Source organism: Lysobacter sp. KIS68-7 (assembly GCF_021284745.1).
GTDB lineage: Bacteria > Pseudomonadota > Gammaproteobacteria > Xanthomonadales > Xanthomonadaceae > Noviluteimonas.
Map to the genome: position 1 here is coordinate 2,152,293 of NZ_CP089925.1, position 115,343 is coordinate 2,267,635.

Annotated in this window: 104 protein-coding genes, 3 tRNA genes and 2 pseudogenes (2 of these 109 cut by a window edge); 79 read left to right on the forward strand and 30 right to left on the reverse strand. The window is 67.7% G+C overall.

Features of this window, described 5'->3' with window-relative positions:
* The 3 genes in view from LVB87_RS10475 to LVB87_RS10485 are tightly spaced (each overlapping or abutting the next) and all read right to left on the reverse strand, a layout consistent with a single transcriptional unit that may run on beyond the window.
* A protein-coding gene (locus tag LVB87_RS10475; protein ID WP_232897911.1) for a PhoH family protein crosses the window boundary here: on the reverse strand, positions 1-91 show its 5' portion. The gene continues 1,307 nt to the left of window position 1, outside the view; only the first 91 of its 1,398 coding nucleotides appear in the window; the start codon lies at positions 89-91; the stop codon falls past the left edge of the window.
* Positions 88-585, reverse strand: coding sequence for a peroxiredoxin (locus LVB87_RS10480; protein WP_232897912.1), 498 nt, complete (start codon positions 583-585; stop codon positions 88-90). The genes LVB87_RS10475 and LVB87_RS10480 overlap by 4 nt, the downstream gene beginning before the upstream one ends.
* A complete protein-coding gene (locus LVB87_RS10485; protein ID WP_232897913.1) occupies positions 585-1,178 on the reverse strand; it encodes a glycine cleavage system protein R in 594 nt (197 codons plus the stop codon). Before LVB87_RS10485 ends, LVB87_RS10480 begins: the two co-directional genes overlap by 1 nt.
* 122 nt (positions 1,179-1,300) lie before the next feature.
* On the opposite strand from LVB87_RS10485, the gene dapA reads away from it, so the two are divergent.
* Both dapA and LVB87_RS10495 read left to right on the forward strand, forming a co-directional pair.
* The gene (dapA, locus tag LVB87_RS10490; protein ID WP_232897914.1) at positions 1,301-2,206 is read left to right on the forward strand and encodes a 4-hydroxy-tetrahydrodipicolinate synthase; all 906 of its coding nucleotides are present in this window, start codon (positions 1,301-1,303) and stop codon (positions 2,204-2,206) included.
* Between the two features lie 13 nt (positions 2,207-2,219).
* Positions 2,220-2,714, forward strand: a complete 495-nt coding sequence (locus tag LVB87_RS10495) for a hypothetical protein (protein WP_232897915.1) — start codon at positions 2,220-2,222, stop codon at positions 2,712-2,714.
* Positions 2,715-2,787: 73 nt separating this feature from the next.
* On the opposite strand, the gene fdxA is transcribed toward LVB87_RS10495, so the two are convergent.
* Positions 2,788-3,111, reverse strand: a complete 324-nt coding sequence (gene fdxA, locus LVB87_RS10500) for a ferredoxin FdxA (protein WP_232897916.1) — start codon at positions 3,109-3,111, stop codon at positions 2,788-2,790.
* A gap of 128 nt (positions 3,112-3,239) precedes the next feature.
* On the opposite strand from fdxA, the gene LVB87_RS10505 reads away from it, so the two are divergent.
* A complete protein-coding gene (locus LVB87_RS10505) occupies positions 3,240-3,407 on the forward strand; it encodes a hypothetical protein (protein WP_232897917.1) in 168 nt (55 codons plus the stop codon).
* An 84-nt stretch (positions 3,408-3,491) separates the two neighbouring features.
* Here LVB87_RS10505 and LVB87_RS10510 read toward each other — a convergent pair.
* Positions 3,492-3,567 (reverse strand) — tRNA-Glu (locus LVB87_RS10510).
* A gap of 148 nt (positions 3,568-3,715) precedes the next feature.
* On the opposite strand from LVB87_RS10510, the pseudogene pcnB reads away from it, so the two are divergent.
* The 6 genes and pseudogenes from pcnB to pgi form a co-directional block, all read left to right on the forward strand.
* Positions 3,716-5,035, forward strand: a pseudogene (gene pcnB / locus LVB87_RS10515) (polynucleotide adenylyltransferase PcnB); the annotation flags it as partial.
* Positions 5,036-5,043: 8 nt separating this feature from the next.
* Positions 5,044-5,526: a 2-amino-4-hydroxy-6-hydroxymethyldihydropteridine diphosphokinase gene (gene folK, locus LVB87_RS10520; RefSeq protein WP_232897918.1), complete on the forward strand. Its 483-nt coding sequence runs from the start codon at positions 5,044-5,046 to the stop codon at positions 5,524-5,526.
* A gap of 24 nt (positions 5,527-5,550) precedes the next feature.
* Positions 5,551-6,366 carry a 3-methyl-2-oxobutanoate hydroxymethyltransferase gene (panB, locus tag LVB87_RS10525; protein ID WP_232897919.1) on the forward strand — a complete coding sequence of 272 codons (816 nt, stop codon included), beginning with the start codon at positions 5,551-5,553 and terminating at the stop codon, positions 6,364-6,366.
* A 9-nt stretch (positions 6,367-6,375) separates the two neighbouring features.
* Positions 6,376-7,224: a pantoate--beta-alanine ligase gene (gene panC, locus LVB87_RS10530; RefSeq protein WP_232897920.1), complete on the forward strand. Its 849-nt coding sequence runs from the start codon at positions 6,376-6,378 to the stop codon at positions 7,222-7,224.
* Positions 7,225-7,338: 114 nt separating this feature from the next.
* A complete protein-coding gene (panD, locus tag LVB87_RS10535; protein ID WP_232897921.1) occupies positions 7,339-7,719 on the forward strand; it encodes an aspartate 1-decarboxylase in 381 nt (126 codons plus the stop codon).
* Between the two features lie 11 nt (positions 7,720-7,730).
* Entirely contained in the window at positions 7,731-9,263 is a 1,533-nt protein-coding gene (gene pgi, locus LVB87_RS10540; protein WP_232897922.1) for a glucose-6-phosphate isomerase, read from the forward strand.
* Here the strand turns inward: pgi and queG are convergent.
* Positions 9,260-10,372: a tRNA epoxyqueuosine(34) reductase QueG gene (gene queG, locus LVB87_RS10545; protein ID WP_232897923.1), complete on the reverse strand. Its 1,113-nt coding sequence runs from the start codon at positions 10,370-10,372 to the stop codon at positions 9,260-9,262. The two genes, pgi and queG, sit on opposite strands and share 4 nt — an antisense overlap.
* A 22-nt stretch (positions 10,373-10,394) precedes the next feature.
* Here queG and LVB87_RS10550 point away from each other — a divergent pair, with 22 nt between their 5' ends.
* From LVB87_RS10550 to LVB87_RS10580, 7 genes are all read left to right on the forward strand, one after another.
* On the forward strand, positions 10,395-11,885 hold the full coding sequence (locus LVB87_RS10550) for an NAD(P)H-hydrate dehydratase (RefSeq protein ID WP_232897924.1): 1,491 nt from the start codon (positions 10,395-10,397) through the stop codon (positions 11,883-11,885).
* The gene (tsaE, locus tag LVB87_RS10555; RefSeq protein WP_232897925.1) at positions 11,885-12,367 is read left to right on the forward strand and encodes a tRNA (adenosine(37)-N6)-threonylcarbamoyltransferase complex ATPase subunit type 1 TsaE; all 483 of its coding nucleotides are present in this window, start codon (positions 11,885-11,887) and stop codon (positions 12,365-12,367) included. The genes LVB87_RS10550 and tsaE overlap by 1 nt, the downstream gene beginning before the upstream one ends.
* A 78-nt stretch (positions 12,368-12,445) precedes the next feature.
* Entirely contained in the window at positions 12,446-13,939 is a 1,494-nt protein-coding gene (locus LVB87_RS10560; RefSeq protein WP_232897926.1) for an N-acetylmuramoyl-L-alanine amidase, read from the forward strand.
* A gap of 62 nt (positions 13,940-14,001) precedes the next feature.
* Positions 14,002-15,783 carry a DNA mismatch repair endonuclease MutL gene (mutL, locus tag LVB87_RS10565; protein WP_232897927.1) on the forward strand — a complete coding sequence of 594 codons (1,782 nt, stop codon included), beginning with the start codon at positions 14,002-14,004 and terminating at the stop codon, positions 15,781-15,783.
* A 2-nt stretch (positions 15,784-15,785) separates the two neighbouring features.
* Positions 15,786-16,718, forward strand: coding sequence for a DUF1684 domain-containing protein (locus LVB87_RS10570; RefSeq protein WP_343223365.1), 933 nt, complete (start codon positions 15,786-15,788; stop codon positions 16,716-16,718).
* A 17-nt stretch (positions 16,719-16,735) separates the two neighbouring features.
* The gene (locus LVB87_RS10575) at positions 16,736-17,680 is read left to right on the forward strand and encodes a TraB/GumN family protein (protein ID WP_232897928.1); all 945 of its coding nucleotides are present in this window, start codon (positions 16,736-16,738) and stop codon (positions 17,678-17,680) included.
* A gap of 1 nt (position 17,681) precedes the next feature.
* Positions 17,682-18,047, forward strand: coding sequence for a VOC family protein (locus LVB87_RS10580; protein ID WP_232897929.1), 366 nt, complete (start codon positions 17,682-17,684; stop codon positions 18,045-18,047).
* On the opposite strand, the gene rnfB is transcribed toward LVB87_RS10580, so the two are convergent.
* The 3 genes from rnfB to LVB87_RS10595 all read right to left on the reverse strand — a co-directional run bounded on the left by rnfB (position 18,044) and on the right by LVB87_RS10595 (position 21,079).
* Positions 18,044-18,460, reverse strand: coding sequence for an Rnf electron transport complex subunit RnfB (gene rnfB / locus LVB87_RS10585; RefSeq protein WP_232897930.1), 417 nt, complete (start codon positions 18,458-18,460; stop codon positions 18,044-18,046). The two genes, LVB87_RS10580 and rnfB, sit on opposite strands and share 4 nt — an antisense overlap.
* 10 nt (positions 18,461-18,470) lie before the next feature.
* Positions 18,471-20,525, reverse strand: coding sequence for a methionine--tRNA ligase (metG, locus tag LVB87_RS10590; RefSeq protein ID WP_232897931.1), 2,055 nt, complete (start codon positions 20,523-20,525; stop codon positions 18,471-18,473).
* A gap of 107 nt (positions 20,526-20,632) precedes the next feature.
* Positions 20,633-21,079 (reverse strand): DUF2147 domain-containing protein, encoded by a 447-nt coding sequence (locus LVB87_RS10595; RefSeq protein ID WP_232897932.1) that lies wholly within the window; start codon positions 21,077-21,079, stop codon positions 20,633-20,635.
* A gap of 339 nt (positions 21,080-21,418) precedes the next feature.
* Between LVB87_RS10595 and apbC the strand changes: the two genes are divergently transcribed.
* The gene (gene apbC / locus LVB87_RS10600) at positions 21,419-22,279 is read left to right on the forward strand and encodes an iron-sulfur cluster carrier protein ApbC (protein WP_232900539.1); all 861 of its coding nucleotides are present in this window, start codon (positions 21,419-21,421) and stop codon (positions 22,277-22,279) included.
* Positions 22,280-22,323: 44 nt separating this feature from the next.
* Positions 22,324-22,896: a dCTP deaminase gene (gene dcd, locus LVB87_RS10605; protein ID WP_232897933.1), complete on the forward strand. Its 573-nt coding sequence runs from the start codon at positions 22,324-22,326 to the stop codon at positions 22,894-22,896.
* A 393-nt stretch (positions 22,897-23,289) separates the two neighbouring features.
* Here the strand turns inward: dcd and LVB87_RS10610 are convergent, their stop codons facing one another.
* The 3 genes from LVB87_RS10610 to LVB87_RS10620 are packed head-to-tail and all read right to left on the reverse strand — an operon-like array spanning position 23,290 to position 24,687.
* Entirely contained in the window at positions 23,290-23,577 is a 288-nt protein-coding gene (locus LVB87_RS10610) for a hypothetical protein (protein ID WP_232897934.1), read from the reverse strand.
* 10 nt (positions 23,578-23,587) lie between these two features.
* A complete protein-coding gene (locus LVB87_RS10615) occupies positions 23,588-24,022 on the reverse strand; it encodes an HIT domain-containing protein (RefSeq protein ID WP_232897935.1) in 435 nt (144 codons plus the stop codon).
* Positions 24,019-24,687 (reverse strand): dienelactone hydrolase family protein, encoded by a 669-nt coding sequence (locus tag LVB87_RS10620; protein ID WP_232897936.1) that lies wholly within the window; start codon positions 24,685-24,687, stop codon positions 24,019-24,021. The genes LVB87_RS10615 and LVB87_RS10620 overlap by 4 nt, the downstream gene beginning before the upstream one ends.
* Positions 24,688-24,837: 150 nt before the next feature.
* On the opposite strand from LVB87_RS10620, the gene rimO reads away from it, so the two are divergent.
* On the forward strand, positions 24,838-26,193 hold the full coding sequence (gene rimO / locus LVB87_RS10625; protein ID WP_232897937.1) for a 30S ribosomal protein S12 methylthiotransferase RimO: 1,356 nt from the start codon (positions 24,838-24,840) through the stop codon (positions 26,191-26,193).
* Here the strand turns inward: rimO and greB are convergent.
* From greB to LVB87_RS10640, 3 genes are read right to left on the reverse strand one after another with little or no spacing between them, the layout of a single operon-like run.
* On the reverse strand, positions 26,190-26,687 hold the full coding sequence (gene greB / locus LVB87_RS10630; RefSeq protein WP_232897938.1) for a transcription elongation factor GreB: 498 nt from the start codon (positions 26,685-26,687) through the stop codon (positions 26,190-26,192). The two genes, rimO and greB, sit on opposite strands and share 4 nt — an antisense overlap.
* A 19-nt stretch (positions 26,688-26,706) precedes the next feature.
* Positions 26,707-27,162, reverse strand: coding sequence for a hypothetical protein (locus LVB87_RS10635; protein ID WP_232897939.1), 456 nt, complete (start codon positions 27,160-27,162; stop codon positions 26,707-26,709).
* A gap of 29 nt (positions 27,163-27,191) precedes the next feature.
* Positions 27,192-28,712: a helicase HerA-like domain-containing protein gene (locus LVB87_RS10640; RefSeq protein ID WP_232897940.1), complete on the reverse strand. Its 1,521-nt coding sequence runs from the start codon at positions 28,710-28,712 to the stop codon at positions 27,192-27,194.
* A 154-nt stretch (positions 28,713-28,866) separates the two neighbouring features.
* Between LVB87_RS10640 and LVB87_RS10645 the strand changes: the two genes are divergently transcribed.
* Positions 28,867-30,435 carry a transglycosylase SLT domain-containing protein gene (locus LVB87_RS10645; RefSeq protein ID WP_232897941.1) on the forward strand — a complete coding sequence of 523 codons (1,569 nt, stop codon included), beginning with the start codon at positions 28,867-28,869 and terminating at the stop codon, positions 30,433-30,435.
* A gap of 42 nt (positions 30,436-30,477) precedes the next feature.
* Here LVB87_RS10645 and asd read toward each other — a convergent pair whose 3' ends face one another.
* Complete coding sequence (asd, locus tag LVB87_RS10650; RefSeq protein WP_232897942.1) at positions 30,478-31,350, reverse strand: archaetidylserine decarboxylase; 873 nt, start codon at positions 31,348-31,350, stop codon at positions 30,478-30,480.
* Between the two features lie 4 nt (positions 31,351-31,354).
* Complete coding sequence (locus LVB87_RS10655; protein WP_232897943.1) at positions 31,355-31,999, reverse strand: SCO family protein; 645 nt, start codon at positions 31,997-31,999, stop codon at positions 31,355-31,357.
* 120 nt (positions 32,000-32,119) lie between these two features.
* Between LVB87_RS10655 and prmB the strand changes: the two genes are divergently transcribed.
* The 12 genes from prmB (at position 32,120) to LVB87_RS10715 (ending at position 44,400) form a co-directional block, all read left to right on the forward strand.
* Positions 32,120-33,046 carry a 50S ribosomal protein L3 N(5)-glutamine methyltransferase gene (gene prmB / locus LVB87_RS10660; RefSeq protein ID WP_232897944.1) on the forward strand — a complete coding sequence of 309 codons (927 nt, stop codon included), beginning with the start codon at positions 32,120-32,122 and terminating at the stop codon, positions 33,044-33,046.
* A gap of 6 nt (positions 33,047-33,052) precedes the next feature.
* The gene (gene aroC, locus LVB87_RS10665; protein WP_232897945.1) at positions 33,053-34,153 is read left to right on the forward strand and encodes a chorismate synthase; all 1,101 of its coding nucleotides are present in this window, start codon (positions 33,053-33,055) and stop codon (positions 34,151-34,153) included.
* 55 nt (positions 34,154-34,208) lie between these two features.
* Positions 34,209-35,228, forward strand: coding sequence for an aspartate-semialdehyde dehydrogenase (locus LVB87_RS10670; protein ID WP_232897946.1), 1,020 nt, complete (start codon positions 34,209-34,211; stop codon positions 35,226-35,228).
* Between the two features lie 142 nt (positions 35,229-35,370).
* Entirely contained in the window at positions 35,371-37,143 is a 1,773-nt protein-coding gene (locus LVB87_RS10675) for a FimV/HubP family polar landmark protein (protein WP_232900540.1), read from the forward strand.
* 25 nt (positions 37,144-37,168) lie between these two features.
* On the forward strand, positions 37,169-37,951 hold the full coding sequence (truA, locus tag LVB87_RS10680; protein WP_232897947.1) for a tRNA pseudouridine(38-40) synthase TruA: 783 nt from the start codon (positions 37,169-37,171) through the stop codon (positions 37,949-37,951).
* Positions 37,948-38,613 carry a phosphoribosylanthranilate isomerase gene (locus LVB87_RS10685; RefSeq protein WP_232897948.1) on the forward strand — a complete coding sequence of 222 codons (666 nt, stop codon included), beginning with the start codon at positions 37,948-37,950 and terminating at the stop codon, positions 38,611-38,613. Before truA ends, LVB87_RS10685 begins: the two co-directional genes overlap by 4 nt.
* A gap of 25 nt (positions 38,614-38,638) precedes the next feature.
* Entirely contained in the window at positions 38,639-39,838 is a 1,200-nt protein-coding gene (gene trpB, locus LVB87_RS10690) for a tryptophan synthase subunit beta (protein WP_232900541.1), read from the forward strand.
* Positions 39,839-39,878: 40 nt separating this feature from the next.
* Positions 39,879-40,262 carry a DUF3144 domain-containing protein gene (locus LVB87_RS10695; protein ID WP_232897949.1) on the forward strand — a complete coding sequence of 128 codons (384 nt, stop codon included), beginning with the start codon at positions 39,879-39,881 and terminating at the stop codon, positions 40,260-40,262.
* Between the two features lie 65 nt (positions 40,263-40,327).
* Positions 40,328-41,122: a tryptophan synthase subunit alpha gene (trpA, locus tag LVB87_RS10700; RefSeq protein WP_232900542.1), complete on the forward strand. Its 795-nt coding sequence runs from the start codon at positions 40,328-40,330 to the stop codon at positions 41,120-41,122.
* Between the two features lie 60 nt (positions 41,123-41,182).
* A complete protein-coding gene (gene accD / locus LVB87_RS10705; protein ID WP_232897950.1) occupies positions 41,183-42,079 on the forward strand; it encodes an acetyl-CoA carboxylase, carboxyltransferase subunit beta in 897 nt (298 codons plus the stop codon).
* Positions 42,076-43,431 (forward strand): phosphoglucosamine mutase, encoded by a 1,356-nt coding sequence (glmM, locus tag LVB87_RS10710; RefSeq protein ID WP_232897951.1) that lies wholly within the window; start codon positions 42,076-42,078, stop codon positions 43,429-43,431. The genes accD and glmM overlap by 4 nt, the downstream gene beginning before the upstream one ends.
* Before the next feature lie 9 nt (positions 43,432-43,440).
* On the forward strand, positions 43,441-44,400 hold the full coding sequence (locus tag LVB87_RS10715) for a 2-oxoglutarate and iron-dependent oxygenase domain-containing protein (protein ID WP_232897952.1): 960 nt from the start codon (positions 43,441-43,443) through the stop codon (positions 44,398-44,400).
* A gap of 6 nt (positions 44,401-44,406) precedes the next feature.
* Here the strand turns inward: LVB87_RS10715 and LVB87_RS10720 are convergent, their stop codons facing one another.
* Positions 44,407-45,264, reverse strand: a complete 858-nt coding sequence (locus tag LVB87_RS10720) for a class I SAM-dependent methyltransferase (protein ID WP_232897953.1) — start codon at positions 45,262-45,264, stop codon at positions 44,407-44,409.
* Positions 45,261-45,944 carry a DUF6445 family protein gene (locus LVB87_RS10725; RefSeq protein ID WP_232897954.1) on the reverse strand — a complete coding sequence of 228 codons (684 nt, stop codon included), beginning with the start codon at positions 45,942-45,944 and terminating at the stop codon, positions 45,261-45,263. The genes LVB87_RS10720 and LVB87_RS10725 overlap by 4 nt, the downstream gene beginning before the upstream one ends.
* 75 nt (positions 45,945-46,019) lie before the next feature.
* On the opposite strand from LVB87_RS10725, the gene tpiA reads away from it, so the two are divergent.
* The 34 genes from tpiA to LVB87_RS10895 all read left to right on the forward strand — a co-directional run bounded on the left by tpiA (position 46,020) and on the right by LVB87_RS10895 (position 85,337).
* Positions 46,020-46,769 (forward strand): triose-phosphate isomerase, encoded by a 750-nt coding sequence (gene tpiA / locus LVB87_RS10730; protein ID WP_232897955.1) that lies wholly within the window; start codon positions 46,020-46,022, stop codon positions 46,767-46,769.
* A gap of 24 nt (positions 46,770-46,793) precedes the next feature.
* Positions 46,794-47,225, forward strand: a complete 432-nt coding sequence (gene secG / locus LVB87_RS10735; protein ID WP_232897956.1) for a preprotein translocase subunit SecG — start codon at positions 46,794-46,796, stop codon at positions 47,223-47,225.
* Positions 47,226-47,271: 46 nt separating this feature from the next.
* A tRNA-Leu gene (locus tag LVB87_RS10740) sits at positions 47,272-47,356 on the forward strand.
* A gap of 206 nt (positions 47,357-47,562) precedes the next feature.
* Entirely contained in the window at positions 47,563-47,919 is a 357-nt protein-coding gene (locus LVB87_RS10745) for an NADH-quinone oxidoreductase subunit A (protein ID WP_232897957.1), read from the forward strand.
* Positions 47,910-48,497 (forward strand): NADH-quinone oxidoreductase subunit B, encoded by a 588-nt coding sequence (locus tag LVB87_RS10750; RefSeq protein ID WP_232897958.1) that lies wholly within the window; start codon positions 47,910-47,912, stop codon positions 48,495-48,497. Before LVB87_RS10745 ends, LVB87_RS10750 begins: the two co-directional genes overlap by 10 nt.
* Entirely contained in the window at positions 48,494-49,213 is a 720-nt protein-coding gene (locus tag LVB87_RS10755) for an NADH-quinone oxidoreductase subunit C (RefSeq protein ID WP_232897959.1), read from the forward strand. Before LVB87_RS10750 ends, LVB87_RS10755 begins: the two co-directional genes overlap by 4 nt.
* Positions 49,210-50,511: an NADH-quinone oxidoreductase subunit D gene (locus LVB87_RS10760; protein ID WP_232897960.1), complete on the forward strand. Its 1,302-nt coding sequence runs from the start codon at positions 49,210-49,212 to the stop codon at positions 50,509-50,511. The genes LVB87_RS10755 and LVB87_RS10760 overlap by 4 nt, the downstream gene beginning before the upstream one ends.
* Before the next feature lie 43 nt (positions 50,512-50,554).
* Positions 50,555-51,082, forward strand: a complete 528-nt coding sequence (gene nuoE, locus LVB87_RS10765) for an NADH-quinone oxidoreductase subunit NuoE (RefSeq protein ID WP_232897961.1) — start codon at positions 50,555-50,557, stop codon at positions 51,080-51,082.
* A gap of 4 nt (positions 51,083-51,086) precedes the next feature.
* Positions 51,087-52,454 carry an NADH-quinone oxidoreductase subunit NuoF gene (gene nuoF, locus LVB87_RS10770; protein WP_232897962.1) on the forward strand — a complete coding sequence of 456 codons (1,368 nt, stop codon included), beginning with the start codon at positions 51,087-51,089 and terminating at the stop codon, positions 52,452-52,454.
* Complete coding sequence (gene nuoG, locus LVB87_RS10775; protein ID WP_232897963.1) at positions 52,451-54,685, forward strand: NADH-quinone oxidoreductase subunit NuoG; 2,235 nt, start codon at positions 52,451-52,453, stop codon at positions 54,683-54,685. The genes nuoF and nuoG overlap by 4 nt, the downstream gene beginning before the upstream one ends.
* Positions 54,682-55,740, forward strand: coding sequence for an NADH-quinone oxidoreductase subunit NuoH (gene nuoH / locus LVB87_RS10780; protein ID WP_232897964.1), 1,059 nt, complete (start codon positions 54,682-54,684; stop codon positions 55,738-55,740). The genes nuoG and nuoH overlap by 4 nt, the downstream gene beginning before the upstream one ends.
* 5 nt (positions 55,741-55,745) lie before the next feature.
* Positions 55,746-56,234 (forward strand): NADH-quinone oxidoreductase subunit NuoI, encoded by a 489-nt coding sequence (nuoI, locus tag LVB87_RS10785; RefSeq protein ID WP_232897965.1) that lies wholly within the window; start codon positions 55,746-55,748, stop codon positions 56,232-56,234.
* A 7-nt stretch (positions 56,235-56,241) separates the two neighbouring features.
* Positions 56,242-56,877 (forward strand): NADH-quinone oxidoreductase subunit J, encoded by a 636-nt coding sequence (locus LVB87_RS10790; RefSeq protein ID WP_232897966.1) that lies wholly within the window; start codon positions 56,242-56,244, stop codon positions 56,875-56,877.
* On the forward strand, positions 56,877-57,185 hold the full coding sequence (nuoK, locus tag LVB87_RS10795) for an NADH-quinone oxidoreductase subunit NuoK (protein WP_232897967.1): 309 nt from the start codon (positions 56,877-56,879) through the stop codon (positions 57,183-57,185). The genes LVB87_RS10790 and nuoK overlap by 1 nt, the downstream gene beginning before the upstream one ends.
* A gap of 4 nt (positions 57,186-57,189) precedes the next feature.
* Complete coding sequence (nuoL, locus tag LVB87_RS10800; RefSeq protein WP_232897968.1) at positions 57,190-59,319, forward strand: NADH-quinone oxidoreductase subunit L; 2,130 nt, start codon at positions 57,190-57,192, stop codon at positions 59,317-59,319.
* Positions 59,320-59,323: 4 nt separating this feature from the next.
* A complete protein-coding gene (locus tag LVB87_RS10805) occupies positions 59,324-60,835 on the forward strand; it encodes an NADH-quinone oxidoreductase subunit M (RefSeq protein ID WP_232897969.1) in 1,512 nt (503 codons plus the stop codon).
* 16 nt (positions 60,836-60,851) lie between these two features.
* On the forward strand, positions 60,852-62,285 hold the full coding sequence (gene nuoN / locus LVB87_RS10810) for an NADH-quinone oxidoreductase subunit NuoN (protein ID WP_232897970.1): 1,434 nt from the start codon (positions 60,852-60,854) through the stop codon (positions 62,283-62,285).
* A gap of 243 nt (positions 62,286-62,528) precedes the next feature.
* Entirely contained in the window at positions 62,529-65,615 is a 3,087-nt protein-coding gene (locus LVB87_RS10815; RefSeq protein ID WP_232897971.1) for a YadA-like family protein, read from the forward strand.
* A gap of 63 nt (positions 65,616-65,678) precedes the next feature.
* The gene (locus tag LVB87_RS10820; protein ID WP_232897972.1) at positions 65,679-67,463 is read left to right on the forward strand and encodes a S8 family peptidase; all 1,785 of its coding nucleotides are present in this window, start codon (positions 65,679-65,681) and stop codon (positions 67,461-67,463) included.
* Between the two features lie 111 nt (positions 67,464-67,574).
* A complete protein-coding gene (locus tag LVB87_RS10825; RefSeq protein ID WP_343223427.1) occupies positions 67,575-67,961 on the forward strand; it encodes a protease inhibitor I42 family protein in 387 nt (128 codons plus the stop codon).
* A gap of 55 nt (positions 67,962-68,016) precedes the next feature.
* Entirely contained in the window at positions 68,017-70,332 is a 2,316-nt protein-coding gene (locus tag LVB87_RS10830) for a winged helix-turn-helix domain-containing protein (protein WP_232897974.1), read from the forward strand.
* A 106-nt stretch (positions 70,333-70,438) separates the two neighbouring features.
* A tRNA-Met gene (locus LVB87_RS10835) sits at positions 70,439-70,515 on the forward strand.
* 64 nt (positions 70,516-70,579) lie between these two features.
* Positions 70,580-70,873 carry a hypothetical protein gene (locus LVB87_RS10840; protein WP_232897975.1) on the forward strand — a complete coding sequence of 98 codons (294 nt, stop codon included), beginning with the start codon at positions 70,580-70,582 and terminating at the stop codon, positions 70,871-70,873.
* Positions 70,874-70,986: 113 nt separating this feature from the next.
* A complete protein-coding gene (locus tag LVB87_RS10845; protein ID WP_232897976.1) occupies positions 70,987-71,472 on the forward strand; it encodes a VOC family protein in 486 nt (161 codons plus the stop codon).
* A gap of 88 nt (positions 71,473-71,560) precedes the next feature.
* The gene (locus tag LVB87_RS10850; RefSeq protein WP_232897977.1) at positions 71,561-73,651 is read left to right on the forward strand and encodes a VCBS repeat-containing protein; all 2,091 of its coding nucleotides are present in this window, start codon (positions 71,561-71,563) and stop codon (positions 73,649-73,651) included.
* Positions 73,652-73,965: 314 nt separating this feature from the next.
* Positions 73,966-75,708, forward strand: coding sequence for a VCBS repeat-containing protein (locus LVB87_RS10855; RefSeq protein WP_232897978.1), 1,743 nt, complete (start codon positions 73,966-73,968; stop codon positions 75,706-75,708).
* Positions 75,709-76,034: 326 nt separating this feature from the next.
* Entirely contained in the window at positions 76,035-76,559 is a 525-nt protein-coding gene (gene rimP / locus LVB87_RS10860) for a ribosome maturation factor RimP (RefSeq protein ID WP_232897979.1), read from the forward strand.
* A 57-nt stretch (positions 76,560-76,616) separates the two neighbouring features.
* Positions 76,617-78,104: a transcription termination factor NusA gene (gene nusA, locus LVB87_RS10865; RefSeq protein ID WP_232897980.1), complete on the forward strand. Its 1,488-nt coding sequence runs from the start codon at positions 76,617-76,619 to the stop codon at positions 78,102-78,104.
* Between the two features lie 68 nt (positions 78,105-78,172).
* Positions 78,173-80,800, forward strand: coding sequence for a translation initiation factor IF-2 (gene infB, locus LVB87_RS10870; protein WP_232897981.1), 2,628 nt, complete (start codon positions 78,173-78,175; stop codon positions 80,798-80,800).
* A gap of 6 nt (positions 80,801-80,806) precedes the next feature.
* Positions 80,807-81,157 carry a 30S ribosome-binding factor RbfA gene (gene rbfA / locus LVB87_RS10875; protein WP_232897982.1) on the forward strand — a complete coding sequence of 117 codons (351 nt, stop codon included), beginning with the start codon at positions 80,807-80,809 and terminating at the stop codon, positions 81,155-81,157.
* Positions 81,158-81,165: 8 nt separating this feature from the next.
* Positions 81,166-82,137, forward strand: coding sequence for a tRNA pseudouridine(55) synthase TruB (gene truB, locus LVB87_RS10880; RefSeq protein ID WP_343223371.1), 972 nt, complete (start codon positions 81,166-81,168; stop codon positions 82,135-82,137).
* A gap of 145 nt (positions 82,138-82,282) precedes the next feature.
* A complete protein-coding gene (gene rpsO / locus LVB87_RS10885; RefSeq protein WP_232897984.1) occupies positions 82,283-82,543 on the forward strand; it encodes a 30S ribosomal protein S15 in 261 nt (86 codons plus the stop codon).
* A gap of 133 nt (positions 82,544-82,676) precedes the next feature.
* Positions 82,677-84,785 (forward strand): polyribonucleotide nucleotidyltransferase, encoded by a 2,109-nt coding sequence (gene pnp, locus LVB87_RS10890; protein ID WP_232897985.1) that lies wholly within the window; start codon positions 82,677-82,679, stop codon positions 84,783-84,785.
* 264 nt (positions 84,786-85,049) lie between these two features.
* Positions 85,050-85,337, forward strand: coding sequence for a hypothetical protein (locus LVB87_RS10895; RefSeq protein ID WP_232897986.1), 288 nt, complete (start codon positions 85,050-85,052; stop codon positions 85,335-85,337).
* Here LVB87_RS10895 and LVB87_RS10900 read toward each other — a convergent pair.
* From LVB87_RS10900 to LVB87_RS10935, 8 genes and pseudogenes are all read right to left on the reverse strand, one after another.
* Positions 85,334-89,317 (reverse strand): PAS domain S-box protein, encoded by a 3,984-nt coding sequence (locus LVB87_RS10900; protein WP_232897987.1) that lies wholly within the window; start codon positions 89,315-89,317, stop codon positions 85,334-85,336. The genes LVB87_RS10895 and LVB87_RS10900 overlap by 4 nt on opposite strands.
* Before the next feature lie 36 nt (positions 89,318-89,353).
* Entirely contained in the window at positions 89,354-90,286 is a 933-nt protein-coding gene (locus LVB87_RS10905; protein ID WP_232897988.1) for a lysylphosphatidylglycerol synthase domain-containing protein, read from the reverse strand.
* Positions 90,287-90,306: 20 nt separating this feature from the next.
* Positions 90,307-91,044, reverse strand: coding sequence for an endonuclease/exonuclease/phosphatase family protein (locus LVB87_RS10910; protein WP_343223373.1), 738 nt, complete (start codon positions 91,042-91,044; stop codon positions 90,307-90,309).
* A gap of 19 nt (positions 91,045-91,063) precedes the next feature.
* Entirely contained in the window at positions 91,064-92,116 is a 1,053-nt protein-coding gene (dinB, locus tag LVB87_RS10915; RefSeq protein ID WP_232900544.1) for a DNA polymerase IV, read from the reverse strand.
* A gap of 43 nt (positions 92,117-92,159) precedes the next feature.
* Positions 92,160-93,422: a hypothetical protein gene (locus tag LVB87_RS10920; RefSeq protein ID WP_232897989.1), complete on the reverse strand. Its 1,263-nt coding sequence runs from the start codon at positions 93,420-93,422 to the stop codon at positions 92,160-92,162.
* Between the two features lie 123 nt (positions 93,423-93,545).
* Positions 93,546-94,931: a hypothetical protein gene (locus LVB87_RS10925; protein WP_232897990.1), complete on the reverse strand. Its 1,386-nt coding sequence runs from the start codon at positions 94,929-94,931 to the stop codon at positions 93,546-93,548.
* Positions 94,932-95,075: 144 nt separating this feature from the next.
* A pseudogene (locus LVB87_RS10930) lies at positions 95,076-95,846 on the reverse strand (ribonuclease H-like domain-containing protein); the annotation flags it as partial.
* Between the two features lie 92 nt (positions 95,847-95,938).
* A complete protein-coding gene (locus LVB87_RS10935) occupies positions 95,939-98,350 on the reverse strand; it encodes a DEAD/DEAH box helicase (protein WP_232897991.1) in 2,412 nt (803 codons plus the stop codon).
* A gap of 156 nt (positions 98,351-98,506) precedes the next feature.
* Between LVB87_RS10935 and LVB87_RS10940 the strand changes: the two genes are divergently transcribed.
* From LVB87_RS10940 to LVB87_RS10960, 5 genes are all read left to right on the forward strand, one after another.
* On the forward strand, positions 98,507-99,127 hold the full coding sequence (locus LVB87_RS10940; RefSeq protein WP_232897992.1) for a CDP-alcohol phosphatidyltransferase family protein: 621 nt from the start codon (positions 98,507-98,509) through the stop codon (positions 99,125-99,127).
* Positions 99,128-99,141: 14 nt separating this feature from the next.
* Positions 99,142-100,194: a class III poly(R)-hydroxyalkanoic acid synthase subunit PhaE gene (phaE, locus tag LVB87_RS10945; protein WP_232897993.1), complete on the forward strand. Its 1,053-nt coding sequence runs from the start codon at positions 99,142-99,144 to the stop codon at positions 100,192-100,194.
* Positions 100,191-101,267, forward strand: coding sequence for a class III poly(R)-hydroxyalkanoic acid synthase subunit PhaC (locus tag LVB87_RS10950; protein WP_232897994.1), 1,077 nt, complete (start codon positions 100,191-100,193; stop codon positions 101,265-101,267). The genes phaE and LVB87_RS10950 overlap by 4 nt, the downstream gene beginning before the upstream one ends.
* 5 nt (positions 101,268-101,272) lie before the next feature.
* Positions 101,273-101,734, forward strand: a complete 462-nt coding sequence (locus LVB87_RS10955) for a hypothetical protein (RefSeq protein ID WP_232897995.1) — start codon at positions 101,273-101,275, stop codon at positions 101,732-101,734.
* Between the two features lie 355 nt (positions 101,735-102,089).
* The gene (locus tag LVB87_RS10960; protein ID WP_232897996.1) at positions 102,090-102,476 is read left to right on the forward strand and encodes a VOC family protein; all 387 of its coding nucleotides are present in this window, start codon (positions 102,090-102,092) and stop codon (positions 102,474-102,476) included.
* A gap of 8 nt (positions 102,477-102,484) precedes the next feature.
* Here the strand turns inward: LVB87_RS10960 and lolD are convergent, their stop codons facing one another.
* The 3 genes from lolD to LVB87_RS10975 are packed head-to-tail and all read right to left on the reverse strand — an operon-like array spanning position 102,485 to position 104,864.
* Positions 102,485-103,177 (reverse strand): lipoprotein-releasing ABC transporter ATP-binding protein LolD, encoded by a 693-nt coding sequence (gene lolD / locus LVB87_RS10965; protein ID WP_232897997.1) that lies wholly within the window; start codon positions 103,175-103,177, stop codon positions 102,485-102,487.
* Positions 103,170-104,411: a lipoprotein-releasing ABC transporter permease subunit gene (locus LVB87_RS10970; RefSeq protein WP_232897998.1), complete on the reverse strand. Its 1,242-nt coding sequence runs from the start codon at positions 104,409-104,411 to the stop codon at positions 103,170-103,172. The genes lolD and LVB87_RS10970 overlap by 8 nt, the downstream gene beginning before the upstream one ends.
* Positions 104,412-104,429: 18 nt before the next feature.
* Positions 104,430-104,864 carry a hypothetical protein gene (locus tag LVB87_RS10975; RefSeq protein WP_232897999.1) on the reverse strand — a complete coding sequence of 145 codons (435 nt, stop codon included), beginning with the start codon at positions 104,862-104,864 and terminating at the stop codon, positions 104,430-104,432.
* Between the two features lie 280 nt (positions 104,865-105,144).
* Between LVB87_RS10975 and LVB87_RS10980 the strand changes: the two genes are divergently transcribed.
* From LVB87_RS10980 to uvrC, 8 genes are all read left to right on the forward strand, one after another.
* Complete coding sequence (locus LVB87_RS10980; protein WP_232898000.1) at positions 105,145-107,397, forward strand: DNA internalization-related competence protein ComEC/Rec2; 2,253 nt, start codon at positions 105,145-105,147, stop codon at positions 107,395-107,397.
* A gap of 27 nt (positions 107,398-107,424) precedes the next feature.
* Positions 107,425-108,096, forward strand: a complete 672-nt coding sequence (locus LVB87_RS10985) for a MotA/TolQ/ExbB proton channel family protein (RefSeq protein WP_232898001.1) — start codon at positions 107,425-107,427, stop codon at positions 108,094-108,096.
* A 4-nt stretch (positions 108,097-108,100) separates the two neighbouring features.
* Positions 108,101-108,541 carry a biopolymer transporter ExbD gene (locus LVB87_RS10990; RefSeq protein ID WP_232898002.1) on the forward strand — a complete coding sequence of 147 codons (441 nt, stop codon included), beginning with the start codon at positions 108,101-108,103 and terminating at the stop codon, positions 108,539-108,541.
* Positions 108,538-110,292, forward strand: coding sequence for a lipid A export permease/ATP-binding protein MsbA (msbA, locus tag LVB87_RS10995; protein WP_232898003.1), 1,755 nt, complete (start codon positions 108,538-108,540; stop codon positions 110,290-110,292). The genes LVB87_RS10990 and msbA overlap by 4 nt, the downstream gene beginning before the upstream one ends.
* Positions 110,289-111,302 (forward strand): tetraacyldisaccharide 4'-kinase, encoded by a 1,014-nt coding sequence (lpxK, locus tag LVB87_RS11000; RefSeq protein ID WP_232898004.1) that lies wholly within the window; start codon positions 110,289-110,291, stop codon positions 111,300-111,302. Before msbA ends, lpxK begins: the two co-directional genes overlap by 4 nt.
* Positions 111,299-112,069 carry a 3-deoxy-manno-octulosonate cytidylyltransferase gene (gene kdsB / locus LVB87_RS11005; protein WP_232898005.1) on the forward strand — a complete coding sequence of 257 codons (771 nt, stop codon included), beginning with the start codon at positions 111,299-111,301 and terminating at the stop codon, positions 112,067-112,069. Before lpxK ends, kdsB begins: the two co-directional genes overlap by 4 nt.
* A 64-nt stretch (positions 112,070-112,133) precedes the next feature.
* Positions 112,134-113,549: a hypothetical protein gene (locus LVB87_RS11010; RefSeq protein WP_232898006.1), complete on the forward strand. Its 1,416-nt coding sequence runs from the start codon at positions 112,134-112,136 to the stop codon at positions 113,547-113,549.
* Between the two features lie 45 nt (positions 113,550-113,594).
* On the forward strand, positions 113,595-115,343 hold the 5' portion of the coding sequence (uvrC, locus tag LVB87_RS11015; RefSeq protein WP_232898007.1) for an excinuclease ABC subunit UvrC. Its footprint extends 147 nt past the window's final position; the window shows 1,749 of its 1,896 coding nt (coding positions 1-1,749); it begins with the start codon at positions 113,595-113,597; the stop codon falls past the right edge of the window.

Here is a 115,343-nt window from a genome sequence, read left to right on the forward strand (position 1 = left end):
AGACGTCGTGTTCTTCGAACTTGAACAGGGCCGTCGGGTCGTGCATCAACACGTTGGTATCGAGGACGTAGATCCGCTTGCTGCGCGTCATGCGGTTTCCTTGCGAAGGGACTGCAAAGCTTCGAGCACGGCCTGGGCGTGGCCGGGCACTTTCACGCCGCGCCACTCGTGCGCGACGTGGCCATCGGGTGCGACCAGGAAGGTACTCCTGTCGACGCCGATGTATTTTCGACCATACAACTGTTTCTCGCGGATGACATCGAACGCGTTGCAGAGAGTTTCATCCGCATCACTGACGAGTTCGAAACCGAAGCCCTGCTTGTTGCAGAAGTTCTCGTGCGAGCGCGTGGAATCGCGCGACACGCCCAGCACGTCGGCGCCGGCGCGGCGGAACTTCGGCAGCAGTGCCGCGAAGTCGCGGCCTTCGGTGGTGCAACCGGGCGTGTTGTCCTTCGGATAGAAGTACAGGACGAGCCAGCGGCCGGAAAAGTCGGAAAGCTTCGCCTCGCGGATGCCGTCCTTGCCCGCGACCGCCAGTTTGGCGTCGAGGATCTTGCGGGGCAGCGGCTTGGCGGACGCAGGCATCAGAACTTCATCGGATCCATGATGGCGTCGAGGTTCAGGTGGTCGCAGAACTCGAGGAAATCGTCGCGCAACGCGGCGATGTGCATGTCGGCGGGAATGCCGATGGTGACCTGCGCGGAGAACATGTCGGCGCCCGTCTGCATCGCGCGGTAGCGCGAGCAGTGCAGGCTCTCGATCGTGATCCCCTGGCGGTCGAAGAAATCGGCGAGCTGGAACAGGATGCCGGGCTTGTCGGCGGCCACCACTTCGACGATGTAGGGCAACAGGTTGGACTGCACCTGCTTGGGGCCGGTGCGGTAGAACACGAGCTTGAGGCCTTCCTCGCGCTCCAGGCGCCCGAGCATGGTTTCGAGCTTGGCCACCGCGTCCCACGAACCGGTCGCCAGCGCCGTCACCGAGACGTCCCGACCCACCGTGCTCAGGCGCGCGTCGACCAGGTTGCAACCGCTGTCGGAAATGCGACGGGTCACCGCGAGCAGCGGCGACTGCGGGTGCGTGGTGTACGCGTTGATCAGCAGGTGGTTCTCGTTCGGCGCAGGACGGGTGGGGGTATCGGTCAAGGCGGCCTTCCGAGTGGGGTTGCGCCCCGGCATCCGGCCCGGGCGGAGCCAGCATACTTGCCGCTGGTTTCACGCCGCAAGTAAGATCGCGACAGGCGGCGCCTCGCGTCGCTCATCCATGAGTGCGCGCTGCGCAGTCCTTCACGAGAGCCCCCTTGCAACTTTCCGGCAGCATCACAGCGCTGGCCACGCCGTTCACGGCCGATGGCGCGCTCGACCTCGACGCCTGGCGTCGCCTGCTCGACCTCCAGCTCGCCGGCGGTACGCAGGCGGTGGTCGTGGCCGGTTCCACCGGCGAAGCGGCGGCCTTGTTCGACGTCGAATACGACGCGTTGCTGCGCAGCGCCGTCGAACACATCGCCGGCCGCATCCCCGTGCTCGCGGGCACCGGCCAGTCCAACACCGCCAAGACGATCGAACAGACGCGTCGCGCCCGTGCGCTCGGCGCCGATGCCGCGCTCGTCGTCACCCCGCCGTACGTGCGGCCGACGCAGGCGGGCCTGCTTGCGCATTACCGCGCAGTCGCCGACGACGGCGCACTGCCGGTCGTGCTCTACAACGTGCCCGGCCGCACCGGCTGCGACATGCTGCCGGAGACCGTCGCGGAACTCGCCGGCCATGCGCGCATCGTCGCGCTGAAGGAAGCGCGCAGCGACGTCGAACGCATGGACGCGCTGCTGCCGCTGCGCAGCGACGCGTTCACGATCCTCAGCGGCGACGATCCGACCGCATGCCGCGCGATGCTCGCCGGCGCGGACGGCGTCATCTCCGTCGCATCCAACGTGTTGCCGCGCGCGTTCCGTCGCTTGTGCGACCTCGCACGCAAGGGCGAACGCAGCGTGGCCGAGGGCCTCGATACGCGCCTGCGCAACGCCAACGATTTCCTCGGCGTCGAACCCAACCCGATCCCCGTCAAGGCGCTGCTCGCGCACATGGGCATCGGCCACGGCCTGCGCCTTCCGTTGTTGCCGCTCTCGTCGACGCACGCGGTGCGCACGGCGTCGGTGGCGGCCGACATCCTCGATCTCGAACAATCCATCCGCGACTCGGTCGCGGCCTGACAGGAGCCACAACATGCGTTTGACCCCCCTCATCGCGTCCGCCTTGCTCGTCGGCCTCCTCGGCGGCTGCCACTGGTGGAGCAAGGAAAGCAAGCTGTATTCCGAAACGCCGCGTCCGCTGGAAGTGCCGCCGGACCTGGACAAGCCCGCGCTCGACGCGGCGATGAAGCTGCCGGCCACCGCGTCGGCCAACGCCGCCCAGCCGAGCGCGGCCGCGGCCGCCGGCGCCGCGGCGCCGATCGGTTTCACCGTCGCGGGCGATCGCGATGCGGTGTTCACGAAGGTGGGCGACGAGCTCGCCAAGGTCGAAGGCCTCACGGTCGCCAGCCGCGCGCAGCTGCTCGGTGCGTACGACGTGAACTACGGCGGTGCGGATTTCCTCGTGCGCGTCACCAAGGTGGAATCGGGCACGTACGTCTCGGCCGTGGATCCGCGCGGCATGCCCGCCACCGGCGAAGCGCCGGCGAAGCTGGTCGACACGCTGAAGACGGCGCTCGGCGGCCGCTGATCGCATCCGACATCGCTGCAAACGAAAACGGGCGCCGCGAGGCGCCCGTTCTTGTTTGCGGAAGCGTCGACGCTCAGCGTTCGAGCAGCGGCAACTTGTCCGTCTTGCCTTCCCAATCCTTCGCATCCTCGGGCGGATCCTTGCGCACGGTGATCACCGGCCAGGACTTCGACAACTCCGCGTTGAGCGCGACGAACGCTTCCTGGCCCGCAGGCACGTCGTCTTCCGGGTAGATCGCGTTGACCGGGCACTCGGGCTCGCACAACGTGCAGTCGATGCACTCGTCCGGATCGATGACGAGGAAATTCGGGCCTTCGTGGAAGCAATCGACCGGGCACACCTCGACGCAGTCGGTGTACTTGCACTTGATGCAGTTTTCGGTGACGACGAAAGGCATGGTCGGCGAAAGCGGTCCGGGGCCCGGCAGTGTAAACCCAAGGGGCAGGGGTCGCCGAGATGGTTTTGCACCGCAAAACCGCGCTAGTCTGGCCTCGGCCTGGGGGGCCGCTGACTAGGGGAAGTGCCATGCAAGTCGAACAAGGTTCGCCGGACGCGTTCGCGCAGGCGATGCTGGAACGTACGCAGGATCCGTCGAAGATCGCCAAGGCGAAGGGCGGCATGCCGGTCGAGATGCTCGCCGGCGCGCTGGTGGCCGTCGTGCTGGTGGCCCTGGCCTACGCGATCGTTGGCTGATCGATCCGCTCCTGGGCGTTGAAGCCCAGGGAGGGGTCGCTGAAAACCAAAGCCCCCGGTGCTTGCGCACCAGGGGCCAGGAGATGGCGCTCCCTACGGGATTCGAACCCGTGTTTTAGCCTTGAGAGGGCCACGTCCTAGGCCTCTAGACGAAGGGAGCAAGAGCTTGCTTCAGCGAGCTTGCTACTATACGGGCCGCCGTGGCCCCAGGCAACGGAACGTCCTCCACCCGGCCCTTTGAATCGCGGCGTCTGCCGCACGTGATGTCCACCTCGCCACATACGACACATCCTGGTGTGCAGCTTGTCCTGCGCACGATCCCGCGCGACGCGCATCCGATCTCGCGCAAGGAGATCAGTCCCAACGCGTTGCGCGTGCTCTATCGCCTGCGCGAAGGCGGCTTCGGCGCGTATCTCGTCGGCGGCGCCGTGCGCGACCTCCTGGTCGGCGGGCATCCGAAAGACTTCGACGTCGCGACCGACGCCACGCCCGAGCAGGTCAAGGCGCTGTTCCGCAATTGCCGCCTGATCGGCCGGCGCTTCCGCCTCGCGCACGTGGTGTACGGCCGCGAGATCATCGAAGTGGCGACCTTCCGCGCAAACGTGGACGACGGCAGCGGCGACCGCGAAACGCACGAAGGCGGTCGCCTGATGCGCGACAACGTCTACGGCACCATCGAAGACGACGCCGTGCGCCGCGACTTCACCGCCAACGCGCTCTATTACGCCATCGACGATTTCTCCGTGCGCGATTACGTGGGCGGCTTCGAAGACGTGCAGGCGCGCGTGCTGCGCCTGATCGGCGATCCGGAAACGCGCTATCGCGAAGACCCCGTGCGCATGCTGCGCGCCGTGCGCCTGGCTGCGAAACTCGATTTCACGATCGCGCCCGAGACGGCGCGTCCGATTCCCGCGCTCGCACCGCTGCTGCGCGAATCCTCGCCGGCGCGCCTGTTCGAAGAAACCCTGAAGATCTTCCTCTCCGGCCACGCGGTCGCGAGTTTCGAAGGCCTCGAACGCCACGGCCTGCTGAAGGTCTTCCTGCCGGAAACCGCGGCGGCGCTCGCCTCCAACCGCAGCGGTGCCTTGCGTCGCATGCTGGTCGAAGGCCTGCGCGCCACCGACGAGCGCATCGAGCGCGACGATCCGGTCTCGCCGGCCTTCCTGTTCGCCGTGCTGCTGTGGCCCGCGTATTGCCGCGACCTGATGACGTTGCAGGCGCAGGGCGTGCATGCGGCCGAAGCGCAGCGTCGCGCGGCCGACCGCGTCACGCTGCATCAACTCGACACCATCGCGCTGCCGCGCCGCTTCTCCCTGCCGATGCAGGAGATCTGGCTGCTGCAGTCGCGCTTCGCGCAACGCCAGCGCAAGCGCGTGTTCCGCATGCTCGCGCATCCGCGTTTCCGCGCGGCCTTCGATTTCCTCGTGCTGCGCCAGCACGCCTCCGCCGAGCACAGCGACGACATCGCGTTCTGGCGCGATGCGCAGGCGCAACCGGCGGAGACCGTCGCGCTGCTCGACGCGCAGGCGATCGAAGCCGGCACGCACGAAGGCGAGGGCGAGGGCGATGCACCGCGTCGCCGCCGTCGTCGCCGCCGCCGTTCCAACGGCCCCGCCGCCGGCGAGTGAGGCGGACCATGCAGGCCTGCATCGGCCTCGGAGCGAACCTCGGCGACGCCGTCGCGACGGTGCAGGCGGCGCTGCAGGCGCTCGACGCATTGCCGCGCACGCGCCTGGTGAAGGCCTCGCGCCTGTACCGCACGCCCGCTTGGGGCAAGACCGACCAGCCGGCGTTCGTGAATGCCGCCGCGCTGCTGGAGACCGCACTGGACGCCCGCACGCTGCTGGACGCCATGCTGGGCGTGGAGCGCGACTTCGGCCGCGAGCGCGCCGATGTCGAGCGCTGGAGCGCGCGCACGCTCGACCTGGACCTGCTGCTGTACGGCGACGCCGTCATCGACGAGCCCGGCCTGCACGTCCCGCACCCGCATCTCCACGAGCGCGCGTTCGCGCTGGTGCCGCTGGTCGAAATCGCACCCGACCTGGTGATTCCCGGCCACGGCCGTGCTTCGGACCTGGTGGCCGCGATGGTCACCGGCGACATCCACGCGATAGGCTAGCCGCCCGTCGACCGGCCACCCCCCATGTACACGAGCACCGACGCCAAGCCCTGGACCGTGCCCATGCTGGCCGACGCCAAGGGCGAAGGCCGCAAGCTCGTCATGCTCACCGCCTACGACGCGGGCTTTGCGCGCGTGCTCGAGGAGAACGGCACCGACCTCGTCCTCGTCGGCGACTCGCTCGGCATGGTGGTGCAGGGACATGACAGCACGCTGCCGGTGAGCGTGGCCGACATCGCGTACCACGTGCAGTGCGTGGCGCGTGGTTTGGACAAGGCCCTGTTGATCGCCGACCTGCCGTTCGGCGCGGACGCAACGCCCGAGCGCGCGTTCGAAGCCTCGATGCGTTTCCTGCAGGCGGGCGCGGCGATGGTCAAGCTCGAAGGCGCGGGCCACAAACTCGAAGTGATCCGCTTCCTCGTCGATCGCGAGATTCCCGTGTGCGCGCACCTCGGCCTCACGCCGCAGTCGGTGCTGCGCCTGGGCGGTTACAAGGTGCAGGGCCGCGAGGACAAGGCCGCCGCGCGATTGCGCGAAGACGCGCGCCTGGTCGCCGAAGCCGGCGCCACCTTGCTCGTGCTCGAATGCGTGCCGTCCGCGCTGGCGTCGGCGATCACGCACGCGAGCACGATTCCCACCATCGGCATCGGCGCAGGCGCGGATTGCGACGGCCAGGTGCTGGTGCTGCACGACCTGCTCGGCGCGAACACCGGGCATCGCCGCCCGAAGTTCGTGAAGGATTTCCTCGCCGAGGGCGGCTCGCTCGCCGGCGCGGTGCGCGCCTACAGCGAGGCCGTGCGCAGCGGCGCCTTCCCCGACGCCGCCCACGCCTACGAATAAGGACGCGCGATGGCGCTGTGGATTTCCACCGATCTGTCGGACCTGCGCGCGCGCATCGGTGCGTGGAAGCGCGAGGGCCTGCGCGTGGGCTTCGTGCCGACGATGGGCAACCTGCATGCGGGCCACTTCTCGCTGGTGAAGCTCGCGCGCAAGCACGCGGACAAAGTGGTCGCCAGCGTGTTCGTGAACCCGACGCAGTTCGGCCCCAACGAAGATTTCGCGCGTTATCCGCGCACGCCGGAAGCAGACGCCGCAGGCCTCGCCGACGCGGGCTGCGAATTGCTGTGGATGCCGAGCGTGGACGCGATGTACCCCTACGGTTCCGACGGTGCGGTGCGCATGCGCGTGCCTGGCGTGACCGAAGTGCTGGAAGGCGCGCATCGGCCGGGGCATTTCGATGGCGTGGCCACCGTGGTCGCGCGCCTGTTCCACCAGGTGCAGCCCGATGTCGCCGCGTTCGGCCGCAAGGATTACCAGCAGCTCGCGGTGATCCGCTACATGGTCCGCGACCTCGCGTTCCCGATCGAGTTGCTGCCGGGCGACACGTTGCGCGAAGGCGACGGGCTCGCCATGAGCTCGCGCAACCAGTACCTGTCGGCGGAGGAGCGGCCGCGCGCGGCGCTGATCCACCGGACCCTGCAGGCCATGCGCGAGGGGATCGCGGCCGGGCGCCAGCGGGCCGACGTGGAAGCGCAGGCCGCCGCCGCGCTGGCCACCGGGGGCTTCGAAGTCGACTACGCCGCCATCCGCGCCCCCGACCTCACCGAACCCGACGACGCGCCGGGCCCCCGCGTGGCCCTCATCGCCGCCCGCCTGGGCCGCACCCGCCTGATCGACAACCTCGAATTCACGGCCTGAACAGCGGCCGCGGGCAACGCTGAATTGCCCGGCGCGGCCCTTTGTTGCAGTGCCGCAACCCCCCACCTAGACTGCGCACCTTTCCAAGGCCGCCCCGCCCCCCGGAGCCGTTCCATGCAGCTCAACCTGCTCAAAGCCAAGATCCACCGCGCCACCGTGACCCATGCCGAGCTGCATTACGAAGGCTCGTGTGCCATCGACGGCCGCCTGCTCGACATCGCTGGCATCCGCGAGTACGAGCAGGTGCACATCTACAACGTCAACAACGGCGCGCGCTTCGTGACTTACGCGATCCGCGGCGAAGAAGGCTCGGGCGTGATTTCGGTGAACGGCGCGGCCGCGCACTGCGCCTCGCCGGGCGACCTGGTGATCATCTGCGCCTACGCGGCGATGGATGAAGCCGAAGCGGCGAAGTACAAGCCGACCCTGGTGTACGTTGACCGCGAGAACGCGCTGACGCACACCAACCACTCGATGCCGAAGCAGGCCGCGTGAGGACGGCGGGCATGGATCGCACGCCCGCCCTCGACGCCCATTTCGAAACACTGCGCGCCCATGCGGCGCGCCTGCGCGACACGCCGATCAAACGGCTGGTCGCGGACGATGCATCGCGCGCGAACGACTTCGTGCTGCGCGTCGGCCCCCTCTACGCCCACTTCGCGCGCCAGCGCTACGACCGCGCGGCGCTCGATGCGTTGTTCGCCCTCGGCGAAGCCGCGGATTTCGCCGGCGCGATGCGCGCGCTGGTGGACGGCGAACACGTCAATCCGACCGAAGGACGCGCCGCGCTGCACACCGCCTTGCGCAGCCACCTGTCGCAGGCGCCCGCCGCCGTCGCCGCGCACGACGAGGCGACCGCCGCGCTCGCGCGCATGCGCCACCTCATCGAATCGCTGCAGGACACGCCGGTCACCGACGTCGTCAGCATCGGCATCGGCGGTTCCGACCTCGGTCCGCGACTGGTGGTCGATGCGCTGAAGCCGCCAAGCCCCGGCCGCTTCCGCGTGCACTTCCTGTCCAACGTCGACGGCGCCGCGGCGCAGCGCGTGCTGGCCGGGCTGGATCCGAAGCGCACCGCTGCGATCCTGGTGTCCAAGACCTTCGGCACGCAGGAAACGCTGCTTAACGGCGAAATCGTGCGCGAATGGCTCGGCCACGACACGCACCTGCTCGCCGTCACTTCCAACCTCGCGCGCGCCGCCGCGTGGGGCATTCCCGAAGAACGCACGCTGCCGATGTGGGACTGGGTGGGCGGGCGCTATTCGCTGTGGTCTGCCGTGGGCCTGCCGATCGCGCTCGCCTTGGGCATGCCGGCCTTCGAACAATTGCTTGCAGGCGCGGCCGAGATGGACGCGCACGTGCTGCAGGCGCCGCTGCGCGAGAACCTCGGCGCGTGGCATGCGTTGACCGCGCTGTGGAATCGCAACGCGCTCGGCTTCGCCTCGCAGGGCGTGTTCACCTACGACGAACGGCTGAAGCTGCTGCCGGCGCACCTGCAACAGTTGGTGATGGAGAGCCTCGGCAAGTCCGTGCATCTCGACGGGACGCCGGTGACCGAATCGACCGTCCCCGTGTGGTGGGGTGGTGCCGGCACCGACGTGCAGCACAGCTTCTTCCAGGCGCTGCACCAGGGCACCGACATCGTGCCCGGCGATTTCGTGGGCGTCGTGCTGCCCGACCATCCGCATCGCGAAAGCCATCGCGCGCTGTTCGCCAACCTGCTCGCGCAGACCGAAGCGTTCGCGAACGGGCAGGGCAGCGACGACCCGCATCGCAGCTACGCCGGCAATCGCCCGAGCACGCTATTCCTGGTCGATTCGCTCACGCCGCGTGCGATGGGCGCGCTGGTCGCGCTGTACGAACACAGTGTGTACCTGCAATCGCGCGCGTGGGGCATCAATGCGTTCGACCAGTTCGGCGTGGAGCTCGGCAAGCAGCTTGCGAGTGGCTTGCTGCCGGCGCTGCGCGGACAGGCCGCGGACATCGCCGATCCGGTGACGCGCGCGCTGCTCGACGAAATCCTGCGCGACGACCGCTAGGACATCAGCTGCGCGTCGATCTCGCGTGCGCGCGCGGCGTGCTGCGCGAGGGCCCATGCGATGTGTTCGCGCACGACCTCGTCTTCGATGCCTTCGCGCGCATGCAGCGCCGCCAGCACCTCCGGCGTCGTCGGCGCATTGCCCAGCGCGATGGCGATGTTGCGCAACCAGCGCGCATGCCCGCTGCGGCGGATCGCCGAGCCTTCGGTGCGCTTGAGGAATTCGTCTTCGGACCACGCGAACAGTTCCGGCAGCGTCCCTTCGTCGAGGCGGTTGCGTGCGCGGAAATCCGGTTCGTCCGTGCGCTTGGCGAACTTGTTCCAGGGGCAGATCAGCTGGCAGTCGTCGCAGCCGAAGATGCGGTTGCCCATCAAGGGACGCAGCTCCGGATCGATCGACCCTTCGTGTTCGATGGTGAGATAGGAAATGCAGCGGCGCGCGTCGAGGCGATGCGGCGCGACGATCGCGCGCGTCGGGCAGATCTCGATGCAGCGCACGCAGGTGCCGCAATGCGCGCTCGCGGGCTCGTCGATCGGCAGCGGGAGGTCGACGTAGACCTCGCCGAGGAAGAACCAGGAGCCGGCGTCCTTGTCGATCAGGCAGGTGTGCTTGCCGATCCAGCCCAGGCCCGCGTTGCGCGCGAGGGCGCGTTCGAGCACGGGCGCGGAGTCGACGAACACGCGATGCCCGAACGGTCCGATCTCTTCGGCAATGCGGTCGGCGAGCGCCTGCAGGCGGTTGCGCATCAGCTTGTGGTAATCGCGGCCGAGCGCATAGCGCGCCACGTAGGCCCGCGTGCCATCGGCGAGCGTGTCCCAGGCCGCCGTGTCGTCCTGCCCGTAATCCAGGCCCACGGAAATCACGCGCACCGTGCCGGGCACGAGTTCGCCGGGGCGCGAGCGCTTGTCGCCGTGTCGCGCCATCCAGTCCATCGAACCGTACAGGCCTTGCGCGAGCCAATCGCGCAGGTGCGTTTCGTCGGGCCCGAGTTCGACACCCGCGATGCCCACGCGCTGGAAGCCCATCGCGCGCGCGATCTCGCGGATCCGGGCCGCAAGCAGGACCGGATCCGGCGCGTTTCGGGACACCGTGGGCGAAAGTGGAGGCACGCGTGAAGTATAGAATCCGGCGATGCCACCGACCTTAGCGCTCTACGACGCGAACGCCGCGCGCACGCTCGACACCCGCGCCACCGACGCCCTGGGCGGCGATGCCTTCGAACTGATGCGCCGTGCCGGCCGCGCGGCCTGGCACTGTGCCCTGCGCCACTGGCCGCAGGCCCAGCGCATCGTGGTGGTGTGCGGCCCGGGCAACAACGGCGGCGACGGCTACGTGCTCGCGCGCCTGGCGCTGGAGGCCGGCCGCAACGTGCGGGTGGTGCGCCTGGCCGAGCATTCGCCGCGCACCGCGTCCGCGACGCGGGCGCGCGATGAATTCCGCGAACGCAACGGGCGGACGGAAACCTTCGTCGACGCGCTGCCTCCCGCCGATCTCATCGTCGATGCACTGTTCGGCCTCGGGTTGACGCGCGCGCCGGAAGGCGCGGCGAAAGGCTTGATCGAAGCGATCAATGCGCATCCGGCGGCATGCCTCTCCCTGGATGCGCCGAGCGGCGTGGACGCCGATCGCGGTGCCGTGCCCGGCGTGGCGGTCGCGGCCACGCGCACCCTCGAGTTCATCGTGCCCAAGCCTGGCCTGCGCACCGGTGCGGCGATCGATCTGGCCGGTCGCCTGGAACTCGCGGAATTGCAGGTGCCACCGAATGCGTTCGACGGCATCGCCCCGCATTCGGCGCTCGTGTTGCCGGATGCCTTGCGCAACGTGTTGCGCCCGCGGCCGCGCAATGCACACAAAGGACTGTCGGGACGCGTGCTGTGCCTCGGCGGCGACCACGGCAGCGGCGGTGCGATCCTGCTGTGCGCGGATGCAGCGTTGCGCAGTGGCGTGGGCTTGGTGGACGTCGCCACGCGCGAGGAACACATCGCGGCGATGCTTGCACGGCGTCCGGAAGCGATGGGCCGCGCGGTGGAGCGCAGCGAAGATCTTGCGGTGCAGTTGCAGCACGCGGACGTTGTCGCGGTCGGTCCCGGGTTGGGGCAGGGCGTGTGGGGGCGCGTGCTGTTCGGCGCTGCGCTTTCCGCAGGAAAACCGCTCGTGCTCGATGCCGATGCACTGAATCTGCTCGCCGCACGCAACCAAACGTTGCCGTCCGATTGCATCCTCACGCCGCATCCCGGTGAAGCCGCGCGCCTGCTCGGTTCGACCACCGCAGAGGTCCAGGACGATCGCTTCGGCGCGGCGCATGCGCTCGTGGAGAAGTTCGGTGCGGTCGTCGTGCTCAAGGGCGCAGGCACGATCGTGGCTGCGCCGGATCATCGACCCGCGGTGATCGGTGCGGGCAATCCGGGTATGGCCGTCGGTGGCATGGGCGATCTGCTGACGGGTGTCATCGCCTCGCTGCGCGCGCAGGGCCAACCGGCCTTCGATGCCGCGTGCGTCGGTGCGCTGCTGCACGCCGCGGCGGGCGACGAAGCCGCGCGCGACGGTGGCGAGCGCGGTCTATTGCCCTCCGACTTATTGCCGCGGTTGCGTCGCCTGTCCAATCCGGACAACGTGCGCTGATGCGACTGCACCTGCCCGATCCGGACGCCACCGATCGCTTCGGCGCGCTGCTCGCGCGCACGCGGCCGCCGCGCGCGGTGGTGCACCTGCGCGGCGACCTTGGCGCAGGCAAGTCGACGCTGGCGCGTGCATTGCTGCGCGCACTCGGCGTGACCGGCGCGATCCGCAGTCCGACCTACACCCTGGTCGAGCGCTATCCGCTGGCCGATGGGGGCGATGCGCTGCACCTGGACCTCTACCGCATCGGCAATCCCGGCGAGTTGGAATTCCTCGGCATCGACGCCGCGGACGGCGCCCTGTGGCTGGTCGAATGGCCGGAGCGGGGCGGGGATGCGCTGCCCCCGGCCGACCTCGACCTGGCCCTGGCCATCGATGGCGGCGGCCGGTCGATCGACCTGGTCCCAGGTACCCCGAACGGCGAGGACTGGCGGGCCCGGATCGTGGAACATCCCGACTTGCGCGTGTTTGTTGTTCCACCCTGAGAGGAACCTTCCGCAGGCCCCGGATTCATAAGGAAAAAGTGCTTGCAATCCGCGCCGCGCGGTGCTTGAATCCGGCTCATGCGGATCAAGGGGGCCATCGTTCAGCAATGGATGCTCGGTGCGGCGCTAATCCTGGCGCTGTGCTGGAACATCGCGCGCGCCAGTGAAATCAAGGACTTGGCGCTGACGGAAGGCGCCACCGGCACCCGCGCCGAATTGCTGCTCGACACGCCCGGCCGCTACACCACTATTTCGCTCGCCGGTCCCGACCGCCTGGTTGTCGACCTGCCGGCCTCGACCCTCGACCGCAAATTCCACGCGCCCGCTGGCGCCGGCGTGGTCAAGGCGGTCCGCACCGGGCAGCCGACCCCGGGCACCGTGCGCATCGTGTTCGACCTCGCCCAGCCCGTCGTGGCGCTCAAGCCGCGGCTGGAAACGACGGCCGACGGCACGCGCCTTGTGCTGGAATGGCCGGGCGACGGCAAGGCTCGCGCTGCAACCGATACACCGACCGATCCGATCGCCGATATCGCGGCGCAATCGAGCGTGCCTGCGAAAATCGAAAGCACGCAGGACGTCGCGCAGAAATCTGCCGAAGACACCGCGGCGAAATCCGCCGATGCGACGTCGCGCCTCGTGGCGTCGCTGCCGTCTGCGACGACTGCAACACCTTCGTCGACCACGATGCCGACGACGATGCCGACGATGCACGGCGCGAACCCCACGACGCTCCCGCAGCAACCCGCCCCGACGATCGCGAACGCCACGCCGCCGGGCGCCACCAAGACGATGCAGCAGCTGATGCGCGGCGGCATGCGTCCCCTCGTCATCGCCATCGATGCCGGCCACGGCGGCCAGGATCCCGGTGCGCGCGGTGCGAACGGCAGTCGCGAAAAAGACCTCACGCTTGCGGTCGCGCGCGAACTTGCGCGCCAGGTCAACGCCACGCCGGGCCTGAAGGCCTACCTCACCCGCGATACCGACGTGTTCATTCCGCTCGCGCAGCGCTACCAGAAGGCGCGCGCGGCGAAGGCCGACCTGTTCGTGTCGATCCACGCCGATGCATTCACCAATCCGGATGCGAGCGGTTCGTCGGTGTTCGTGCTCTCGCAGCGCGGTGCGTCCTCGCAAGCGGCGCGCTGGCTCGCGAACCAGGAAAATGCGGCGGACCTCGTCGGCGGCGTGCGCCTGCAGGACAAGGACAACACGCTCGCCTCGGTGCTGCTCGACCTGTCGCAGACCGGCACGATGAAAGCCTCCGAAGACATCGCCGGCCATGTGCTCACCGGGCTGAAGAAGCTGGGCAAGACGCACAAGGGCGCGGTCGAGCGCGCGAACTTCGTCGTGCTGCGTTCGCCCGACGTGCCCTCGATGCTGGTCGAGACCGCGTTCATCTCGAACCCGGGCGAAGAACGCAAGCTCAACGACCCGGGTCACCGGTCCGAGCTGGCGCGCGCGATCCTCGACGGCGTCAATACCTACTTCACCCGCCAGCCGCCGCCGGGGACGCTGTACGCCGCGCGCGCGGAAGCCGCGGAGATGGCGACCGCGTCCACCTCGGGCGGACGCTAGAAAAAGCGCGGGCCCGCCCGCCGGCTCCGTTATGATCGACGCTGGTTTTTGAGCGTCGCCACGTGCCGATCCGCCAACTCCCGGACACCCTGATCAACCAGATCGCCGCGGGCGAGGTCGTCGAACGGCCTGCGTCGGTGGTGAAGGAACTCGTCGAGAACGCACTCGACGCCGGCGCGCGTCGCGTCGAGATCGACCTGGAAGAGGGCGGCATCCGCCTGATCCGCGTGCGCGACGACGGCGGCGGCATTCCGCCGGAAGAACTTCCGCTCGCGGTGTCGCGCCACGCCACCAGCAAGATCGCCTCGCTCGACGACCTGGAAGCCGTGGCCACGCTCGGCTTCCGTGGCGAAGCGCTGCCGTCGATCGCGTCGGTCAGCCGCTTCGAACTCGCCTCGCGCCATACCGGCAACGCCCATGGCGCGTCGCTGCAGGTCGAAGGCGGCCGCATCGGCGAGGTCGCGCCGAAAGCGCATCCGCCGGGCACCACCGTCGAAGTGCGCGACCTGTTCTACAACGTGCCCGCGCGTCGCAAGTTCCTGCGCGCCGAACGCACGGAGCTGGGCCACATCGAAGAATGGTTGCGTTCGCTCGCACTCGCACGGCCGGATGTCGAGCTGCGCGTTTCGCACAACGGCCGGCCTGCGCGGCGTTATCGCGGCGACGGCATGCTGGCCTCCACCGATCGCCTGTTCGAAACGCTCGGCGAGGAGTTCGCGAAGCACGCCTTGCGCGTCGACCATGCCGGTGCGGGCCTGCGCCTGCACGGCTGGATCGCGCAACCGGTCTACAACCGCGCGAGCGCCGACCAGCAGTATCTCTACGTCAACGGTCGCAGCGTGCGCGATCGCAATGTCGCCCACGCGGTGAAGCAGGCCTACGGCGACGTGCTCTTCCACGGGCGCCAGCCGGCCTACGTGCTGTTCCTGGAAGTCGACCCGCGCACCGTCGATGTGAACGTGCATCCGGCGAAGCACGAAGTTCGTTTCCGCGAATCGCGCCTCGTGCACGACTTCACTTATCGCACCCTGCAGCAGGCGCTCGCGGAAACGCGCGCAGGCGCGAGCGCGGATGTCGCACCGGTGACCGAAGTCGCCGCGCGCACATGGGTCGGGCCGTCGTCGTGGCAGGGCAGTGCGCAATCGGGGCTGGCGCTGCGCGTTGAAGACACCCGCGTGGCTTACGCGGCGCTCTACGGCGGATCCGGAACCGAAGTCCTCGCGCCGCCCATGCCCATGGCCGAAGCGCGTGACGACGCACCACCGCCGCTCGGCTACGCCATCGCGCAGTTGCACGGCATCTACATCCTCGCCGAGAACGCCGAAGGCCTGATCGTCGTGGACATGCACGCCGCGCACGAACGCATCGGTTACGAAAAGCTCAAGTGCGCGCACGATGGCGCGGGTCTGCGCACGCAGCCCTTGTTGGTGCCGATGAGCGTCGCCGTGTCGGAGCGCGAAGCCGACGTCGCCGAACGCGAATCCGCCACGCTCGCGGAACTGGGTTTCGAACTCACGCGCGCGGGGCCGGGCTCCCTGCGCCTGCGCAGCGTGCCCGCGCTGCTTGCCGACGGCGATGTCGAAGCGCTGCTGCGCGACGTCCTGGCCGACCTGCGCGAACACGGCGACACGCGCCGCATCGCCGCCGCACGCGACGAGTTGCTCGCGACGATGGCCTGCCACGGCGCCGTGCGCGCGAACCGGCGCCTGGGCCTTCCCGAAATGAACGCACTGCTGCGCGAGATGGAAGCGACCGAACGCTCCGGGCAGTGCAACCACGGCCGCCCCACCTGGACGCGCGTGCCGCTGGCCGACATCGACAAATGGTTCCTGCGAGGACGTTGAACATGGGGAAGGGGATTCGCATTGCCTGCGCCGCCATCGCGCTCGTCGTGCTCGCTGCCTGCAATCGGGGCGACGATGGCGAAGCCGCGCGCAAGGCCGCCGAAGCGGCGCGTGCGTTCGCGGCGCAGGAGAAGCCGTGGCGCGATGCACGCGCGGCGGCACTCACGGCGCCGGATGGCTGGACCAGCGTGATCGGACTGCATTGGCTCGAGCGCGGCGCGCATTACGCGGGCAGCGCGCCCGGCAACGGCCTGCTGCTGGAGAAGGGACCGCCGCACCTGGGCATGTTCGACCTGGATGCGCAGGGCCGCGTGCGCTTCGTGCCCGAAGCAGGCGTGGCGCTCACGCTCGACGGCCAGCCGCTCACGGGCGCCACGGTCCTGGCGACGGACCGCGACCCCAATGGCCCGAGCGTGATCGGCTTCGATGAAGGCAAAGGCCTGGCCACGATCATCAAGCGGGGCGATCGCCTCGCGCTGCGCGTGAAGCACGCCGACGCCGACGCGCGCCTGCACTTCAAGGGCATCCAGTATTGGCCGGGCGGAAAGGATTGGACGGTGCGCGCGCGTTACGTGCCGAATCCACCGGGCAAGACGCTGCCGATCGTCAACATCGTCAACATGGTCGAGCAGGTGCCCAATCCCGGTGCCATCGAATTCGAACGCGACGGCAAGGTGCATCGCCTCGAACTGCTCGACCAGGGCGAGCCGACGCTGTTCCTCGTCTTCGCCGATCGCACCAGCGGCCATGGCAGTTATCCGGCCGGCCGATATCTCGACCTCCCGCGCCCCGGCCCCGACGGCCACATCACCGTCGACTTCAATCGCGTCGAGAATCCGCCGTGCGCGTTCACGGCCTTCGCCACGTGCCCGCTCGCACCGCCGGCCAACCGCCTCGACCTCGAAGTCATCGCAGGCGAGAAGGCGTACCACTGATGATCCGAGGATCCCGCATGCGTCGTACCGCTGTGTTCACCGCGCTGCTCGTGCCGGCGCTCGCGCTCGCCGCGAACAAGGCGCCCGTGCCCGCACCCGCGAAGGCACCGCCGGTGCCCTTGTTGTGGAAAGTCTCCGACGCCAACAACAGCGTCTACCTGCTCGGCTCCTTCCACATGCTGCGCGAGGACGACTATCCGCTGTCGAAGGATGTCGACAACGCGCTCGCCGATTCCGAATCGGTGTTGTTCGAATTGCCGCCGGAGGAAATGGGCTCGGCGGAGCTCGGCATGAAGATGGCGATGGCCGCCATCCGCACCGACGGCACGACGCTCGACAGCGATCTCTCGCCCGAGTTGTCCGCCAAGCTCGCCGCCTGGGCGAACAAGAACGAGGCCGGCCTGCGCAGGATCAACATGACGCCGGAGATGCTGCAGGCGTTCGAGCCGTGGTACGTCAGCCTGCTCGTCACCATCCTGGATGCCGGCACGCGCGGCTTCGAATCCAAGCTCGGTCTCGACAACCACATCGCCGCTTCCGCGAAGGCCGCGAACAAGACCGCTGGCGGCCTGGAGACGGGGATGCAGCAGCTCGACATGCTCGACGGCATGGACAAGGCGCAGCAGCTGCAAATGCTCGACGAATCGTTGTCGGACAGCGGCAACGAACACGAACTCGACCTGCTGCACCGCGAATGGCGCGCGGGCGACGTTGACGCCCTGGCCGCGCACATGGTCAACGAAGTGCGCACCAAGTACCCCTCCATGTACGAACGCATCAACACGCAGCGCAACGACACCTGGGTGCCGAAGCTCGAAGCGCGCCTCGCTGCGTCGGGCACCGACGACACCTTGGTGGTGGTCGGTGCGATGCACCTGCTCGGCAACGACGGCGTAGTCGAGAAGCTGCGCAAGAAGGGCTACAAGGTCGAGCGCGTGTGTTCGGCGTGTGCGGTGAAGTGAGATGAAGCGCGCGCTCACGCCGATGCTGCACGTGCCCGACGTCGGTGCGACGATCGCGTGGTACGTCGGCATCGGCTTCGACGTGGTCAACACCGGCGAGGACGACGGCGAACTGGTGTGGGCGATGCTCGGCTTCGGCGCGGGCCGCGTGATGCTGAGCATCGGCGGCCACGCGAGCGACGCGCCGCGCCGGGATGCGGACCTGTACCTGGAAGTCGATGGCGTCGATGCGTATTTCGCGCGGGTGGGCGGCCAGGTCGTCGTGGTGGAGCCCCCCCACGACACGTTCTACGGCATGCGCGAATTCATCGTGCGCGACAACAATGGCTTCTGGCTGACCTTCGGCGAACCCGTGGCGACGCCTTAAACCGGCGCCACCATCACGATGCAATCCACGGGGCACGCCGGCACGCACAGCTCGCAGCCCGTGCACAGCGGCTCGATCACCGTGTGCATGCGTTTGTTGCCGCCGGCGATCGCATCGACGGGGCAGGCCTGGATGCACTTGGTGCAACCGATGCAGTCTTCTTCCACCACGAGCGCGACCAGCGGCGGCTTGTGCGTGCCGCGCGTGCGGTCGTAGGGCCTCGCTTCGACGTGCAGCACATGCGCGAGTGCGCGTGCGCCTGCATCGCCGCCGGGCGGACAACGATCGACATCCGCCTCGCCACGCGCCATCGCTTCGGCGTACGGGCGACAGCCGGCGAAACCGCACTGGCCGCATTGCGTCTGCGGCAGGATGCGGTCGAGGCGTTCGACGAGATCGATGGCGGAATCCACCGCCGCTCCCTTACTTGACCGGCGAACCCGCGTCCGCGCCCGGCGCGTCGAGCAGGTGCAGCGCACCGCCGTCCAGGCCCGCCGAGAGGATCATCCCTTCGCTGATGCCGAAGCGCATCTTGCGCGGCGCGAGGTTGGCGATGAATACCACGTTGCGGCCGACCAGCGACGCAGGATCGCCGTAGGACGCGCGGATGCCCGAGAAGATCTGGCGCTTGCCGAGCGCGCCGGCGTCGAGTTCGAAGCGCAGCAGCTTGTCCGAGCCGTCGACGAACTCGCAGGCGAGCACCTTCGCCACGCGCAGGTCGAGCTTCGCGAAATCGTCGATGCCGATGTGCGCGAGTTCCTGTGCAGGCGCGGGCACGGCAGGCTTGGCGGCCGCCACGGGCTGCGCGGCAACGGGGGCGAGGGTGTCCTTGCTGGCGTCGGTCATCTGGTCGATCTGCTTGGGGTCGATGCGGGTGAAGAGCGGTTGGTAGGCACTGATGCGATGGCCGAGCAGCGGCGCGGCGAGATCGTCCCAGCGCGACACGCGTGCGCCGAGGAAATCTTCCGCCTGCGCGGACAAGCGCGGCAGCACGGGCTTCAGCAGCCCCGCGAGCACGCGGAAAAGATTCAGGCCCTGCGTGCACACGGCCTGCAGTTCGGCGTCCGCGCCTTCCTGCTTGGCCAGCACCCACGGCTTCTTGTCGTCGATGTAACGGTTGGCTTCATCCGCGAGCGCCATCACGTGGCGCAGCACGGTGGCCGGTTGATTCGTGTCGTACGCGGCCGCGATCGAGGGAATCGCTTCGACGAAACGGGCGTACATCGCGTGGTCGGGCAGCGCGTCGGCGAGCTGGCCGCCGAAGCGCTTCTCGATGAAGCCCGCGCAGCGGCTGGCGAGGTTGACGAACTTGCCCACCAGGTCGCTGTTCACCCGCGCGATGAAGTCGTGCAGGTTGAGGTCGAGGTCGTCGACGCCGCCACCGGACTTCGCCGCGAAGTAGTAACGCAGCGCTTCGGGATCCAGGCCCGCTTCCAGGTACGTGCGCGCCATGATGAAGGTGCCGCGCGACTTGGACATCTTCGCGCCGTCGACGGTGAGGTAACCGTTGACGTGCAGCTTCGTCGGCGCGCGGAAACCCGCGCCGTGCAGCACCGCCGGCCAGAACAGGCCGTGGAAGTTGACGATGTCCTTGCCGATGAAGTGGTGCAGCTCGGCCTCGCTGTCGTGCGCGAGGTAGTCCATGAAGGACGCACCGGCGGCCGCATCGCGCTCGCACAGCACCTGCAGCGCGGAGAGGTAGCCGATGGGCGCATCCAGCCACACGTAGAAATACTTGCCCGGATGCCCCGGGATTTCGAAACCGAAGTAGGGCGCATCGCGCGAGATGTCCCACGCGCGCAGGCCGCCTTCGGCGTCGATCCATTCCATCAGCTTGGCCTTCACGCCCGGGATCGCGACGTCGCGCGCGAGCCAGCCGCGCAGGAAGTCGGTGAACTGGCCGACTTCGAAGAAGAAGTGTTCGGAGTCGCGCACTTCCGGCGTGGCACCGCTGAGCACCGAACGCGGTTCCTTCAGGTCGGTCGGCGAATACGTCGCGCCGCAGTTCTCGCAGTTGTCGCCGTACTGGTCGGGCGTGCCGCAGTTGGGGCAGATGCCCTTGATGTAGCGGTCGGGCAGGAACATGCCCTTGGCCGGGTCGTAGAAACCCGCGACCGAGCGGCGCGTGATGTGGCCCGTCGCGTCCAGGCGCGCGTAGATCGCTTCGGTGAGCGCGCGGTTGGCCTGCGAGTTGGTGGAGTCGTAATGGTCGAAGGCGACGTGGAAATCGGCGAAGTCGCGCTCGTGCTGCGCCTGGATGCCGGCGATGTAGGCCTCCGCGCTCATGCCGGCCTTTTCGGCGGCGAGCATGATCGGCGTGCCGTGCGTGTCGTCGGCGCACACGAATCGCACCGCATCGCCCGCCATGCGGCGCGCACGCACCCAGATGTCGCCCTGGATGTAACCGACCAGGTGACCGAGGTGGAGGGGCCCGTTGGCGTAGGGCAGGGCGCAGGAAACGGCGACGTGGCGATTCATGGGGTTCGCGGAGCAGCGGGTCGGTGATTATTGCAGGTGTTCCCGTCCGGAACGAAAAAAGCCCGGCTTTCCGCCGGGCTTTTCGGGATTCCAGCTGGCGCGGGCCGTCAGTCGGCGCGCACCCACGTCGCCGAGCGACAGAAGATCAGCTTGCAGCCGGTGATCTCGAGCTTCTTGCCGCCTTCGATCGCCTTGACGCTCTTCACCTTGAAGTGCTCGCCGGCGGAAGGCTTGAAGCCCTGGCCGCCGCCCCACACGCCGTCGACCTGCTTCATGTCCCAGAAGACCATCATGCCGGCGATCGGCTTGCCCTTGTCGGCGCCGTCGCATTCGTCGCAGTTCTGCTTGGCCGGATCGAGCATCTCGACGACATGGGCGGCAATCGAGCCGTTCTTGGTGCGATACACCTCGGTGATCGACATCGCCTTGCCGGTTTCGTCGTCGATGGTCTTCCACTTGCCGAGCACCGGATCCGGTGCCGTCTGCGCCGACACGGCGGACAGCGCGGCGAGCAACGGCAGCGCGAGCATGGACGCGAAGAGCTTGTTGCGCATGGTCCCTCCCAGGGATGCGTGGATGGTGTCCGCGCGAGGGCGGTACGCCGGCTTTATACCGCATCCGCCTGCGTACGGAAGGCGCGCCCCACGCCGGTACAATGTCGGGCTTCCCCCGCGTTCATCGCCATGACCCCCCTCGAATCCCGTATCGCCGCCATCCGCGACCCAGAAGCCGGGCTCACGCTCGCCGAAACGGGCGCGCGCATCCGTGCCGCCGCCAGCGAGGGCCGCGCGGCCGTCGCGATCACGCTGGGCTATCCGGCGCAGCGTTGGCACGAGGGCCTGCGCGACGCAGTCGGTGGTGTCCTCGCCTCCGAAGGCCTGTCGCTGGCGAGCCTGGAAGTGCAGTCGCGCATCGATGCGCACGCACCGCAAGGCGAACTCACGCCGCTGCCGCGCATCCGCAACGTGATCGCGGTGGGCTCGGGCAAGGGCGGCGTCGGCAAGTCGACGACCGCGGTGAACCTCGCGCTCGCGCTGGCCCAGGAAGGCGCGCGCGTGGGCGTGCTCGACGCGGACGTCTACGGCCCGAGCATCCCCACGATGCTGGGCCTCACCGGCCGCCCCGACAGCCCCGACGGCAAGGCCATCGAACCGATGCGCGCGCATGGCGTGGATGCGATGTCGATCGGCCTGATGGTCGAGCAGGACACGCCGATGATCTGGCGAGGCCCGATGGCGACCTCCGCGCTCACGCAACTGCTCGAGCAGACCCTGTGGGGCAGCGACGGCCAGCTCGATTACCTCATCGTCGACCTGCCGCCGGGCACGGGCGACATCCAGCTCACGCTGGCGCAGAAGATCCCGGTCGCCGGCGCGGTCGTGGTGACCACGCCGCAGGACGTCGCGACGCTGGACGCGCGCAAGGCCTTGCGCATGTTCGAGAAGGTCCACGTGCCCGTGCTGGGCCTGGTCGAGAACATGGCGGTGCACGTGTGCTCCAACTGTGGCCACGTCGAACACCTGTTCGGCCAGGGCGGCGGCGAGCGCATCGCCGCGCAATACGGCGTGCCGCTGCTCGGCGCGCTGCCGCTGGACATCGGCATCCGCGAACAGGGCGACGCCGGCACGCCGATCGTGGCCGCCGCGCCCGATTCCCCGGCCGCCGCGGCCTACCGTGCCACGGCCCGCCGCATGGCCGCCGAACTCGCGCGCCGCCCGCGCGCGCCGGTTTCGCTCGGCGCGCAGCTGCTCTGAAGGTTAAGATCGGCTTCCTTTTTCGACCCGCGCAGACGTCCCGAATGAGCATCAAGAGCGACCGCTGGATCCGCCGCATGGCCGAGCAGAACGGCATGATCGAGCCGTTCGAGCCGGGCCAGGTCAAGCATTCCCCGGTCGACGGCCATCGCATCGTCAGCTACGGCACCTCCAGCTACGGCTACGACGTGCGTTGCTCGCGCGAGTTCAAGGTGTTCACCAACATCAATTCCACGATCGTGGATCCGAAGCATTTCGATTCGGGCAGTTTCGTGGACATCGAATCCGACGTCTGCATCATCCCGCCGAATTCCTTCGCGCTCGCGCGCACGGTCGAGTACTTCCGTATTCCGCGCGACACGCTGGTGGTCTGCCTGGGCAAGAGCACGTACGCGCGCTGCGGGATCATCGTGAACGTGACGCCGCTGGAGCCGGAGTGGGAGGGCCACGTGACGCTGGAATTCAGCAACACGACGCCGCTGCCGGCGCGCATCTATGCCAACGAGGGGGTGGCGCAGATGTTGTTCTTCCAGAGCGACGAAGTGTGCGAGACGTCGTACAAGGATCGCGGCGGCAAGTACCAGGGGCAGACGGGCGTTACGCTGCCGAAGACCTGAGGCGTCAAAAGCCTCGGCTTGCGGAGAGTCCGGCCTGTCACCCGCTCGATGAGCGCGTCTGTCGGAGCGCCTCCAAGCCGCATCCATGCAACCGGAGCTCCGCCCGGGTGGCCATCCATGGCCGCCCTGCAGCCACGCTCATCGAGCGTGTGCCAGGCCTCCACCGTAAGTCACCATTTGCGGCTTCGGTAAAAAGCTTCTAAGCCTCTAACGCAGCGTGCTCGCAAATGGTGGCGAGGAACGGCACGTACTCGGTTGTCGCGACTGAAGCACGGCCATGGATGGCCATGCGGGCGGAGCTCCGGTTGCATGGATGCGGCTTGTAGGCGCTCCGACAGGCGCGATAACCGAGGGCGTGGCGGTCCGTCCCCCCGGAGCCGAGGCTCTTAAGCGTTACGGCTTCTGATAGGTGACAAAGAACCCCTGCAAGTCACCGTTCTCGATGTAAGGCTCCACGCTCTGGACTTTGTAGCCGTACTTCGCGAAGGCCACGTGCGCCTTGCTGAGCGAATTGGCCGCGCCCTGGTTGCGGAACCCCCAGGTCGCCTCGACCCAGATCGTCACCGCGGGCATGTTCTGCTGCGCGGCCTCGGCGGCGGAAGTCTCGGGCTTCTTGTCGAACAACGCGTACGCGGGCAGGGTCACGACGGCCAGCATCGTGGCCAGCAACAACTTGCGCATGGGAAAGCTCTCAGGATTCGGGTTCGACGATTGTGTCGCGTAACAGCTGAATCCGCTCGATCAATGCTTCCGGCGCATAAGGTTGCGCCGCCGCCATCCCCCACACCGGGCGCGGCCAGGCGATGTCCTGTTCGTAACGGGCGATCACGTGTACGTGCAGTTGCGGGACCAGGTTGCCGAGTGCGGCGACGTTGAGTTTGCGCGGGCGGAACACGCGCAGGGTGCGTGCGGCGCGGTCGATCTCGCGCATCAGGTTGGCTTGCTGGTCGGTGGACAGGTCGGTGACTTCGGTCGCGCCGGCCACGCGCGGCACGAGGATCAGCCAGGGATGGTTGGCATCGTCCATCAGGCGCACTTCGCACAGGGGCCAGGAGTCGACCGGATGCGTGTCGTCGGCGAGCTGCGGATGCAGGTGCCAGGGTTCTTGTTGCGGGTGGTGTTTCATCGGAGTTGTGTTTCGAGGAAATCGAGCGTGCGCGTCCATGCGGTCTGCGCCGCCTGCGCGTTGTACACCTTCGGGTCGACGTCGCGGTTGAAGGCGTGGCCCGTGTGTTCGTAGACGAAGACCTGCGCCTGGGGTTGTTTCTCGCGGTGCTGTTCGATGTCGGCCGCGGGGATGCTCGGATCGTCGGCACCGAAATGGAACATCAGCGGTGCGCCCGCGTGTTCGTCGAGGAAGGGCACGCTGCGCGCGCCGTAGTAGCACACCGCGGGCAGCGAGAGCCGCGTCGCGCACAGATAGGCGAGCGTGCCGCCCCAGCAGAAGCCGACCGCGCCGACGCGCAGGCCTTCCATCTGCAGTTTCTCGGCCGAGGCATTGAGCAGGTCCATCGCGCGCGGGAAGCCCAGCGCCGTCACGAGTGCGCGGGCGCGCTGGATGCCGGCGTCGGAATAGTCGAGTTCGACGCCATGTTCGACGGGATCGAAGAGGGAGGGGGCGAGGGCGACGAAGCCCGCGTCGGCCAGCCGGTCGGCGACGCTGCGCATGTGAGGATTCACGCCGAAGATTTCCTGGATCACCAAAACGGCGCCCTTGGACGGGCCGGCCGGTTCGGCGCGCCAGCCGCGGATGGGGCCGTGGGGCGTCTCGATATCGATCCAGCGGTGCATGGGTGCTCCTGCGGGCATGCTCCGGCCACGATCCTACTCCTTGTGAGGCCGGGCCCGAAAAACCTGAACCTGCGGCCGCTTGGATCCGGTGCCGGGGCCCGGGCGCACCTATAATCCGCGGCCTTCGCTCTCCACCAGGTCGTTGATTCGATGTCGGTTTCCACCAAGTCCAAGCCCGCCGCCCAGGGAGGCAAGGTCGGTTTCGTCAGCCTCGGTTGTCCGAAGGCGCTCGTCGATTCCGAACGCATCCTCACCCAGCTCAAGGTCGAGGGCTACGACATCGTGCAGTCCTACGACGATGCCGACATCGTCGTGGTCAACACCTGCGGCTTCATCGATTCGGCAGTGACCGAATCGCTGGACGCCATCGGCGAGGCGATTGCGGAAAACGGCAAGGTGATCGTCACCGGCTGCCTGGGCAAGAAACCGGAGCAGATCCGCGAAGCGCACCCCGACGTGCTCTCGATCAGCGGTCCGCAGGACTACAAGAGCGTGATGGATGCGGTGCACCTGGCATTGCCGCCGTCGCACGATCCCTTCGTCGACCTGCTTCCGGACTACGGCCTGAAGCTCACGCCGAAGCATTACGCCTACCTCAAGATCTCCGAAGGCTGCAATCATCGTTGCACCTTCTGCATCATTCCCTCGATGCGCGGCGACCTGGTCTCGCGCCCCGTCGACGACGTGCTGCGCGAAGCCGAAAAGCTCGCGATGGGAGGCGTGCGCGAGTTGCTGGTGATCTCGCAGGACACCTCGGCCTACGGCGTGGACGTGAAGTACGCCGAGCGCACCTGGCGCGGCAAGGCCTACCAGACGCGCATGAAGGCCTTGTGCGAAGGCCTGTCGGAACTCGGCATCTGGACGCGCCTGCACTACGTCTACCCGTATCCGCACGTCGACGAGATCATTCCGTTGATGGCGGAGGGCAAGCTGCTGCCCTACCTCGACATTCCCTTCCAGCACGCGAGCCCGCGCATCCTCAAGCTGATGAAGCGTCCGGGTGCGGTGGAGAAGACGCTGGAGCGCGTGTCGCGCTGGCGCGAAATCTGCCCGGAGCTCGCCATCCGCTCGACCTTCATCGTCGGCTTCCCGGGCGAGACCGAAGAAGAATTCGAAACGCTGCTCGATTTCCTCGATGAAGCGCAGCTCGATCGCGTGGGTGCGTTCGCCTATTCGCCGGTCGACGGTGCCGCGGCGAATGCGCTGCCGGACCAGTTGCCGGAAGAATTGAAGCAGGAACGCCTCGCGCGCTTCATGGAGCGCCAGGCGCAGATTTCGGCGGATCGCCTCGAAGCCAAGGTCGGCACCGTGCAGCGCTGCCTGGTGGATGCGATGGATGGCGAACTCGCGATCGCGCGTTCGCGCTTCGATGCGCCGGAAATCGATGGTCTCGTGCAGATCCAGGATGGGCGCGAAGCGGGGCTGCGTCCCGGCGACTTCGTCGATGTCGAGATTCTCGGCAGCGACGAACATGACTTGTTCGGCGAAACCGTCGCCCGCGACTAGTACTGCACGTCCACGATGAAATAGCGCGCGTTGCCTCCGGGCAGCGCCGCTTCGAACTCGTCGTCCACGCGCTTCTTCAGCATCGCGCGCGCCAGCGGCGAATCCACGCTGATCCAGCCCAGTTTCGCGTCCGTCTCGTCCGGCCCGACGATGCGGTAGGTGTGCGTTTCGCCGCTCGTCGCGTGCTCGATCTCCACCGTCGCGCCGAAGAAGACCGCCTCGCGATCAGACGGCGCCTCCTCGACCACGCGCAAGGCCTCCAGGCGCTTGGAGAGATAGCGCACGCGCCGATCGATCTCGCCCAGTTGCTTCTTGCGATAGGTGTACTCGGCGTTCTCCGAGCGATCGCCCTCGGCCGCCGCGGCGGCGAGGGCACGCACGACCTCCGGCCGGCGCACGCGCCAGAGGTCGTCGAGTTCCGCTTTCAGGCGCGCGTGGCCTTCGCGCGTGATCAGCGCCGTGGCCTTTTCGCCGGGGGGGCGCCAACGTCCCATCGCTGCTCCTACGGGCCCATCACTGCGTCGTGCGGCGAAGCACCTGGCCGTCGGCCGCATGCAGTTCGTCGTTGTTGACGAGTTCGTACACGCGATCCTCTTCGGCCTTGGCGTTCGGATCCAGGCGGATGTGGTGCGCATCCGGCTCCAGCGTCCAGGTGCCGGTGTCCGGCGCCTTCGCGGCCACGCTTTCGCTCGTCATCGAATACGCACCGTCCGCAGTGAAGGTCACCGCGCTCTTCGCATCGCCGAAGGTGCCGGCGAACCCCTTCGCATCGAAGGTGGTGTGCTCGCCGGGCGCGGGGGCGTCGGAGACACCGACGGGTGCTGCGGCCACGGTGCCGGACGGCGCCTCTTCGACCGTCGCGGGTGCGGCCACGGTGGCCGGCGCGGCAGCGGCGGGCGCTTCGCTCGTGCGATTGCAGGCAGCGAGCAGCGCAAGCGGAAGCAAGACAAGCACAAGCGAAGAACGCATCGAACACCTCATGCAGTGGATGGAAAGGATCAGCGTTTGCTGCCGCCGAAGATGCCGCCGAGCACGCCGCGCAGGATCTGCCGGCCGACCTGGCTGCCGACGGTGCGCGCGGTCTGCTTGGCCATCGTCTCGACCATGCCCTGGCGGCGCTTGGTTCCGAACAGGACGTCCTTCACCGACTGGCTGAAGCCGCCTTCGTTCTCGTCGTCTTCCTGCGTCTTCGCCTTGGGCGCATCGACGCGTTCCGTCGCGGCATGCGCCTTCGCCGCCAGCATTTCCGCGGCGGATTCGCGATCCACGCGCGTGTCGTATTTCGCGCCGACCGGGCTGCCCGCGCGGACCTGCATGCGTTCGGCGTCGGTGATCGCGCCCATGCGGCAGCGCGGCGGTGCGATCAGCGTGCGTTCGACGGGCATGGGCACGGCCTTGCTTGTGTCGGTGTCGTGCAATGTGGAAACGAGTGCTTCGCCGACGCCAAGCGCGGAGATCACCTTCGCCACGTCCAGGGCCGGGTTGGCGACGAAGGTTTCCGCCGCCGTGCGCACCGCCTTCTGGTCGCGCGGCGTGAACGCGCGCAGGGCGTGCTGCACGCGGTTGCCGAGCTGGCCGAGGATGTTGTCGGGCACGTCGTCGGGGAACTGCGAGCAGAAATACACACCCACGCCCTTGGAGCGAATCAGGCGCACGACCTGTTCGACGCGCTGCTGCAGCGCGGGCGGCGCGTCGTCGAACAACAGGTGCGCTTCGTCGAACACGAACACGAGCTTGGGTTTGTCCAGGTCGCCCACTTCCGGCAGCGTCTCGAACAATTCGGACAGCAGCCACAGCAGGAAACTCGAATAGAGGCGCGGTTTGAGCACGAGCTGGTCTGCGGCGAGCACGTTGACGACGCCGCGGCCGTCCTGCGTGGTGCGCATGAGGTCTGCGAGCGCGAGCGCGGGTTCGCCGAAGAATTGATCGGCGCCGTCCTGCTCGAGGCGCAGCAGCGCGCGCTGGATCGCACCGACCGATTGCGTGCTGACCAGTCCGTAGGACGTGGAGATGTCCTTGCGTTCGTCCGCGACAACGCCGAGCAGCGCGCGCAGGTCTTCGAGATCCAGCAGCAGCAAACCGCGGTCGTCGGCGAGCTTGAACACGATGTCGAGCACGCCGGCCTGCGTGTCGTTGAGCTCGAGGATGCGCGCGAGCAGCGTCGGGCCCATCTCGCTCGCGGTGGCGCGCACGGGATGTCCGAGCTTGCCGTACAGATCCCAGAACACCACCGGATTGGCGGCGGGCGCGTAATCGGCCACGCCGATCTGCGCGGCGCGTTCGGCGACCTTGGCATCACCGCTGCCAGCGAGCGCGAGCCCCGCGACATCGCCCTTCACGTCGGCGAGGAAGACCGGCACGCCGAGTTTCGAAAATCCTTCGGCCAGCGTCATGAGCGTGACGGTCTTGCCCGTGCCCGTGGCGCCGGCGACGAGGCCATGGCGATTGCCGTATTTCGGCTCGAGCGTGACCGGGCCGCCCTGCGGCGTGGTGACCGATTTTCCAATCAGGATGGACATGAGGGGGCCTGTTCAGGTGTCGGTGGATTCTAGCCGTGCGTCGGCGCAAAGCAGGCAAACCACGGACGGGTCCGCAGTTTCACACCTTCTGCCGCTTGCGAGCGTGCGCGCGCGAACGGTACCTTGCCCCGACTTTCGTTCACACAGCCTTAGCATGTCCGACTCTGCTGTCTCCCGTTTTGCGGTTGTTTCCCTCGGCCTGGCCGCGGCCCTCGTCGTGTATGCGCCGACTGCGCTCGCCCTGTCCAAGCGCGACCAGGCGGCCGTGGACCTGCTGAACGGGAAGATGGGCGCAGCCGAACAGCGCTACCGCGAGGCGGCCGTGAAGATCGGCAACAACGATCCCACCGGCACGGCCGAAAGCGATGCCGCGCTCGAGGACATGGAAGACGCCATCGCCGAGTGCGTGAAGCAGAAGGGCTGCTCGATGCCCACCATGCTCGCCACCTACAAGCGCCTGCTCAAGCAGAAGGCCGACGCGCAGACTGCCGTGGCCGACGATGACGACGACATGGACGACGGCGACGACGACCACATCGCATCGCCGATGACCGCCGACGTGCCGGAAGCCGCGCGCGCCGCGCAACTGCTGTCCGACGACCATCGCTTCGACAACATGGTCCAGTACAACCCGGCCGTGCAGGCCGCGATCCGCCGCTGGCTCACCGACATGCGCCCGGCGCTGATCGATTCCTACGAAAACTACGAATACCTGCGCAGCCAGATGTGGCCGCAGTTCGAGCGCGCGGGCCTGCCCGAGGCGCTGCTGTTCGGCATCATGGCCAAGGAATCCAACGGCAAGGTGCACGTGAGTTCGCGCGCCGGCGCCGCCGGCCCGATGCAGTTCATGTATTCCACCGGCAAGCGCTTCGGCCTGGGCCCCGACGGCACCGGCTTCGACACGCGCTTCGATGCGCGTGCGTCCGCCGAGGCCAGCGCGTCCTACCTCAACGAGCGCATGGCCGAGCTCAACCGCAGCATCGAAATGGCGCTGGCCGCCTACAACGGCGGCGAAGGCCGTGCGCTGCGCGTGTACCAGGGCAGCGGCGGCCGCGGCTTCTGGGATGCCTCCGTGTACAACCAGTTCCCGCCGGAAACGCGCGACTACGTGCCGATGGTGGTCGCGGCGGCGTGGCTGTTCCTGCACCCGAAGCAGTACGGCCTGAAGTTCCCGAAAGTCGAGACGAAGTCGGCGCCGCTCAAGCTCGTGCGCTCGGCTTCGCTGTACGAATTGACGATCTGCCTTGGCAACGGCGGCACGCGCGATGGCTTCCTGCGCGCGCTGCGCAACCTCAACCCGCGTTACGACGCGGACAGCTGGCTGCCGGCCGGCGCCACGCTCAACGCCACCACGCAGATCGTGCGCATGTACGACCGCCATTGCGCACAGGGTGCGCGCGCGGACCTCGCGCACCAGCTGGTGACGAGCGATCCGAACACGGCGATCGTGCGCGTGGGCCAGTTCGAAGTGGACAAGACGGTGGCGTCCGCGTCCTCCGACGTTGCGACGAAGGCCGACGCACCGAAGCCGGCCGCGAAGGCGAAGCAGGAATCGAAGAAGAAAAAGACCTATCGCGTGCGCAGCGGCGAAACGCTCACCGCGATTTCGCGCAAGTTCCAATGCGACACGCACGAACTCGCGCAGGCGAACAAGATCAAGGCGCCGCGCTACGCGATCCACCCGGGGCAGACGCTCACGCTGGAAAGCTGCGAAGCGAACTGAGTTCGCATACTCGGGCGCACCGCGCGGTGCGCCCGGATCGCGTCACACCTTCAACGTGGCCAGCCGCTCGCCGAGCTTCACCGGCGCCTGCGGGCCCAGCGCCGACGCCAGTTCCGCCACGCCCTTCGGGAACAGCACGATCACCGTCGAGCCGTAGTTGAAGCGCGCCATCTCGGCGAAGCGCTCCACCACGATGCCCTGGCCGCGATAGTCCTTCACGACGATCGGACCGCCGTAGGGCGGAATTTCGACGCCGCCCCAGACGGTTTCCACGCCTGAAACCAATAGCGCGCCGACCATCACCATCGCCATCGGCCCGAAGTCCGTGTCGAAGTGGCAGACCACGCGTTCGTTGCGCGCGAACAGCTTCGACACCGAACCGACCGCGTCCACGCCGACGCTGAAAAGCCGCCCGGGCACGTGCACCGTTTCGCGCAGCGTGCCGGTCCACGGCATGTGCACGCGGTGGTAGTCGCGCGGGGAGAGGTACACGGTCGCGAACGTCCCGCCGATGAAATCCTGCGCGGCGCGTTCGTCGCCCAGCAGTTCGGCGGTCGAGAAGCCATGGCCCTTCGCCTGGAACACGTGCCCCGGATCTTCATGCTCGGCTTCGCCGGCAAACCCGATGCGCCCGCATTCGCTGATGCGCCCGTCGGCCGGCATCAGCAGCGCGCGCGGATCGGCGTCGGGCTCGCGCGCGCCGGGCTTCAGCGCGCGGGTGAAGAAGTGGTTGAACGTTGCATAGCGCGTCGCATCCGGTTCCAGCGCTTCGGACAGGTTGACGTCGAACTTGCGCACGACGGTGTCGATCAGCCACTGCTTGGTGCGCGGGTTCGTCGAATACGCGAGCCGGCGCGCAAGCGAGGACAGGAAGCGGTGCGGCAGGACGTAGGTGAGGGCGGTGATCGGCGACATCGGATCAGCGTCCCATGGTCTTCGTGAGCATCCGGAAATCGGCGGCGATGTCGGCGGGCACGAGCGGCGGCTGCACGATGCCGGCCATGCGGCCCTGCGGATCGAGCACGGCGAGCGTGGCGGTGTGGTCCACGTTGTAGCGATCCGGCGGCGCGCCAGGCTCGGCGGGTGCCTTCATGAAGACCATCGACAGGCTGCGCGCGAAGGATTCCAGCGCGGGCAGGTCGCCGGTGGCGGCGAGCGTGTCGCGGTGGAAGGCATGCGCGTATTCGCCGGCGGCGATGGCCGTGTCGCGGTCCGGGTCGACGGAGACGAACAGCACGCGCGGGCGGGTGGAGTCCGGCAGGGCTTCCCACTGCTTCTGCGCCTGGGCGAGCTCGGCGAGCGTGGTCGGGCAGACATCCGGGCAATGGGTGAAGCCGAGGAAGACCAGCGTCCAGTGCCCCTGCAGTTCGCCTGGGACCAGCCGCGTGCCGTCGGACTGCTGCAGCGAATAGGCGGGCAGGGCGCGCGGCTCGGGGAACAGGCGCACGGCGCGGGTCTGCGGCTGCGCGGGCACGGCCGGGCCGAACCATTGGCGCGCCGCCCACAGGCCGAGCCCCGCGGCGAGCGCGACGACCAGGATCCAGGCGGTGGTGCGGTTGAACATGCGGGGTCCTTCTCGCGCGTTGCGTCGAATGGGGGGGAATGGGCGGGGGCGGAATCGAACATGATAGCTGCCGCGCTATCATCACGGCCCTTTCGCACCAATCCCCCCAACGCTGCCCCCATGACCGAAGCGCTTGCCACGATCATCGACCTGATCCGCTACGGCGCGAGCCGTTTCAACGCGGCCGGGCTCACCTTCGGCCACAGCTACGACAACGCGCTCGACGAAGCCACGCAGCTCACCCTGCACGCGCTGCACCTGCCGCACGACCTCTCGCCGGTCTACGGCAACGCGCGCGTGACGGAAGCGGAGAAGGAAGAAGTCCTCGCGCTGTTCCTGCGCCGCATCGAAGAGCGCATGCCCGCCGCGTACCTCACCGGCGAGGCCTGGTTCGCCGGCCTGAGCTTCAAGACCGATCGCCGCGCCCTGGTGCCGCGCTCGCCCATCGCCGAAATGATCATGGAAGGCTTCCAGCCCTGGCTCGGCGACCGCGAAGTGATGCGCGCGCTCGACCTGTGCACCGGTTCGGGCTGCATCGCCATCGCGATGGCCCACTACCACCCGGACTGGCATGTCGACGGCGTGGACATTTCCGACGACGCGCTCTCGCTCGCGCAGGAAAACCGCAAGCGCCTGCACGCCGACAACGCGCGCTTCCTCAAGTCCGACCTGTTCTCCGGCCTCACCGGCGAGCACTACGACCTGATCGTCACCAATCCGCCCTACGTCACCAACGCCGAAACCGACGCGTTGCCGAAGGAATACGACTACGAGCCCGAACTCGGCCTGCGCGCCGGCGACGACGGCCTGGACCTGGCGCTGCAGATCCTGCGCGACGCGCCGCTGCACCTGGATCGCGACGGCCTGCTGGTGTGCGAAGTCGGCGAAGCGGAGCAGGCGCTGGTCAAACTGCTGCCGGAACTTCCGCTGGCCTGGGTGGAATTCAAGGTCGGGCAGATGGGCATCTTCGTCGCCGAGTGCAGCGACCTGGTCGCGCACAATGCCCGCATCCGCGAACTCGCAGACGCACGCCGCCCGGGGCGCTGATCACGCATGAACACCTTCGGCCAGCTGTTCCGCGTCACGACCTTCGGGGAGTCGCACGGCCCGGCCATCGGGTGCGTGATCGACGGGTGCCCGCCGGGCGTGGCCGTGGCGCCGGACGATTTCCGCGACGACCTCGCGCGTCGCGCCACCGGGCGCAGCCGCCACACCTCGCAACGCCACGAGGCCGACGAAGTCGAGATCATCAGCGGCGTGTACGAAGGCCGCACCACGGGCACGCCGATCGCGCTGCTCGTGCGCAACACCGATGCGAAATCCAAGGACTACGACGCCATCGCGCAGACCTTCCGCCCCGGCCACGCCGATTACACCTACTGGCAGAAGTACGGCCATCGTGATCCGCGCGGCGGCGGGCGTTCCTCGGCGCGCGAAACCACGATGCGCGTCGCCGCCGCGGTGATCGCCAAGCGCTGGCTGCGCGAGAAGTTCGGCGTGCGCGTGCGCGGGCACCTGGCGCAGATCGGCGATCTCGCACCGCGTGGCTTCGACTGGAATGCGGTCGAAGGCAATCCGTTTTTCTGGCCCGACGAGGCGCAGGTCGCCGAGCTCGAGGCCTACATGGATGCGCTGCGCAAGTCCGGCGATTCGGTCGGTGCGCGCATTACCGTCGTGGCCGACGGCGTGCCGCCGGGCTGGGGTGAGCCGATCTACGGCAAGCTCGACGGCGAACTCGCCGCGGCGCTGATGTCGATCAATGCCGTCAAGGGCGTGGAGATCGGCGACGGTTTCGCCGTGGTCGCGCAGCGCGGCACGCAGCACCGCGACGAAATCACGGAATCGGGCTTCCTTTCCAACCATGCCGGCGGCATCCTCGGCGGCATCTCCACCGGGCAGCAGGTCGTCGTGTCGGCGGCGTTCAAGCCCACGTCCAGCCTGCGGCTGCCTGCGCGCAGCCTCGACCTCGACGGCCATCCGGTCGAAGTCGTCACCACCGGCCGCCACGATCCCTGCGTGGGCGTGCGCGCAACACCGATCTGCGAAGCGATGGTGGCGCTGGTGCTGATGGACCAGGCATTGCGCCATCGCGCGCAGTGCGGCGATGTCGGCGACGTCTCGCCGCGCATCGCACCGGGCGCGGGCAAACGCTGACGCCTGCAACGCATTTCTTGTTCCTATTTCGCAACACTTCCGAGACACCACACCGATGACCAGCAAGACCTTCACCGTCGCGGTCGTCGGCGCCACCGGCGCCGTCGGCGAAACCATGCTTTCCATCCTCGCGGAGCGCAATTTCCCGGTCGGGAACCTCGTCGCGCTCGCGAGCGAGCGTTCTGCCGGCACGAAAGTGAAATTCGGTCACCGCGACGTGGTGGTGCAGGACCTGGCCACCTTCGATCCGAAAGGCGTGGACATCGCGCTGTTCTCGGCCGGTGGTTCGACCTCGAAGGAATACGCGCCGAAGTTCGCGGCCGCCGGTGCGGTGGTGATCGATAACTCCTCCGCGTTCCGCTACGACGCCGACGTGCCGTTGGTCGTCACCGAAGTGAACCCCGACCAGGTGCGCAACCGTCCGCGCGGCATCATCGCGAATCCGAACTGCTCGACGATGCAGATGCTCGTCGCGCTCGCGCCGATCCACCGCAAGGCGGGCATCGAGCGCATCAACGTGTCCACCTACCAGTCGGTCTCCGGCGGCGGTCGCACGGCGATGGAAGAACTCGGCCGCCAGACCGCGGGCATCCTCAACTTCCAGGATCCGGAGCCGAAGAAGTTCCCGGTGCAGATCGCGTTCAACCTCATCCCGCACATCGACGACTTCCAGCCCAACGGCTACACGAAGGAAGAGATGAAGCTGGTGTGGGAGACAAAGAAGATCCTGGGCGACGACAGCATCCGCGTGAACCCGACCGCGGTGCGCGTGCCGGTGTTCTTCGGCCATTCCGAATCGGTGAACGTGGAAACGCGCGAAAAGATCACCGCCGCGGAAGTGCGCGCCATGCTGCAGACCGCACCGGGCGTGGAAGTGGTGGACGACGCGGTGCCGGGCGGCTACCCGACGCCGGTGACGCACGCCTCGGGCCGGGACCCGGTCTTCGTGGGGCGCATCCGGGACGACGAGTCGCACCCGCGCGCGGTCAACCTCTGGATCGTGGCCGACAACATCCGCAAGGGGGCGGCGCTCAACGCGGTGCAGATCGCCGAACTCGTCGCCGACGAGCGTTGACCGCATCCGCTGACCGCGCAGCGCGTCGCGTCCCGTTGTTTTACGCATTGCCGCCGCACCTTGCGGCGGCTAGAGTCCGATCGGGCCTGAGGGGGACACCGGCATGGATCTACGCTTGAGTCGATTGCGCGTCGCCCTGGCGATCGCGCTCGTCGCCGTGGCCGGCCCGGCCGCGGCGCTGGGCCTTGGCCAGATCCAGGTCAAATCGAAGGTCGACCAGCCGCTGCTGGCCGAGATTCCGATCATTTCGAGCGACCCGTCCGAGCTGGAGCAGCTGCAGGCGCGGCTCGCCTCGCCGGACACCTTCCGCCGCATCGGGCTGGAGCCGCCGACCGGCGCCGCCGCCGACCTGGACTTCAGCGTCGCGCTCGACGAGCGCGGCCGCCCCGTCATCCGCGTCACAAGCAGCGCACCGGTGGACCAGCCGCTGGTGACCTTCCTGGTCGAAGTCGACTGGGGCAGCGGGCGCCTGGTCCGCGAATACTCCGCGCTGCTCGATACCCCGCGCACGGTGGCCGCGCCCGCGCAGCCGCCGATCCAGGCGCCGACGATGGCGCCCTCGAACGTGATCGAGCGTCCGGTCGCCGCGGCCGAACCGGCGCCGCCACCGGCCCCGACCGACGACACGGCCCCGCAGCCGCCCGCCGAAGCGCCGGCCGAACCCGCACCCGCGAACGACGTCGCGGTCGCACCCACCCCGACGCCCGCACCCGCGCCGATCGCCGCACCCACCGACATCCCCGAGCAGATGCCCGCCGACCAGGTGAGCGTGCACAAGGGACAGACGCTGTCGGAGATCGCGAGTTCGGTCTCGCGCCGCGGCTACACGCTCGACCAGACGATGCTCGCGCTGCTGCGCGCCAATCCCGACGCCTTCGTGCGCGGCAACATCAACCTGCTCAAGGCCGGCACCGTGCTCCGCGTGCCGCCGGCCGAAGACGTCGCGCAGCTCGACGCGCGCGAGGCCGCCGTGGTCGTGCGCGACCACATCGACCAGTGGCGTGCGATGTCCGCACCGGCGCCGCAACCGGCCGCGATCGCCAACGACGGCGCGACGCAGTCCGGCTCCAATTCCAAACCCGCGAACTCCAATGCGCGCGTCGCGGGCGCGCGGCTGGAAATCGCACCGCCGGTGGGCGATGCGAAAACCCCGGGAACACGATCCGGCGCGAGCGCCGGAGGCGAGGGCGAGATGCTGCGACAGGAACTGCAACAGACGAAGGAAGACCTGGCCGCGCGTAGCGCCGAGGTCACCGATCTCAAGGCGCGCGTCGCCGAACTGGAAAAGCTGCAGGCCGACCAGGCGGCGCTGATCCAGATGAAGGACAGCCGCCTCGCCGCCGCCGAACAGCGCCTGGCACAGGCGAACGATGCGAAGGCCGCCGCGCCCGCGACGACCACGACCAAACCGGCGCAACCCGAACAGGCCTCGACTCCGGTGTGGTTGTGGGGCGGTGCGGGCCTGGTCGTGCTGAGCCTGCTCGCGTGGTTGTTCACGCGTCGCCGTGCGCCGGTGCCGGCCGCATCGCGCCGCAGCTACGACACCGAAGCGATGGCCGCCGGGATTCCGAAGGCGTCCGAGGAAGCCGACGAACCGCTGACCTCCAGGTCCGCGCCGCCGCCGGCCTTCGCCGACGTCGGCAGCGCACCGGCGAAGCGTCCGGAACCCGCGACGGATTGGACTTCCGCGCCCGCCGCGCTGGGCTCCGCGCCGACCTGGCACGCAGGCGGTGCGCCGCGCACTGCAGGCGCTGCGGTCGCCGAACCGGAAACCGCTGCGCAGCAACTCGAACTCGCGCGCGCCTACCTCGACATGGGCGACGACGACGCGGCGCGCGTGGTGCTGCGCGAAGTGCTCGCCAGCCGCGATCCGGCCGCACGCGACATCGCCGCGCGCATGCTGCGCGACCTGTGAGTCGTCGCGCGGGAAGGCAGGACTGATGCGTTACGCGCTCGGCGTCGAATACGACGGCGGCGACTTCCTCGGCTGGCAACGCCTCTCCAAGCCCGGGGAGGCCGGCGACGAAACGGTGCAGCAGGCGCTGGAGACGGCGCTGTCGTCCGTCGCGAATGCACGCGTGGACACCGTCTGCGCGGGCCGCACCGACGCCGGCGTGCATGCCGCATGCAACGTCGTGCACTTCGACAGCGATGCGAAACGAGAACCGCGCGGCTGGATGCTCGGCGCGACTTCGCGCCTGCCGCATTCGGTCTGCATCCGCTGGTGCGTGCCGGTGGCCGACGATTTCCACGCGCGCTTCTCCGCGGTCGCACGGCGCTATCGCTACCGCATCCTCAATCGTCGGGTCCGTCCCGCGCTGGGTCGCCAATACCTGACCTGGGAGCGCCTGCCCCTGGATGCGGAGGCGATGCACGCCGCTGCGCAGGCCCTGGTCGGCGAGCACGACTTCAGCGCCTTCCGCACCGTGCACTGCCAGGCCCCGCACGCGCGCCGCGACCTGCAGGCCATCTCGGTGGCCCGGACGGGGGACGAGGTGATCGTCGAGGTCCGCGCCAATGCATTCCTGCATCACATGGTTCGCAATATCGTGGGCAGTCTGTTGATGGTGGGGCGCGGCGAGCAGCCGGGCGGCTGGATCGCCGAGCTGCTGGCCGGCCGCGATCGCACCGTGGCCGGTCCCACCGCCCCGGGCACGGGGCTCGTCTTCCTCGGGCCCCTGTACCCGATCCGCTTCGGATTGCCCGACGAGGTGAGCGTGTGAGCCGCACCCTGTTCCGCACCCGCATCAAGTTCTGCGGCATGACCCGCGCCGGCGACGTGCGCCTGGCCAGCGAGCTGGGCGTGGACGCGGTGGGCTTCGTGTTCGCCGAAGGCAGCCCGCGCTGCCTGCAGCCCGAGGAAGCGCGGGCGATGCGCAACGCGATGGAGCCGCTGGTCGATGCGGTGGCCCTGTTCAAGGACAACGACGCCGAGTTGGTGCGCGAGGTGATCCGGCAGGTCCGGCCGACCCTCCTGCAGTTCCACGGCTCGGAAGAGGACGCCTTCTGCCGCAGCTTCGGGCTCCCCTACGTCAAGGGCATCCCGATGCGGGGCCTGGACCCGGGCCAACGCGCCTCCCAGTCCACCCAGTTGCACCTCAAGTACCCCGGCGCGGCCGGCTTCCTGTTCGACGGCCATGCGCAGGGCGAGCAGGGCGGGACCGGGCGCAGCTTCGACTGGACCCAGATCCCCACGGGCCTGGGCAAACCCTTCGTGCTGGCCGGCGGGCTGACCGCGGACAACGTCTTCGACGCGGTCCTGACCACCTTGCCCTGGGGGGTGGACGTGGCCAGCGGCATCGAAAGCGCGCCGGGAATCAAGGACGGCGATAAGATGCGGCGTTTCGTCGAAGAAGTCCGTCGTGCCGATTGCCACACCGATTGATCGATCCGTCCCCGACAGTCCCCGGATCGACTACCACGCCCAACCCGATGCGAACGGCCACTTCGGCCGCTTCGGCGGGCGCTTCGTGGCCGAAACGCTGATCGGGCCGCTGGAGGAACTCGCCGCCGCCTACGACGCCGCGCGCGTGGATCCGGCCTTCATCGGCGAGTTCGAGAACGACCTGGCGCATTACGTGGGCCGTCCGAGCCCGATCTATCTCGCGGAGCGCCTGAGCGACGACGTCGGCGGCGCACGCATCCTGCTCAAGCGCGAAGACCTGAACCACACCGGCGCGCACAAGATCAACAACACGATCGGCCAGGCGTTGCTCGCCAAGCGCATGGGCAAGCGCCGCATCATCGCGGAGACGGGCGCGGGGCAGCACGGCGTTGCGTCCGCGACGGTGGCCGCGCGCCTGGGCCTGGAATGCGTCGTGTACATGGGCGCGACCGACATCGAGCGCCAGAAGATCAACGTCTATCGCATGCAGTTGCTCGGCGCGACGGTCGTGCCGGTCACCAGCGGTTCGAAGACGCTGAAGGACGCGCTGAACGAGGCGATGCGCGACTGGGTGACCAACGTCGCCGACACGTTCTACATCATCGGCACGGTCGCCGGTCCCGATCCGTATCCGCGCATGGTGCGCGACTTCAACGCGGTCGTCGGGCGCGAGGCGCGTGCGCAGATGCTGGCCGAATACGGCCGTCTCCCCGACGTCGTCACCGCGTGCGTCGGTGGCGGCAGCAATGCGATCGGCATCTTCCACGCCTTCCTCAACGATCCTGCCGTGCGCATCGTCGGTGCCGAAGCGGCGGGCGAGGGCATCGCCACCGGACACCACGCCGCGTCGCTGGCCGCGGGCCGCCCCGGCGTGCTGCACGGCAACCGCACCTACGTGCTGTGCGACGACGACGGCCAGATCGTGGAGACGCATTCGGTGTCCGCGGGCCTTGATTATCCGGGCGTCGGCCCCGAACACGCATTCCTGAAGGAGACGGGGCGCGCGGAGTACGTCGGGGTGACCGACGACGAAGCGCTCGCCGCCTTCCACCAGCTCGCGCGCACCGAGGGCATCCTCGCCGCGCTCGAATCCAGCCACGCCCTTGCGCAGGCCGTGAAGCTCGCGCGCGGGATGCCGCGCGACGCGCTCGTGCTGTGCAACCTGTCCGGGCGCGGCGACAAGGACGTACACACCATCGCCGCGCGCGACGGTTTCGCTTTCTGATCCAGCACCAACTCAATTCGAACCACCAGGAGCAAATGCAATGACCGAAGAAACCCAGGCCCAGGCCGGCACGCCGGGCGAACTCGACCCGAAGTTCTTCACCGTGTGCAACGAGTACCTCGAGCTCACGAACAAGCAGGCGAAGGAACACGGCCTGAAGCGCATCAGCATGGCCAGCCTCTACGCGGCCGCGCGCTTCAACGCGCACGTGTACCTGTCCAGCGCCGGCGGCGACATCGCCAAGGACCGCACCAAGTTCCTCGACTACATGACCAACCTCTACCGCCGCATGCTCAACGAGCACCTGGACGGCCTGGGCGCCGAGCGCGGCCTGGACGTGGGCGAGTCGGAGCTGGCGTTCGAATACGCCGCGCGTGCGCGCGCCGAGCAGGAAGCGGCGGCCGCCGCGGCCAAGGACGCCTGATCCAGGTGAGCACGGGCCAGGTGAGCACGGGCCAGGTGAGCACGGGCCAGGTGAGCACGGGCCCCGTGGGCGTAGCGCGCATCGAGGCCACCTTCGGCGCTTTGCGCGCCGCGGGACGCAAGGCGCTGGTGCCGTTCGTCACCGCGGGCGATCCTTCGCTTGCGGCGACGGTGCCCGTCCTGCATGCGCTCGTCGCGGCCGGCGCCGACGTGCTGGAAATCGGCGTGCCGTTCTCCGACCCGATGGCGGACGGCCCCGTGATCCAGCGCAGTTCGGAGCGCGCGCTCGCGCGCGGTGCCGGGCTGGCCTACGTGCTCGATACCGTGCGCGCTTTCCGCAAGACGGATGCGCGCACGCCCATCGTGCTGATGGGCTACCTCAATCCGGTCGAAATCCGCGGTGCGCAGCGCTTCGCGGACGATGCGGCCGAGGCGGGCGTCGACGGCGTGCTGCTCGTCGACCTGCCGCCGGAAGAAGCGGGCGAACTGCGCACGGCCCTGGGCGCGCGCGGCCTCGCCCTGATCCTGCTCGCCTCGCCCACGACGCCGGCCTCGCGCCTGCGCCGCCTGTGCGAGGACGCGCAGGGTTACCTTTATTTCGTGAGTTTCGCCGGCGTCACCGGCGCGGACCGGCTCGACGCCGGTGCCGCGGCGGCGCGCCTGCGGGAATTGCGTGCCACGAGCGCGGTGCCCGTGCTTGCCGGCTTCGGCATCAAGGACGCAGCCTCCGCCGCGGCCATGGCCGAACACGCCGACGGCGTGGTGGTGGGCAGCGCATTGGTGGCGGCGATCGCCGACGCACCCGCACCCGCCGAGGCCGCCGGCCGCTTCCTCGCGCCCCTGCGCGAAGCGCTGCGCTAGACTGCCGCGCCCCCGGCTGATGCCGGGCCCAACCGAATTCGACGGACGGAAGAACGCCACGTGTCCTGGCTGAAGAAACTGATGCCCTCGCGCATCCGCACCGAAGGCGGAAACAAGCGCAGCGTGCCCGAAGGGCTCTGGGAAAAGTGCGACAAGTGCGGCTCCGTGCTTTATCGCCCCGAGCTCGAGGAAAACCTCGAGGTGTGCCCCAAGTGCGGCCACCACATGCCCATCCGCGCCCGCGCGCGCCTGATGTCGCTGTTCGACGGGCCGGCGATCGAGATCGCGCCCGACCTCGGCCCGACCGACGTCCTGAAGTTCAAGGACCAGAAGAAGTATTCCGACCGCATCAAGGCCGCGCAGAAGTCCACCGGCGAGCGCGACGCGCTGATCGCGATGGAAGGCCAGCTCAAGGGCCGCGACCTGGTCGCCTCCTCGTTCGATTTCGCCTACATGGGCGGCTCGATGGGCTCGGTGGTCGGCGAGCGTTTCGCGCGCGCGGCCGAACGCGCGGTGGAACTGCGCTGCCCCTACGTGTGCTTCTCCGCCAGCGGCGGCGCGCGCATGCAGGAGAGCCTGTTCTCGCTGATGCAGATGGCGAAGACCTCCGCCGCGCTGGCCCGCATGCGCGCGGCCGGGCTGCCGTACATTTCCGTGCTCACGCATCCGACCACCGGCGGCGTGTCCGCCTCCTTCGCGATGCTGGGCGACATCAACATCGCCGAACCGGGCGCGCTGATCGGCTTCGCCGGCCCGCGCGTGATCGAGCAGACCGTGCGCGAGAAGTTGCCGGAAGGCTTCCAGCGTTCGGAATTCCTCGTCGACCACGGTGCGATCGACCAGATCTGCGACCGTCGCGAAATGCGCGACCGCCTCGCGCATCTGTTCGCGCTGATGATGAAGCAGTCGCAGCCGGCCGACGACGTGGAAGCGCTGCCCGGGGAGACCACTGCTTGAGTCGCCGCTACTTCGGCACCGACGGCATCCGCGGCCGGGTGGGCGAGGGCGCGATCTCGGCCGATTTCGTGCTGCGCCTGGGCAATGCCTACGGGCGCACGCTGCGCCAGGCGCACGCGCGCAGCGAATGGCGCAAGCCGGTGGTGATCATCGGCAAGGACACGCGCATCTCGAACTACATGTTCGAAGCCGCGCTGGAAGCCGGCCTGGTCGCCGCGGGCGTGGACGTGCAGCTGATGGGCCCGATGCCCACGCCCGCCGTCGCGCACCTCACGCGCTCGCTGCGCGCCGACGGCGGTATCGTCATTTCGGCGTCGCACAACCCGCACTTCGACAACGGCATCAAGTTCTTCTCCGAGGAAGGCGAGAAGCTCGACGACGCGACCGAACTCGCCATCGAAGCCGCGCTGGACCATCCGTTCGAAACCGTGTCCTCCGAACTGCTCGGCAAGGCCGTGCGCACGCGCGGTGCGGTCGAGCGTTACGTGGAGGCCTGCAAGAACTCGGTGCCCAAGGGTTTCGACCTCACGGGCCTGCGCATTGCGATGGACTGCGCGAACGGTGCGACCTACCAGATCGCGCCGCTCGTGCTGCGCGAACTCGGCGCGCGCGTGGATGCCATCGGCATCGATCCGAACGGGCTGAACATCAATGATGGGGTGGGCTCCACGCATCCCGAAGCGCTCGTCGCCCACGTGCGCGCCACCGGCGCGGACCTCGGCATCGCCTTCGACGGCGACGGCGACCGCGTGCTGTTCGTGGCAGGCGACGGCACCGTCTGCGACGGCGACGACCTGCTCTACGTGCTCGCCACCGACTGGCAGGACAGCGGCCGCCTGCGTGGCCCGCTCGTCGGCACGCTGATGACGAACTTCGGCCTCGAACGTGCGTTGGAAGAGCGGGGCATTCCGTTCGTGCGCGCGAAGGTCGGCGACCGTTACGTCCACCAGCAATTGATCGCGCACGAAGGCGTGCTCGGCGGCGAAGCCTCCGGACATCTGCTCTGCCTGGACAAGGCGAGCACGGGCGATGGCATCGTCAGCGCGCTGCAGGTGCTGGAGGTGCTGCGCCGACGCGGCCTGACGCTGCGCGAGGCCGTGGCCGGCGTGCGCAAGGTGCCGCAGAAGACGATCAACGTGCGCATCGATGCGGGCGCCGCGCCCGTCGAACATCCGGCCGTGCAGGCCGCACTCGCCGATGCGCAGTCGGCCGTCGCCGGACGCGGTCGCGCCTTCCTGCGTCCCTCGGGCACCGAGCCCGTGGTGCGCGTGACGGTGGAGGCCGACGACGACGCGCTCGTGCAGGCCACGCTCGAGAAACTCGCCGACGCGGTGCGTTCGGCTTCGAAGTAACCCGGAACCATGAATTCGCCAGCACGCATCCCCACGCTCGACATCGCGCGTTTCACCCATCCCGCCAGCGACGCCGATCGCGCCGCCTTCGTGGCCGAGCTCGGCAACGCGTATCGCGAATGGGGCTTCGCGGGCATCCGCAACCACGGCATCCCGCAAGCGCAGATCGATCGCGCGTACGACGTGTTCCAGCGCTTCTTCGCGCTGCCGGACGACGTGAAGCGCCAGTACCACGTGGCGGGTGGCGGCGGTGCGCGCGGCTATACGCCCTTCGGCGTGGAGACCGCGAAGGGTGCGCAGTATTCGGATCTCAAGGAGTTCTGGCACATCGGCCGCGAGATCCCGCGCGACCACAAGTGCGCGGACGTCATGCAGCCGAACCTGTGGCCGAAGGAAATCGCCGAGTTCCATGATGTCGGCTATGGCCTGTACGAGTCGCTCGACCAGCTCGGCTCGCAGGTGTTGGCCGCCCTGGCGCTGCACATCGGCTTGCCGGAAGACTACTTCGTCGACAAGACGGATTACGGCAATTCGATCCTGCGCCCGATCCACTATCCGCCGATCACCACGCCGGACATCCCGAACGTCCGCGCCGGTGCGCACGAGGACATCAACCTGATCACGCTGCTCGTCGGTGCGAGCGCGGCGGGGCTGGAAGTGCGTTCGCGCGTGGGCGAGTGGGTGCCATTCACGTCGGACGCGGACACCATCGTGGTGAACATCGGCGACATGCTGCAGCGCCTGACCAACCACGTGTATCCGTCCACGACGCACCGCGTGGTCAACCCGCCGGGCGAACTCGCGCGCCAGCCACGCTATTCCACGCCGTTCTTCCTGCACCCGAATCCGGACTTCCTGATCGACGTGCTGCCTTCCTGCGTGGACGCCGAGAACCCGAGCCGCTATCCCGAAGCGATCACCGCGCAGGGCTACCTCGAAGAGCGCCTGCGCGAAATCAAGCTGAAGTAGGGCGCCTCAGCGGCGGAAGCGCCGCGCACTGATCGACCGCAGCATCGACCGGAACAACGCCACCTGCAGGCGCTGGATCGGCGAACTCGAACCGCGCGGGCGACGCGTGGAAATCGTCGCTTCGCTCGGCACGGCGGTGTTGGCGGCGACGAGCGCATCGCGCGCCTGCGTGGAGGGACGCGCGCGCATCACGTACTGGAAGGCCAGCGACTGCGCGCGGTCGCCACCGAGCAGTTCCACCGCCGTGATCAGTTCGCGATCCAGGCGCATCGCGTATTCGGTGCCGATGGTGTCGGGCGGGATGTCGATCTGGTGCAGGCGTTCCAGCGCGAGGCCGGCGTCGGCGAGCAGCTGCGCAATGCCCTGGCGCGTGAAGAAGCGCAGGTGCGTGCGGTCCAGGATCCCGCGTTCGGAATAATCGAAGCGCCCCGAGAGCAGCATCGCGCGCACGCTGCCGTGGGCGACGTTCGGCAGCGAGATGGCCACGGAGCCGTCGGGTGAGAGGTGGGCGAGGGCGCGGCGCAGTTCAGCCACCGGATCGACCATGTGTTCGAGCACGTCGCCGAAGACGATGACGTCGAAGCGCGCGTCGGGGTGCGCGTCGAGGAAGGAGGCGAGATCGCCGTTCCAGGCCTGGGCCAGCACGTCGGCGGCCAGGCGCGCGGAGGTCGGATCCGGTTCGACGCCCGTGACCACGTGGCCCTTGGCCATCAGCGAGGCGCCGAGATAGCCGGAGGAACAACCGACTTCCAGGATGCGCAGGCCTTGCCGGCCGGATTCGGTCGCCAACTCGTGCAGCAGCGTGTGCGAGTTGTTGCGGTTGGCCAGGTCGATCGCGGCCTGGTACTTGATCTCGCCACTCATGCTTTCGCCATCCAGAAGAAGACCGCGGCCATGCGTTTCTCCTCCAGCGCGCGGCCGTAATACGCGGTGGCGCTGTGCAGGAGGTTCGCGCGGTACAGCAGCAGGCGGTTGAACCGGTGCGGGATGCGCATGTCCTCGACGAAGGAGTCCGGCGGCACGTAACGCGTACCGAGGGCTTCAACCAGATTGTTGTGGGGCGGCATCACGAAGTTGCCGCCGCGCTGCCCGCCGGGCAATCGCTGGCGGAAGAAGCTGGTGCCGCAGTCGTCGGGCACGCCGGGATTGAGGTAGAGCACCGCGGCGTACCGGCACAACGCGCGCGAATCGGTATGCGGGCGCTGATCGCATTCGCCGTCGCCGACGACCTGGATGCAGTTGTGGTTGAGGTGCGCGCCGTCGGATGCGGTTTCGATCCACAGCTTCGCGCTCCCCGTGGCCTTGCGCACCAGCGCCTCGACGATCTCGAGTTCGTCCGGTTCCAGCCCCGGCATCACCCGCATGCCCGGCCAGCTTTCGGCGCGGTGCGGAAAGCCGAGCACCCAGTCGGTGCGCGCCAGCGTGCGTTCCCGCACGGCCTGCGGATCGGGGAGCACGTCGTCGAACACCCAGTAGTCGCGGCCCTCCGTGGGCTTGCGATAGGGCAGGACGGGCAGGGGTTTTCCGGGGCGGAGAGGCTGCATCACCCGATGATAAGGGGATGCGGGCGGCCGCTGGGATAAACTTCCGCGCTCGGCTTCACGGATAGAGGAACGGCAATGCGACGCAAGATCGTGGCGGGCAACTGGAAACTTCACGGCACCCGCGACTTCGCGTGCGCGCTGCTGGGGGAGATCGCGGAGGTCGCCGCGCCCGAGGGCGTCGAACGCATCGTGCTGCCCCCGCTGCCTTACCTGGGCGAGTTGTGCGAGCACTTCGCCGCGCGCGACATCCACTTCGGCGCCCAGGACGTGAGCGTGAACGAGACGGGCGCCTACACGGGCGAGGTCTCGGCCGCCATGCTGTTGGACGTCGGGGCCCGCTATGGCTTGGTCGGCCATTCCGAGCGCCGCCAGTACCACGGGGAAACCAGCGAACTGGTCGCGCAGAAGTTCTTCGCCGCCAAGCGCGCGGGCCTCGTGCCGATCCTCTGCGTGGGCGAATCGCTGCGTGAACGCGAGGACGGCCAGACCGAATGGCGCATCGAATCCCAGCTCGAGCCCGTGTTCGCGCTGGGCGGCCCGGATGCCCTGGACGGCGCCATCCTGGCCTACGAGCCCGTGTGGGCCATCGGCACCGGCCGCACGGCCACCCCGGAGCAGGCGCAGGCAGTCCACGCTTTCATTCGTGGCGAGGTCGCCTCGCGCAATGCTAAGATCGCCGGCTCGTTGCCGATCCTCTATGGCGGCAGCGTCAAGCCCGATAATGCGAAGGCGCTGTTCTCCCAGCCCGACGTCGATGGCGGGCTGGTGGGTGGCGCGTCCCTCGTCGCCCGGGATTTCCTGGCCATCGCGCAAGCGGCGGCCTGACACGAAAGGCAGAGTTCCTTCCGAATGTTGATGACGATCCTCAATGTGGTCTACGTGCTCATCGCCATTGCGATGGTCGCGCTGATCCTGATGCAGCGTGGCGCGGGTGCCCAGGCCGGTTCCGGCTTCGGCGCAGGCGCGTCGGCCACCGTGTTCGGCTCCCGTGGCGCCGGCAACTTCCTGTCCAAGTCCACCAAGTGGCTGGCGATCGCGTTCTTCGTGATCAGCCTGTTCATGGGCTGGAACGCGACGCACGGCCGCAAGCAGACCCAGGCGCCCGCCGCGACGGACCTCGGCCTGATGTCGTCCGTGCCGGCCGCGCCGGCGACGACGAAGCCGTCGTCCGCGGTTCCGCTCGCGCCGGCCGCCGCCGTGCCGACGGCACCGGCCGCCGTGGCGCCGACGAATGCGGTTCCGGCTGCGCCGTCGACGACGAAGCCTTCGCAAGGCAACTGATCCGGCCTACAATGTTGAACTCCGCAGCAAGCGCCGCGGAACACCTGCCCAGGTGGCGGAATTGGTAGACGCACTACCTTGAGGTGGTAGCGACGTAAGTCGTGGGGGTTCGAGTCCCCCCTTGGGCACCATAAAAAACCCGCCATCGCGCGGGTTTTTTTGTGCCCGTCGATATCGTCAAAGCGGCAATAAGGTCTGGTGGCCCGAGGCGACCGCCCGTTACAATAGCGGGCTCGTACACTCCGTCCCCCCGCGGTGCGCGTAAAGGGGCGGGATGCACGGCGTGAAATCCGACGCCCTGTGGGCTCCCTTAGCGATTGGTACGAGAGGTCCGAGCGTGCTGGCCGAATATCTGCCGACCCTGCTGTTCCTGATCGTCGCCACGGGGATCGGCATTGCCCTGATCATCGTGGGCAACGTGCTCGGGCCCAAGCGCCCCAGCGCAGAAAAACTTTCACCTTACGAATGCGGCTTCGCTGCGTTCGAAGACGCGCGCATGCAGTTCGACGTGCGCTACTACCTCATCGCGATCCTGTTCATCGTCTTCGACCTGGAAATCGCGTTCGTCTTCCCCTGGGCGCTCGTGTTCCGCGAGCTCGGCGTGTTCGGCCTGGTGGAGATGGGCGTGTTCCTGTTGTTGCTGGTGATCGGCTTCGTCTACGTCTGGAAGAAGGGTGCATTGGAATGGGAGTGATCCAGACCGTCTCGGGCTTGATGCACAACCCGCTGCCGGACGATCGCATCGGCGACATCCTGCGGCCCGAGGGTGAAAATCCGCTGGTCGAGCAGGGCTTCGTCACCACGAGCTTCGACGCGCTGTGGAACTGGGCGCGCACGGGTTCGATGTGGCCGATGACCTTCGGCCTGGCGTGCTGTGCCGTCGAGATGATGCATGCGGGCGCCGCGCGCCTGGACCTCGACCGCTACGGCGTCGTGTTCCGTCCGTCGCCGCGCCAGAGCGACGTGATGATCGTCGCCGGTACGCTCGTCAACAAGATGGCCCCTGCGCTGCGCAAGGTCTACGACCAGATGCCCGACCCGAAGTGGGTCATTTCCATGGGCAGCTGTGCGAACGGCGGCGGCTATTACCACTACTCCTACGCCGTCGTGCGCGGTTGCGACCGCATCGTGCCGGTGGACGTGTACGTGCCGGGCTGCCCGCCGACCGCCGAGGCGCTCGTGTACGGCATCCTGCAGCTGCAGAAGAAGATCCGTCGCAATGAAACGCATCCCTTCCGCAAGAAGGACGCGGCGCAAGGTGCGACGGCATGAGCACCGCAACGCTGGTCGAGCGCCTGCGCGCGCATTTCCCCGACGCCGTCATCGACGTCGCGCAGCCGCGCGGTGAAGTGACGCTCGACGTCGCGCCCGATGCCTGGCATGCCACCTGCCGTACGCTGCGCGACGCCTTCGGCTTCGAACAGGCGATGGACATCTGCGGCGTGGACTACCTCGGTTACGGCAGCGACGAGTGGGATACCACCGACGTGTCGTCCGAAGGTTTCTCGCGCGGCGTCGAAGGGCGCGGCCCGGGCCGCTTCAAGTGGGGCGAGCAGCCCACCGATGCGAAGCTGCCGTCGAACCGTCGCTTCGCCGTCGTCGCGCATTTGCTGTCGATGCAGAACAACGTGCGCCTGCGCGCGCGCTGCTTCGCCGCCGACGACACGCTGCCGGTTGTGGCCTCCGTCGTCGACCTGTGGCCCGGCGTGAACTGGTTCGAACGCGAAGCCTTCGACATGTACGGCATCCTCTTCGAAGGCCATCCGGACCTGCGCCGCATCCTCACCGACTACGGCTTCGTCGGCCATCCGTTCCGCAAGGACTTCCCGCTGATCGGCAACGTCGAAGTGCGTTACGACAACGAAAAGCAGCGCGTCGTGTACGAACCGGTCACCTCGGTCGAACCGCGCGTGGGCGTGCCGCGCGTGATCCGCGACGACGCGCGTTACAAGACCGCCGAAGGCGAGGGCAGGGAGGCGGTGAAGTGAACGCGCAGGTGGACCGCTTTCCGTCGAACACCTCGGGCCTGAACAACGCCGAGATTCGCAACTACACCCTGAACTTCGGCCCGCAGCATCCGGCCGCGCACGGCGTGCTCCGCCTCATCCTCGAGATGGACGGCGAAATCGTGCAGCGCGCCGATCCGCACATCGGCCTGCTGCATCGCGGCACCGAAAAGCTGGTCGAATCCAAGCCCTTCAACCAGTCGATAGGTTACATGGATCGCCTGGATTACGTCTCGATGATGTGCAACGAGCACGCCTACGTGCTCGGCATCGAGCGCCTGCTCGGCATCGAAGCCCCGGAACGCGCGCAGTGGATCCGGACGATGTTCGACGAGATCACGCGCATCCTGAACCACCTGATGTGGGTCGGTTCCAACGCGCTCGACCTCGGCGCGATGGCGGTGTTCCTCTACGCGTTCCGCGAACGCGAAGAGCTGATGGACGTGTACGAGGCGGTTTCGGGCGCGCGCATGCACGCCACGTACTACCGCCCGGGCGGCGTCTACCGCGACCTGCCGGACCGCATGCCGCAGTACCGCGAATCGCCGTGGCGCAAGGGGCAGAAGCTCAAGCGCTTCAACGAATGGCGCGAAGGCTCGATGCTTGATTACCTCGATGCCTTCACCAAGGATTTCCCGAAGCGCGTCGACGAGTACGAGACGCTGCTCACCGAGAACCGCATCTGGAAGCAGCGCACCGTCGGCATCGGCGTCGTGTCGCCGGAAGATGCGCTCGCCTGGGGCATGAGCGGCCCGATGGTGCGCGGCTCCGGCCTCGCCTGGGACCTGCGCAAGAAGCAGCCCTACGCCAAGTACGCGGAAGTCGATTTCGACATCCCGCTGGGCACCAACGGCGACTGCTACGACCGTTACCTGGTGCGCGTCGCCGAGATGCGCCAGTCCAACCGCATCATCGCCCAGTGCGTGAAGTGGCTGAAGGCCAACCCGGGCCCGGTGATGCTGGACAACTACAAGGTCGCGCCTCCCTCCCGCGAGGAGATGAAGGACGACATGGAAGCCCTGATCCACCACTTCAAGCTGTTCACCGAAGGCTACTGCGTCCCGGCAGGGGAAACGTATGCCGCGGTGGAAGCGCCCAAGGGCGAGTTCGGCGTGTACCTGGTCAGCGACGGCGCCAACAAGCCGTTCCGCTGCAAGCTGCGCGCGCCGGGCTTCGCGCACCTTTCCTCGATGGACGCGATCGTCACGGGCCACATGCTCGCCGACGTCGTCGCGATGATCGGCACCTACGACGTGGTGTTCGGCGAGATCGACCGCTGACCGTCGGCAACGACGGATCCAAACGCATTAGCAAGGCATACCGATGAGAGCGACCGGCAACTTCGAGAACGCGCGCAATGTCGATCCGCAGCAGGTGCTGTCGGACGCGACGCGTGCGCACATCGACCACTGGCTGACCAAGTTCCCGCCCGACCGCAAGCGTTCGGCCGTGCTGCAGGGCTTGCACGCCGCGCAGGAACAGAACGGCGGCTGGCTGAGCGACGAGCTGATCGCCGCCGTGGCCAAGTACCTCGACCTCCCGCCGGTGTGGGCGTACGAAGTCGCCACGTTCTATTCGATGTTCGAAACCGAAAAGGTCGGGCGCCACAACGTCGCCTTCTGCACGAACATCAGCTGCTGGCTCAACGGCGCCGAAGACCTCGTCGCGCATGCGGAGAAGAAGCTCGGCTGCAAGCTCGGCGAATCCACCGCCGACGGCCGCGTGTTCCTCAAGCGCGAAGAAGAGTGCCTCGCCGCGTGCTGCGGCGCGCCGATGATGGTCATCAACGGCCACTACCACGAAAAGCTCACGACCCAGAAGGTCGACGAGCTCCTGGACGGGCTGGAGTAAGCGCATGGGCGGCCACAGCCACTATTCCGAACCTACCGGCCCCGTCGGTCCTGCGCCGCAGGAACACAACGTCGTCTACACGACGCTGCACTTCGACAAGCCCTGGTCCTACGAGAACTACCTGAAGACCGGCGGTTACGCCGCGCTGCGCAAGATCCTCGAAGAGAAGATCGAACCGGCCGCCGTCATCGAGATGGTCAAGCAGTCCGGCCTGCGCGGCCGCGGCGGCGCGGGCTTCCCGACCGGCCTGAAGTGGTCCTTCATGCCGAAGGGTCCGGGCATCAAGTACATCCTGTGCAACTCCGACGAATCGGAGCCGGGCACGGCGAAGGATCGCGACATCCTGCGCTACAACCCGCATGCCGTGATCGAAGGCATGGCGATCGCGTGCTACGCGACGGGTTCGCCGGCGGCCTACAACTACCTGCGCGGCGAGTTCCACCACGAGCCCTTCGAGCATCTCGAAGAGGCGACGCGCGAGGCTTATGCCAACGGTTGGCTGGGCAAGAACCTCCTCGGCAGCGGCGTCGACATCGACCTGTACAACGTGCTCGGCGCGGGCGCCTACATCTGCGGCGAAGAAACCGCGCTGATGGAATCGCTCGAAGGCAAGAAGGGCCAGCCGCGCTACAAGCCGCCGTTCCCCGCGAACTTCGGCCTGTACGGCAAGCCGACCACGATCAACAACACCGAAACGTATGCGTCGGTGCCGGCGATCATCCGCAACGGCGCCGAATGGTTCCTCAACCTCGGCAAGCCGAACAACGGCGGGCCGAAGGTGTTCTCGGTGTCGGGCCACGTGGCCAAGCCGGGCAACTACGAGATCCGCCTGGGCACCTCGTTCGCCGATCTGCTGCAGATGGCCGGCGGCATGCGCGAAGGCCGCAAGCTCAAGGCCGTGATCCCCGGTGGTTCCTCGATGAAGGTGCTGCCGGCCGACGCGATGATGGCCTGCACGATGGACTACGACTCGATCCAGAAGGCCGGTTCGGGCCTGGGTTCGGGCGCGGTCATCGTGATGGACGACACCACCTGCATGGTGCGTGCCTGCCAGCGCATCGCGCGCTTCTACTTCAAGGAAAGCTGCGGCCAGTGCACGCCGTGCCGCGAAGGCACCGGCTGGATGTACCGCATGCTCACGCGCATCGTGGAAGGCAAGGCCACGCTCGACGACCTGCAGATGCTGCGCGCCGCCGCGGGCCAGATCGAAGGCCACACCATCTGCGCGTTCGGCGAAGCCGCTGCGTGGCCGGTGCAGGGCTTCCTGTTCCACTTCTGGGACGAATTCGAATACGCGATCGTCAACGGGCGGTTCCTGGTCGATGACCAGCGCAACGGCACGGTCGTCGCCAAGCAGGGTGTGGCCGCATGAGCGCCGTTGAGACTGATGTGAAGCCCGTCGTGCCGGAAGGCCACGTCGCCATCGAGATCGACGGCGTCGCGATGACCGCGCCGAAGGGCTCGATGATCATCCAGGCCGCCGACAAGGCCGGCATCCCGATCCCGCGCTTCTGCTACCACGACAAGCTGAGCATCGCGGCGAACTGCCGCATGTGCCTGGTCGAAGTGGAAAAGATGCCGAAGCCCGCGCCCGCGTGCGCGACGCCGGTGATGGACGGCATGAAGATCGTCACGCGCAGCGACAAGGCACTGAAGTCGCAGCGCAACGTGATGGAATTCCTGCTCATCAACCATCCGCTCGACTGCCCGATCTGCGACCAGGGCGGCGAGTGCGAACTGCAGGACCTCTCGCTCGGCTACGGCCGTTCGGTCTCGCGCTTCTCCGAGCGCAAGCGCGTGGTGGCCGACGAGGACTTCGGTCCGCTCGTCGCCTCCGACATGACGCGCTGCATCCAGTGCACGCGCTGCGTGCGCTTCACCGCGGAAGTCGCCGGCACCTACGAGCTCGGCGGCATGATGCGCGGCGAGAACCTGCAGATCGGCACCTACGACGGCAAGCCGCTGACGACCGAACTGTCCGGCAACGTCATCGACGTCTGCCCGGTCGGCGCGCTGACCAACAAGGTGTTCCGCTTCCGTGCGCGTCCGTGGGAACTGGTCGCGCGCGAATCGATCGGCTTCCACGATGCACTGGGCAGCAACCTGTTCCTGCACGTGCGCCGCGGCGAAGTGCTGCGCACCGTGCCGCGCGACAACGAAGCGGTCAACGAATGCTGGCTGTCGGACCGCGACCGCTATTCGCACCAGGGCCTGTACGCCGCCGACCGCGCGATGAAGCCGATGGTGCGCGACGGTGACAACTGGCGCGAAACCTCCTGGGAAGAAGCGCTGGCCAAGGCCGCGAAGATCCTGCGCGACAACGGCGGCGACCAGCTCGGCGTGCTCGTGCACCCGTCGACGTCGAACGAAGAGGGTGCGCTGCTTGCGCGCCTGGCCGACGGCCTGGGCACCGGCAACCTCGACCACCGCATCGCGCAGCACGATCTCTCCGACGCCGCCGTCGCCGAACGCGCCGGCATGGCCGTGGCCGACATCGAGAACGCCGACGCGATCGTGATCGTCGGTTCGCACCTGCGCCACGAACTGCCGCTGCTGCACCAGCGCCTCCGCAAGGCGGTGAAGAAGGGCGCGCGCGTGCACATGGTCAATCCGGTCGACTTCGACGTGGCCTTCGACGTCGCGTCGAAGACGATCGTGCCGCCGTCGCAGCTTTCGACCGCACTCGCCGGCGTCGACATCAAGGGCGCGCAGCGCGCCGTGGTGATCGTTGGCGCCGTTGCCGAACTCGGCACGCACGCCGCCGCGATCCGCGCCGCGGTGCGCGGTTTCGCCGCCGCCAACGACGCCGCCGTGTGCCGCATCCCGCAGGGCGCGAATGCGCTCGGCCTGGCGCAGCACGGCGTGCTGCCGTCGGCGCGCGATGCGAACGCGATGCTCGCCGATGCCCGCAGCGCGTACGTGATCTACGGCATCGAGCCGGGCCTCGACTTCGCCGACCAGGCGCAGGCGTTCAAGGCGCTGGGCAATGCGCAGGTCGTGGCCTTCAGCCATTTCGCATGCGAATCCACGCGCAAGGTCGCCGACGTGATCCTGCCGATCGGTGCGCTGCCGGAAATCGACGGCTCGCTGACCAACCTCGACGGCTTCGTGCAGCACGGCACCGCTGGCGGCAAGCTGCCAGGCGACGCGCGTGCCGGTTGGCGCGTCCTGCGTGCGCTCGGTGGCGACCTCGGTGTCGCGGGCTTCGACTTCACCGATTACGCCGGCATGCGCGCAGGTTTGTCCGAACGCAACGTGCAGGTCGTCAAGGGCGGCGTGCCGCCGCACGCGCAGGTGCATGGCGCCGGCCTTGAAGTGGTGGCCTCGCAGGCGATCTATCGCAGCGATGCCACGGTGCGTCGGGCGGCCGCGCTGCAGGCGCATCCGCTGACGCTCGGCGCGCGCGTCGTCCTGCATCCCGAGGATGCGGGCGAGGCGGGCGTTCATCCGGACGGCGTGGCGAAGGTGTCCAACGCAACCGGCACGGCAACGCTGCCGGTGGCCACGAGCGACAAGGTCGCGCGCGGCACCGCGTGGGTGGAATCCGGTTATGGCGCGACGGCTGCGCTGCTCACGGGCAACGTGGAGGTTCGTCGCGCATGATGATGTTCATCGACCCCATCCGTGACTTCTTCCTGTCCTTCGGCGCCCTCGGTGCCCTGGTCTGGATCGTCCTGAAGATCCTCGCCATCGCCGTGCCGGTGATCCTGGCCGTCGCGTTCTACGTGGTGTGGGAGCGCAAGCTGATCGGCTGGATGCACGTGCGCCACGGGCCGATGTACGTGGGCAAGGGCATCCTCCAGGCCTTCGCCGACGTGTTCAAGCTGCTGTTCAAGGAAGTGGTGCAGCCCACCGTGGCGCAGCCCTTCCTGTATCGACTCGCGCCCTTGATCGCGCTCGTGCCGGCGTTCGCCGCCTGGGCGGTGGTGCCCTTCGATTCGAAGGTCGTGCTGTCGAATGCGAACGCGGGCCTGCTGTACCTGCTCGCGATGACCTCGCTCGGCGTGTACGGGATCATCCTGGCGGGCTGGGCATCGAACTCGAAGTACGCCTTCCTCGGTGCGATGCGCGCCGCGGCGCAGGTTGTGTCCTACGAAATCGCGATGGGATTCGCGCTGGTCGGCGTGCTGATCGCCGCGGGCAGCCTGAACCTGTCGGACATCGTGCACGCGCAGGAAGGCAACGCGGGCATGTTCGAGTGGTTCATGTGGCCGCTGTTCCCGTTGTTCGTCATCTACTTCGTGTCCGGCGTGGCCGAGACCAACCGCGCGCCCTTCGACGTGGTGGAAGGCGAATCGGAAATCGTCGCCGGCCACATGGTCGAGTACTCCGGTTCGCAGTTCGCGCTGTTCTTCCTGGCCGAATACGCCAACATGCTGCTCGTCAGCTTCCTGGTGTCGATCTTCTTCGTGGGCGGCTGGCTCAGCCCGTTCCAGGGGCTCGGCATCCCGTTCCTGTCGGCGAATGGTTGGCCGTGGCTGTTCCTGAAGGTGTTCTTCTTCGCCAGCTGCTTCATCTGGTTCCGTGCTTCCTTCCCGCGCTACCGCTATGACCAGATCATGCGCCTGGGCTGGAAGGTCTTCATTCCGATCACCATCGCCTGGATCTTCGTAACGGCGCTGATGGCGTACTACAACGTGTTCACGCCGGGGCAGTGACGGGCATGACTCGAATCGTTTCCTTTTTCCGCAGCCTGCTGCTCATCGAGCTGGCACAGGGCCTGATGCTCACGGGCAAGTACCTGTTCCGCCCGAAGTACACGTTGATGTACCCGATGGAAAAGACGCCGCAGTCGCCGCGCTTCCGCGGCCTGCACGCGCTGCGCCGCTATCCCAACGGCGAAGAGCGCTGCATCGCCTGCAAGTTGTGCGAAGCGGTGTGCCCGGCGCTGGCGATCACCATCGACTCGGAGCAGCGCGCCGACGGCACCCGCCGGACCACGCGCTACGACATCGATCTGTTCAAGTGCATCTTCTGCGGGTTCTGCGAGGAGTCGTGCCCGGTGGACTCGATCGTCGAGACGCACCTGCACGAATACCACTTCACTGCGCGCGGCCAGAACATCGTGACCAAGCCGCAGCTGCTGGCCATCGGCGACAGGCTCGAGGCGGAAATCGCCGCGCGCCGCGCCGCCGACGCACCGTTCCGCTGAGGGCCACATGGATCTCGCAACGCTTTCGTTCTACGCCTTCGCCACCATGGCCATCGCCGCGGCCGTCGGTGTCATCAGCGTGAGGAACCCGGTGCAGGCAGCGCTGCTGCTCGTGCTCACGTTCTTCTCCGTGGCCTGTACCTGGATCCTCGCCGGCGCCGAATTCCTCGGCATCGCGCTGATCCTGGTCTACGTGGGCGCGGTGATGGTGCTGTTCCTGTTCGTGGTGATGATGCTCGACATCGACGTCGCGCCGCTGCGCGAGGGCTTCGTGCGCTACCTGCCGATCGGCGCGGCCGTTGCCATCGCGATGCTGATCGAGATCAGCATGCTGATCGGCGTGAAGGTGCTCGTGCAGGCGCCGCTCGCCGCCGATGCGGCCGCCGCGGCCAACATCCCGAACACCACCTGGCTCGCGCGTGCGCTGTTCACCGACTTCCTGCTGCCCTTCGAAGTGGCGGCGGTGATCCTGACCATCGCCGTCGTGGCCGCCGTGATGCTGACGCTGCGCCGCCGCACCGGCGTGAAGCACCAGAGTCCGTCGGCACAGGCGCGCGTGCGTGCCTCCGACCGCCTGCGCGTCGTGAAGATGGATGCCGTGAAGCCGGCCGCGCCGGCCGCCACCGAGGAGACCCCGCGATGATGGCCTTGTCCCTTGGGCACTTCCTGTTCCTGGGCGCGGCGCTGTTCTGCATCGCACTCGCCGGCATCTTCCTCAACCGGAAGAACGTGATCGTGCTGCTGATGTCGATCGAGCTGATGCTGCTCGCGGTCAACATCAACTTCGTCGCGTTCTCGCGCGAGCTCGGCGATGCCGCAGGCCAGGTGTTCGTGTTCTTCATCCTCACCGTGGCCGCCGCCGAGGCCGCCATCGGCCTGGCGATCCTGGTCACGCTGTTCCGCAACCGGCGCACGATCAACGTCGCCGAAATCGATACCTTGAAGGGCTGATCCGATGCCGGGCGTTGAATTCACCCTCTCGAAGACGATGCTGGTGTGGGTCGTCCTCGCGCCGCTGATCGGCGCGATCCTGGCCGGCCTGTTCGGCAAGCGCATCGGCCGCGTCGGCGCGCACACGGTCACCATCGGCGGCGTGGCGATCAGCTGCGCGCTGTCGATGTACGTGCTGTGGCAGCTGGTGGGGCAGGGCGCTGCGCCGTTCAACCAGAACCTGTACACCTGGTTCGAGATCGGCGGTTACAACGCGCACGTCGGCTTCATGGTCGACAAGCTCACCGCGATGATGATGGTCGTGGTCACCTTCGTGTCGCTGCTGGTGCACATCTACACCATCGGCTACATGGAAGAAGACCCGGGCTACCAGCGCTTCTTCAGCTACATCTCGCTGTTCACCTTCTCGATGCTCATGCTGGTGATGAGCAACAACTTCCTGCAGCTGTTCTTCGGCTGGGAAGCGGTGGGCCTGGTGTCGTACCTGCTGATCGGCTTCTGGTTCAAGCGCCCGAGCGCGATCTTCGCCAACCTCAAGGCCTTCCTGGTCAACCGCGTCGGCGACTTCGGCTTCCTGCTGGGCATCGCGGGCGTGCTGTACTGGTTCGGCTCGCTGGACTACGCGACGGTGTTCGCCAACGCGTCGTCGATCATGGGCGGCGGGCAGACCGTCGAGATCTTCTCGGGCCACGCCTGGTCGATCGCGACCGTCATCTGCATCTGCCTGTTCATCGGCGCCATGGGCAAGTCGGCGCAGGTGCCGCTGCACGTGTGGCTGCCCGACTCGATGGAAGGCCCGACGCCGATCTCCGCGCTGATCCACGCCGCGACGATGGTGACCGCGGGCATCTTCATGGTGGCGCGCATGTCGCCGCTGTTCGAGCTCTCGCCGGCCGCGCTCAACTTCGTGCTGTTCATCGGCGCGACCACGGCGTTCTGGACCGGCCTGATCGGCATCGTGCAGAACGACATCAAGCGCGTCGTCGCGTACTCCACGTTGTCGCAGCTGGGCTACATGACGGTCGCGCTCGGCGTGGGCGCGTACTCGGCGGGCGTGTACCACCTGATGACCCACGCCTTCTTCAAGGCGCTGCTGTTCCTCGGTGCCGGCTCGGTGATCATCGGCATGCACCACGAACAGGACATGCGCCGGATGGGCGGCCTGAAGAAGTACATGCCCATCACCTACTGGACGATGGTCATCGGCACGCTGGCGCTGGTCGGCACGCCGTTCTTCAGCGGCTTCTATTCGAAGGACACGATCATCGAAGCGGCCGAGCTCGCCGCGCACGGAAATCCGGGCTTCACCGTGCAGACCTACGCGTACTGGGCCGTGCTGCTCGGCGCGTTCGTCACCTCGTTCTACAGCTTCCGCCTGCTGTACATGACCTTCCACGGGAAGGAACGCTTCCACGATCCGGTGCCGGAGCATTACATCGCGCCGGAGGCGGACTCGACGGAGCACGAGGACGCGATCTCGCATGCGCATGACGCGCACGACGACCACCATGACGACCATGGCCATGCGCATACGCCGCACGAGTCGCCGTGGGTCGTGACGGTCCCGCTGATCCTGCTCGCGATTCCCTCGATCATCATCGGCTTCTTCACTGCCGGTCCGATGCTGTTCGGCAAGACCTGGGACGCCGCGCAGGAGCGCCTGCCGTTCTTCCTCGGCGCGATCGACATGCCGGAGCACGGCACGATGGCGAACCTGGCAGAGGAATTCCACGGCGCGGTCAACTTCGCGATCCACGGCTTCGCTGCACCTGCCTTCTGGCTCGCCTTCGCCGGCTTCGCGCTCGCCACGTTCCTCTACGTGTTCCGCCCCGACCTGCCGGGCAAGATCGCGCATGCCCTGCGCTGGCCGGTGCGCGTGCTGGAGCGCAAGTACTTCATGGACGACCTGTGGATCGATGGCTTCGCCGGTGGCGGTGTCGCACTCGGCCAGGTGTCGCGCCAGGTGGACAGCAAGGTCATCGACGGGGTGGTGGTGAACGGCAGTGCGCGCGTGGTCGACCTCGTGTCGGGCGTCGTGCGCCAGCTGCAGTCCGGTTACCTGTACCACTACGCCTTCGCGATGATCGTTGGCCTGATCGCGCTGCTTGCCGTCATCAATCATTACTGGATGTAACGACGTGGCGAACGCCCCCCTTCTGAGCCTGTTGATCTGGTTGCCCATCCTCGGCGGCGCGCTGTCGCTGATGCTTGGCGAGAACCGCGCGAGCATGGCGCGCTGGCTTGCGCTGGGCACGGCGCTGCTCGCGCTCGCGCTGAGCATCCCGCTGTTCACCGGATTCGATTACGCCGCCACCGGCATGCAGTTCGTCGAACAGCACCAGTGGATCCCGGCCTACGACATCCGTTACGCGCTCGGCGCCGACGGCATCTCGGTCGCGCTGATCGGCCTGACCACGCTCACCACCGTGCTGGTGCTGATCGGTGCGTGGACCGCGATCGACGAACGCGTGAACCAGTACGTCGCCGCGTTCCTCGTGCTCGAAGGCCTGATGATCGGCGTGTTCTCCGCGCTCGACGGCATGCTGTTCTACGTGTTCTTCGAAGCCATGCTCATCCCGATGTTCATCATCATCGGCGTGTGGGGCGGCCCGCGGCGCGTGTACGCGTCGATCAAGTTCTTCCTGTACACCTTCCTCGGGTCGGTGTTCATGCTGGTCGGCATCATCTACCTGTACCTGAAGGGCGGTAGCTGGCAGCTGGCGGACATGGCGGCGCTGCCGCTGACCATGCAGGAGCAGACCTGGCTGTTCTTCGCCTTCCTCGCCGCGTTCTCGGTGAAAGTGCCGATGTTCCCGGTGCACACGTGGTTGCCGGATGCGCACGTGGAAGCGCCGACCGGTGGCTCGGTGGTGCTGGCGGCGATCATGCTGAAGATCGGCGGATACGGCTTCCTGCGTTTCACCCTGCCGATCGTGCCGGACGCCGGCCACGAGTTCGCGTGGGTCGTCATCGCGCTGTCGCTGATCGCCATCGTCTACATCGGCTTCGTCGCGCTGGTGCAGGACGACATGAAGAAGCTGATCGCGTACTCGTCGATCTCGCACATGGGCTTCGTGACCCTGGGCACCTTCATCGCCTTCTCGCTGGTGCGCGACACGGGCAACCTCGACGCCGCACGCCTCGGCCTGCAGGGCGCGATGGTGCAGATGATTTCGCACGGCTTCATCTCCGGTGCGATGTTCTCCTGCGTCGGCGTGCTCTACGACCGCATGCACAGCCGCATGATCCGCGACTACGGCGGCGTGGCGAACGTGATGCCGTGGTTCGCGATGTTCATGGTGCTGTTCGGCATGGCCAACTCGGGCCTGCCGGGCACGTCGGGTTTCATCGGCGAGTTCATGGTGATCCTCGCCAGCTTCCAGCAGCATCCGCTGCTCGCCTTCGGCGCGGCGACCACGCTGATCCTCGGCGCGGCCTACACGCTGTGGTTGGTCAAGCGCACGATCTTCGGCGAGGTCGGCAACGCCCACGTCGCCGAACTCGAAGACATCAACATGCGGGAATGGATCGTGCTCGGCACGTTCGCCATCGGTGTGCTCGCGCTCGGTGTGTATCCGAAGCCGCTGACCGACCTGATGGAACCCGCCATCGCCCAGCTCGCCAGCCAGCTGGCCGCGACCAAGCTCTGAGATCGCCAGCATGCCCATGACCACGCCCAATCCCGCCGAACTGCTGCCGCTGCTGCCCGAGCTCGTGCTCACCGGCGCCGCGTTCGCGCTGCTGATGCTCGATCTGTTCCTCGAGGAGCGCCAGCGCTGGGTCACGCACGTGCTCTCGATTGCCGCGCTCGTGTTCGTGGCCGGCATGGTCGCCACCGGCGTGGGCGGGCAGGGCATCGTGCTCAACGGCATGTTCATCCGCGACGTCGCGGCCGACGTGCTCAAGCTGTTCACCTGCGCCATCTCGGCGCTGTCGCTCGTCTATGCGTGGCCTTACCTGCGCGAGCGCGGGCTGTACAAGGGCGAGGTGCCGGTGCTGGTGCTGTTCTCCACCGCCGGCATGATGCTGATGGTGTCCGCGGGCAACCTGGTCACCGTGTACCTCGGCCTGGAAATGCTCGCGCTGTGCCAGTACGCGCTGGTCGCGATCGACCGCGACGGTCCGCTCGCCTCCGAAGCGGCGATGAAGTATTTCGTCCTGGGCTCGCTCGCCTCGGGCATGCTGCTATACGGCATGTCGCTGATGTACGGCGCCACCGGCACGCTCGACCTGCCGGGCATCCACGCCGCGATGTCGCATGCATCGCCGGGCCTGGTGCTGACGGGCCTGGTGTTCATCGTCGCGGGCATCGCCTTCAAGTTCGGTGCCGCGCCGTTCCACATGTGGCTGCCGGACGTCTACCACGGCGCGCCCACGCCGATCACGCTGTTCATCGGTTCGGCGCCGAAGCTCGCCGCGTTCGGCATGGCCTACCGCCTGCTGGAAACCGGCGCCGGCCCGCTCGACGAACAATGGCGCCTGCTGCTCGCCGGCCTGGCCACGTTGTCGCTGGTGATCGGCAACCTGATCGCGCTGGCGCAGACCAACCTCAAGCGCATGCTCGCGTATTCGACGATCTCGCACGTCGGCTTCCTGTTCCTCGGCCTCGCCGGGGGCGGTCCGCAGGGCTATGCGTCGGCGATGTTCTACGCGATCACCTACGCGATCATGTCGGCCGCGGCCTTCGGCGCGATCATCGTGCTGTCCAACCGCGGCTTCGAAGCCGACAACATCGACGACTTCAAGGGCCTCAACGCCCGCAGCCCGTGGATGGCCGGCCTGGTCCTGTGCGTGATGGCCTCGCTCGCCGGCGTGCCGCCGTTCCTCGGCTTCTGGTCGAAGCTCGCCGTGCTGCGCGCCGCGCTGCAGGGGAACATGATGTGGCTGGTGATCGTCGGTATCGTGTTCGCCGTGATCGGGTCGTTCTACTACCTGCGCGTGATCAAGGTGATGTACTTCGACGAGCCCGTCGGCGACGGCCCGGTGGAGCGCGACGACCGCCCGCTGCGCATCGTCTTCGGCGTCAACGCACTCTCGCTGCTGTTCCTCGGCCTGGCCTGGAACCCGATCATGGCCTGGTGCATGGCGGCGTTCCGCTGACGCGCCACGCCCTCTGATTGATCCACCGACGCCCTCCGCAAGGAGGGCGTCGTCGTTTGGGCGTCCGAAACGACAAATTCCTTGTCGAATCATTCGCTTGTTGCCGCTCTGTCATCGAAATGTGATCGCACGTTGAAGCGAATTCCCGCGTGGCCGACGAGGTTTGGCGACGGGGGAGTTACGGCAGGGGGCGGTGTCGCCATGCAGCCGCGCCCCCGCCCTTTTCCTTCAACGAGATCCGACATGTCCTCCAAGCCCCGGCTGCAACGCCGCGTCCTGACCCTCGCTCTGTTGTCCGTCATGTCCGTCCCGGCCTTCGCCGGCGTCAACTGCCAGTTGGTCGACCAGACCACCGGCCTTCCGCTGCCGATCGACAGCACCTCGCCGGGTTCCGATTCGCTGGCATGCGGCCCGCGCGCGAAGGCCGTCGGCAACCGTTCGGTGTCCGAGGGCGATGAAACGACCGCCACGGGCGACAACGCGACCGCCATCGGTTCGTGGATCGACCTCGATGGCGACGGCCTGGTCGACGCCAACGAAATCACCTGGGCCAACGGTGCCAAGTCCGTGGCCGTCGGCGCCGCGGCGCAGGCGCTCGGCGCGGGCGCGGTGGCGGTCGGCGTGCAGTCGGTGGCCACCGGTGCCAACAGCATCGCCGTCGGCAACACCGCGCAGACCCAGTCGTTGAACACCACGACCACCAAGACGACGGTGCAGGGCACGCCCAACACAGTCACCACCACGACCACCACGACCAACGGCCCGGCGAGCAACCAGAACAGCATCGCGGTGGGCACCAACTCGCGTGCGAACGGCAACAACGACATCGCGATGGGCAACGGCGCGACGGTCGAGAACACCATCAACTCGGTGACCGCGACCACCACCGCCGGCGTGACGACGATGGTGCAGACCACGCTGTCGACGCCCGCGACGAGCGCGATCGCCATCGGCACCGGCGCCAAGGCGAACGGCAACAGCACCGTGGTCATCGGCAACGGCGCGCGCGCCGAATCGCGGGTCCTCACGCTGATCAACGGCTTCGGCTCCACCACTCCGATCTCGGTCTACACCGCGGGTGTCGCGACGAACACGACGGTCATCGGCGCGGGCGCAGTGGCGCAGGGCACCAACAGCGTGGTGATCGGCAGCGGTGCCTCGACTTCAGGCGACGGCTTCGATCCCACCGGTACGATCCTGCTGAAGGACAAGAACGACACGGTCGTTGGCACCGGGTCTGCAACGGTGCGCGGCTGGGGTACTGCGTATGGCTACAACGCCATCGCATACGGCTATGGCACCACCGCCATCGGTACCGGTACCTACGCCATCGGCTCGGGCTCCACCGCGGTCGGCGGGTGGTTCGACCTCAATGCGGCCTTCGGCGCCGCGCCCACGAATACGCTTCCCACCGGCTGGGCGTTCGGAACCAACACCCCGGGTACGGCAGCGCAGGCATTTGGCGCCAATGCCCGCGCCTGGGGCAACTACGACACGGCCTTGGGTCCGGCGGCCAGGACCAGTGATTTCGACAGTTCATGGGGCGATGGCCTGAGTCATTACTCGACCTACGACCAGAAGATCATCAATGGCTCGGTCGCGGCGGGCTTCGTGGCGTATGCCGAAGGGCATGCCAGCATCGCCTTGGGCCAGCAGAGCAGGGCCCATGATGCGTTCGCGGTTGCCATCGGCAGCGAAAGCGTGGCCTGGGGCGTCGACAGCATCGCGCTTGGCGACAATGCCGTCAGCGCCTGGCACCAGGACATCGCCATCGGCGCCAACGCCCAGGCCCTCGGCGGCTTCGGCACCACGAACATCGCCTTCGGCGTCGATGCCATGGTCGACAACCTGGGTGGCGGCGACACCAGCAACGCCATCGCGTTCGGTTCGCAGGCGCAGGCCATGTCGGACAACGCCGTGGCCTTCGGTGCGAATGCGCAGGCCATGGGCCTCAACGCCACCGCGACGGGCAACGCCAGCATCGCGAACGGCGCCTCCTCGTCGGCCTTCGGCGATGGCAGCCAGGCCAATGGCGACTACGCCTCGGCGCTCGGCGCGTATGCCTACGCCGACGGCATGTACAGCATGGCGGCCGGCACCAACGCTTTCGCGCTCGGCATGAACAGCACCGCGATGGGCTACAACAGCGTCGCGCTGGAAGACGACAGCGTTGCGCTGGGTTCGAACTCGGTCGCCGATCGTGCGAACACGGTGTCGGTGGGTTCGGCGGGTTACGAACGCCAGATCACCAACGTCGCCGCCGGTTCGGCGGACACCGACGCGGTCAACGTGTCGCAGCTCAATGATGCGCTCATCGCCGTCGGTGCGAGCAGCGCCGCGCAGCTCGACACGGTCGCGGCCGCCTTCGGTGGCGGTGCCACGATCGACGTCAACGGCCTGCTGGGCGCGCCGACGTATTCGATCCAGGGCAGCGACTACTACAACGTGGGCGACGCGTTCTCCGCGCTGGACGGTTACATCAGCGGCATCAACACGACGATCAGCAACCTCACCACGCAGGTGAATACGCTGTCCGCGACGCCGGGCCTCGGCATGCCGATCGGCACGGGCAACGGCCTTGCACTCGGCAACGGCAGCAACGCCACCGACGGCACCGACACCGCGTTCGGCACGAATGCGAACGTCGGCGCGGACAGTGGCACGGCGGTCGGCAGCGGTGCGAGCATCGCCGCAGTCGCGACGGATTCCGTTGCAGTCGGTGCGAATGCCAGCGTCACCGCTGCGTCGGGCACGGCGATCGGCGAGGGCGCGAGCGTCAGCGCCAACGGTGCCGTCGCCATCGGCCAGGGTTCGGTCGCCGACCAGGCGAACACGGTGTCGGTCGGCAGCGCGGGCAACGAACGCCGCGTGACCAACGTCGCGACCGGCACGGCCGACACCGACGCCGCCAACGTCGCACAGGTCAACGCGGGCAATGCCGCGACGCTGCAAAGCGCGAACGCCTACACCAACAGCACCGCCGCCACCACGCTGCAGAGCGCCAACGGCTACACCGACGCCCGCCTGCAGGCGATGAACGACGAGTTCACCCGCCTCACGCAGGACTTCGGCAAGCGCCTGGACAAGCAGGACGAGCGCATCGACCGCGAAGGTGCGATGAGCGCGGCCATGTTGAACATGGCGATCAACGCCGCGAACGCACGCACCGATGCCGGTCGCATCGGCGTCGGCGCCGGCTGGCAGAACGGACAGAGCGCGCTCTCCATTGGCTATTCGAAGCAGATCGGCGAACACGCGTCCTTCAGCATCGGCGGCGCGTTCAGCAGCAGCGATTCGAGCGCCGGCGTCGGCTTCGGTTTGGACCTCTAAGCAACATGCACCGCGGCGCCATCGCGGCGCCGCGGTCAACCCCAATCTTCCAGGAAGACTGCAATGACTCTTCGCCGCACCACCCTCAGCCTGCTCCTCGCCGCCGCCATCGCGCCGGCCTTCGCGGGCAACGCCACCATCGATCTGTCCGCCCTCAACGACGCCACGCTGTCGGCCACGCCGCGCTTCGTCGTCAAGTTCCGCGCCGGCACTGCCGAAAGCACGCAGGCCGCTGCGCGCCAGAAGGCGCTCGACGCCGCCGCCACCCGCGTGCGTCCGCAGGTCGCCGTGCAGACCAACGCCGCCGGCAAAGCCGTGCCCTTGTCGATGAACACGCTGCGCGCCACCGCGCGTGGCGGGCGCCACGTGATTCGCGCTTCGCAGCGTCTGACGCGCAATGAAGCCGAAGCACTGATGCGTTCGATCGCCGCCGATCCGAACGTCGAATACGTCGCCGTCGACGGCCGCGTGCACGCCGACGCACTGCCGAACGATCCGTACCTGGCCACGTACCAGAACTGGCATTACGGCACCGGCGCCGGTGGCGCGCGCGTCACCACCGCATGGGACATCACCAAGGGCGCTGGCGTCGTCGTCGCCGTGATCGATACGGGCGCCACGCACCACGCCGACCTCGAACCGAACCTGCTGCCGGGTTACGACTTCATCACCGATGCCTTCGTTTCGCGTCGCGCCGACGACACGCGCCAGCCGGGCGGTTGGGACACCGGCGACTGGAGCGCAGCGGGCGAATGCGGCAGCGGCTCGGCCGCGCGCAACAGCTCCTGGCACGGCACGCACGTGTCCGGCACGATCGCCGAAGTGACCAACAACGGCCTCGCCGGTGCGGGCGTTGCACCGGAAGCGAAGATCGTTCCGATCCGCGTGCTCGGCCGTTGCGGCGGTTACGACTCCGACATCGCCGACGCGATGGTGTGGGCGGCCGGTGGCGACGTGCCCGGCGTGCCGAAGAACCCGAACCCGGCGGAAGTCCTGAGCCTGAGCCTCGGTGGCGACCAGTCGTGCCCGGCCTACGTGCAGGACGCGATCAACACGGCAGTCTCGCTCGGTGCGGTCGTCGTCGTCGCGGCAGGCAACCAGAACTCCGATGCGATCACGCATTCGCCTGCCGGTTGCGCGAACGTCATCACCGTCGGTGCCACGGGCTACAGCGGCCAGCGTGCGAGCTATTCGAACTACGGTTCGTCGGTCGAAATCTCGGCGCCGGGTGGCGCGGGCACCGAAGGCTCGCCGAACGGTTACATCTGGTCGACGCTCAACGCCGGCACGACCGTGCCGGGCGCCGATGCATTCGGTGGTTACACCGGGACGTCGATGGCCACGCCGCACGTGTCCGGCATCATCGCGCTGATGCAGAGCGTGGCGGCCAAGCCGCTGACGCCCGCGCAGGTGCAGGGCGTGCTGATCTCCACCGCGCGTCCGTTCCCGGTCAAGCCGGACAAGCCGATCGGTGCGGGTATCGTGGATGCCACCGCCGCGGTGCAGCGTGCGCAGACCTTTGGCCAGCCGGTGACGGGCATTCCGCTGGTGAGTGGCGTCGCGTCGTCGGTCGCGCCGCTCGCGGCCGGCCAGAGCGTGATCTACGACATCAATGTTCCGGCGGGTGCGAAGAGCCTGCAGATGCTGACCTACGGCGGTCGCGGCACGGTGAGCGAGTTCGTGCAGTACGAAGCCGAGCCGATGGCGAGCTGGAACATCGGTGCGTCCAACCGCCCGGGCACCAACCAGACGATCACGCTCACCACGCCGGCCGCGGGCCACTACTACCTGAAGGTGACGGCGCAGGCCGATGCCGCGGGCGTGATGGTGCGCGCGACGGTGCTTTGATTCGCCTCACGCGCCATTGAAGGCAAGGCCGGGGCGCGCGTCGCCCCGGCCGATTCACTCGGGAGATGTGTCATCGCTGTACCAAGCAAGTGTGCTTCGTTGTTGTTCATCGTGTTACTGGCCGCGTGCAACAGCGGCCGCGACGTGGCTGCACCGCCTGCGCCAGGCACGCGCGACGCGGTGGTGGAGATCGATGCAACGAATGTCGGTGCGCCGACGATCCGCATTGCGGTCGGGCAGGCCCTGCGCATCCGCCTGCCGGCCAGCCCGGCCAGCGGCCAGGACTGGGTCCTCGACGGTGACCTGCCGCCTTTCCTGCGCGTGGAAACCGACCCGGGCCTGGATCCTGCGCAAGGTCCCGCGCCGCGGATCGTGCAAACGTGGAGTTTCCGGGCATGCCAGCGCGGACGCGGCCGGGTGCGCTTCCTGCGGCGGCCACCGTGGGATGCCGGCGCGGCTTCCGCACGCCGCGAAACGCTCGATATCGTCGCGGATTAGCGACGCTCGGGCGGCCATCGCTTAGGATGGCGGTCTCTGGAAGGCGGGTTGGCGCATGCGCCTTTCGCGATACAAATTCCTCGATTTCGAACTCGATCCCGCATCGCGCGAACTCTCGCGCCATGGCGAGCGCATCGCGCTGCCGCCCAAGTCCTTCGAATGCCTGGCGTACCTCGTCGCCCATCGCGATCGCGCGGTGGGACGCGATGAATTGATCGCGGCGGTGTGGGGGCGCGTGGAAGTCAGCGACACGGTGGTTGCGCAAACCTTGTTGCGCGCGCGCAAGGCCTTGGGCGATGCGGGCGATCGGCAGGAGATCGTGCGCACGGTGCCGCGGTTCGGGTATCGCTGGGTGGCGCCGGTGGAGGAAGTGGATCCGTCGGTGCCCGCGGCCGTGCAAGCACCTGCCGCTGCCGAACCGGCGCCCGAGGTTGTGCAAACGTTCGACGCGCCGCCTGCGCGGCGCTCGCGCATGCCGTGGTTCGTCGCATTGTCTTTGCTCGTTGTTGTTGTCGTCGTCGGCGGCTGGTGGTGGATGAAGCGCGAGGCGCCCGTGCAACCCGTGGCCTCGCATGCGCCGGTCGGCGATGTCGTCCTCGTGTTGCCCGTCGCCGTTGCACCGGTCGAAAGCGAAAGCGCGTGGGTGCGCCTGGGGGCGATGGACTACGTCGCCAGCCGCGTGCGTGGCAGCGGCCTGAAAGTCGTCCCGAGCGAACAGACCCTGCACCTGAGCGCACAACTCAAGGATCCCGCGACGCTCGACGCCGCCGCTTGGGCCAAGTTGCAAGCCGACAGTGGTGCGCGCTGGATCCTCGTGCCAGAAGCGTCGCACGACGCCAGTGGATGGCACCTGCGTTTCAATCTCCGCGAAGGCGGGCAGTCGCGCTCCATCGAAGCGCGCGGCGCGACGCCATTGGCGGCGGCCGCCACGGCCACGGATACATGGCTGCGTCGCGTTGGCCGACGCAGCGCCGACAGCGCGCCGAGCCCGCTGACCGAACGTGTGCAACAGATCGACGCCGAACTGTTCGCGGGCCAGATCGCGACCGCACGACACCTGATCGAAACCACGCCGTCCACCGAACGCGACGACCCGCGCCTGCGCCAGCGCGAAGGCCAGCTCGAATTTCGCGCGGGCCGCATCGACGAAGCCGCGCGCATCTTCGATGCGATCCTCGCGCGCCAACCGCCGGTCGACGACGCCATCCGCGCGCAAGTGTTGATGGGGCAGGGCGCCGTGGAAGTGCGTCGCAACCACTGGCCGCAGGCCGAAGCGCGCTACACGCAAGCGCTGGCCCTGTTGGAACGCCGCGACGCCGGCTCGGGCAATCCCGCGCAACTCGGCAACGCCTACAACGGCCGCGGCGTCGCGCAGGTGCAGCAGGGCAAGATGGAAGCCGCCGTGCGCGACATGGGCCTGGCGCGCATCGCCATGCAGCGTTCGGGGGACTTCGTCGAAGCCGCCACCGTCGCCAGCAACCTCGGCAAGATCGAAACAATGCGCGGGCATTACCCGCAGGCGCTGCAGGAATACGACCACGCGATCGCGGTGTTCGAACGCTACGACGTGCGCGACTACCTGGCTGCGACGCTGATGTCGAAAGCGGAGACGCAACTGTTGCTCGTGCAGCCGAACGATGCGTTGGTGTCGATCGAACGTGCGCACGCATTGGCGAAGTCCCTCGAAGACGCCTACCTCGTGTCCGCGATCGCGACCACGCGCGCCAGGACGATGCTGTCCCTCGGGCGCCTGCGCGAAGCGGGAGAGATCATCGCGACCTTGCAGCCGGACGCGGAGAACGCGCTCGCCGTGCAGGAGCTGCAATTGCGTTTGCACATGGCGCAAGGCGATCGCGCCGGTGCAGTCGCATTGGCGCGACGCATGCCTGCGGGCGACGCCAACATCGAAGGCGGCCTGGCGTTGGCAGCAGTCCAGGCGGCGCTGCGCAATCGCGACGTCGCCACTGCGCGCGCATGGATCGCACGCGCGCCGACGACGCCGACACCCGGTACGTCGCGCACGCCGTGGGACCTGGCGCGCGCGTTGTTGGCGCAGGGCGAGGGGAATGCCGAGGCCGCATTGCAGGCAGCGCGTGCGGCAAGCGCAAACACCGAACACACAGGCGCGCCCGAAGAACGCGTGCAGGTCGGCCTGTTGCAAGCGCGCCTGCTCCTCGCGCAGGGGCACGCCGATGCGGCGGCGGCGCTGTTGGGCGACCTCGACGCCTTCGCGACTACCGACTACCGGGTGGCGTGGACCACGCAGTCGCTCTATCGCGCCCTGGGCGATGCCGGCATGGTGGCCACCGCCGCCAAGCGCGTGCAGGCCCTGCGTGGCGAGCGCGATCCGGCCGTGGAGCCCGCGCTCTGACGGACCACGCGAACCGCATCGAAGTGACTCGCACCGAAACGCCAGGGGTGCATGCGATGCCATGTGTTGCAATTGCCGAGCCACTTCCACATAATGCGCGGCCTGATGCGGGGTGGAGCAGTCTGGCAGCTCGTCGGGCTCATAACCCGAAGGTCGCAGGTTCAAATCCTGCCCCCGCTACCAAAAAATGAAGGGCCGGCGAAAGCCGGCCCTTTGTTTTTTTCGCGCCCTTACGAGTGACCGCACCGTGCATTGTTTCCGACTCTCGATCACCGCCGGCGAAGCGCACCGCAAGTTCCCGCCCGGCACCGAAGTGGACGCCATCTGCCTGGTGGATTCCGCTGATGCTGACGTCGCCATGCAAAAGGCCGCCAATCGGCTCACCGGGTTGGGTTGGCGCGCAGTGGCGAACGTGAAATCGACGCTGCAGCTGCCGCCCGATACCGACATCTCTGGCTACTCCGACGAGTTGAAGCAGGCGTACGCCGATGCGAAGCGCTTCGGTGTCTCGCTCATCGTGTATCCGCCGGGGCAGCAGTGATCTTTTTCCGCTGCGGTACCTCCCGCCGTGGCTCGAAGCGTGGTGCCAATTTCACCCTCTGCTAGCAGGGCCCCGTTACCCTCGTGCGTTCGTGCTCACCAACGAGGCTGGCCATGACCCCCAAGCTGCAAGCGTGTCTGTGGTACGACGGCAACGCCGAAGACGCCGCGAAGTTCTACGCCGACACCTTCCCGAACAGCCGCATCGACAGCATCGCGCGCGCGCCCGGCGACTATCCCGCAGGCAAGAAAGGCGACGTGCTCACCGTCGAGATGACGATCCTCGGCATGCAGTTCATGCTCTTGAACGGCGGCCCCGCGTTCAAGTTCAACGAAGCGGTGAGCTACCAGGTCGCCACCGACGACCAGGCGGAAACCGATCGCTACTGGAACGCCATCGTGGACAACGGTGGGCAGGAGAGCGCCTGCGGTTGGTGCAAGGATCGCTTCGGGCTCTCATGGCAGATCACGCCGCGGCGCCTGAGCGAGTTGATGTCCAAGGGCGGCGAGACTTCCAAGCGCGCGTTCGAGTCGATGATGACGATGCGCAAGATCGACATCGCGGCGCTCGATCGGGCCGTGGAGGGAGTGGGCGCCTGAGGGGCGGCCCGCTACCGAAAGCACACAGGGCCGGCCATCGCCGGCCCTTTTTTTTCGCGACGTCCCTCGGACATGCGACTTTTTCGCAGTGAAGTCCGTGCCTTGTCCCGCGGTCGGCGAAGGGCCGGTTGTTATCATGGGCCCTGAAAAAAGGCGCCACGCGCCACCGAACAGGGGACAGGGGATGACACCGATGGCACGGGCCGCCGCATTCGCGGCGACTTTGATCGTGGCTTGCTTGCCGGCTTACGCCAGCCTGGCGCCCAGTTTCGAATACACAGTGCAGGCGACAAACCTCTCCTTTGAAGGCGGGGAGTGGGTGGCGATCGCCGATGTGAACAACGACGGCCGCGACGATCTCCTCAACATCGTCGACGTGAGTGGCTCTTCCCTCGCTATCCGCCTGCAACGGGTGGACGGCAAGCTCGACTTGCCGATCTCCCTCACCATGCCGATGGGTCACATCCTCTCGGTGGAAGGTGTCGACCTCGACGGCAACGGTAGCGTCGAGGTCGTTGCCGGGTACGACAGAGGCGTGATCCTCTATCGTTGGAACGGCGAGGAGTTCGTGCCGAGCGTGTACAACGTCGGACTGGATTGCCTGCACATCGCCACCGCCGACCTCGATCGCAACGGGACCCCCGACATCCTCTGCCAGTCGACGAAGCAGCAGGCGTTCATCTTGCCGATCGACGCGTCTGGCCTGCCCGGCGAAGCGACGTATTTCCCGATGACCGCGGTGCGCGGCTGGTCCACCCGCCAGATCAAACTCGCCGATGTCACCGGGGACGGGTATCCGGACCTGCTTGCGGTCGATGCCGGTGTGTGGGCGTTCTTCGTCTACGAGAACGACCGGACAGGTGGCTTCCTGCCTGCGCGTGCGTACGGCATACCGCGCGAGTTCGCCGGGTCCACGTCGAGCGCCATCGAAGCCATCGACGCAGACGGAGATGGCGTCGACGAGGTCGCGGTGGGCATCGGCGGCGGTTCGATGTCGCGGGTGCTCCTCTATCGGCGCGACGCATACGGCGCATTGCGGCCCTGGAGGCAATTTCCCTCGAAGTCGGGGCCGTCGACGTTCCTCAAGCATGATGTCGACGGAGACGGGCGTTTGGATCTGCTGGTCGGCCACATGGCGACGAGCGCCATCGGGCGCTACATGAATTCCGCGTCGGGTCTTTCATCGATGGAAATCGTGTCGGGCAACATCCGCGTGGGTGGCCTCTACGCCTTCATGGCGGTGGGAGACCTCAATGGCGATGGCCGCACCGATGTCGCGGTGAACAACAGCTCCTACGAAGTCAGCCTGAAGTACGGTATGCGCAGGCCACGTCGGGACGTGTCCGGCGACCTCCAGACCGACATCCTCTGGCGTTATCCGGCCACAGGCCAGAACATCCTTTGGATCAATGCCCAGTCGACGAGCGCTGTGACGCTTCCGAGCGTCGCGGCGCCGTGGGTCGTCGCCGCGCTCGCGGATTTCGACAACGACGGGAAGGCCGATGTGTTTTGGCGCAACCCGGCGACCGGCGCGAACATGATCTGGCGCGCGGGCAATTCGGCGACCCTGCAACCGACCGTGCCGGCGGCGACACCGTGGAAGATCGTCGGCACCGGCGACTTCGACGGCGACGGGAGTGCCGACGTGCTGTGGCGCAACGGGAATTCCGGTGGGAATGTCATCTGGCTTGGCGCACGCAGCGATCGCACGCGCGTCGTTTCGTCAGAACTTCTCGCGCGGCAGGTCGTGGGCGTCGGCGATTTCGACGGCGACGGCAGCGCCGATGTCCTGTGGCGCAATACGGAGACGGGCGAAAACGCGATCTGGTTCTCGGCGGATTCAACCACCGCGGTGTCGATTGCCGCGATGCCCGTGCGGGGTTGGACGGTTGGGGGCGTCGGCGACTTCAACGGCGACACGATGGACGACATCATGTGGCACAACATCATCACTGGCGAGAACACGATCTGGCTGTCGGCCGACGCGACGAAACAACAGTCCACCATGGCATTGGGTCGCGATTGGATCGTGGCAGCGATCGGCGATTACTCCGGCGACGGTAAGGATGACATCCTCTGGCGCAACAGGGCCACCGGCTGGAACTCGATCATGCGCGACGGGAACCAGTCAGCGTACGACATTGCGATCGCCGGGGCGGCATGGCAGGTGGTTCCGTGAAGCGCATTCTCCCGCTCGCCGCGTTGATGCTTTGCGCGGCTGGCGCCGCGTCCGCCGCCGATTTCACGTTCGGCCGTCCCGCAAAAATGGTCATCGCGCGCGATGTCACCGGAGGCGTCGCCATCGGTGACGCGAACGGCGACGGTCGCATGGACCTGGCCGTCACCATCGGCGGGAAAATGGCGCCACAGCTCGCGGTCTACCTGCAGAAGCCCGACGGGGCGCTCGCGCCACCGCTCAGCCTCTCGCTGCCGGGAGGCGACGACGCGCTCCCCGTTTCGTTCGTGGACCTGGATCATGCCGGTCCGCCGGAAATGATCGTCGGCCACGGACTCAACCAACTGATCGTCGTCCGTCTCGCCAACGGTGCGCTCACGTCGACGACGCAAGCGATTTCCGGAGGCTGCGCCTACATCGCGACCGGGGATATCGATGGCGACGGCAACGCGGACATCGTGTGCCACGATGTCCAGGTCACCGCGTCCATCCTTTACGGCGACGGGATCGGCGGCTTTCGATCGACGGAGACGCTGCAGACACCGGCCGGCACATGGGACACGGACCTGAAGAGCGTGCAGCTTGCGGACGTGACTGGCGATGGCCGCCAGGACCTGGTGCTCACCTCGTCCGTCGTAAACAGCTTCTTCGTCTTCGAGAACAACGCACTCGGCGGATTCTGGCCGGGTGCATGGTCATACCCGCACCCGTGGTCTCCCGCCGGAGCGTATCCGGCTGCCTTGCAGGTCGTCGACATCGACGGGGACGGCGTCAACGAAGTGGTGACCGCTTCACCGCAAAACCGCCCCGATGGCCGGCTCAACATCTATCGCCTCAACACGCGCGGCTTTCTCGCGTTGGCGCAACAGGTGCCGATATACGACAGCACGACCATGCTGCTGTCGGCCGACCTGGACAAGGACGGTGACAAGGAGTTGGTGGCCGGGCACTTGTTCTTCCATTCGGTGACGGTTTTCGGCGCGAATTCTGCGGATCTGTCGAAGCAGGAGCGCTACGAGCTTCCGGGCTTCGGCGACGTGTATTTCGGCCCTCGCCCGGCGGGATCGGCGAAGGGCTTCGCGGTGGGCGATCTCAACGGCGACGGTTGTCCCGATCTTGCGGGTTCGACGCTTTCAGGGGTGACGCTGCTCTACGGGTGCAAGCCCTACGCCACCAGTCTCCCGGTCAGCGATTTCGACGGCGACGGCGTGTCCGACCTGCTTTGGCGTTGGGTCGAACGCAGCGACAGCTGGCTGTGGAAATGGGCGGACAAGAACCAGTTCTGCGGCTTTTATCCCTGCCCGCCGCTCGTCCCGAGTCCGTGGGAGGCACAAGCCCTCGGCGACTTCGATGGCGACGGCAACTCCGACGTGTTCTGGCGCAACCCGGCGACGGGCGAAAACATGATCCAGCTCGCCGGGATCTACGACAGAGCGCTCCCGAGGGTCACGCCGCTGGCCTGGCAAGTGGTGGGGGCCGGCGACTTCGACGGAGACGATCGTTCCGACCTGGTGTGGCGCAACACAACCTCCGGTGCGAACGCGATCTGGCGCTCTGCAGACGCGGCGACGCCGATTGCCATGACAGGCGTGACCGATTTCGCGTGGAAGATCCAAGCAGTGGGCGATTTCAACGGCGACGGCAGATCCGACGTGTTCTGGCGCAACACGAAAACCGGCGCGAACGTCTATTGGAAGTCGGCCAACTCGACGACGCAGCAGGGGATGACCGGCGTGACGAACCTCGATTGGAAGGTCGTAGGCGTCGGCGACTTCAACGGCGACTTCAAGTCCGACCTGGTTTGGCGTAACAGCCGAACAGGCGCGAACACCATTTGGTTGTCGGCCAATGGCACGACGCAAAAGGCCGTGTCCACCGTGCTGAGCCAGGACTGGCAAATCGTTGCGGTCGGCGATTACAACGGCGACGGGGTCAGCGACCTCATGTGGCGCAACTTCAAGACCGGCGCGAATGTCATCTGGCGTTCGGGCAACGGAGCGACGACGCAATTCGTCGAGCCGGTAGACCTCGTATTCAAGATCACGCCCGTGCAGCGATGACGCCCGGTTCGGGGCGGTCGAGCCCTCGGGTCGCCCGACCGCACCTTCCTGAACCCGTTTCACCCGGGGTTGCCCTTACGGCCCCCCGGGACTAAACTGCGCGGCGTTTCCAGCAGGGGCGTTGTCCCTGCACCAGCGTCTCCGCTGGCGATCAAGGGCTCCTCGGAGCCTTTTTTCATTCAGGGAGACCGCCGGGCTGATGGTCGCGGGTGCCGCAAGGCCCGCGCCAGCCGACATCCAACGGGACTCGATCCCGTCAGACAAGGGGCCCGACGGGCCCCTTGTTGTTTTCGGGCTCCGGGCGGAGCCAAAGGCGAGGATTGCCGATGTCCGATAAAGCAAGCGAAATCTCGGCCCTGCTGGCCTCGACCGTCGAGTCGCTGGGCCTGGAGTTGCTGGGCACCGAATACCTGCCGTCCCCCGGTGGTGCGGTGTTGCGCTTGTACATCGACGTCCCCGCCGACGAGACCGAACGTTTGGTCGGCATCGAGGATTGCGAGGCGGTGAGCCGCGAGGTCTCCGCACAGCTCGATGTCGAGGATCCGATCAGCGGCAACTACACCCTCGAGGTGTCGTCGCCGGGCATCGACCGGCCGCTGTTCGCCCTGGCGCATTACGTGCGCTTCCTGGGGCAGAGCGCGAAGGTCGGGCTGAAGCTTCCGCAGGACGGCCGCCGCCGCCTGCAGGGGCGCATCGACAAGGTGGAAGGCGAGGCGATCGTGTTCGACGTGGAGGGCAAGCCCTTCGAAGTCGCGTTCGACAACATCGACAAGGCCAAGCTCGTCCCCGATTGGGAAGCGCTCGGCCTGGCCCCGAAGAAACCCAACCATAAACCGGCGAAGAAGAAGTAACGCCCCCCGCTTTTTCGCCCGCACCACATTCACATTCAGCTCCAGAGACAACCAACCATGTCGAAAGAACTCCTGCTTGTCGTCGACGCCGTCGCCAATGAAAAGGGCGTGCCGGAATCGGTGATCTTCGAAGCGATCGAAGCCGCGCTCGCCTCGGCCGCGAAGAAGCGCTATCCCGACCAGGACGTGCTCGTGCGCGTGCAGATCGACCCGAAGGACGGCAACTACGAAACCTACCGCCGCTGGGAAGTGGTGGCCGACGACGTCGTGATGGAATCGCCCGACCGCCAGATCCGCCTGATGGATGCGGTGGACGAGAGCGAAGGCGCCGAAGTCGGCGACTACATCGAATCGCAGATCGAAAACCCGGACTTCGGCCGCATCGCCGCCCAAGCCGCCAAGCAGGTCATCGTGCAGCGCGTGCGCGAAGCCGAACGCGCGCAGGTCGTCGATGCGTGGAAGGACCGCGTGGGCGAGCTCGTCACGGGCGTGGTGAAGCGCGCCGAGCGCGGCAACATCTACGTGGACCTCGGCGGCAACGCCGAAGCCTTCATCCCGAAGGACAAGGGCATCCCGCGCGACGTGCTGCGCGCCGGCGACCGCGTGCGCGGTTACCTCTACGACGTGCGCACCGAACCGCGCGGCCCGCAGCTGTTCATCAGCCGCGCGGCGCCGGAATTCATGATCGAGCTGTTCAAGCTCGAAGTGCCGGAAGTCGGCCAGGGCCTGGTGGAAATCAAGGCCTGCGCCCGCGATCCGGGCGACCGCGCCAAGATCGCCGTGCTCGCGCACGACCACCGCACCGATCCGATCGGCGCGTGCATCGGCATGCGCGGTTCGCGCGTGCAGGCCGTGTCGAACGAGCTCAACGGCGAGCGCGTGGACATCATCCTGTGGAGCGACAACAGCGCGCAGTTCGTCATCAACGCGATGGCGCCGGCCGAAGTGCAGTCGATCATCGTCGATGAAGAAAAGCATTCGATGGACCTCGCCGTTGCCGAAGACCGCCTCGCGCAGGCCATCGGCAAGGGCGGCCAGAACGTGCGCCTGGCCAGTCGCCTGAGCGGTTGGCAGCTCAACGTGATGACCGCCGACCAGGTGCAGGCCAAGAGCGAAGCCGAGCAGACCTCGGCGCGCCAGCTGTTCATGGAAAAGCTCGAGGTCGACGAGGAAATCGCCAGCATCCTGGTGTCCGAAGGCTTCACCACGGTCGAGGAAATCGCGTACGTGCCGGTCGGCGAATTGCTGGCGGTGGAAGGCTTCGACGAAGACATCGTCGAGGAACTCCGCGCCCGTGCGCGCGACGCGCTCCTCAACGAAGCGCTTGCGGTGGAAGAGGAACTCGACGAGCACGCGCCCGCCGAAGACCTGCTCACGCTGCCGGGCATGGACGAGGCGACCGCCTACGTGCTGGCCGGCCGCGGCATCCGCACGCGCGACGACCTGGCCGACATGGCCGTGGACGAAATCACCGATATCGAAGACATGGACGCCGAGCGTGCCGCGGCGCTGATCATGGAAGCGCGTAAGCACTGGTTCGAATGACGCGAAGGCCGGGGCGCGCCTTCCAAGGCGCACCCGTCTAGAATCGCCCTCCTGACAACGGATACCGAATGTCGCAGCAAACCACCATCCGCAAGCTGGCCGAACTGGTGAACACGCCGGTCGAGAAACTGCTTGAGCAATTGTCCGAAGCGGGCATGAGCTTCAGCGGTCCCGACCAGGTCGTGACCAGCACCGAGAAGATTAAGCTCCTCGGCTTCCTGCGGCGCACCCACGGCAAGGCCGAAGAGCCTGTCGAGGAAACCAACGCGCCGAAGAAGATCACCCTCAACCGCCGCAAGGTGCAGGAAGTGACGGTCGCCTCCGGCCGCACCAAGAGCACGGTCGCGGTCGAGGTCCGGCAGAAGCGCACGTACATGAAGCCGGCCGACGGCGGTGAAGCGACGCCGGCGCCGCCGCCTGCGCCCGCGCCGGGCACGGATCCGGAGCGCGACGAAATCCTGCGCAAGCTCGAGGAGTCGCGCCAGCGCAACCTCACCGAGCAGCAGCGCCTGGCCGAAACCGACGCCAAGCGCGCCGCCGAGATCGCCGAGCGCAAGCGCCTGGAAGACGAAGCCGCAGAACGCGAGCGCGAAGCGGCCGCCGCCGCTGCCGTCGCCACGGCCGAAGCGGTCGTCGCCGAGGAAACCACCAAGCCGAAGGCCGGCCACCATGGCCACCCGAAGCCTGCGCCGGCACGTCCGGCCGTCGTCGACGACAAGAACGCGCACAAGGGCAAGGCGGGCGCTCCGAACCGCGGCTCGCACGCGATGGTCACGTCGATCGAAGACGACGACAACGCCGCGCGTTTCGCCGGCCAGCTACACCTGAGCGCGCAGGAACGTGCGCGTCGCGGTGCTGCGCGCGGTCGTCCGAAGCAGCGTCGCCAGCTCGACCAGTCGCGCACCGGCACCGGCTTCATGCGTCCCACTGCGCCGATCGTGCGCGAGATCGCCATCGGCGATGCCATCACCGTCGGCGACCTGGCGCAGAAGCTCGCGCTCAAGGGCGGCGAGGTGGTGAAGCAGCTGTTCAAGATGGGCGTCATGGCCACGATCACGCAGACGATCGACCACGACACCGCGGTGCTCGTCACCGAAGAACTCGGCCACAAGGCCGTGCACGTGGACGCGGGCGACGTGGAAGACGTGCTGCTCGCGCATTCGGAAGACCAGCAGGGCGAGCGCAGGCCGCGTCCGCCGGTCGTCACGATCATGGGCCACGTCGACCACGGCAAGACCTCGCTGCTCGACTACATCCGCCGCACCAAGGTGGCCGCGGGCGAAGCCGGCGGAATCACGCAGCACATCGGTGCGTACCACGTCGAAACCGACCGCGGCACGATCAGCTTCCTCGACACCCCGGGCCATGCGGCGTTCACGCAGATGCGTGCGCGCGGCGCGAAGCTCACGGACATCGTGGTGCTGGTGGTCGCGGCCGATGACGGCGTCATGCCGCAGACGGTGGAAGCCGTGCAGCACGCGAAGGCGGCGGGCGTCCCGCTGATCGTCGCGGTGAACAAGATCGACAAGTCCGACGCGGACCCGCTGCGCGTGAAGAACGACCTGCTCGCGCAGGGCGTGGTCGCCGAGGAATTCGGTGGCGAAACGCAGATGGTGGACCTCTCGGCGAAGACCGGCGCGGGCGTGGATACGCTGCTCGACGCGATCTCGCTGCAGGCCGAAGTGCTCGAACTCCGGGCCGTGTACGACGGCCGCGCCAGCGGCGTGGTCATCGAGTCGGCGCTCGACAAGGGCCGCGGCCCGGTCGCGACGGTGCTCGTGCAGCAGGGCACGCTCCGCAAGGGCGATTACCTGGTGTGCGGCATCCAGTACGGCCGCGTGCGCGCGCTGTTCGACGAAACGGGCAAGCAGGTGCCGGAAGCGGCGCCGTCGATCCCGGTGCAGGTGCTGGGCCTTTCGGGCGTGCCGGATGCCGGCGACGATTTCGTCGTCGTCGAAGACGAACGCCTCGCGAAGGACGTCGCGCAGCAGCGCGATGCCAAGCGCCGCGAATCGCGCCTCGTCAGCCAGGCGGGCAACCGCATGGAAGACATCATGGCGCAGATGGGCGAGGGCGCCGGCCAGCAGACGCTCAACCTGTTGGTGAAGGCCGACGTGCAGGGTTCGGTGCAGGCGTTGCGCGAAGCGCTCACCGGCCTGTCCAACGCGCAGATCCGCATCAACGTGATCGGTGGCGGCGTCGGTGGCATCACCGAGTCCGACGCCACGCTCGCCGCGACCTCGAAGGCCACGGTCATCGGCTTCAACGTCCGTGCCGATGCTTCGGCGCGCAAGGTGATCGAATCCAACGGCGTCGACCTGCGTTACTTCTCGATCATCTACGACGTCATCGACCAGGTGAAGCAGATCGCCTCGGGCGTGCTCGGCAAGGAGATCCGCGAAGAGATCATCGGCATCGCCGAAGTGCGCGACGTGTTCCGTTCGTCGAAGTTCGGCGCGGTCGCCGGCTGCATGGTCGTCGAAGGCGTGGTCAAGCGCTCCAAGCCGATCCGCGTGCTGCGCGACAACACGGTCGTGTTCGAAGGCGAACTCGAATCGCTGCGCCGCTACAAGGAAAACGTGGACGAAGTGCGCAACGGCACGGAGTGCGGTATCGGCGTCAAGGCCTACAACGACGTCAAGCCGGGCGACCAGATCGAGTGCTTCGAGCGCATCGAAGTCCAGCGCACGCTGTAAGACCACATGGCGCAGAAGAGCTTCCACCGCACCGACCGCGTTTCCGCCCAGCTCCGTCGCGAGCTGGGCACGCTGGTGCACCAGGCCGTGCGTGAGCATGGCCTGGCGTCCACGAGCGTGTCGGACGTGGAGATCACCCGCGACATGGCGCACGCCAAGGTCTTCGTCACCGTGCTGCTGCCCGACAAGGCGAAGGAAACGGTGAAGGCGCTGAAGGGCCTCGCACCGGAAATCCGCTACCAGCTCGCGCGCGCGGTGAAGATGCGCCACGTGCCCGAGCTGCACTTCCATTACGACGATTCCGTGGATCGCGGCGAACGCATCGAACAGCTGTTGCGCGACCCGGACGGCGCTTGAAGCCGCGATTGCCCAAAACCCAGTTCCGCAAGCTCGACGGCCTCCTGCTGCTGGACAAGCCGCGCGGCCTGAGTTCGAACCAGGCCCTGCAACGCGTCCGCCATCTCTTCCGCGCCGACAAGGCCGGCCACACCGGCAGCCTCGATCCCCTCGCCACCGGCCTGCTGCCGGTGTGTTTCGGTGAAGCCACGAAGATCGCGGGCGGCCTGCTCGGCGCACGCAAGGCGTACGAGACCGTCGCGCGCCTGGGCATCGTTACCGATACCGACGATGCCGAAGGCCAGCCGCTGCGCGAACGGCCGGTCCCGCGCCTCACCATTCCGGAGATCGACGCGGCCTTGCGCACCCTCACGGGCGCGCAGATGCAGCGGCCACCGATCTTCTCCGCGCTCAAGCGCGGCGGCGAACCGCTCTATGCGCGTGCGCGCCGCGGCGAAGCGGTCGAAGTCGATCCACGGCCGGTCGAGGTCCACGCCTTCGACCTCATCTCCGCCGCCGACCTGTTGCATGGCGACGAACCGCTGCTGCGCCTGAACGTGGAATGCGGATCGGGCACCTACGTGCGCAGCCTCGTGCGCGACCTGGGCGAACTGCTCGGTTGCGGAGCGCACGTGGCCGAGCTGCGTCGCCTCTGGGTCGATCCCTTCCGCGATCCGCGCATGTGGACCCTGGAAGCGCTGCAGGAACTCGCCGACCGCGGCGAACGCATGCTCGATGCCTGCCTGCTCCCGATCGAAGCGGGCATGGCCTCATGGCCGCACCTGCGGGTGTCGGAGGCGCAGGCGCAGCGCCTGGCGCGTGGACAGTCGGTCGCCGGGGCCTCTTCCACGCCCGGCAGCGTCGCCCTCTACGACGAAGCCGGCCGCGCGCTGGGGCTGGGCGAAGTCGACGGGGAAGGGCGCCTGCGTCCGCAGCGGCTCTTCACATGGGCCGCGGCGCTCGGGCAGCCACAGCCGCTCGAAGCTAAACCCTTGTCCTGAAAGGCGCCCGCGGCTTACAATCCCGCGGCTTTTCGCAGCAAATCACGCAGGGTCCCCTGCATTCCGCAAACGGCGGGCACGCGGTGCGCTCGGTCGAGACAGCCGAAGCGTTCCTGCAAACCTCGCATCCAGGAGTAAAGCAACAATGTCCATCGATTCCGCAAAGGTCATCAGCGAACACAAGCGTGGCGACAACGACACCGGTTCGCCGGAAGTCCAGGTCGCCCTGCTCACGGCCCGCATCGAGCAGCTCACGGGCCACTTCAAGACGCACAAGCAGGACCACCACAGCCGTCGTGGCCTGCTGATGATGGTCAACCGCCGCCGCAGCCTCCTCGATTACCTGAAGCGCAAGGACAACGAGCGCTACAAGGCCCTGATCGAGAAGTTGGGCCTGCGTCGCTAAGCGACAAACCCGGACCGCGGCGCAGCGATGCGCCGCGGTCTTGTTTTAAGAGGTCGCCGCTCCCCCGGCGACAACCGCCTCCGGCATGGGTCGGAACGCGGTCCATCCGCAAGTCATCCAAGGAATTACACACGTGGCAAAAATTACCAAGACCTTCCAGTACGGCAAGCACGAGGTCACCCTCGAAACCGGCGAAATCGCGCGCCAGGCCTCCGGCGCCGTGGTCGTCAAGATCGACGGCACCGTACTGCTGGTCACCGCCGTCGCCGCCAAGTCCGCGCGCGAAGGCCAGGACTTCTTCCCCCTGACGGTGGATTACCAGGAGAAGTTCTACGCCGGCGGCCGCATCCCGGGCGGCTTCTTCAAGCGCGAAGGGCGCCAGACCGAAAAGGAAACGCTGATCTCGCGCCTGATCGATCGCCCGATCCGCCCGCTGTTCCCCGAGGAATACAAGAACGAAGTCCAGATCATCGCGACCGTGATGTCGCTGAATCCGGAAGTCGATGGCGACATCGCCGCGCTCATCGGCGCCTCGGCCGCGCTCTCGCTGGCCGGCACGCCGTTCCAGGGCCCGATCGGCGCCGCGAAGGTCGGTTACAAGAACGGCCAGTACCTGCTCAACCCCTCGACCACCGAACTGGTGGATTCGGAACTCGAACTCGTCGTCGCCGGCACCTCCAACGCCGTGCTGATGGTCGAATCCGAAGCGAAGGAACTCTCCGAAGACGTGATGCTCGGCGCGGTGATGTTCGGCCATCGCGAAATGCAGAAGGTCATCAACGCCATCAACGAGCTCACCGTCGAAGCGGGCACCAAGCCCACGACGTGGACCGCCCCGGCGAAGAACACCGCGCTCATCGGCGCCATCACCGAAGCCGCCGGCGCGCAGCTCGCGCAGGCCTACCAGGTGCGCGACAAGGGCGAGCGCCGCGAAGCCATCGGTGCGATCCGCAAGGATGTCTGGTCCTCGCTGACCGGCCGCGCTGAATCGGAAGGTTGGGCCGCCGGCGAATACGCGAAGGAATTCGGCGACCTCGAATACAGCACGATGCGCAACGCGGTCCTCTCGACCAAGACCCGCATCGACGGCCGCGCGCTCGACACCGTGCGCCCGATCGCTTCGAAGGTCGGCATCCTGCCGCGCACGCACGGCTCCTCGCTGTTCACCCGTGGCGAAACGCAGGCGATCGTGGTCGCCACGCTCGGCACCGCGCGCGATGGCCAGATCATCGACGCCGTCGCCGGCGAGTACAAGGAACACTTCCTGTTCCACTACAACTTCCCGCCCTACTCGGTCGGTGAAGCGGGCCGCATGATGGGTCCGAAGCGTCGCGAAATCGGCCACGGCCGCCTCGCCAAGCGCGGCGTGCTCGCCGTGATGCCGACGATGGAAGAATTCCCGTACACGATCCGCATCGTGTCGGAAATCACCGAGTCGAACGGCTCCTCGTCGATGGCCTCGGTCTGCGGTTCGTCGCTGGCGCTGATGGACGCGGGCGTGCCGATCAAGTCGCCGGTCGCGGGCATCGCGATGGGCCTGGTGAAGGAAGGCGACGCCTACGTCGTGCTCAGCGACATCCTCGGCGACGAAGACCACCTCGGCGACATGGACTTCAAGGTCGCGGGCACCGAGAAGGGCGTCTCCGCGCTGCAGATGGACATCAAGATCCAGGGCATCACCGAAGAGATCATGAAGGTGGCGCTGGCGCAGGCGAAGGCCGGCCGACTGCACATCCTCGGCGAGATGGCGAAGGCCATCACCACGCCGCGCGGCGAGCTCAGCGAGTTCGCGCCGCGCCTGCTCACGATGAAGATCCACCCGGACAAGATCCGCGAAGTGATCGGCAAGGGTGGTTCGACCATCCAGGCGATCACCAAGGAAACCGGGACGCAGATCGACATCCAGGACGACGGCACGATCGTCATCGCTTCGGTCAACGCCGCCGCCGCCCAGGCTGCGAAGGCGCGCATCGAGCAGATCACGTCGGACGTCGAGCCGGGCCGCATCTACGAGGGCAAGGTCGTCAAGCTGATGGACTTCGGTGCGTTCGTCACCATCCTTCCGGGCAAGGACGGTCTGGTCCACGTGTCGCAGATTTCCAACGAGCGCGTCGAGAAGGTCAGCGACAAGCTCAAGGAAGGCGATGTGGTGAAGGTCAAGGTGCTCGAGGTCGACAAGCAGGGTCGCATTCGTCTGTCGATGAAGGCCGTGGAAGAAGGCGAGGGGATTCCGGCGGCGTAAGCTTCCGCGAGTCAGCGTCTGATCGAAAAAGCGGGCTTCGGCCCGCTTTTTCTTTGCGGGTTGGAAAGCGGTCATCGGCTCCGGAAGGGACGGGCCGCCACGCCCTCGGTTATCGCGCCTGTCGGAGCGCCTCCAAGCCGCATCCATGCAAACGGAGCTCCGCCCGGGTGGCCATCCATGGCCGCCCTGCAGTCGCGATAACCGAGTGCGTGTCGACCCTCCGCGCAGGTTTGTGGGCTGCACTGCGTTCGTTATAGTCGCGCCATGATCGATTTTCGACGCTTGACTACGATTCCGACGGTCTGGTTGTTCGCGCCCTTGGTGGTGGCGGGGGTCGCGATTGCCGTGCTCAGTGCATTTCCTGTGCACGAAGTTGTTTGGGACGTCGGGTCCTGGTGTTTGGTGGGTGCGATGGCGATGTTGGTTGTCTTGCTTCCCGTTACGGCGGTGGCGTTGGCGGTCAATCCTGCTGCGCGCACGTGGGGGCGGTGGGTCGCGTTCGTGTTCGGGATGCTCTTCATGGGCGTCGTGGTGTACGCCGCGGTCACTTAGTGCAAGGCATCCAGGCGCGCGAGGAGCATTTCCGGATCGACGGGTTTCACCAGGTGTGCGTCGAAGCCGCTTTGTTGCGAGCGCAGGCGATCGGCGTCGGTGCCCCAGCCGGTGGTGGCCAGCACGGCGATGCGGTCGCCGCCGGGCATGGCGCGGATCTGTTGGCAGGTTTCGTAGCCGTCCAGTAGCGGCATGCCGAGGTCGAGCAGGACGACGTCGGGTTTGCGTTCGGCCACGGCTTCCACGCATGCGCGTCCGTCGTAGACGGTGCGGACGTCGTGGCCCTGCATTTGCAGGAACAGGGCCATCGAATCGGCGCTTTCGTGGTTGTCGTCGGCGACCACGATCGACATGGCCTGCGGGTCGCGCACGATCGGCCAGTCCATCGAATCCGCGCCGACTTGCCGCACGCCCACCAGGGGCAGGCGCACGACGAACTCGCTGCCGCGTCCGATGCCTGCGCTGCGCGCTTCCACGGTGCCGCCGTGCTGTTCGACCAGGCTGCGCACCAGGGTCAGGCCGATGCCGAGTCCGCCCTGCGAATGCGCGCGGCCGTGCTCGCTCTGCGTGAACATGTCGAAGACCTGCGTGAGCATGTCCTGGGCGAGGCCGATGCCGTCGTCCTCCACGCGGATCTCCGCCCACGGGCCCGCGCGTCCGGCATGCAGCGTGATGTTGCCGCCCGACGGCGTGTACTTCGCGGCGTTGTTGAGCAGGTTGGTGAAGACCTGCGCCAGTCGCACGGGATCGGCGTCCAGCGGCAGCGGTTCGGTGGTGACGTCCAGGTGGAAGTGGTGGTTGGCCTGTTCCAGCAAGGGGCGGCTGGTTTCGATCGCGGCATCCAGCACGTCGCGCATCATCACGCGCTGCTTGCGCAGTTCGATCTCGCCGCGGGTGATGCGCGAGACCTCCATCAGGTCGTCCACCAGGCGCACCATGTGCGAGACCTGGCGCTCCATCATGCCGTGCAGCTTGTGCAGTTGCGCGTCGTCGCCTTCGCGCGCACGCAGGATGTGCAGGCAGTTGCGCAGCGGGGCGAGCGGGTTGCGCAGTTCGTGGGCGAGGGTGGCCAGGAATTCGTCCTTGCGGCGATCGGCGGCGCGCAGGTCTTCGAGTGTCTGGCGGCGTTCGATCAGGTCGGCGGCCTGGCGGGCGAGGATGTCGAGCAGGCGCAGGTCGCGCTCGGCGGGGACGTGCGGGCGCGTCCAGTGTGTCGACAGCATGCCGACGATCTGGCCGTCGCGCGCGTACAGGGGCGTGCTCTGCGCCGCGGAAATGCCCGTACGCCGATAGCGGTCGGCATCGGCCGATCCATCCATCGCGGGCGTCTGCTCGACGTCGGTCACGATGGTGCGTGCGCCGCTGCGCAGGGATTGCGCGCCACAGCTCTGCGAGGTCGGCCCGGCATCGATCCACGTCCACGCCGCCTGGTTCTGCGGGGTGAAGCCGCGTGCGGCGAGCAGTTCGAGTTCGCCGTTGCCGCGTTCCGGATGCAGGCGCTGCAGCACCGCGAACTGCGAATGCATGATCGCCATCGCGGCGGCGACGATCTTGTCGTACAGCGTTTCCTCGGTCTCTTCGTGCACGAGTTCGGCGCTGATGCTTTGCAGCAGGGTGGCGTCGCCCAGTTCGGCTTCCAGGCGCGCTTCGCTTTCGCGCACCGCGACTTCCGCGCGGGCGCGTTCGATGGCGGCCCAGGTACGTTCCGCGGTTTCCTCGATGAGCGCGATCTCGTCGCCCGCCCACAGGCGTGGCGTGGCCTGGTGCACGCTGAGCACGGCTTCCAGTCGGCCTGCCTTGACCAGGGGCACCGAGACATGCGCGCGCACGTGCTGGCGATCGTAGCTCTCGCGAAACGCCGCACCGAGGGTGCTGCTGGCATGCACGTCGTCCAGCACCACGGTGCGTCCGCTGCGCAATCGCGCGCCGAGGTCTTCCCCGAAGCTCGACAGACGGTGTTCGCCCACGAGCGACGGCATGTCGTTGCCGCAGTGCTCCGACAGCACGCGCACGGTCTCGTGGTCGTCCAGCACTTCGGCGTAGACCACGCGATCGGCGCGCAGGTACTCGCATAGCGTGTCCGCCGCCGCGCGCTGGATCTCGTTGGGGTCGGCAAGTGGGCGCAACGCATCGCTGAGCGAGACGCGGAAGGCCGCGCGCGCGGCGGAACGGCGCATCAGGGCCTCGGCGCGCTTGCGCTCGGTGAGGTCCATCGCCATGGCCACGACGTAGCGTCGACCATCCTTCAAGGCGCCCGGCGAGGAGGCGTTGAGGCTCCACGCGCGCGGCTGGCCATCGCGCGTGACGATGTCGATGTCGGTCTGCAGCATCGCGTGGTCGACGCCGAACAGGCGATCCATCGCGTCGCGGAAGCTCCCTTCGCGAATGCCGTAGGCGCGCCGCAACCAGTCCTGCAGCACCGGGGCATCTTCCAATGAGTATCCGGTCTGCTCGGTCCAGCTTCGACTGAGCTGCAGCACCTCGCCGTCGTCGGCATGGATGATCAAGGCGAGCGGGGCATCCTCCACCGTGCGGCGCAACTGCAGTTCGTTCTCGCGCAGGCGTTCCATGGCCGCGCGGCGGCCGGTGTCGTCGAAGTTCACGCCGGTCAGTCCGATGGCGTGTCCGTCCGCGTCATAGATCGCGCGGCCGCGCGAAACGATCCAGTGCACTTCGCCATTGGGCCAGACTACGCGATGCTCGGCGTCGTACTCGTCGTGCGAGGCCACGGTATGCACGATCGCGCGGCGCATGCGGTTGCGGTCGTCGGGATGGATCAGTTCGTCGAAGGCGCGTTGCAGGTCCAGCGGCTCGTCGGGCGCGAGGCCGAAGTTCGCCTTGCACTGGTCGGACGCGGTAGGGGCCATCGTGCGCAGGTCCACGTACCAGGTGCCGAGCTTGCCGGTGTTGAGCACGAGCTGCAGGTGGTCGGCCTGTTCGCGCAGCGTGGATTCCAGAGCCTTGTGCTTGCCGATGTCGATGATCACCGCCACCGCGCCTTCGTAGACACCGTCGGGGCCACGCAATGCGCTGGTGCTCGCGCTGGCCCAGAGGGGATTGCCGTCGGCGCGCAGGTACTGCTTTTCGATCGTGAGGCTTGGCGTGCCGTCTTCGAGCTGGCGCAAGGCCTCCAACGATTCCTCGATGCACTGCGGATCGGTGATGTCGGTGACGTGCTTGCCGAGCAGCTGGTCCTCGCGATAGCCGAGCATGCGGCACAGGCAAGGATTGACGTAGGTCATGCGTCCGTCGATGTCGGTGACCATCACGCCGGCGACGGTCTGGTGCATCACCGATCGCAGCTGGCGTTCGCTGTGTTCCAGGCGATCGGCGGCGCGCGAGCGTTCGATCCAGTCGGCGGCCTGGCGCGAGAGCAGGTCGAGCAGCAACAGGTCGCGTTCGCCCGGCAATCCTGCGCCGTGGTAGGTGGTGATCGCGCCGAGCACGTGGCCGTCGCGCGCCAGCAGCGGCGAGGCCTGTACCGCGCGGATGTCGCTGCGCAGGAGTGCCGCACGTGTGTCGCCATCGATCGGCGTGGCCTGCGACACGTCTTCCACCAGCACGCGACGCGCCGTGCGTGCAGCTTCGTTCGCGACGCTGGCGGTGCCGACGGTGCCGAGGAACGCATCGAAGTTGCCTTCGAAGCCGTGGCTGGCGATCAATCCGAGGGTCATCCCGTCGTCGCGCATCAGGCGCAGTTCGCCGCGGTCTGCGTTGGTGACCGCGACCGCGGCGGCGACGACATCCTGCAACAACGCGGCTTCGTCTTCGTCCGCGCGCACCAGCCGCGTGCTCAGCGCCTGCAAGCGACGCAGGTGGTCGATCTCGGTCTCGTGCACCTGCAGCGCGGTGCGCAGCGAATGCGGCCATGCGGCCAGCGGGCCCAGGGGCGTGGACGACCAATCGAAGGCGCGCACGCGACGCAGCCAGTCCCCTTCACCGGCGGTGAGGCGTTCCGGATCGTGCCCGGGCGCATCCATTGGCGTCGCACCGTCCTCCGTGACCCGGAACTTAACTCAACGCAACGGAGTGCTACGTGCAGGACGGCCGCGGAACTCGAGGAGGGCGTAGGCGAGCAGGGCGAGGACCAGCGGCGCCAGGTAATAGCAGGCGCGATAGGCGAGCAACGCAGCGATGATCTCTGGCGCAGGAGTTGCATGGCCCAGCAATGCGATGAAGACCGCCTCCATCACGCCGAGGCCCGCGGGAACGTGGGCGATGGCGGTGGTGATGGCGGCAAGCAGCAGTGCGGCGAGCACCACGGCATCCCCCGTCCGGGGGAGGAAGCGCGCGACGATCATGCCCATCAGCGCCCAGTTTCCGGCGGCCATCGCGATCTGCAGCAAGGCGAGTTGCAGCGAAGGCAAGCGGAAATGGTGGCCGCGCACATGGAAGATCCGCCCGTGCGTCGCGCGACAGGCGATGAGGTAGGCCACGATGGCGCACAGCATCGCCACGCCGAGCACGCGCAGGCCCGTGCCGGTTCCCACGGGGAGCAGCGTGAACTCCGGCGGCGGCACGATCGCGCCGGACGCGAACAGGGCGCTTGCGAGCGCCACGTAGCCGATCCAGTTCGTCGCGATGCAGAAGAGCACCACGCGCGCGATGCGGCCGAGCGACACGCCTTCGCGCGCATACATCCGGAAGCGGAAGCCGGTGCCGCCCACGAGTGCGCCGATGTTGAGCGAGAACGCATAGGCGATGAGGGAGATCATCATCACGCGCGGGGTCGCGACATGGTGGTCGGCGTAGCGGCGTGCCGCCAGGTCGTAACACGAATAGAGCAGGTAGCTCGCGACAGTGAGCGCGAGGGCGCTCGCCACTGTCGTGGCGTCGAGTGCAAGCAGCGCTGCGGCGACGTCGTGCCATGCGATCGACTGCGCCGCACGAACGAGCAGCGCCCCCACGAGGACGAGGAACACGGCAAGGCCCACGCGCTTGGCGCGCATGGCATGTCGCCAATGCCGCGTCACCAGGCGATCTCCACGGACAACGGGGCATGGTCGGACAGGTGCGTCCACGGGCGCATCGAAAGCACCGTGGGCGCATGCGCCTGCGCGTTGCGTACGTAGATGCGGTCGACCGGCAGGAGCGGCCAGCGGGCCGGAAACGTGCGCGCAAGCCGGCCGTGCGCCTGCTGGAACACTTCGCGCAGACCGCAGGCCTCCACCAGTCGATGTCCACGTGCACGCCAGTCGTTGAAGTCGCCGGCCACGATCAGCGGCGCATCGGCCGGCACTTCGCTGGCCAGCACTTCGCCGAGCAAGCGCAGTTGCTCGCGGCGATGCGATTCGCGCAGGCCCAGGTGCACGCAGATCGCGTGCAGCACCGTGCCATCTACTTCGAGTTCGGCGTGCAGCAGCCCGCGTTCCTCGTGGCCCTGGATGGAGACGTCGCGATTGACGTGCGAGCGGATGGCGAACTTCGACAGCAACGCATTGCCATGGTGGCCGTGCGGATACACCGCGTTGCGACCATACGCCGCGTGCGGCCACAGCGACTCGGCGAGGAATTCGTACTGCGGCGCGTCGGGCCACAGCGCGTGGCGTTGCTGGTGCAAGGCGTTCTCGCCCATGACTTCCTGGAGGAACACGAGGTCCGCCGACACCGCGCGCACCGCCTCGCGCAGTTCATGCAGCACGAAGCGCCGATTGAGCAGGTCGAAGCCCATGTGGCAGTTGAGGGTGAGGACGTGGAGGGCGGGCACGGCGGCAGTGTGTCCGCGCTCAGGCGAAGAGATCGTGCTGGCCGGGCAGGCGGTCGGGATCGACGAAGCCGGACAAGCCCACGCCCACCAGGCGGTAGCGCGTGCGCGAAGGCAGTTCGACGCGCTCGCGCAGGGCGCAGGCGAGGTCGGCCAGGCGCGCGAGCGAGTCCGGCGGTTCCGGCGGCGTGAGGCTGCGCGTGAGGATGCGGAAGTCATGGGTCTTGAGCTTCAGCACCACGGTGCGGGCGATGCGCCCGTGCTCGGTCGCGCGTTCGCGTTCGTAACCGGCCCAGGCTTTCTCGGCGAGGCGGCGGATGTGCGGTTCGAGTTCGGCCAGGCGCAGGTCGTGTTCGAAGGTGTCTTCGGCGCTGATCTGCATGGTCGGGCGTTCGGACTGCACCGGGTGGTCGTCGATGCCGTGCGCGAGCTCGTGCAGGCGGCGGCCCCAACGCCCGAAGCGTTGTTCGAGATAGGCCGGCCCCAGCGCGCGCAGGTCCGCGACGGTCGACACGCCGAGTTCGGCGAGCTTGGCTTCCATGACCTTGCCCACGCCGGGCAGGCGACCGACCGGCAGCGGCGCGAGGAAGGCGTCGACCTGGTGCGGTCGGATGACGAACAGGCCATCAGGCTTGTTCCAGTCGGACGCGATCTTCGCGAGGAACTTGTTGGGCGCCACGCCTGCGGACGCGGTGAGCTGCGTTTCCTCGCGGATCGCGGTGCGGATCGCCTCCGCGGTCGCGGTGGCCGAGGGCATGTGGGTGAGCGTGTGCGTGACGTCGAGGTAGGCCTCATCGAGCGAGAGCGGTTCGATCAGGTCGGTGTGGCGCGCGAAGATCTCGCGCACGTGCTTGGAGACCGCCTTGTAGCGGGTGAAGTCCGGCGGCACGAAGATCGCCTGCGGGCACAGGCGTTCGGCGCGCACCGCGGGCATCGCCGAACGCACGCCGAACTTGCGCGCCTCGTAACTCGCTGCGCAGACCACTGAACGCGCACCGCGCCATGCGACGACGACGGGCTTGCCGCGCAGCGACGGATCGTCGCGCTGCTCCACCGACGCGTAGAACGCGTCCATGTCGACGTGCAGGATCTTGCGCGGGGTGTCGCTCACGCCGGGCTCAGCGCCAGAAGGGAATCCGGCTGTCGCCCGAGCCCTTGTGCGTCGGTGGTTCGGCGACTTTCACCTCGTGCCTTCCGCGCGCGAGGTCGCGCACGTCGATCATCGTGACCAGGGCGGGACGGTTCGTGCGCGCGTCCTGGCCGACGTCGAACTGCACGGGAAGCGGCTTGCCGTCGAGCGAGACGCGATGCGCACGCTGCAGGCAATCCAGGGTGGTGAGGTCGTCGGCGTTGGCGCAGGTCGCGTCCAGGATCTTGCTGTCGCGATCGGGCACGTAGGGCACCACCAGCTGCAGATACGGACCGACGATCACGGCCGACTGGATGTAGGGCACGGGCTCGTCGCGCACGATGTCGCGGCGGTCGTCGTAGTTCGCCGGGTCCACGCTGCGCGTGCCGACTTCGTCGGAGTCCGGGAAGCGCGCATAGCTGCCGAACAGATCCGGATCGCGCGCGTAGAACAGGCTCGACGATGCCGCGAGCACCGCCAGCATGAAGATCGTGAAGGTCATCAGGATCGTGCGGCGGCGGCCGTGGTGGCTGGAGAGCATCGCGAGGGCGGGGTTGTTCGCCATGCCCATGCCGACGCGCGCGTAACCGCGCAGGATCGCCCGCACCACGCGCTGCGGGAGGCCGCCGGGTGTCATCTTCTCGCCGAAGTTGCGGTCGACCATCATTGCGAACGCATAGGGCAGGATCAGCAGCGAGAAGCCCCACACGACCCAGCCGATGTCGATCGGGATGCCGTAGTGGGTGTCGATCCACAATGCACCGCCGAGCAGCACGGCCACGCCGATGGTGATCAGGAACAGGATCGAGGCCAGCACGACGCCGAGCGCGAACACCATCGTCGCGCGATTGTCGGCGCGCTCGATGCTGTCCGACATCTGGCCCATGCGCTGGGATTCGATCTCGCGCGCGTTCGGACCGATGCCCAGGCGGTTCCAGTCCACGCCCTTCGGGTAGATCGAATGCATGCCCACCAGCGCGATCCAGCGTGCGCGCATCAGCAGGTGGATGACGAAGGTGACCGCCAGGATGAGCGCCGCGCTCTTCGCGTAGAGGTAGACCAGCCACAGCAGGCGCGCCCAGCGGTCGATGAAGCGCGGGGACCAGTCCAGCACCACGCTGTCGAGCCAGTTCGGCAACTGCAGCATCGCGAACACCGCGACGCCGGAGATGAGTAGTTCGACCTCCCACGTCGGCGTGGTTTCGCGCGGCAGCTGGAAGGCTGACGGGTCGCGTTCGTCGTTGTCCTGCATGGAAGGTCCCTGCGATGGCTGCGCGCAGGCTGGCAGGAGGGCGTGGCAGGCGCAAGGTCCCTTCGAAAAAAAAGGCCCCGGGGCATGCCCGGGGCCTTTGCGTCCTTGCGGATCGTCGCCGAATCAGGTCGGCGGAGGCAGGGCGAACAGGAACTTGCAGGGCTTCGCCTTGATGATCGTGGTGCCGTTGTTGAGCGTGGTGATCCAGGTGGTCAGCTGCAACTGCAGGGCGCGGTTCGGATCGCCGACCGGCGTGAGGCCATCGATGCCCAGGGCCGCGTTCGCATCGTCGCGGAGCTGGTTGACGGTCCCGCCGAACGCCGGATAGAAATCCGCGCCGACGATGTAACCGGCATCGATGTTCAGGCGCAGGATCGCGAGCTGCCGCGAGAGTGCATAAGCCTGGTTGGTCGTGCTGGTGTTGCTGAGGTAGCTGACCAGCGTGGCCCAGTTGGTGGCCTGTGCGATGTGCACCGTATCGAGGTTGAAGTTGCCGCCACCGGAGGAACGCAGGTTCAACTGGTTGAGCGCATTGAACTCGGGGTTCATCGTGCCGCCGTCGTTGACCTTGTTCATGCCGGACGTGCTGATCCAGAAGCTCTTCGGATTGCCCGTCTTGCAATCGCAGTAGTTGCCGAAGATCACTTCGGTGGTTTCGCCTGCGACCAGGTCCAGGCCCGTCACTGGGTTGGTCGGCGTGGCGGTGGCCGCGCCGTTGATGAACGACGCGGACTGGTGCCACGTGCCGCCTGCGGTGCCTTCGGTGACCGAGTACGGGTTGTCGGCGGGATCCAGGCCGAACCACGTCGTCAGGCCGTCGGGCGACTCCGTGAGCTGCGTGGAATCGAAGCTGTTGCCGTTCTGCGTGCGCATCGCCCAGCCGAACAGCGGTTGTTCGTCGGAGTCCCAGATGCCGTTGGCGTTGGCGTCGTAGAACTTGTAGACGTTGAGGTCGGCGGTTTCGGGAACAACCGCGGGTTCCTTGACGTGGAAGTTGTCGGTCTTGGTGTCGCCGTTCTTGAAGGTGTTGCCGTTGGCGATGTAGTCCGACTTGCGGGTGATCCAGGCTTTATAGACGCCGCCGTTGTTGGGTGTGTCGTCGAAGGGCGCCATCTGCACGCGCACGCCGTCGCACGGCGGTCCCGCCGCGACGACGGAGTGGCTATTGGCAGACACGATCACGCCGTTGAGCACGGTGAACTCGCGCTGGCTGATGTCGTCGCTGCTCAGCACGACGGTGCCGGAGGGATTGGTGATCTGGAACACGTACACGCCATCGTCGACGGCGGCCGCGCTGCAGTTGGAATTGGTCGGTCCACCGTTAAGGTAGACGTCGGCTTTGGAATCGTACTGGTTGACGTTGACGTTGCCGGCGACATCGGAGGTGAAGATCGCACCGTGGATGGCGGCGGCGTTGGCGACGCTGGCAACACCGGCGATGCAAAGGGAGAGGAACAGCGCGTTCGCGACGATGCGCACGCGCGATCGGTTGGGTCGATGCGGAGACATGGGCAGCCCCTAGCGGTTGTTGTTGGTTCTTCACGACTTCCGCCTCGCCCCCTGTCGGGCTACCGCATCCTTGAAGTCGCAGCGATTCCAACGCCGCAATGCGCACGCGAAGGACACGTGATGCGCAAGTTTTTTATGAATGCGTCAGGAAGCGACTGTGTGCGCCGAATGCGACTCATCCGTTGCATGCGCGACGCTAAGGTGTCGCAACAAGCGCGAGAGTGAAATCACATCCTGGTGGTTGTGTTCGAGCACGCGGCGCAGCGTGTGTGCAGAACCGCCGCGCAGGAACGTGCGCCATGCCGCCGGGGCTTCGGACCCCGGCAGGTCGTCCTCGCGCACGATGCGCAAGACCTGTCGCTCGATCGTCGCCAAGCGGCAGTTCTCGTAAACGCCGCGATAGCGACGCCGCGTGGGGTACAGCAGGTCGACGTGGTCGAGGCCCGCGAGTGGGTTTGCTTGCCGCGCCAAGCGATAGCGCGTGGCGAGCAGCGGCGCGTCGTAGCACTTGCCGTTGTAGCTGACGAGCAGCATGTCCGGGCGGACCCAGCTGCGGAACGCATCGAGCATCGCAGCTTCGGCGGACATCGCGCGCATCGTCAGCTGTCGGATGCGCAATGCACCCTCGTGCCAGTCGGCGGCACCGATCATGAAGGCGCGCGTGCCGGTGCCGCCGGCCAGGCCGGTGGTTTCGGTGTCGAAGAAGAGCATGCGCGCGGGGTCGAGCGCGTCCTTGCGATCGAAGGCGCCGCAGAAAGCCTCCGGCAACGGATCATCGCGGAGGAGCGTTTCCTGCAGCACGAGGTCGCGGGCGATCTCGATGCCAGGCAGCGTTCGGTCGTGCGAGACGGCATGCAGCGACGGTGACGGCGCGCGGACGCGCAGCAGTTGGCGCAGTTGTTCGATCGACGTGCGTGCGCTCGGTGGAGACATTGGTGCCGGTTCGCGTGCAGCGATATCGCCCCCGGCCTGGCGCTTGAGTTGTTGCAGCTTGGCGAGCGTGAGGCTCATGCGGCCTCCAGCGCCGCGAACACGCGCAGTGCGAGCGCACGCGGCGTGGCCTCGGCGCCTTCCTGCACTTCGAGCACGGGCCCGACGCACGCGGGGCAGCCGGCCTTGCAGTCGCAGCGCTCGACGAGTTCGCGCGCCAGTACCACCAGCTCGCGCTGGCGACGCCACAAGGGCTCGCTTTGCCCGACGCCGCCGGGATAGTTGTCGTAGAGGTACACCGTGGGCACGAAGCGGTCGTGGACATCGGGATCGCCGATGCCGCCGTCGGGGCTGCGCAGTTGCCCACGCCCGCGACTGTCCTGCGTGGCGAACCACGCACCGTCGCCACTGCCGACCGCCTTCTGCAGGTCGGCCGCATCGGCCATCACCGCGACCTTCGCCACCACGTGCAAGGCATATGCTGCGCCGAGGAAGCCATCCAGTGCGTCCTGGCGCGAAGGGAACCGTGCATCCAGCGCCTCCTGCGACAACTGCCACCACAGCGAGGTGGTATGCATTTCCTGGTCGGGCAGGGTGACGGGCCCGTAGCCGATGTTCTCGTGCGTGTAGTAGCGGATCTTCTTGTAGCCGGCGACGCGGCGCACCACGTGCACTTCACCGTGGTGGCAGGTGCCCTGGCCGGCGATGCAACCATCGAACCGATCCAGCACCTTGAGCTTGGTGTAGTCGATCGCGTCCGTGTAGTAGTCCACGTGCGTGCGCGTGACGTAGGCCTTGCGGCCTTCCCAGTCCAGGCGTTCCACCTGGTAGGGCGTGGACTGCACCATGTGGATCGCGCCTTCGTAGAGCATCAGCGGCGCGGAGGAATAGTCGACCTCGGCGATGATCACCTGGCGCCCGTCGGTGCGATCCACGACGACGAAGTTGCCGTCCGCCACCGAGCGCAGGCTCACGGCGTTGGCCGGATAACTGTCCGCGATCCATTCCCAGCGGCCACCTTCCGGATGCACGACGCCATCCTGTGCGAGCAGTTCCAGGTAGACCGTCGGATCCACGGGGCCGAAATGTTCGCCTTCGAGGAAGGGCAGTTCGAACGCAGCGCAGCGGACATGATCGAGCAGGATCACCGGCTGGTCGGGCGCGATGCGCGCCTGTTCGGGCGTCGCGTTCGAAAAGAACTCCGGATGGCGCACGACGTACTGGTCGAGCGGATCGGAGCTGGCGACCATCACGCCCACCGACGCCTGTTGCCGCCGGCCTGCGCGCCCGAAGCGCTGCCACGTCGCCGCCACCGAGCCCGGATACCCGTTGAGCACCACGACATCCAGGCTGCCGATGTCGACGCCCAGCTCCAGCGCCGAGGTGGACACGATGCCGTCGATCCGACCTTCGCGCATCGCACGTTCCGCTTCCCGGCGTTCCGTCGGCAGATAACCGCCGCGATAGGCGCGGATGCGCGCGGGCTTGCGCGGATCGTGGTCGAACACGTCCTTCAGGTACTTCGTCAGCACCTCGACCATCGTGCGCGACTGTGCGAACACGAGCGTCTTGAGCCCCGCGCGGATCGCCGTGCGCGCGATCTTGTTGCTCTGCGAACGCGCGGAGGCGCGCAGGCCCAGGTCGGGATTGACCACCGGCGGATTCCACAGCAGCACGTGCTTGTCGCCGGTGGGCGCGCCCGAATCGGTGATCGCGGTGACGTCGGCTTCGAGCAGTGCCTCGGCGTGGTCCTTCGGATTGCCGATGGTCGCCGAGCACAGGATGAACTGCGGCTTCGCGCCATAGAACGCGCAGACGCGACGCAGGCGACGCAACACGTTGGCCAGGTGCGAGCCGAACACGCCGCGATAGCTGTGGATCTCGTCGATCACCACGTACTGCAGGTTCTCGAAGAACTGCGCCCACTTGGTGTGGTGCGGCAGGATCCCCTGGTGGAGCATGTCCGGGTTGCTCACCACGATGTCGCCGTTGAGGCGGATGGCCTGGCGCTGGTCGCCGGGCGTGTCGCCGTCGAAGGTGGCGGCGCGCAGGCCCAGGTCGCCCGCGCGGTTGAGTTCGATCAGCTCGGCCACCTGGTCCTGCGCGAGCGCCTTGGTCGGGAACAGGTACAGCGCCTTCGCCTGGCGCGTCATCGCGGCGGCGACCACCGGAAGGGTGTAGCACAGCGATTTGCCGGAGGCGGTGGGCGTGGCGACCACGAGATGTTCGCCCCGCTGGGCGGCGTCCCACGCCTCGCGCTGGTGTGCATAGAGCTGCGAGACGCCGCGGCTGCGTAGTGCGGCGGCCAGCGCGAGGGGCAACGCGTCGGGCAGCTCGGCATAACGTCCCTCGCGGCCGGGCAGGACGAAATGGCCGGTGATCAGCGCAGCGTGCTTGCCGGCCAGGCGCGTGGCGAGCGCGCCACCGTCGCCGATGCGCGGGGCGGGGGGAACGGGGGGTTCGAACAGCGTCAGGGCCTGGGCCTGCATGGGCGTCGCGCTCTCTCTTGGCGATGCGCGCTGTTGTAGGCAGCTGATGTCGCAAGGGCTGAGATGCCGGCAGGGGCCCCGCCGACTGCATGCCGCGGTTGCGATGTTCACACTGCCTTTGGCACCCTGCGCGACTCCACAAGGAGTTGGACCGGCATGCAGCGACCCCGCCACTTCTCGATGCTGCGCGACTTCCACCTGGCGGATTGGTTCACCCTCGCCAACGCGTTCTGCGGCACCGGGGCCATCTTCGCGGCCATGCGCTTCCTGCAGGAGGGCGTGGTGCGCGACCTGCTGGTGGGCATGGCGCTGATCCCGCTCGCTTTCATCTTCGATGCGCTCGACGGGCGCGTCGCCCGCTGGCGCAAGTCGGCCTCCACGCTGGGCCGCGAGCTCGATTCGCTCGCCGACGTCATTTCCTTCGGCGTCGCGCCCGCCGCGCTCGGCTATGCCTGCGGCCTGCAGGGCGGCTGGGACTGGGTGGTGCTGTCATACTTCGTCGGTTGCGGCGTGAGCCGGTTGGCGCGCTACAACGTGACGGCCGAGCAACTCTCCGGCGACGACGACAAGGTGAAGTTCTTCGAAGGCACGCCGATCCCGTCGAGCCTGCTGATCGTGGTGATGCTCGCCATTGCCGCATTGCAGGACCGGATCGGCGCAGACCTGTGGTTCGGCGTGGTGCACCTCGGCCCCTGGCAGCTGCACCCGCTCGTCCTCGTCTTCGCGCTGAGCGGCTCGCTGATGATCAGCAAGACGCTGCGCATTCCGAAACTCTGAAGCAAGGAACATCGATGGATCCGTCCCGCGAATTCGAACAGCTCGCGCGCCAGTACTGGAGCGCGTGGGGCGACATGCTCCGTACCGGCGTCCCCGCCGGCGCGAAGGCCGATGCCCAATCCGGCGCGCAGGCCTGGCACGACGCCGTGGATTGGTGGATGCAGCTCGCACACGGGCAGCGTTCGGAGGTCAATGCCGCGGTGGATCGCTTCAACAGCCAGGCGCGCAGCTGGTACGGCGCGATGCAGGACGTCGCCGCGCGCTTCGCCGGCCAGGATGCCGCCGCGAGCGACATCGCCAAGGCCTGGAAGCAGGCGCTGGGCGCGGTGGGCGAAAACCCGTTCCCCGAACTCTTCCGTGCAATGCGCGGGCAGGGCCAGCAGGGCCTGGACCAGTGGATCGAGGATGCCTCGCCGTTCCTGGATGCATGGAAGCGCGAGGCGACCTCGTGGCTGGGCATGCCGGCCTTCGGCTTCGCGCGCGAACACCAGGAGCGTTTGCAGAAGCTCGCGCTCGCGCAGATCGACCTCCAGCAGCAGAACAGCGCCTACAACGCGCTGATGCTGAAGTCGGGACAGCGTGCGTACGAGTTGTTCGAAAAGAAGCTGGGCGAACGCAGCGCGCCGGGCAAGCAGCTCACGTCGGCCCGCGCCCTGTTCGACCTGTGGATCGATGCGGCGGAAGAAGCTTATGCGGAGATCGCGCTTTCGCCCGAGTTCCGCGCCGTCTACGGCCGCCTCGTCGACGCGCAGATGCGCGTGCGCGGCGGCGTGCAGGGCGAAGTGGAGCACATGACCGGCCAGCTCGGCATGCCCACGCGCAGCGAGGTCGACGCGGCGCACAAGAAGATCGCCCAGCTCGAACGCGAAGTGCGGAAGCTGCGCGATGCGCTGGCGACGCAGGGCGCCGCGAAGTCGGAACCCGCGCCGCATGCCACGAAGGCAAGCGCCGGCAAGCCATCCGCGAACGCGCGCCCGGACGAGCCCTCGCTGAAGGTGCAGGGCGACAAGATCCTCGGCAGCCGCAAGCCGGCCGCGAAAAAGACCACGAAGGGGAAGAAGGCATGACGCTGCATCCGCAGGGCCCGCTCGACATCAGCCCCGAAGCGCTCGCCGACGAAGCGCTCAAGGTCCAGCAGAAACTCGGCGCGGGCTTGAACACGCTGCGCGAAGTCGATGACGTCGATTACGGCGCGACGACCAAGGAAGCCGTGTGGTCCGACGGCAAGGTGGTGCTCTACCGCTATCGCGGCGAACAGGCGCCGACCGCGAAGGTCCCGCTGCTGATCAGCTACGCGCTGGTCAATCGGCCCTACATGGTCGACCTGCAAAGCGATCGTTCCATCGTGCGCGGGCTGCTCGCGCGCGGTGAAGACGTCTACATCATGGACTGGGGCTATCCGGATCGCTCGGATCGCTACCTCACGCTCGAGGATTACGTCGAACGCTTCCTCGGCGGCGCGATCGATTACCTGCGGCGCACGCACGGGCTGGATGCGATCAACCTGCTGGGCATCTGCCAGGGCGGCGCGTTCTCGCTGTGCTACGCCTCGCTGCACCCGGCCAAGATCCGCAACCTCATCACCATGGTCACGCCGGTGGACTTCCACACCGACGACAACATGCTGTCGCACTGGACGCGGTCGATGGACGTCGACCTGTTCGTCGACACGCTCGGCAACGTACCCGCCGACCTGATGAACTGGTGCTACCTCACGCTGAAGCCGGCACGCCTGTTCGTGCAGAAGTACGTCGGCCTCGTCGACATCCTCGACGACAAGAAGGCGGTCGAGGACTTCCTGCGCATGGAGAAGTGGATCTTCGATTCGCCGGACCAGGCGGGCGAGGCCTTCCGCCAGTTCGTCAAGCAGTTCTACCAAGCGAACGGATTCGTCAACGGCGGCGTGACCATCGGCGATCGCGAAGTGCACCTGGGCATGATCGAAATGCCGGTGCTCAACATCTTCGCCGAGCAGGACCACCTGGTGCCGCCGGCGGCCTCGAAGGCACTGCGCGGGTTGGTCGGCACGACCGACTACACCGAGCTGTCGTTCAAGGGCGGCCACATCGGCATCTACGTCTCCGGCCGCGCGCAGAAGGAAGTGCCGCAGACGATCCGCGATTGGTTGGCGCAACGCTGACGCCCATGTCGCCGGCGCTGCTGCGTGCACTGCGCGTCGTCGGCATGGCATGGACCTTGCCGAACACCTTGGTGGGATTGATCGCGGGCACGGTGGGAATCGCATTCGGCGCACACGCGCATGTGCGCCGGCGCGAATGCGCGATCGTGTTCCACCGCTGGCCGTGGGGGCCGGGCGGTGCGATCACCTTCGGCAACACCATCCTGCACACGGGCGACACGCTCGACTCGCCTTGCGTGACCTATGCGCATCGCGCGGGGCAGGCGGACGAGCCGACGATCCTGATGTCGGACCACGAACGTGCGCATGTCTTCCAGTACATGGTGCTGGGCCCGCTGTTCCTGCCGCTGTATCTGTTGTTCGGTGGGATCAGCGTGCGCAATCGCTTCGAGCGCGCGGCGGATCGTTATGCGTTGACGGGGAAAGGTTGGTGGCCGTGGGGAGCGCGAACTCAGCAGCCGGTTTGACGGTCGCATCACGGTTGCTGGCGTAGCTTCGGCAACCGTCAAGGAAAGCCGCGAGACGTTCCGAGAAACAACAGGTTTCGACGAACAAGACAAACCGCCGGACGACCTTGGCAAAGCGGAAGGCTCGATCCCCTCCAGGCCCTTGAAAAAGGCTTGCGAGATCGGGCCTTCTTTTTTGCGTGGCAAAAAAGAAGGCCCGAACTTTGCGCAGCAAAGTTCGCCGGGTGGTTGCAGGCCTTAACCCCGGCGCTGTCGCGCCGCCCCCTTCAACAAGAAGGGGGCCGGTGCCACCCGATGGTTGCGCGGCGATTTGTGTGGGGGCATTGTCGGGGCCATTCAGCGGAGGGCGTCGCAGATGGGCGAGCAATTCTTCCAGGTCACCCCTTTCATGCTGGTGCCCGACCTCGCGAAGGCGCTGGCCTTCTTCGACGATATCCTCGGGTTCAAGGCGACGTATCGCCAGGACAACTACGCCTACGTGACGCGCGACGGCGTGGCGTTCCGGATCCTGGAGGAAGGCGAGGGGAATCCCTTCCAGCCGGGGACGCGGCGGTTCGCGTATTACGTCGACGTGCGGGATGTCGATGCGTTGTACGCCGAGCTGAAGCCGAAGCTCGACACGCTGCCGCCGCGCGACGTGCACGGACCCGCGGACAAGGAATACCACCAGCGCGAGTTGCTGGTGCTCGCGCCGGATGGAAACCTGATTGCGTTCGGGCAGGCGATCGAGCCGGCGGGCTAGCCGCCGAATCAGACGTCGCTGGGTGCGACTTCCCGCAACTTCCCTTCATGCAGTTCGAGCACGCGGTCCAGGCGGCGCGCCAGGCTGCGGTCGTGCGTCACCAGCACCAGGCTGGTGCGCTGTGCGTGGTTGAGCTCGAGCATCTGCGCGAACACGTTCGCTGCGGTCTTCTCGTCGAGGTTGCCGGTGGGTTCGTCGCCGAGCACGCAGGCCGGCTTGTTCACGAGCGCACGCGCCACCGCGGTGCGCTGGCGCTCGCCGCCGGAGAGTTCGCCCGGCTTGTGCTGCAGGCGATGGCCGAGGCCGACCGACTCCAGCAATTCCTGCGCGCGCGTCTGCGCTGCGGGGATCGGCGTGCCGTTGAGCAGCACCGGGAGCATCACGTTCTCCAGCGCCGTGAATTCCGGCAGCAGGTGGTGGAACTGGTAGACGAATCCGAGTGCCTTGTTGCGCAGCCTGCCGCGCGCGGCGTCGGACAAGGTGCTCATCTGCTGGCCGGCCACCCAGACATCGCCCGCGGTGGGGATGTCGAGGCCGCCGAGCAGGTGCAGCAGGGTGCTCTTGCCGGCGCCCGAAGCGCCGAGCACCGCCACGGTTTCGCCTTCCGCCACCGACAGGTGCAGGTCGTGGAAGACGTGGGTGCGCAGCGATCCCTCGGAATAGGTCTTGGCCAGGCCGTCGGCGCGCAGGACGTCATTCATAGCGCAGCGCCTCCGCCGGCGCCGTGCGCGCCGCGCGCCACGCCGGATACAGCGTGGCGATGAAGGCCATGCCGAGCGCCACGAGCGCGATGGTCGCCACGTCGTCCGGTTTCATTTCCGTGGGCAGGCCGGTGATGTAGTACACGTCCTCGGGCAGCAGCTGCACGCCGAGGACGCGTTCGATCAGCGACAGGATGCCATCCAGGTTGAGCGTGAGCAGCACGCCGCCGATCACGCCGAGCACGGTGCCGATGATGCCGATGAGCGTGCCCTGGACCATGAACACCTGCATCACGCCGCGCGGCGTGAGGCCCAGCGTGCGCAGGATGGCGATGTCCGCCTGTTTGTCGGTCACCAGCATCACCTGCGAGGACACGAGGTTGAACGCGCCCATCGCGATCAGCAGCGAGAGCAGGATCGCCATCACCGTCTTTTCCATCTTCAGCGCGCGGAACATGTTGGCGTTCTCGCGCGTCCAGTCGCTGACGCTGTAGGGGCCGGGCAACTTCAGCGCCAGCTCGCGGGCGACGTCGAAGGCCTTGTCCATGTCGTACAGCTTCAGGCGCACGCCGGTGACGCCGTCGCCCATGCGCATCAGGCGCTGCGCGTCCTGCAGGTGCACGACGGCCAGGCCCTTGTCGAATTCGTTGTAGCCGGCCTCGAACAGGCCCGTCACCTTGAAGCGCTTGAACTGCGGCATCGCGCCCATCGGCGTGGCCTGCAGGTCGGTGGTCACCACGACGCTGTCCCCGACGTTCACGCCGAGCCACAAGGCCAGCTCTCGCCCGAGCACGATGTTGAATTCCCCGGGCTTCAGCGAGTCGATGGAGCCATCGACCATTTTCTTGCCGAGCACCGAGACCTTGGCTTCTTCCGCAGGCAGGATGCCGCGGATGATCGCCGGCTGGTTGCGCGTGCTGCGCAGCAGGCCCTGGGTTTCGACGTAAGGCGCGGCGCCGGCGACGCGCTTGTCCTGCGACGCGAGCGCGACCGCGTGCGGCCAGTCGGTGAGCGGCTCGCCGTAACCGCTGACGGTCGCGTGGGCGGCCATCTGCAGCATGCGGTCGCGGATCTCGCGCTGGAACCCGCTCATGACCGCGAGCGTGGTGATGAGCGCGGTGACACCGAGCGCGATGCCCAGGATCGACGCGAGCGAGATGAAGGAGATGAAGCCATTGCGGCGCTTGGCGCGGAGGTAGCGCAGGCCGATGGCGACGGGGATGGGTTTGAACATGTGGCGCCTATCGTCGCATCACGTGGGTGTCGGCCGCGAGTGGGTCGCGACGGCGAGCCGCAGGGCGCGGCGACCGGCGGCGTCGAGCGTGTCGGGCCACCAGGCCAGGCGATGGACGCGCCCGGCTTGGTCGCGCGCCCACAGGAAGGCGAGGGGGCCGCGCCAATGCAGTGTCACCTGCCGGAGCGGGCGCCCATCGAGCGTCATGCCGCCTGAATCGATCGCCAACGCACGATGCGCGCGACGCGCTTCGCGACGCGCCTGCAGGACTCCGGCGGTCGCTGCGACCGTGCCGACGCCCACGGCCCACGCGACCGGAAGGTCCGAGGCGAGTGCCCCGATCGACGCCAGCATCCCCATCGCCACGAGCACGACGATGGGCCACGCGGAAGGTCGCCAGGCGACACGGGCTGCGCGGGGTGCGTCCGCGAAACGGGTTCTTCGTTGCTTCACTTCGGGCTCCCGGATCGGATGCAGGCCAGCGTAAGGGCGCGCGGCGTGACAGGTCTGTCGGGAAATGCCGCGACATCGCCTGCGTCGACACGCGAGAACAATCCGCGCGAAGTCGGGACGTTCTCCTCGGAGTGCGCGCTTACAGCACGCGCGCAAATCGTGGCGTCATCTCGCGATGCACACTGCGTTCCTCCATTCCGGCAGACCCGGGCCAGTCGGCATCGCGACGGCGCTCGTCGGCGGCGCGTCCACGTGCCTGTTTGCGTCCGCGTTGCCACCGATGTGGCGCTGCATCCCTTTGCTGCTGGTCGCCATCGCCGTCCTCGCGCGACTGCCGCGCTGTCGCATTGCCTGGTACGTGGCCTGCGTGGTGGGCGGATTCACCTGGACGGCCTGGCACGCGACCTCCGCCTTGCAGGCACGCCTTCCGCCGGAGCTCGAAGGCAGCACGCAGACGATCACCGGTCGTGTCGCGGGCCTGCCCGTGGTCGAGCCCGGCCGCGTGCGCTTCCTGTTGCAAGTCGATGATGCCGCCGGCAATCCCGATGCATTGCGCGGCCATCCGGTCAGGCTCGCGTGGTACACCGCGCGCGCATCGCCACAGCCGATCCCGCAGGCAGGCAGCCGATGGCAATTCGACGTGCGCCTGCGCGCACCCCGCGGGCTGTGCAACCCCGGCGGCATCGACACGGAACGCCATGCGCTCGCGCAACGCATCGCGGCCACGGGCTACGTCCGTGGAAACGCCGTCGAACGGGAGGCGCCCGGCGGCATCGATGCCTGGCGCGAACGCATGTCGACGCGCATCCATGCAGGCGTGGCAACGCCGACGTCGCGCTTCATCGCCGCCCTCGCGCTCGGCGACACGCGCAGCCTCGACGACGCGGACTGGGCCACGTTGCGCGCGACCGGCCTCACGCACCTCATCGCGATTTCCGGCTTCCACGTGGGGTTGGTCGCCGGGTTCTTCGCGCTGTCGGCATCGCTGCTCTGGCGCCTCGTGCCCTGGCTCGGCCTGCGCATGCCGCGTCCGCTCGGCATGGCGATGGCCGCGGTCGTCGGCGCCGCCGGGTACACGGCCATCGCGGGCTTCGCGCTGCCGACCGTGCGCACCACCTGCATGATCGCCGTGGTGGCACTCGCACGCTGCATGCGGCGCCCGATGTCCATTCCGGCTTCGCTGGCGCTCGCCGTCGTTGCGATCGTGGCGATGGATCCCTTGTCGCTGCTTGGCGCGGGGTTCTGGCTGAGCGTCGGCGGCGTCGCGTGGTTGCTGTGGTGCCTGCCGCACGGGAAGGCGCCGGTGCTGCGCACCTTCGCCTCGGCGCAGGCCGTGGCGACCGTCGGGTTGTTGCCGCTCACCGTTGCCCTGTTCGGGCAGGCTTCGCTCGCCGGGCCGCTCGCGAACCTGGTCGCCGTGCCCTCGTGGAGCCTCGTGGTCGTGCCGCTCGCATTGCTCGGCACCGGGCTGGAAGCCGTGCACGCGGGGTGGGGCGCATGGGCCTGGCACGCGGCAGCGTGGGCGTTCGACCTGACGTGGCCCGGTTTCGTGCGGCTCGGCGCGAGCGAGCTCGCATTCCGTTGGATCCCGGAAGCACGATGGTTCGCACTGCCCCTGGCGATGCTCGGGGCGGCGTGGTGCCTGCTGCCACGCGGCGTGCCGGGCAAGCCGATCGCCTTGCTGCTGTGGCTTCCGTTGTTGTGGCCTTCGCGTGCGCTGCCCGCGCATGGCGCGTTCCGCATCGACGTGCTCGACGTGGGGCAGGGGCTTTCGGTGCTCGTGCGCACGGCGTCGCATGCGGTGCTGTTCGATACCGGGCCTGCGATCCACACCGGTTACGACGCAGGGGATCGGGTCGTCGTGCCCGCGCTGCGCGCGCTCGGCGTGCGTGCACTCGACCTGGTCATCGTGAGCCATGCGGACAACGACCACGCAGGAGGTTGGGCCTCGATCCGGCGCGAGATCCCGGTGCGCCTGTCGCACGCGCCCCCGGACAGTCCGACGCAAACGCACGCGCGGTGCATCGCCGGCCGTGCGTGGCACCGCGACGGCGTGACCTTCCGCTACCTGCATCCGACGCCGCACTTCCCGTACTTCGGCAACGAGTCCGGCTGCGTGCTGCGCATCGAAGGGACGCACGGTGCCGCGCTGCTGACCGGCGATATCGGCGAAGTCGTCGAGCGCACGCTCGCGCGCCGCGATCCGGCAGCGCTCCGCGCAGACGTCGTGCTCGTGCCGCACCACGGCAGCGAGGGCTCGTCCGATCCGATGTTCGTCGCCGCGGCGGATGCGCGCTTCGCGGTCGTGTCGGCGGGGCATGGCAACCGCTTCGGCCACCCGCGCCCCGAGGTCGTCGCGCGCTGGTGTGCCGCCGGTACGCAGGTCCTGAACACGGCAGGGGACGGCGCCCTTCGGATCGACGTCGGCCGCGGCGGGGCGGTGGCCACCCCGCGCCGCAAGTCGCATGCGCGGGTTTGGGACGCCTTGCCCCGGTCCGCCCGGACCGCTGGGCTATGCTATCGGCAGGATTGAACACGGCCCCAGGCCGGAGGATCGAGCGTGCTGGAACTGGTTCGGGCGGGCGGTTGGCCCATGATCCCCCTGATTCTGCTGTCGGTGGTCGCCTTGGCGATCATCGTCGAACGCTTCTGGAGCCTCCGCCGGAAGGTCGTGATGCCGCCCAACCTCGGTGCGGAAGTCCGCGCCTGGGCAGGCCGCGGGCGCCTCGACCCGGCCCACATCGACTCGCTCCGCGCCAACTCGCCCCTGGGCGCGCTGCTCGCCTCGGTGCTCGACATCCGCCATCGCCCGCGCGAAGAGATCCGCGAGCGCACCGAGGACGTCGGCCGTCACCTCGTGCATCGCATGGAGCGTTTCCTCAACACCCTCGGCACCATCGCCGCCGCCGGCCCGTTGCTCGGGCTGTTCGGCACGGTGGTGGGCATGATCCAGATGTTCCTCGGCATCCTCGACCACGGCATCGGCGACGTGAACCAGCTCGCCGGCGGCATCGGCAAGGCGCTGGTGTGCACCGCGGCCGGCATGATCGTCGCGATCCCGGCGCTCGCGTTCCATCGTTATTTCCGCGGCCGCATCGCGGCGTACATCGTCGACATGGAACACGAAGCCATCCAGCTGATGGATGCGCTCGACCCGCGCGCCGCCGCTGCCCAGCGCGCCGTCGCCTCCGCGCCGCACGCGCACGTCCCCGCGGACGCGACCGTCGACTGACCGCATGCGCATCCGCGACTTCCGCGAAGACGACACGCCGGAGATCAACCTGATCCCGCTGATCGACGTCGTCCTCTGCCTGATCATCTTCTTCGTCGTCACCACCACGTTCGACGCGCGCTCGGTCCTCAAGCTGCAACTGCCGCAGGCCGACGGCCAGCCGGCGGAAGCGCAGTCCAAGGCGCTGAGCGTGCTGATCAACGCCGAAGGCCGTTACTTCATCGACGACCGCGAAGCGCTGCGCACCGACGTGGAATCGCTCAAGCAGACCCTGGTGGATGTCGCCGGCAACGACCGCAACCGCCCCGTGCTCCTGCGCGCCGACGGCCGCACGCAGCACCAGGCCGTGGTCACGGCGCTCGATGCGCTGGCGCAGCTCGGCTTCTCCAAGGTGTCCATCGCGACCGCGCCGCCCGCGACGCCGTCGCAGGCCAGCGCGAAATGACCGACGCGACGGCGCCGACGCCCGCGCAGACGTATCGCCGCCTGCTCGGGTACGCCAAGCCCTATCGCGCGTGGCTCGGCATCGCCGCGCTCGCGATGGGCCTGGAGGCGCTCACCAGCTACGGCATCACGCGGCTGCTGAAGCCCATCGTCGACGGGCTGGCCAATCCGGCGCATTTCGAATTCTGGTTGCCGGTCGCGATGGTGGCGTTGTTCATCGCGCGCGGCCTGTTCGGCCTCGCGGGCGATTACACGATGGCGCGTTCGGGCCGCGGCGTCGCGCGCGACCTGCGCCTGATGCTGATGCGCAAGTACTTCCGCCTGCCGGGCGCGCGCTTCGACGCCGAACCGGTCGCCTCCATGCTCACCCGCCTGGGCGGCGACACCGAGCAGGTGGCGCAGGCCGCGGTCGATGCGTTGAAAGTGATGGTCAGCTCCACGCTGATGGCCATCGCGATGATGGCCGCGATGCTCTACACGAGCTGGCGCGTCACGATCGCGCTGCTGTTGCTCGCACCGTTCCTCGTGTGGGTGATGAACAGCGTCGGTGCGCGTTATCGCCGCATCAACCATCGCATCCTGGAGAACGCGGCGGAGATGCTGCAGTCCGCCGACCAGGCACTGCACGGCCACCAGGAAGTGAAGATCTACGGCGCGCAGGACGCGGAGATCGGCCGCTATGCCGCGCAGACGCGGCAGAACCTGCGCCTGGCGCTGAAAGTGGAAGTCACGCGCGGGTCGATCTCGCTGTTCGTGCAAGTGCTCGGCGCGATCGGCATGGCCGTGCTGCTGGTGCTCGCCGCGCACGAGGCCGTGGCGGGCCGCCTGACCGCGGGCGATTTCACCGTGCTGATGACCTCGCTGGTCGGCATCATTCCGCCGCTGCGGCAGCTCACCAACGTGCAGGCGATGCTCCAGCGCGGCGTGTCCTCGGCCGATCGCCTGTTCTCGGTGCTCGATGCGCCCGACGAGCGCGACAGCGGCACGCAGCCGCTGCAACGCGCGAAGGGTTTGCTTGAGTTCCGCCATGTGTCCGCGCGTTATCCCGGCCAGGCGCGTCCGGCGATCCGCGACATCAGCTTCACCGCGAAGCCGGGCACGGTCACGGCGATCGTCGGCCGTTCGGGCAGCGGCAAGAGCACGCTGATCAAGCTGATCCCGCGCTTCTACGAACCCGAATCGGGCCAGGTGCTGCTCGATGGCCATCCGATCGAGGAATACAAACTCGAAGACCTGCGCCGCCAGGTCGCGATGGTGTCGCAGCGCGTGATCCTGTTCGACGCGAGCATCGCCGACAACGTGGCCTACGGCGAGATGCAGGGCGCATCGTCCGATCGCCTCGACGCCGCCGTGCGCAGTGCCAACGCCATGGAATTCGTCGCATCCCTGCCCGAAGGCCTGGACACGCGCATCGGCGAACACGGCGGACGCTTGTCCGGCGGCCAGCGCCAGCGCCTGGCCATCGCGCGCGCGATGCTCAAGGATGCGCCGGTCCTCATCCTCGACGAAGCCACCGCTGCGCTCGACAACGAATCCGAGCGCCTGGTGCAGGACGCACTCGAACACCTGATGCCCGACCGCACGACGCTGGTCATCGCCCATCGCCTGTCGACCATCGAACACGCCGACCAGGTGCTGGTGCTCGACGAAGGCCAGTTGGTGGAGCAGGGCACGCACGCCGAGCTGATCGCGCGCGGTGGCATCTACGCGCACCTGCATCGCATGCAGTTCCGCGAACCGGCCGAGGCATGAAAGAGGACCGTGCGCCGGTCTACTGGTTCGACAACGCGCCGGTGCCGCTCGGCGCGCGCGCGCTGAGCACGGTGTACGGCGGGCTCGCCGGGCTGCGCCGCAACCTGTATCGCAAGGGATGGTTGCGCGCCCAGCGCGCGCCGGTGCCGGTCATCGTCGTCGGCAACATCGCCGTGGGCGGAACGGGCAAGACGCCGTTGACGATCGCGCTGGTCGATCGCCTGCGCGCCGCAGGTTGGACGCCGGGCGTGGCGAGCCGCGGCTACGGCCGTCGCGACGTCACCACGCCGCTGTGGATCGAGCGCGAGACCACGCCGGACGAAGGCGGCGACGAACCCGTCCTGATCGCAATGCGCACCGGTGCGAAGGTGCGCGTCGACCGCGACCGCGCCGCGGCAGCACGCGCCCTCGCGCAGGCCGGCTGCGACATCGTGGTATGCGACGACGGCCTGCAGCATTACCGCTTGGCGCGCGATGTCGAGATCGATGTGAGCGACGGCCGCCGTCGCCATGGCAACGGCCGACTGCTGCCTGCCGGTCCCTTGCGCGAGCCGCCCGAACGCGCCGCGGCCTGCGACTTCCGCGTCGTGAATGTCTCCGCCGAGGACACCGTGCAGTTCGGCGAATGGCCGATGCGCCTGGTGCCCGGCGATGCGCACCTGTTGCAGGGCGGCCGCGAGCGCCCGTTGTCGTCCTTCGCCGGCCAGCGCGTGCATGCGGTCGCCGGCATCGGCAATCCCGAACGCTTCTTCGACATGCTGCGCGCGCACGGCATCGCCGTCGTGCCGCATGCCTTCGCCGACCATCACGCCTACACGGCCGCCGATTTCGAATTCGGCAGCCGCCTGCCGGTGCTGATGACCGAGAAGGACGCGGTGAAATGCCGCACCCTCGTTGCACCCGAGCACATGGAAGCCGAATTCCACAGCGTGCCCGTGCGCGCGGAATTGCCGGAAGCCTTCTGGATCGCCCTGATGGATCGACTGCCGCCCCGCGGAGGCCACGCATGACCCGTTTCGTCGTCGCCATTCCCGCGCGATATGCGGCTTCGCGCCTGCCCGGCAAGCCCTTGCGCCTGATCGGCGGCGAACCGCTCGTGCTGCACGTCGCGCGCCGCGCACTGGCGGCGGGTGCGGAACAGGTGTGGGTCGCGGCCGACGACGAACGCATCGTGCGTGCGCTCGAGGGCAGCGGCGTGCGCATCGCGATGACCTCGCAGGACCACGCTTCCGGCACCGATCGCCTGGCCGAATGCGCGCGCATCGCCGGCTGGCCGGACGACACCATCGTCGTGAACCTGCAGGGCGACGAGCCCTTCGCGCCCGCCGCCGGCATTCGTGCCGCGGCCGAGATCCTCGCGTCCTCGGGTGCGGAGATGGCCACGCTCGCAACACAGATCGAAGACGCCGCGACGCTGTTCGACCCGAACGCCGTGAAGCTCGTGCGCGCCGCCGACGGCACCGCGTTGTATTTCTCGCGCGCTCCGATCCCCTGGCCCCGCGACGCGTTCATGCACGATCGCCACACGCTGCCCGAAGGCGGCCATTGGCTGCGCCACATCGGCCTGTATGCGTATCGCGCGGGGTTCCTGCAACGCTTCGCCGCGTTGCCGCCGGGACGCCTGGAGCGCCTGGAATCGCTGGAGCAACTGCGCGTGCTCGAAGCGGGGTTCCGCATCGCGGTCGCCCTGTCGCCGGAGCCGTTCCCGCCGGGCGTCGACACGCCGGAAGACCTCGCCCGCGCCGAAGCGCGATGGGCGGAACAGTCGGCGTCCTGACCGACGTCACGCATGTTGCATCGCACCGGCCCCTAGAATCGGCCGCAGGGACAGAGGATTCGTGATGGGGCAGGCGTTGGTACCGGGGTTTCCTTCGACGTTGGAATGGTTGAACGCCGCGACGCCCTCGTCGGTGGCGCAGCCAGGTTGGCTGACCGTCGTCGCCTTCGTCAACATCGGCTCCACGTGGTCCATCCACGCGATGTACGAGTTGCAGGCCCTGCGCGCGCGTTTCCCGAGCCGCCTGCGTGCCTTCGCCATCCACGTGCCGCGCTTCGACTGGGAGCGCGACGCAAAGCGCGTGATGAAACGCGCGCACCGCCACGGCGTGAAGCTGCCGCTCGCGCTCGACGCCGACTGGGTCGCCTGGCAGCACTTCGGCGTCTCCGCTTGGCCGACACTGTTGGTGATCGACGAAACAGGCCAGGTGCAGGCGCGGTTGCAAGGCGACGGCCGCATCGCCGCCGAACTCGAAAAGCGCCTGCAGGACATGCACGACGCGCCCGAGGACGAGGCCGACGCGCTGCTGCCGCGTCGCGTGCGCGAACCCGACCTGCCGCTGTGTTTCCCCGTCGGCCTGGCGGTCACGCCGCAATACCTTTACGTGGCCGACAGCGGCCATCATCGCGTGCTCGAGTGCAACCACGCCGGACGCATCCTGCGCACGTTCGGCAGTGGCGATTCGGAATTGTTCGACGGCGATGCCAGCCACGCGGCCTTCCACAGCCCGCACGGCCTGAGCCTCGTGCGCGATGCGCTGTACGTCGCCGATACCGGCAACCACGCGGTGCGGCGCATCAACCTGCGCTCGGGTGACGTCGTCACGCTGGTCGGCAACGGCAAGCGCGGCACGCCGAAGGAAGGCCCGGTCGCAGATCCGCGCAACACCTCGCTCGATGCGCCGCGCGCCGTCGCGGCGCTCAACGATCAACTGCACATCGCCGTGACCGGCGACAACACCATCTGGAGCTACGACCTCGGGCGTCCGGGCTTGACGCTGCGCGCTGGTTCGGGCCGCCTGGACATGAAGGACGGCGCGGGCACCATGTGCGCCTTCGCGCAACCGGTGGCGCTCGCGGCCGTGCAACAGACGGTGTACGTGTGCGATGCCGCGGCCTCGGCGATCCGCTCCCTGGCCGCGCGCGACAACGTGGTGCAGACCTTGCTGGGGCAGGGGCCCTTCGCCTTCGGCCATGTCGATGGACCGCGCAACATCGCGCAGTTGCAGGATCCGCAGGCGATCGCGCTCGACCCCGATGCGCCGATGCTGTGGATCGTGGATGCCGGCAACGACCGCCTGCGCAGCCTGCGCCTGGGCGGCGGCGACCTCACCACCCACATGCTGCCGCAACCCTTGCACGGCCCCGCGGGCCTGGCGGTGGGCGCGGGCGCGGTGTGGATCGCCGATACCGACGCGCATGCGGTGCTGCGCGTGGATCCCAGGACCGGCGCGGTCCAGCACGTCCCGATCGGGGAATGACCCGCCAGTCATCCGGCCAGCGCGCGGGCCCGCGATAATGACGGCATGACCGACGGCGCGCCCATCGACAGCCCCATCGACGGCCAGCCCATCGAAAGCCCGCCTTTCGACGGCAAGGCCTTCGCGCGCGGCCTCGGCTCGCAGCCGGGCGTGTACCGCATGTACGGCAAGGACGACGCGATCCTGTACGTCGGCAAGGCGCGCGTGCTGCGCAACCGCGTGGGCAGCTACTTCAACGCGACGCCGAAGACCGCGCGCACGATGGCGATGTTGTCGCAGGTCGTGCGGATGGAAGTCACCGTCACGCGCACCGACGCCGAAGCGCTGTTGCTGGAAAACCAGCTGATCAAGTCGCTGCACCCGCGTTACAACGTGTTGCTGCGCGACGACAAGAGTTACCCCTACGTGCTGCTGACGCAGGAAGCCTGGCCGCGCCTGGCCTTCCATCGTGGCCCGCGCGCGGTGGCGGGGCGTTACTTCGGCCCGTATCCGAGCGCCGTGGCCGTGCGCGAAACGCTCAACTCCATGCACAAGCTGTTCAAGCTGCGCAGTTGCGAGGACAGCGTGTTCCGCAATCGTTCGCGGCCGTGCCTGCAGTTCCAGATCGGCCGCTGCAGCGCGCCCTGCGTCGGCCTGGTGCAGGCGCGCGATTACGCCGATGCGGTGCGGCGCGCTTCGCTGTTCCTCGACGGCCGCAGCGAAGAACTCGGCAACGAATTGACCACCGCGATGGAAGCGGCGAGCACGCGCCTGGATTTCGAGGAAGCCGCGCGCATGCGCGACCTCATCACCACGATCCGCAAACTGCAGGCGCGCCAATACGTCGATGGCCAGGCCGCGGACCTGGACGTGCTCGCGGTGGCGATGCAGGGCGCGTCGGCGTGCGTGCTCCTGCTTGCCTTCCGCGACGGGCGCAACCTCGGCACGCGCGCGTTCTTCCCGAAGACGAATGGTGCCGCGCCGGAAGAAGTGCTGGCCGCCTTCGTCTCGCAGTATTACGGCGAACAACCGCCGCCGCGCGAAATCGTGCTCGACCGCGACGTGCCCGATCGCGACCTCATCGAGGTCGCACTGACGGAAACCGCCGGTCGCAAGGTGCAGTTGAAGCACAGCGTGCGCGGCGAACGCGCCGGCTACGTGGACCTCGTCAAGCGCAACGCCGAACTCTCCCTCGCCACCGAGCTGTCCAGCCACGCCGCGCAGAGCGCCCGCGCGGAAGCCTTGCGCGACATGCTCGGCCTGTCGGACGTGCCCAAGCGCATCGAATGCTTCGACATCAGCCACACGATGGGCGAGGCGACGGTGGCCTCGTGCGTGGTGTTCGATGCGAACGGACCCGTGAGCAGCCAGTACCGCCGCTACAACATCACGGGCATCGAACCGGGCGACGATTACGCGGCCATGCACCAGGCGCTCGAGCGCCGCTTCCGGCGCGCGATCGAAGAGGGCGGCGTGCTGCCCGACCTGCTGCTGATCGACGGCGGCAAGGGGCAGCTGGCGCAGGCCAACGCGGTCCTGGGCGAATTGGGGGTCAACGGTGTGTACGTGGTGGGCGTGGCCAAGGGCGAGGAACGCCGCGCGGGCCACGAACAACTGCTGCTGCCCGACGGCCGCGAACTGCGCCCGGGCGCCGAATCGCCGGCGCTGCAGCTGGTCCAGCAGGTCCGCGACGAGGCGCACCGCTTCGCCATCACCGGCCACCGCGGCCGCCGCCAGAAGGCGCGCACCACCAGCCGGCTGGAAGATATTCCCGGGATCGGTCCGCGCCGCCGCGCGAACCTGCTGCGGCATTTC

Bases quoted from the DNA above. Each gene is read 5' to 3' on its own strand.
- folK (WP_232897918.1), top strand. From the start codon at position 5,044: ATGCAGGCCTGCATCGGCCTCGGAGCGAACCTCGGCGACGCCGTCGCG.
- nuoL (WP_232897968.1), top strand. From the start codon at position 57,190: ATGCCGGGCGTTGAATTCACCCTCTCGAAGACGATGCTGGTGTGGGTC.
- LVB87_RS10495 (WP_232897915.1), top strand. From the start codon at position 2,220: ATGCGTTTGACCCCCCTCATCGCGTCCGCCTTGCTCGTCGGCCTCCTC.
- LVB87_RS10610 (WP_232897934.1), bottom strand. From the start codon at position 23,577: ATGCGCAAGTTGTTGCTGGCCACGATGCTGGCCGTCGTGACCCTGCCC.
- LVB87_RS10935 (WP_232897991.1), bottom strand. From the start codon at position 98,350: ATGCAGGCCCAGGCCCTGACGCTGTTCGAACCCCCCGTTCCCCCCGCC.
- LVB87_RS10980 (WP_232898000.1), top strand. From the start codon at position 105,145: ATGTGGCGCTGCATCCCTTTGCTGCTGGTCGCCATCGCCGTCCTCGCG.
- LVB87_RS10570 (WP_343223365.1), top strand. From the start codon at position 15,786: ATGGGGAAGGGGATTCGCATTGCCTGCGCCGCCATCGCGCTCGTCGTG.
- metG (WP_232897931.1), bottom strand. From the start codon at position 20,525: ATGAATCGCCACGTCGCCGTTTCCTGCGCCCTGCCCTACGCCAACGGG.
- LVB87_RS10560 (WP_232897926.1), top strand. From the start codon at position 12,446: ATGCGGATCAAGGGGGCCATCGTTCAGCAATGGATGCTCGGTGCGGCG.
- LVB87_RS10575 (WP_232897928.1), top strand. From the start codon at position 16,736: ATGCGTCGTACCGCTGTGTTCACCGCGCTGCTCGTGCCGGCGCTCGCG.
- LVB87_RS10855 (WP_232897978.1), top strand. From the start codon at position 73,966: ATGATCGTCGGCCACGGACTCAACCAACTGATCGTCGTCCGTCTCGCC.
- tpiA (WP_232897955.1), top strand. From the start codon at position 46,020: ATGCGACGCAAGATCGTGGCGGGCAACTGGAAACTTCACGGCACCCGC.
- LVB87_RS10505 (WP_232897917.1), top strand. From the start codon at position 3,240: ATGCAAGTCGAACAAGGTTCGCCGGACGCGTTCGCGCAGGCGATGCTG.
- LVB87_RS11010 (WP_232898006.1), top strand. From the start codon at position 112,134: ATGGGGCAGGCGTTGGTACCGGGGTTTCCTTCGACGTTGGAATGGTTG.
- nuoN (WP_232897970.1), top strand. From the start codon at position 60,852: ATGACCACGCCCAATCCCGCCGAACTGCTGCCGCTGCTGCCCGAGCTC.
- LVB87_RS10900 (WP_232897987.1), bottom strand. From the start codon at position 89,317: ATGGATGCGCCCGGGCACGATCCGGAACGCCTCACCGCCGGTGAAGGG.
- LVB87_RS10940 (WP_232897992.1), top strand. From the start codon at position 98,507: ATGCAGCGACCCCGCCACTTCTCGATGCTGCGCGACTTCCACCTGGCG.
- LVB87_RS10725 (WP_232897954.1), bottom strand. From the start codon at position 45,944: ATGCAGCCTCTCCGCCCCGGAAAACCCCTGCCCGTCCTGCCCTATCGC.
- LVB87_RS10920 (WP_232897989.1), bottom strand. From the start codon at position 93,422: ATGCAGGACAACGACGAACGCGACCCGTCAGCCTTCCAGCTGCCGCGC.
- LVB87_RS10820 (WP_232897972.1), top strand. From the start codon at position 65,679: ATGACTCTTCGCCGCACCACCCTCAGCCTGCTCCTCGCCGCCGCCATC.
- LVB87_RS10790 (WP_232897966.1), top strand. From the start codon at position 56,242: ATGGATCTCGCAACGCTTTCGTTCTACGCCTTCGCCACCATGGCCATC.
- greB (WP_232897938.1), bottom strand. From the start codon at position 26,687: ATGGGACGTTGGCGCCCCCCCGGCGAAAAGGCCACGGCGCTGATCACG.
- tsaE (WP_232897925.1), top strand. From the start codon at position 11,885: ATGCGACTGCACCTGCCCGATCCGGACGCCACCGATCGCTTCGGCGCG.
- lpxK (WP_232898004.1), top strand. From the start codon at position 110,289: ATGAAAGAGGACCGTGCGCCGGTCTACTGGTTCGACAACGCGCCGGTG.
- LVB87_RS10670 (WP_232897946.1), top strand. From the start codon at position 34,209: ATGACCAGCAAGACCTTCACCGTCGCGGTCGTCGGCGCCACCGGCGCC.
- truA (WP_232897947.1), top strand. From the start codon at position 37,169: ATGCGTTACGCGCTCGGCGTCGAATACGACGGCGGCGACTTCCTCGGC.
- LVB87_RS10655 (WP_232897943.1), bottom strand. From the start codon at position 31,999: ATGTTCAACCGCACCACCGCCTGGATCCTGGTCGTCGCGCTCGCCGCG.
- LVB87_RS10695 (WP_232897949.1), top strand. From the start codon at position 39,879: ATGACCGAAGAAACCCAGGCCCAGGCCGGCACGCCGGGCGAACTCGAC.
- kdsB (WP_232898005.1), top strand. From the start codon at position 111,299: ATGACCCGTTTCGTCGTCGCCATTCCCGCGCGATATGCGGCTTCGCGC.
- nuoK (WP_232897967.1), top strand. From the start codon at position 56,877: ATGGCCTTGTCCCTTGGGCACTTCCTGTTCCTGGGCGCGGCGCTGTTC.
- LVB87_RS10905 (WP_232897988.1), bottom strand. From the start codon at position 90,286: ATGCGCGCCAAGCGCGTGGGCCTTGCCGTGTTCCTCGTCCTCGTGGGG.
- panD (WP_232897921.1), top strand. From the start codon at position 7,339: ATGCAGCTCAACCTGCTCAAAGCCAAGATCCACCGCGCCACCGTGACC.
- LVB87_RS10845 (WP_232897976.1), top strand. From the start codon at position 70,987: ATGACCCCCAAGCTGCAAGCGTGTCTGTGGTACGACGGCAACGCCGAA.
- LVB87_RS10595 (WP_232897932.1), bottom strand. From the start codon at position 21,079: ATGCGCAACAAGCTCTTCGCGTCCATGCTCGCGCTGCCGTTGCTCGCC.
- nuoE (WP_232897961.1), top strand. From the start codon at position 50,555: ATGAGAGCGACCGGCAACTTCGAGAACGCGCGCAATGTCGATCCGCAG.
- LVB87_RS10635 (WP_232897939.1), bottom strand. From the start codon at position 27,162: ATGCGTTCTTCGCTTGTGCTTGTCTTGCTTCCGCTTGCGCTGCTCGCT.
- rimP (WP_232897979.1), top strand. From the start codon at position 76,035: ATGTCCGATAAAGCAAGCGAAATCTCGGCCCTGCTGGCCTCGACCGTC.
- phaE (WP_232897993.1), top strand. From the start codon at position 99,142: ATGGATCCGTCCCGCGAATTCGAACAGCTCGCGCGCCAGTACTGGAGC.
- LVB87_RS10955 (WP_232897995.1), top strand. From the start codon at position 101,273: ATGTCGCCGGCGCTGCTGCGTGCACTGCGCGTCGTCGGCATGGCATGG.
- LVB87_RS10970 (WP_232897998.1), bottom strand. From the start codon at position 104,411: ATGTTCAAACCCATCCCCGTCGCCATCGGCCTGCGCTACCTCCGCGCC.
- secG (WP_232897956.1), top strand. From the start codon at position 46,794: ATGTTGATGACGATCCTCAATGTGGTCTACGTGCTCATCGCCATTGCG.
- dcd (WP_232897933.1), top strand. From the start codon at position 22,324: ATGAGCATCAAGAGCGACCGCTGGATCCGCCGCATGGCCGAGCAGAAC.
- lolD (WP_232897997.1), bottom strand. From the start codon at position 103,177: ATGAATGACGTCCTGCGCGCCGACGGCCTGGCCAAGACCTATTCCGAG.
- nuoF (WP_232897962.1), top strand. From the start codon at position 51,087: ATGGGCGGCCACAGCCACTATTCCGAACCTACCGGCCCCGTCGGTCCT.
- rpsO (WP_232897984.1), top strand. From the start codon at position 82,283: ATGTCCATCGATTCCGCAAAGGTCATCAGCGAACACAAGCGTGGCGAC.
- fdxA (WP_232897916.1), bottom strand. From the start codon at position 3,111: ATGCCTTTCGTCGTCACCGAAAACTGCATCAAGTGCAAGTACACCGAC.
- LVB87_RS10895 (WP_232897986.1), top strand. From the start codon at position 85,050: ATGATCGATTTTCGACGCTTGACTACGATTCCGACGGTCTGGTTGTTC.
- LVB87_RS10640 (WP_232897940.1), bottom strand. From the start codon at position 28,712: ATGTCCATCCTGATTGGAAAATCGGTCACCACGCCGCAGGGCGGCCCG.
- infB (WP_232897981.1), top strand. From the start codon at position 78,173: ATGTCGCAGCAAACCACCATCCGCAAGCTGGCCGAACTGGTGAACACG.
- LVB87_RS10550 (WP_232897924.1), top strand. From the start codon at position 10,395: ATGCCACCGACCTTAGCGCTCTACGACGCGAACGCCGCGCGCACGCTC.
- nuoH (WP_232897964.1), top strand. From the start codon at position 54,682: ATGATGATGTTCATCGACCCCATCCGTGACTTCTTCCTGTCCTTCGGC.
- panB (WP_232897919.1), top strand. From the start codon at position 5,551: ATGTACACGAGCACCGACGCCAAGCCCTGGACCGTGCCCATGCTGGCC.
- rbfA (WP_232897982.1), top strand. From the start codon at position 80,807: ATGGCGCAGAAGAGCTTCCACCGCACCGACCGCGTTTCCGCCCAGCTC.
- LVB87_RS10645 (WP_232897941.1), top strand. From the start codon at position 28,867: ATGTCCGACTCTGCTGTCTCCCGTTTTGCGGTTGTTTCCCTCGGCCTG.
- LVB87_RS10615 (WP_232897935.1), bottom strand. From the start codon at position 24,022: ATGAAACACCACCCGCAACAAGAACCCTGGCACCTGCATCCGCAGCTC.
- LVB87_RS10715 (WP_232897952.1), top strand. From the start codon at position 43,441: ATGAATTCGCCAGCACGCATCCCCACGCTCGACATCGCGCGTTTCACC.
- LVB87_RS10720 (WP_232897953.1), bottom strand. From the start codon at position 45,264: ATGAGTGGCGAGATCAAGTACCAGGCCGCGATCGACCTGGCCAACCGC.
- pgi (WP_232897922.1), top strand. From the start codon at position 7,731: ATGGATCGCACGCCCGCCCTCGACGCCCATTTCGAAACACTGCGCGCC.
- panC (WP_232897920.1), top strand. From the start codon at position 6,376: ATGGCGCTGTGGATTTCCACCGATCTGTCGGACCTGCGCGCGCGCATC.
- LVB87_RS10950 (WP_232897994.1), top strand. From the start codon at position 100,191: ATGACGCTGCATCCGCAGGGCCCGCTCGACATCAGCCCCGAAGCGCTC.
- rimO (WP_232897937.1), top strand. From the start codon at position 24,838: ATGTCGGTTTCCACCAAGTCCAAGCCCGCCGCCCAGGGAGGCAAGGTC.
- dinB (WP_232900544.1), bottom strand. From the start codon at position 92,116: ATGGACGCGTTCTACGCGTCGGTGGAGCAGCGCGACGATCCGTCGCTG.
- nuoI (WP_232897965.1), top strand. From the start codon at position 55,746: ATGACTCGAATCGTTTCCTTTTTCCGCAGCCTGCTGCTCATCGAGCTG.
- aroC (WP_232897945.1), top strand. From the start codon at position 33,053: ATGAACACCTTCGGCCAGCTGTTCCGCGTCACGACCTTCGGGGAGTCG.
- LVB87_RS10815 (WP_232897971.1), top strand. From the start codon at position 62,529: ATGTCCTCCAAGCCCCGGCTGCAACGCCGCGTCCTGACCCTCGCTCTG.
- LVB87_RS10990 (WP_232898002.1), top strand. From the start codon at position 108,101: ATGCGCATCCGCGACTTCCGCGAAGACGACACGCCGGAGATCAACCTG.
- LVB87_RS10925 (WP_232897990.1), bottom strand. From the start codon at position 94,931: ATGTCTCCGCATCGACCCAACCGATCGCGCGTGCGCATCGTCGCGAAC.
- LVB87_RS10580 (WP_232897929.1), top strand. From the start codon at position 17,682: ATGAAGCGCGCGCTCACGCCGATGCTGCACGTGCCCGACGTCGGTGCG.
- nusA (WP_232897980.1), top strand. From the start codon at position 76,617: ATGTCGAAAGAACTCCTGCTTGTCGTCGACGCCGTCGCCAATGAAAAG.
- nuoG (WP_232897963.1), top strand. From the start codon at position 52,451: ATGAGCGCCGTTGAGACTGATGTGAAGCCCGTCGTGCCGGAAGGCCAC.
- LVB87_RS10755 (WP_232897959.1), top strand. From the start codon at position 48,494: ATGAGCACCGCAACGCTGGTCGAGCGCCTGCGCGCGCATTTCCCCGAC.
- asd (WP_232897942.1), bottom strand. From the start codon at position 31,350: ATGTCGCCGATCACCGCCCTCACCTACGTCCTGCCGCACCGCTTCCTG.
- prmB (WP_232897944.1), top strand. From the start codon at position 32,120: ATGACCGAAGCGCTTGCCACGATCATCGACCTGATCCGCTACGGCGCG.
- LVB87_RS10960 (WP_232897996.1), top strand. From the start codon at position 102,090: ATGGGCGAGCAATTCTTCCAGGTCACCCCTTTCATGCTGGTGCCCGAC.
- LVB87_RS10830 (WP_232897974.1), top strand. From the start codon at position 68,017: ATGCGCCTTTCGCGATACAAATTCCTCGATTTCGAACTCGATCCCGCA.
- LVB87_RS10620 (WP_232897936.1), bottom strand. From the start codon at position 24,687: ATGCACCGCTGGATCGATATCGAGACGCCCCACGGCCCCATCCGCGGC.
- LVB87_RS10750 (WP_232897958.1), top strand. From the start codon at position 47,910: ATGGGAGTGATCCAGACCGTCTCGGGCTTGATGCACAACCCGCTGCCG.
- msbA (WP_232898003.1), top strand. From the start codon at position 108,538: ATGACCGACGCGACGGCGCCGACGCCCGCGCAGACGTATCGCCGCCTG.
- LVB87_RS10480 (WP_232897912.1), bottom strand. From the start codon at position 585: ATGCCTGCGTCCGCCAAGCCGCTGCCCCGCAAGATCCTCGACGCCAAA.
- LVB87_RS10485 (WP_232897913.1), bottom strand. From the start codon at position 1,178: ATGCCGGGGCGCAACCCCACTCGGAAGGCCGCCTTGACCGATACCCCC.